Below are 113,986 nucleotides of genomic sequence, written 5' to 3'. Positions count from 1 at the left end.
GCGTTCCTTGCGCTCTTACTTCTCCGTTATGTAAAATAACAAATTTATCGCAGTAGCGTTCCGCGGTCGCCAAAATGTGTGTGGACATTAAGATGCCTGCACCTTGCTTTTTCATATCCGTCATCAAATCAAGTAAAGATTGAATACCCAGCGGATCTAAACCTAAAAAAGGTTCATCAATAATATAAAGAGACGGCTGAACCAAAAAAGCGCACATAATCATAACCTTCTGCTTCATTCCTTTTGAAAAATGCGCAGGGAACCATTTTAACTTCCGGTCTAAACGAAACTCTTTTAAAAGCGGCTGCAGACGGGCTTCATATGTTTGAGCCTCAAGTCCATAAGCCATAGCTGTAAGGTCTAAATGTTCTTTTAATGTTAATTCATCGTATAACACAGGAGTTTCTGGAATAAACGTAAACTGACTTCGATAACCTGTTGGATCTTGTTGAAAGGTTTTATTATTAATGGATACACTTCCTTTTTTTGCTTCCATTAATCCAATGATATGTTTAATCGTTGTACTTTTGCCGGCCCCGTTTAACCCGATTAACCCGACTAATTCACCTGCATTTACATCAAACGATACATCTTTTAAGACGGGAGTTTTTGTATATCCCCCTGTAATATTGTTAATTTGCAATAAAGAACCCATCACGATCTCCTTTTATTTGTTCTTTTTGTCTCCAAGCGCAAGCGCTATTTGCTCTATTGTACCAAATCTTTTTCTTCCTCACATTGTTTTCAATTTTTTTCGGTTAATTTTCCCAGAATATAATCGAAATATCGGGACATTCTATATAGGGAAGAAGGAAAACAAGTTATTGATTACAACTAATCATTACAAAGCTTCTTACATTTGGGATGAGGTGTCTACAGCAGGCATATTTCAGAAAACCTTATTGTAAATCGATGTATGTTTGATTCATAAGGGGATGGTAGTCATGAACGTAGTAAGAATATATATAATGGGTAGACAATAATGTTCATTTATTACTGTGTAGATGAGGTGTTTGTCAAAGACCAAGAACGATTTCGTTCACATTGTATATTTTTTTAGCTCAATGCTTAAATGAGGTGTTTGTTAAAGAGAATATACTTTTTCAAGTTACTGTTTCATTAGGCAATGCAATTACGTAAATGAGGTGTTCCTTAAAGATCATATGCTGCATTAAAAGCTATTTTTTCCTTCTTCACATGACGGGATGCATAATCGTTTGCATCCCGTTTTTGTGTATAAAATGCCAGCAGCTATTTCTTGTCTGCTGATTGCATTCCTACTTTGTGGTAAAATAAACGTACATGTATACCCATACATTTATATTGGTAACGGAAGGTGAATATAATGAGCACACATGATGAAAACTGTATTTTTTGCAAAATTATTCGCGGTGAAATCCCAGGTGCAAAAGTATTTGAAAATGAACATGTATTAGCTTTTTTAGACATTAGTCAAGTAACAAAAGGGCATACGCTGGTGATTCCAAAAGTACATAAAAAAGACATTCACGAACTAACGCCGGAAATTGCGCGCAATTTGTTTGAAGTGGTTCCTCAAATCGCAAATGCAATTAAAGAAACATACAGCCCAATCGGCTTAAACATCTTAAATAATAATGGTGAAAAAGCTGGTCAATCCGTGTTTCATTATCATATGCACATTATTCCTCGCTATGGGGAAGGCGATGGATTCGGTGCTGTATGGAAAGAGCATATAAGCGAATACACGCCTGAAAAACTTCAAGAAATCGCTGGCAATATTTCTTCTCGCCTTTCTTGAAACAAAAAAAGCTTACACATGTAAGCTTTTTTTGTTTTATCTATTCATTTAACACATGTTTAATCAGTTTGTGATACAAAACATCGTACAGCTTTTCACTTATTATGAACGACTTTCCGCCTTAACTTCTAAATTCATACGTTCTTCAATCAATTTTGTTAATGCTCTTGATCCTTCAGGTACCAAGTGGACACCATCTGATGTAAAGTATTCAGGGTGCTTAGAAGCCTCTGAGTACCAATCTACGAGCGTGACGTGATCAAACTTTTCAGAAGCAGCTTTCAAGTTCTTGTTCACGGTGCTTTCCCACGAACGAGGAACGCGCGTATTCACTAAGTAAACATCCGCGTGTGAAAAAGCTTTTAACAGTTGTTCAAGTTCTTCATTTGTAAAATAGCCGTTTGTTCCTAACTCAATAATCACTGCGCTGTTCGGATTATTAAATGCTTGATAGCTAGGAGTTAGCTGCAGTGCTTCATTGAGCTGCCTTCCTACTTTTCCGTCAATCGTAATACTAAGCGGCATCTCTTTAAGATTAGGAGCAATATCCAGCATGACCGAGTCTCCAATCGCAAGAACATCTCTGTAAGAATTCGGCTGCTGTTTTTCTTTGGCATCAGATTTTTCTTCCCCGGAACTCTTTTCCGCGTTCTCTGCTTTTTTATCATCCGCTTTGTTCTTGTCTTTGACAGAAGTTGAAGCATTTTCTTTATGATTCGTTTGAATTTTAACCTCTGTCTCTTTCGCTGTCGTTTCATCCTTTTGCTGCGTACTAATAGCAAAGCTTGTCATATCCGCTGTAAACAGCGCCAAAAAGAAAATGAGACTGCCCAAAACCGCTTGTCTCGAACGAGAGAGATTACGCCATTTAAAAAGCTCTCTCGGATGGTAGTGCCGGAAATAATAGCGAAAGCCGCGTGTGCGGATAGGCACTTCGATGTAACGGTAAGAAAGTTCAGCAATGATAAATGTAAGGCCTACTTGTAGCAGCGCATGCCAATAGACCGGGCGGCCAATCTCGGATACAGGTGTTGTAAGAACAATAACCGGATAATGCCACAAATAGATGCCGTATGATCTAGTACCAAGCCAGCGAAGCGGCTTAAACGACAGAGCTTTTCCTAAAAAACTACTAGGATGACTAATCGTTGCAACCAGTACAGCAGCGTTTAAACAAATCAGCAGCATTCCACCTTGATAAAGAAAAGATGCATGAGTATACTCATCAACGCTCCATACGCAGAGAATAAATACAAAGAAACTCACCATACTTACCGCGTTTAATACTTGCTTGCCTACGGCTGGAAGATTTTTTGATGATAAACGATACATCGGCCAGGCAAATGCAAGTAAACAGCCGATTAAAAGGGCAAACAGCCGAGTGTCGGTTCCATAATAAATGCGGCTAGGATCTCCTCCTGGCTCATATAAAAAAGACATTAGAATAGCTGAGGCCATTACTCCAGCTAAAATGAATAGAGAAAGAATTCCTCTCTTTTTGATAAATTTTAAACCCAACAATAAAACAAGTGGCCACACAATATAAAACTGCTCTTCAATAGCCAGTGACCATAAGTTCTTTAATGGTGACGGTGACCCAAAACTATCAAAATATGAAACTTTATGAAAAATAAACCACCAGTTACTCATATAAAAAATAGACGATAATGCATCGCCTCGTAGCGTTGTTAACAATGGCCGGTTAAATAAAATAACCCAAGCTGCAGTTAATACTACCATCACATACACAGCTGGAAGAAGTCTTCTCGTTCGGCTAATCCAAAAATGCTTCAAATTTTTCAAAGGATTTTCCCAAGATTGCACCAGTAAAATCGAGGTAATTAAATACCCTGATAATACGAAGAAAACGTCAACTCCTAGAAATCCTCCAGATGCCCATCCAAATCCTAAGTGATATGCAATGACAGACATAACAGCGAAAGCTCGAAGTCCATCCAAACTATATATATACCTATTTTTCTTTTCCTTTGCACTCATAAAAATGCCTCCAAGCAATATGTACAACAAATTTCTTTCTGAACCAACATTAAGAATATTACGTAATTGTTACATTTTTGTTACAAAAATCATTATATACAATATTATTACTTTCTTCAATATATCACTTACTTAAAATCAAAGAATAAGCAAAAAGAAACAAATTCATTATCTATCTTATTCATAAATTACTAATTTAGTAGTAGTCATATCGATTCTATCTGCACAATACTAAAGCCTAACATCTTTCTTTCACCTTACCCGTTTCAGAAATAGAAAAACTTCACACAATTGGTGAAGTTCCTAAGGTGTCTTTAACATATCTACGTGGGGAAGCCCTTCATCTGAATAAATATCGGAAACAGGTCTAAAACCAAACGATTCATAAAATGTTTGAAGTCTGCTTTGAGCTTGAATTTTAATTGTCTTCTCGTGCAATTCATTCTCTAAAAAATCAATTCCTCTTGCTACTAGTTCTCTTCCGAGACCCGTACCGCGCTGTGCTTGTTTTACAATAATGCGCCCAAGAGAAGCTTCCTGGTAGCTAATTCCTTTTGGTAAAACTCTAAGATATGCGATAATTTTCTCATTCTCTTTTTTGAACAAGTGATAAGCAAGTTTGTCTTTTCCATCTACTTCTAAGTAAGCACACTTCTGTTCGACAACAAAAATAGCGGTGCGAACCTGTAGAATTTCATAAAGCTCATCGTTTGTCAGCTCTTGAAATGATTTTATGCACCAAGTCATGATCCGCTCACCTTTTCTTATTGTTCTTTTTCAATTAAATTCAGCGTACGTTCAAGCCAATTGATATAGCTTGTCTCCCGGTCTTGAGCGCGAGATAGCACCAAATAATGACCAAATTGAGGAGACGAAACGGTAATGTGATGATTAACTTGTTCCAAAAGGTCATCCATTCGTTTCTTTAAAAAAGTTAGCTTCACTTTCCTGCTTGATAGCTGGTTATCTATTTGTTGCTTTAACTCTTCTATTGACATGGATGAAGCAAAATAAGCTTTTAACATAAATTCATCTTTAGTTGTTTCAGGAATAGGATCAATCGTAGTGAGCCACTTGCTTAACTCAGCTCTTCCTTCTTCCGTTATCGAATACATCTTTTTTTCTAATTTCTTGCCTTGAATCACGGTTTCATAGCGAATAAATCCCTCTTCTGTTAATCGCTTTAACTCGGGATAAATCTGGCTGTGCTTAGCACTCCAAAAATTACCGACCTCTTCTTTAAAAAGTCTGGTAATGTCATACCCGCTGAGCTCCTTCTGATCTAAGAGCCCTAATATGGCATATTTTAATACTCTCATTCTGTTCCTCCACATTATTTCTTCCATCAGTATAGCATATAAACATTTCATTTACATATTTGCCAAAACATGTTTGCGTATACTTTTTATTTATCTTTTTTCTATTATTTTCTCTTTACAGATTAATTTAAATTTTTGAAAAGTTACCTCCACAATCAATGGTTTTCATGATAGTATAATGATATTCTTTCTGACATCAGTCATTAGCCATTTTGTATGATGAGTGTTCGAACTAATTTGAGGAGGAATTAATGTGATTACGTTAAACAGAGCTTATAATTTTAATGCAGGTCCGTCTGCGCTTCCCCTACCTGTCTTACAACTTGCTCAAGAGGAGCTAGTTAATTTTAAAAATACAGGTATGTCTGTGATGGAATTATCACATCGCAGCAAAGAGTTTGAAGATGTATTAACACATGCTAAAGAAACACTCACGGAATTGCTTAACATTCCAGATACACATGAAATTTTATTCCTGCAGGGCGGAGCAAGCCTGCAATTCTCTATGATTCCAATGAACTTTTTAGCTCCCGATCAAGTCGGTGCATATGTACTAACCGGATCATGGTCGGAAAAAGCATTAAAAGAAGCAAAGAAACTTGGAAAAACAGCAGTTGTTGCTTCTACTAAAGAAGAGAACTACCGCTCTATTCCAGCTTTAGATGACGTAAAGCTTCCAAAAGAAGAGATTGGGTACTTGCATATCACGTCCAACAATACCATTTTTGGTACACAATGGGCTGACTACCCTTCTATCGAAGGAGTAGACTTAATTGCCGACATGTCAAGCGACATTCTTTGCCGTCAAATTGATGTATCTAAGTTCTCACTCATTTATGCTGGTGCTCAGAAAAACCTCGGACCATCTGGTGTCACGGTTGTCATTTTGAAGAAAGAATTGCTTAAACGTATTCCTGAAGGTTTACCAACAATGCTGAATTATGAGACACACGTAAAGAGCAACTCTCTTTACAACACTCCTCCAACGTTTGGCATTTACATGCTTTCACTTGTTTTAGATTGGATTAAAGAACAAGGTGGCGTTAAAGCAATTGAAGCCCAAAATCATAAGAAAGCTAAGTTACTCTATACAAGCATGGAACGTTCAAATGGTTTCTATACCCCTCACGCTACAGAGGAAAGCCGATCAATTATGAACGTAACGTTTACTTTACCAACCGATGATTTAACTGCTGCGTTTTTACAGCAAGCAAAAGAAAAAGGCTTCGTAGGATTAGCTGGACACCGTTCAATCGGCGGATGCCGCGCTTCTATTTACAATGCTGTACCGCTTGAAGCGTGTGAAGCTCTTGCCGTCTTTATGGATGAATTTGCACAGGCAAACGCATAATTGGCAGAATTAACTGATCTTTTTTTCACATAAATATGTTATAATCAGTATGTAAATATATGCAATGGGCATAGACGCACTATTGGTATATTTCGAGCTTAGCTTAGAAGAGGAGAGATGAGAAATGAATACAAAGGTTTTAGTTTCTTTAGCGTTATTAGTCGGAATTGGAGCGGTTCTCCACACGGTGGTACCTCCTATTTTATTTGGAATGAAGCCAGATATGATGTTAACAATGATGTTTTTAGCAATCCTGTTGTTTCCTAGCGTAAAAAATGTTGCATTGGTTAGCTTAACCACAGCGGTTATTTCTGCTTTAACAACAAGCTTTCCTGGCGGACAAATTGCAAACTTGATTGATAAACCAATTACAGCATTTGTTTTCTTTGCATTATTTATGCTTGTGAAAAAAGCAATAGGCATTAAAACACCCGTTGCCGCTGCTTTAACAGCTGTTGGCACACTCGTATCAGGAACCGTATTCTTGTCTGCTGCCGCGCTAATCGTCGGCTTACCGGGCGGAAACAGCGTCATGGCGCTTGTTGCTGCGGTTGTATTACCTGCAACAGTAGTGAACACAATCGTTATGGTCGTTATTTATCCAATTGTTCAATCCGTTCTAAAACGCACAAGCATCAAAGCAAAATTATCGTAACGTCAAGAGCCTGATTTAATTAAGAATCAGGCTCTTTTTTTACACCAAAAGCTCAGGCTCGCCAAAGCATGGCGGGCCTTTAGATAAAACGGTTCATTTATAGTATGTTGCTGATCTTTTAGAAACAATCTACAGTTCGACTCTTAACTTTTTGTTTAAAAAGAAATGGTACAGAATGCTTTTCACTTAAATTTCATTTGCAGCTCATACAATAGGTATGAAGACTTACTATGTAATAAAGGTTTAAGTTCTCCATCCTAGGTTACATAATAAAGTATAAGCGCCAATAAAAAACTCGCAAAAGCCACTGTCGCACATGTAAGAGACTTTTGTTTCAGCACATGTTTAGGTGGATATGATGCCGTTCTAGTCGTAAGGCTAAACCATTTAAAGGCAGCCAGAAAAAAACTCAGGCTAATTATCAAAAGAATGAATAAAGCTACCCCATGTTGATAACCTCCTTCTTTTGTATAAATCTATGCTATTTTTTTATGATTATGTCAGAAGGAAGTGTTAGCAATTACTTTACTACATAGGAGGAAATAAATAATGAGCAGAATGAAAAAACTAGCAGCTGGAGCAGCAATCGGAAGCACCGTAGCCGCTATTACAACGCTTCTTGTTACTCCATATTCAGGACGAGAACTTAAACAGCGTGTCAGCTCTCGAAAAGACCGAGTTAACGCTTCACAACAAGAGCTCTCAACAAAAATAAAAGCTGTTTCTCAACAAGTACAAATGACCGCCAGAGAAGGAAATACTATAGTGAAAAATATCGCAAGTGACCTTTCTACTACCCTTGGTCAGTTTAAAGAAGAAATTGTCCCTCATAAGGAATCCCTTCAGCATCATTTGAAAGAAATCCAAAATTCTTTGTCAAACCTTGAGGAACATGTACAGACAACTAAAAATCCCAATGAAAAAATTGACAAAAAAGAAGGTTGAAACGCCTTCTTTTTTAATTTTTTAAAATTTTGTAAATTTACATCTTTATAATTTTTTATTTTATTGGCATAATAGAAGATAAATAAAAAAAGAGACTAAGTAGGTGGGAGAAGATGAAAAAGACTAGTGATCAAGATTACAGTTTGAAAGAAGCACTTCTATTTAGCCAACGCATTGCCCAATTAAGTAAAGCCCTTTGGAAAACCGTAGAGAAGGATTGGCAGCAATGGATTAAGCCTTATGACCTTAATATTAACGAGCATCATATTTTATGGATTTCATATCATTTAAACGGGGCTTCCATTTCCGAAATTGCCAAGTTTGGAGTTATGCACGTTTCTACTGCATTTAACTTCTCCAAAAAACTAGAAGAACGAGGTTTACTTGAGTTTTCTAAAAAAGAAAGCGACAAGCGAAATACGTACATTCAGCTGACAGATAAAGGCGAGGCCATTTTATTAGATTTAATGGAACATTACGAACCTTCTAATAATTCAGTGTTCAGCGGCGCACTTCCGTTGCGCGACTTGTACGGCAAATTCCCTGAATTTATGGAACTGATGACCGTCATCCGCAAAATTTACGGTGAAGATTTTATGGATATCTTCGAGCGATCTTTCCATCATATCGAAGAAGAATTCACTGAAGAAGATGGCAAGCTCGTCAAGAAAGACAAAGAGAACCACCAGGAGACTATTTCAAACTCTTAATGGTTAGTCCCTTATCCATTGAATAATTTCAAAAAATTCATTCATCACATCTTGATAAGAAGGTTGATAACGAAGCGATTCGACCGTCTCTCTGGGAGTTAATTTATAATTCAGCATGCCAACAAATTGTGTAAGAAGCGGAACAAAGTCTGTTAGACCTTCCGCTTTTTGCTCAATATATTCGTTTTTTGTATCTTCACACAGAATTAAAATTTCCTCTACTTCCTTCTTTGTAAGCTGATTTCTTACCACTAAATCAATAAATGGTTTAGCTTCTTGTTCAGATGTCCCAGATAACAGTTTTATGTAATATTCTAAACGTGATACTCGAGATTCTAAAGTTTCCATCCGCTTCCCCTACTCCTTCAACGTTCATATACCTCTACTCCATATTGTACATGATTCATTCATGTTCTTCCAAATAATTCTTTCTGCGTCATTCACATTTCCTGTTTAAGTAGCACCGTATAAAGATTTTCATATACTGATTATGTACTCACTGCATATATTAATATAAATCCCTCTGTCCTTTTTAACAATCCTTTTGCACAATGGGTAATTGTTACTCATTTCTTATCCATTCACTTTGCTATTTCGTTTAAAACCTATTTCTCAACTTCTTAACTACCCTTTATAAAATAAAAACCGCATTTCTGTGTAAATACCTTTTGAAATTCTTTGCTCAACTGTATATATAACTATCTATTTTACCGCTTTTTTGGTAATGTTAATATAGATATTTGTAAATTCATACAAAGCTGTACTATATAAATGACTATAAGACTTTTTGTCTTCGTCACACTGATTTTGTTAGGGGGATTTTTATGTACATATTCTTTATTGTATTTGCACTATTCATTTTATTCTACATCAATGCACTAACAAATACATTGTGTATTCAAAAAGAAATTCCAGCTGAAAAACAGCCTAAAGTTTTTCGTACGATTAATGTATTAATTACCATTTTATTAGTTTCATCTTATATTGAAGTATCATTTACATAAAAAACGGTGAGATGTCTCACCGCTTTTTTATAGGCTTAGCAAAAACAGCTAGCTCCGATGATAACTAATAAGATGAATAATACGACTAATAGCGCAAATCCACTGCCGTATCCGCATCCGTAAGAACCCATATCTATCGCCCCTTTCCTTTTATATTCATCTGTTTCCTAGTGGTAACATGCACAACCAACAATGACTAATAAGATAAACAGTACAACTAATAGTGCAAAACCGCCTCCATATCCGCCTCCGCTCATTTGAGCACCCCCTTTGTTTACTAATACTGCATCTTATGCATCAGCTCAAAAAACGTCTAGGCTTTTAGCCCAAACTCCATAATTTATTTCTCTTGCTTCTCGTTTGGAAATTACTCTGTGAGTTTGTCCACCATTTTGAAAACGCTTTATAAAAAAGCCATCATAAGCGTATAATCACTTCATGCTTAGTGGAAAATAAATGTAAATTTACGTGGTTTTAACTTCATTTGCTAACATCAGGAAATGTGATATAGTAAATCTTGAGTCAAGCTACATAAGTAAAAATGATGAGTAGGAGTGTTTACGTATGAAAAAAAGCTTAGTTGCACTAACAACGGCAGCCAGCCTCGTTGCTTTATCAGCATGCAGTGGGGGAAATGATGCTTCAAATGCAAACGATTCTTCAAAAGTAATTGTAGAAACAAAAGCAGGCAATATCACTCAAGGTGATTTGTATAAGCAAATGAAAGATACAATCGGACAAGACCAATTTAATACACTCGTACGAAGCGTTACCGAAGAAAAAGTATTGAGTAAAAAATATAAAGTAACGGATAAAGAGCTTGATCAGCAGCTGAACATTCTAAGAGAACAATACGGTGATCAGGTGGATTCAGTTATTAAGCAAAAAGGCGAAAAAGAAGTCAAAGATATGCTAAAAGTGGATATTCTCCGTGAAAAAGCTGCTACGGCAGGCATTAAGGTATCGGACAAAGAGCTGAAAAAAGCTTATGATGAATATAAAGCTCAAAAACCTCAAATTCGCGCAAGTCATATTTTAGTAAAAGACGAAAAGACAGCAAACGAAGTAGAAGCGAAAATCAAAAAAGGCGAGGACTTTGCTAGTCTGGCAAAAGAATATTCAACGGATCAGCAGTCTGCAGCTAACGGCGGCGATTTAGGCTACTTCGGTGAAGGCCAAATGGTTAAAGAATTTGAAGAAGCGGCTTACAAGCTGAAAAAAGGTGAAGTAAGTAAACCAATCAAAACAGAGTACGGCTACCATATCATTAAACTAGTCGATAAAAAGAAAGTAGAATCGTTTGAGAAAAAGAAACCCGAACTTGAGCAGCAAATCAAACGTTCAAAAGTAGATCAAGCAGAAGCGAACAAGAAGATTCAAAAAGAGCTTGATAAAGCAAAAGTGAAACCAAAAGATAAGGATGTAAAACCAATTTTCGAAGAAGGTGCGACAGATAGTCAATCTGGCGTAGAAACTCCTCAGCAGTAATGCTAAGAGCCTGTCACTCATGTGACAGGCTCTTTTATATAATCAGATGGAATCGCTGTTGCGTCTTTCTTTTTCCACTTGCATTCTTTCGATGAAGACTTGTCCTTCTTTTTCAATAAACGAATCATCCACTTGCTTATCATGTTGTGCAGCACGAATCGCCATAAATCCACTAAAGAAAATGCCTGCTACAACTAAATAAATCCAAATTGGTAGTGTCACCATATATTGATCCCCCATCACAGTTATTTACAACCACTATATGCGAAGGAAGAAAGACTTATACCTTTTTAATCAATCGTTGGTTTATAAAATGAGCGATTATCAAGTGCAAAAATACGCTCTGTAAACTCACCGGGCTTCACTTTTGTTAATGCTCGGTCCAGCATATTCATTTTAGCGTCTACATTGTCAATCAAATGAAGCATCTCAGCCTCTTTAATTAACGGCTTTTTCGGACTTCCCCACTCTTCCTTACCGTGATGCGATAATACAAGATGCTGAAGAAGCATAACCTCTTCTCCTTCAATCGCTAATTCTTCTGCGGCTTTTCCAATTTCATTCACCATAATCGAAATATGGCCAAGCAGGTTCCCTTCGACTGTGTATATCGTCGAAACAGGACCTGAAAGTTCAAATACTTTGCCAAGGTCATGAAGAATAACTCCAGCGTACAGCAAGTCGCGGTTTAAGCTTGGATAAAGGGTTGAAAATGACTCAGCCAGCTTCAGCATAGACACCACATGATAGGCAAGTCCCGATACAAACTCATGGTGATTTTTAGTTGCTGCCGGATATTCTAGAAATTCCGTTTGATATTTTTTAAACAAATGGCGAGTAATGCGCTGGACATTCGAATTTTTCATTTCAAATATACTCTTTGTAATATGTTCGACCATTTCTTCTTGAGATAAAGGCGCCACTTCTAAAAAGTCAGATGTGCGCACTCCGTCTTGGGGCTGTGCAGGACGAATGTTGCGTATTTTCAGCTGGTTGCGTCCGCGGTAATTCATTACTTCTCCAGCAGCTCGCACAATCTTTTGAGCAGCATAATTTTCCTCGTCATCTGGGGAAGCATCCCACAGCTTGGCTTCAATATCACCTGTTTTATCTTGCAGGATTACCGTTAAAAATGGCTTTCCATTGCTTGCAATTCCTCTCGTTGAGGATTTAATTAAAAAATAAAGATCAACTTGCTCTCCTACTTCGTATTGAGCAATTCCTTTTGTCATGATCTTTTCCTCCTTACCACTTCATTCTATGTATTTGATAACGAAGCTCTTATCGCTTCGTCCGCTTATTTACAGCTCTTTACATTTCATTTTACCATCGCTTGCCACCGAATGCACGGGTAGACGCTTTTTCATAAAAGATGAGATTGCGACATAACAAAATCAATGCAATCTAAAGAAGAACAAATTGGATAAAAGAGCTGAACTGCTTGAGACACCGCTGTTGATTTCCGTGCAAGACTTCGCTTTCCGCGAGCGGGCGCTGAGCCTCATCGTCCCTTCCGCTCCTGCGGGGTCTCATCTATTCCGCTTTTCCCGCAGGGGTCTTCGTCTTGCTCTCCAATACACAGCTAGAAGCAGCCACATATATGAAAACTATGGTCACTATAGCAATAAAAAAATCCGAACGAGTTGGATTCTCCCTCAAGAATCTAGGTTGTTCGTTCGGATCTTCCTTCAACTAAACTACTTTTATCTCAGCCTCTCACTTCTTTATGTTTCTTTTTTCGTTAGCTGCAGCGCCTTTTTAATATCTTTAAAAGAGGTAGATTGCCCATACATAAGGACTCCTCCTTTATACACACGGGCACCAAATATAGCTAAAGCCGTAATCGTCACAACTAAAATCCCTATCGATACACTCACTTCCCACACAGGAACATTTAACATACCTACACGCAAAAACATAATCATCGGAGCAAAAAATGGGATAAAAGATGTGACCGTAATGATTGTGGTTTCAGGATCACCAAGTCCAAACATAGCAATTAAAAAAGCAGCCACAATCACAAGGGTCATAGGCGTAATCATTTGCTGTACATCTTCAATACGGCTCACAAGAGAACCTAAAAAAGCCGCGAGCGTAGCAAAAAGGAAGTACCCCAATATGAAGAAGACAAATGCATACACGAATGTAGTCAGCGGAACATCATTAAATCCGAGATAAGAAAAGATACCGTTATGATTTGTTTCCACACTGGCTTTTAACGATGTGTAGCCCACGCTCAGTATCACTGCAAGCTGTGTTAAGCTGAGCAGTGCAATTCCAATGATTTTAGCAAACATTTGTGTAATAGGTGATACGCTCGATACAAGGATCTCCATAACGCGGGATGATTTTTCAGTAGCTACTTCCATCGCAATCATGCTCCCATACATGATAACGGCAAAATAAATAACAAACAGCAGTACATATACAAGACCTCTTGCTTGATTTAGCTCTTGTTCTGTTTTGGCATTTTCAACTAACGCTTTCTTTTTAAATGAAACAGGGCTGTAAAGCTGATCAATTTGCTTTTCTTCTAAACCGATTTTTACTGTAGCCATAGCCACTTTTGTTTGCTGTACCGCCTGTTCTAAGGTAGAAGAAAGATTTGATTCGGCCAAAGAATTAGCTTTGTACACAGCTTGAGGCAGCTGCTTATCGTTTAAAGATAAGAGTAAATAGCTATCGAGCTCCCCGTTTTTTACCGCTTGTTTTGCCTTAGACTCAGACGTAAATTCTTTTAAACGAATGTCTTTATCCATGACATTTACATTTTGTTTGAACAATGTATATACGCTTTCCACTTCATAGATGACACCCACATTTGTTCCATTATCGTCTGAATTAAAAACGTCGATAATTTTCTCCATATTTGTAAGAGCAACTAGAATAAGAGCAGTAATAATCGTTGTAATAATAAAAGATTTTGTTTTTAATTTATTAAGATATGTATGAAAGACAATGACCCAAAATTTATTCATAGGAAGCACCTACCTTTTCAATGAAAATATCATTTAATGAAGGCTCTTCCACTGCGAATTTAGATACAAATGAAAAGTATTTAAGTTCTTGAAAAATGAGTTGTGATACGGATTCATGTTGAATTTGAACAATCATACCCTCAACCGTTTTTTTTACCTTTACAACGCCTTCAAGCTCTGTAATTCTCTCAAACGGACCTTTTCCGTGTACAATGACGTTTTTCTTTCCAAATGAACGTTTGATCTCGGGCAGCCTTCCATACACTACAGGCGTGCCATGATGCATAATACATAAATATTCACAAAGTTCTTCCACATGTTCCATTCGATGACTTGAAAAAACAATCGTCGTTCCGCGTTTTTTCAAATCAAGCACCGCTTCTTTTAATACCTCTACGTTTACAGGATCTAAGCCGCTAAAAGGTTCGTCTAAAATAAGCAGCTCGGGTCGATGAATAACAGAGGCAATAAATTGAATTTTTTGCTGATTTCCTTTGGATAGCTCTTCTACTTTTTTGGAAGCATATTGAGGAATATTGAATCGAGATAACCAGTGCTCCATTTCTTGCAGCACGTTCGCTTTTTTCATTCCGCGTAACCGTCCAAGGTATACAAGCTGATCTTTGACTTTTAATTTCGGATACAGTCCCCTTTCTTCTGGAAGGTAGCCAACTAGATGACTTCTACTGTAAGTTAAAGATTTATCATTCCATTGGATGTGACCTGAGGTTGGTTCAATGAGCCCTAAAATCATTCGAAACGTCGTCGTTTTGCCAGCACCGTTTGCACCTAAAAAACCGAACACTTCGCCTTTTGGAATTTGCAGGGATAGCTCGTTTACAGCTGTAAATTCACCGTACCTTTTTGAAACTTCACGGATAGAAAGAGACATTTAATTCCTCCTTTGTAAATAAACCTATGTTTATTGTATGGAAAAAAATGATATCTGTAAACCTTAGCAGGATTTAAGGGAATAGGACGAGAAATATGTTGAATACGCTTACAATTATACTATAAGAGGAGAGTAGATTTTATGAGTACTTACACATTAACCGCTTTTGAAAAGACTGGAGAAAAATTAATAGATGAAAGTTTTGAAGCAGCTTCTGAGACAGAAGCAAAGACTATCGGCACCAAGAAGTTAGAAGAGCTTTCCTATTTAGAAAAAACGCATCGATGCGTTAGCTCTAGCGGAAAACTTGTATTGTTTCATCGTTAATACAAAACGCCGGAAAGTTTTAGCTTTCCGGCGTTTTATATTACTTTACAGCTTCTTTTAGTTCTTTACCAGCTTTAAATGCCGGTACTTTTGATGCTGGAATTTGCATTTCTTCACCCGTTTGAGGGTTACGGCCTGTACGAGCAGCACGCTCGCGTACTTCAAATGTACCGAAGCCGATTAACTGAATTTTTTCACCTTCACCTAGCGTTGATGAAATTGTTTCTAGTAATGCATCAACTGCTTTAGATGCATCTGCTTTTGTTAACTCTGATTTTGTTGCCACTGCGTTTACTAAATCTGTTTTGTTCATTTCCAATCACCTCATTAGTTTCTACATTATCTTGTGTTACCACTGTTTTGCAACTTTTAAACATCCTCTATCAATATGATAGACAAAAATATTGGCTTTTAAACTAGTTCACTTAATTTTCGGAAATATCTTTTTCACTTTGATTAAAAACAGGCGCTCGCTTTTCCAGAAACGCACGTACACCTTCCTTATGATCCGAACCTTGGCTCATAGCAAACTGACTTCTTTTCTCAAGCGCAAGCACTTGCTTTAATTGTGAAACAGATGTCTCTACATAAATTCGCTTTGTTTCCTTCAAAGCACGTGAAGGTTTTTTTAGCCAATATGAGAGATAATCTTCTACATGCTTCGCCAAATCTCCTTCTTTTATTTCATCAATTATGCCAAATTGATGAGCTTCCTCTGCTTTTAATGTCTTTCCTTCCCAAATTAGCTGTTTTGCACGATGAGCACCGATGCGCTTTTCTAGTAAAAAGTGACCGCCTCCGTCTGGAATTAGAGCAATACCGATAAAGTTCATCGCAATTTTTGTGTGTCTTTCCGCAATAATATAATCAGAAGCAAGCGCGATGCTCAGCCCTAGCCCTGCTGCCGCACCGTGCAGTACACTTATCGTCATTTGAGGGAGGCTGTATAAAGTCAGCACGGCTTCATTAATCAAATCCATTACCTGCTCAAAACGTTCTGATTGTGAAGGTGACATCATCATATTAATATCTCCGCCTGCTGAAAATACTTTTCCGTTTCCTTTTACTATTAAAAAGTCCGCTTCACTTTCTTCGACAACTTTTAAACATTGAATAAACTGCTCTAGCACTTCTTCGTTTAATGCATTTAACGCATCCGGCCTGTTAAACGAAATTGTGGCGAGACGCTCTTGCAAAACTAGTTCTACTACTTTTAATTCGACGGTCATCTTACTCACCCTTTCTGATAATGATTGAGGACTTGTTCACGAAGCGTACGTTTTAAGAACTTTCCTACCGTTGTCTTCGGGACCTCATCCATAAATAAAATGTCATCTGGAAGCCACCATTTTGCGAACTGCGGCGCTAAAAATTCGAGCAGCTCTTCTGACGAAACGATGCCTTTGTATGCATCTTTTAACACGACACAAGCCACTGGACGCTCTTGCCACACCTTATGAGGGACTGCTATTACACAGGCTTCGAAAACAGCTTCATGGGCAATAAGCGCGTTTTCTAGATCAACCGATGAAATCCATTCTCCTCCGCTTTTAATTAAATCTTTTGTTCGGTCTACGATTTTGATCGTTCCCTCTTCGTCAACCGTCACAATATCTCCGGTGTACAGCCAGCCGTCTTTAAACGTATCTTCTGTTCTTTTATCCTTGTAATATTCAGAAGCTACCCATGGGCCCTTTAGTAATAGCTCACCCATTTCCACTCCATCCCAAGCAATTTCTCCATTTTGACCTATTACTTTCATTTCAACGCCAGGAACTAAGAAACCTTGCTTCGCTTTTACGTTGAGCTGATACTCAAAGTCTTCGCTGTACTGATAGCTTTTTAAGCGGGAGACGGTCACCACAGGGCTTGTTTCCGTCATTCCGTATGCATGCATAAATTCAATTTGATATTTTTCCTGAAATTCTCGAATAACGCTTTTTGGGGCCGCTGATCCGCCGCATAAAATAGCTCGCAAACTATCGACTGCGTAAGGCCTGTTTTCTATCTCTTGTAAAAAGTTTAACCAAACGGTAGGAACAGCTGCAGCCAGAGTTACTTTCTCTTCTTCAATCAGAGAAGCAATCGTCTCTGAAGTACAAAAAGCACCCGGCAGCACGAGCTTTGTTCCAAACCAAACGGCAGCAAAAGGAATTCCCCATGCGTTCACGTGAAACATTGGAACGATAGGCATAGCGGTATCAGCTTCTGATAATCCAGCACTATCAGCAAGCCCTAGCGCCATACAGTGCAGATAAATAGCGCGATGAGAATATACAACGCCCTTTGGCTCTCCTGTAGTAGCAGAGGTATAACAAAGACCTGCTGGTTCTTCTTCGTTTAAATCTTGAACAAAAGAATGCGATGCATCCCCTTGCTTAATCCAATTTTCGTAATGATAAACTGGCAAGTCTGTTTCTGGCAGCTTATTTTCATCTGACATAATGATATAGGCTTCAACATGTGGAAGCTTTTGATGAATGCTTTCAAATAAAGGTAAAAAACATTCATCAAATAAAATGACTTTATCGCGTGCATGGTTAATGATGTATACAATTTTCTCAGGATCTAACCGGATATTGATGGTGTGAAGAACAGCGCCTATTCCGGGCACGGCAAAATAAGCTTCTAGATGTCTATGATGATTCCATGCAAACGTCCCGACTCTTTCTCCTCGCTTCACTCCAATTCGTTCTAGCATACTAGAGAGCTGCCGAGTCCGTTTTATTAACTGATTATAAGTTAAACGCTGAATTCCTTTTGAAGATTTAGAAATCACTTCTTTTTTACTAAACAGCTTTTCAGCTCTTTCCATCATAGATGGTACGGTTAACTGTACATTCATCATTAAGCGGCACCTCGCATCGCCATAATAAGAAAACGCTTACAGATTTTTATATATTCAACAGATTCCGACATTTCCCTGCCGAAAATAAAAAAAGATCACTAAAAAGTGATCTTTTTATTTCCTAAACAATTCATCTAAAATCTTGAGTTTCTCTTGTGTGTAGTGCTCGAATCCATCGTTGTACGATTTTGGGTCTTTTGGATTCGCAAACCTTGTGATAATGCCTGTTTCTGGATGCACGAACTTACTAGATGCCCCGCATCCAAGACCAATAATCGTCTGCTTTTCTTCCATGATCATAATATTGTACAGGCTCTCTTGACCGGGGAATGAATATCCAACGTTCTCTAAATTACCTAAAATATTTTTTTGGCGATATAAATAATAAGGTTCATACCCTTGTTCTTGAGTCCACTCAGTCGCTAAATCCATCATTTTACCAATTTCATAGCGATCTGCCACTTTGTATTTCCGTTTATTTTGAGTCATTTCAGACGCGCGTTTAAATGATAGCGTATGAACCGTTAAAGATTCAGGAAGCAATTTTTTAGATTCGTCTAGCGTATGCTGAAATTCTTCTACACCTTCATTTGGAAGCCCAATAATTAAGTCCATGTTAATGTTATTCATCCCCATTTTTCGAGAAAGATGAAATTTATCAATAGTTTCTTCAACTGTATGATGACGTCCAATAGCTTTTAAGGTTTCTTGAATATAAGACTGCGGATTTACACTAATCCGGTCAATATTCCATTTGTTCAAAACAGCTAGCTTTTCTTCCGTAATCGTATCGGGTCTTCCTGCTTCTACCGTAATTTCACGGATATTTTGTACATCCGGGAACGATTCATACATCTCTTCATACAGCATGTCCATTTCTTCAGCGGTAATGCTCGTTGGTGTACCTCCACCATAATAGACGGTTGTAATCTTGACGTTATTGTCTTTTAGCCATTTTCCTACTTCACGCATCTCATAATGCAAGCCGCCTAAAAATGACGTAACGGATCCTTGACGTCCGTTAATTGCATAGGCTGGGAATGTACAGTATGCACACTTTGTCGGACAAAACGGAATGCCTATATAAATGCTTACCTCGTTCTTTAACTCATGTAAATCTGGAATAGCTGCTAGTTGACGATCCACAATATGCTGCATTAAATTAATTTTGTCATCGGTAATTAAATATTCTTCCTTTAGCTCACGATGGGCTTGTTCTTTACTTTTGCCTGACTGCAGTTTCATATGAAGCAGTTTCGTCGGACGAATACCGGTCAAAATACCCCATTTTTGAACAATGCTTGTATACTCCTGTAGCACAGATAAGTAGACGCGAAGCACCACATTTTTTATTTGCTTAAATTTTTCTTTTTCTGTTTCATACGGCGTAAACGATTTAGCAAGCTCTTCGGTAAACACCTTGTCCGTTTCAGCATCATGCAGCACTGCTTTCGCATAAATTTCTTCATGAACTTTTAGCTCTACTTCGACTTTCAGCTGAGCTTCGTTATCATCCTCAAAGGAGACATTGCTTTCTTCAAAAAACAAATCTGAAATTCGGTGAAGCGGACGTAAAAAACGCTCATCTTCTATACCTTTTATATAAATGTTCAATATAATCACCTTTCAAATCAATTCTATCTAAGTAATCAGTTTACAAAACCTACGTATGTCCGGTCAAGGTGCTCAGCTCAAGGGAATGCGCGGACAGGAAACAAACGGAAAAAGAGATTGAGCCATAGCTACATTAATTCAATCTAAAGACGAACAAATGAGATACATGAGCTGAACCGCTTGTTACACTTTGTTGATTTCGGTGCAAGGCTTTGCTTTCCGCGGGCGATGAGCCTTCTCGTCGCTTGCGCTTTTTGCTCAGAAGCCTTCGCCTTGCCCTCCAATCAACAGCTAGAAGCACGTACATATATGAAACCTACGTTCACTCTTCCAATAAAAAAATCCGAACGAATTGGATTCTCTATCAAGAATCTCGATTCATCGTTCGGATCTTCCTTCGGCTAAACTGCTTTTGTACTAGCCTCTTTTTTCCTTTATTTATTTTAAACGAAAGCTGTCAATTTGATGAAGATAACCAAGGCGCTGCTGCTTTCTAAATAGTTCTTTTACCATATAGGCTACACCATTTTCATTATTAGAACGAGTAACCCAATCCGCAAGCATTTTTAATTCTGTTGGTGAATTGCCCATGGCCACACCCATTCCCGCATGTTCAATCGTTTCTAAATCATCATAACAATTTCCAATTGCTACTACGTCTTCCATTGGTATCCCTAGACGATTTGCTACATAACGAACGCCGGCAGCTTTTGTGGCTCCTTTTGGCGTAATATAACATCTATTTTCATTTGGATACGAAAACCATTCAATATCTGGAACTGCACTAGCGATTGTTTGCTCGGCATATTCTTTTTCTCTACGATCTGCAAAATACACTTCTATTTTTGGCGTAGAAACAGGTTCATCACGAAGTGTATCTCCTAATGAATCTACGAACTGCACGGGATAAAAGAGCGGTTCTCCCGTTTTCAACACGCTTTTAGCTACGATATTATTAGGAAGCTTTACACGATTTCCAATTGAAAACCTTTCATGTAAAATGCGGACATGACAATTAAAATTTTCAAAAAGCTGAATGAGATTAAATGTTTTTTCCTCGCTAATTCTCTTATCTAGTATCGGTTTGTCTATCGATGTTCCGATAAAGGCACCGCTATGAGTAATGAGCATTGCTGGATGAACTTTAAGTGACCGAGCAATTTTTTTAGCAGACGGAAAATGCCTGTTTGTTACTAATGTAACGTAAACCCCTTTATTTTTAACGAATTGAATTGCGTCTTTCGTTTCTTTTGTAACGCGCCCTTGGCTATTTAAAATGGTTCCATCAATATTCAACGCTAGCAATCGATAAGCCATATGAGAACCCCTTCTTTCATAGATGTCTAATCCGTTAGGATACGGTTATAAATGACCTTTTCATGATAGTCGGCATGTGTAGCCTTGTTACTAAGCTTATGAGCAGAACTGCACAATTAGAAGGGATTTCTGCATAAAAAAAAGAGGAAAAGATTTCTCTTTTCCTCTTTCCTCTATCTCTTATTCAGCCGCACCGTAAAGTTCTTCAAGTGGCTTCATGATAATTTTGTTTAATTCACCAATTACCATGCTCATACGTTGCTCAGCTTCCATTAGCTTCGCGATATTTTGATCTTGCTGAACGATTGCAACTGTTTGTTGAGCTTGCTGAACTTCTTCTTCAGTGATTTCTTGGCCCATCATTTGCTTTTGTTGCAGCTCCATTTGCATTGTACGGAAACGCTCAAATAATTGTTTTGAACCTTGATCAGCGTTTACTGCTGCATATAAGTTTTTTAAGTTTGTGTAATCGTCGCTTTGACGAATTGCTTTTTCTAAATCATTTGCTACATCATGTAAGTTTACAGACACGTTAAGTTCCTCCTAATTAAGTTCTATAATTTCTTGACTTCCCTAACTATAACAAATTATTATATAAAATTCAGCTTAAGACCTTTATTTTCTTAGAAAACGATAAATTCTCTTCACAGATTGGGCTAATTCCTCATAGTATATATCAGCATTCGCCTACTAAAGGAAAGAAAAAGAGGATTCGTTTATGAATACTTTTACCATTTCTCTAAAACCACTAGAGAACCATATGAGCAGCGACATTTACATTAGTTCTGCTCTGTTCTCACGTGTGAAGTGCAAGCACGAGTTTACGTTAACAGTAGGTTCCATCACGAAAGAAGTCGAAGCCACCGTGTTTCAGCATCGAGAATGCTGTTTCATGATGTCAGAAGCTCTATTTACAGACTTTCGCTTTCCGTATGAAACACATCAGCTGAGAGGCATTTATGAAGAGAACACGTTTAGGTTGGGACCCGTAATTAGCATCGTAACAGAAGTTCGAGAAGATGAAGAACTCTTTGGCTCCATTTCTGTATTTTGTAAGGAATTTGTTCAAGCTTGCAAGGAGTTAGGGTGTTTTTGCTATGTGAGCAAATTAAGCGACGTGAAGTCATTATCCCCTAAAGGATATGTTTATCGCGCTGATCGATGGGTTTATTCAGACGTTCCCTTTCCTGGAATCGTACACAATCGGATTCATGCCAGGAAAACGGAGCAAACCGCTGATTTTCAAACCTTTAAAACATTTTTAAAAGAACATGACGTTCCTTTCTTTAACGCACGCTACTTAAATAAATGGACGGTTTTTCAACAGCTTAAAGATGTCGTACACTTGCTTCCATATTTGCCAAAAACGTATCAGCTTCGTTCACGTCAAGATCTTCTTGACGCTTTGGAACTTCATGACGATGTTTTTTTGAAGCCTGTTCATGGTAGCCAAGGAAAAAATATTTTTAAAATTTCAAAAAAAGAGAAGTATATTTTAGACTATACAACGTTTACGCAGACATATGAAAAAGAATATGAATCTCTTTATGACTTATTTGAAACGCTTTATAGTCAATTAAAAAGGCAAGGATTTCTCATCCAAGAAGGAATTTCACTGCAGACATACAAACAGTGCCCTTTTGATTTCCGCATTCTCTGTCATAAAAAAGACGACTTGACGTGGAAAATCACGTCCATTGTCACACGTGTATCAAAACCCGGCAATTTCGTCTCAAATCTTGCCCGTGGAGGAGATATTCATCCTCCTCAGCAAGTGTTAACTCAGCTCTATGATTCAAAAACTACGCGCCATATCCTTTCACTTTTAAAAGAGATTGCGATTGAAATTTGCACGCAGCTTTCTCATCCGTCTGAACTTTATGCCGAATTCGGTATTGATTTAGCGATTGATCAAGAAGGAAAGCCTTGGATTATTGAAGTAAATGTCAAACCTTCCAAACAATCCGATTCAAGCGCTTTCTCTGTCCGTCCATCAACAAAAGCACTGCTTGATTATTGTCTGCATGCAACGAATTTTCAATTTCCCAAGGAGGATTTATGATGATTTCATTAGGCTTTTTAACGATTCACCCACAGCAAGAAGTGGAGTACGTGACCGAAATTGCTAAACATGCTTCTGAGTTTTCGATTGAAATATACCGTTTTACTCCTTTTAACATTCATCCTAACACCGAAAATATTGAAGGCTTCCGCTACGATTTACAACAAAAGAAATGGATAGAAGATTCCTTCTTACTTCCTTCGTTTATTTACGATCGCTGCTTTTATCGAAAAGACTCTCTGTCTAAAAAGGCTCGCCCTATTGTAAACTGGCTTAAACAGCGGGAAGATGTTACATTTTTAGGCCATGGATTACCCAATAAGCTAGATGTCTATGAAGTAATTAAAAAAGATAGCTATTTATCTTCATATATTCCTCCTACCACTCCAATCGAAAGTGTAGAGCAACTTGTTCAGCTGCTTCGAACAAACGATAGCCTAATGATTAAACCTGCCAACGGCTCACAAGGTAAAGGAATTGTGAAATTAAGACAGCGCGGACGTGAAATTGAAGCTTCTTATCAACAAAATGACATTGTAAACACCATTCTATTTTCCTCTTTTCAAGAGTTTAAGAACTGGTTTACGAAAACCACCCGTGATGTACTGTATATTGCTCAGCCCCATATTTCATTTTTCCCTTATGAACGCACTCCTTTTGATATAAGACTGCTATTACAAAAAGGAAACGATGGTGCTTGGAAAGAAATTGGAAGAGGCATTAGACAAGGTGAACGGGACTCTATCGTAACAAATGTAAGTTCAGGAGCATCTATTGTACCTTTTGAGAACTTGCTGCCTCGCATCCCTCGCGTTCATCGTCAATATGTAATGGATGAAATCAACACCATTTGTAAAACGATTCCGTCCGTGCTGGAAAATCACTTTCCTTCTCTTTTTGAATTAGGTATTGATTTATGTATCTCGAGAGACTTCAGCATCTGGATTCTAGATTTAAATTCGAAACCGGGAAGAAAAATAGTAATGGAAACAGCACCTGAACAAAAAGAAGTCATGTATAAAAATGTCCTGTCTTACTGCGTCTATTTAGCTAACACACTATCGTATCGTAAGGAGTAATGCTATGAAAAAAACTCTTACTCGCCTTGTTGTAGTAGAGCAGCTAGGCTGTGATCTTTCTGTTCCTGCATCTCTTTACAAAGACTCCTTGAAACAAGCAGCTTTTGGAACAATGACAGCTCCATGCCTTATACAATCTTCAGAACGTGAAGAAATTCAGATTTCAGCTGAGCTAATGACAAAACTTCAAATTCCTTTCGCCCATATGATGCATCCTATTATTGTGAATGAGACCATTCACTTAGGACCTTTAATCGGTGTGTTATCCGCTGGTTTTACTGGTTCTCTGCTGCGGCCAATTGGAAAGCGTTCCCTTCACTTAGCTAAACTTCTTTCTACTGCAAGTATAACAGGGGGCCTGCCTTTTATTTTTGGAACTCATCATATCAACTGGGAAACCGGGACCATAAACGGCTATTTTTATGAAGAAAGCGGCTGGACACAGCATGAAATCCCGCTTCCTAACGTTGTATATAATCGTTTGCCAAATCGAAAAACAGAAGGGTTAGCTCCTTTTAAGTTCATTAAAGAAAAGATGATGACTGATTATGGCATTCCATTTTTTAATCCTGATTTTTTCAACAAGTGGGAAATTCATGAGCTTTTAAAACTGAACGAGCAGACAGCCTATTTGTTACCTTACACGGTTGAAAGTCCTTCGTGTGAGCAAATAAAAAAACTTCTGCTTCTTCATCAAACCGTTTATTTAAAACCGAAAAACGGAAGCTTAGGCCGGGGCATTTATACCCTATCTTTTAAGGATTCCATGTATACGCTGACTTACAAAGGAGAAAAAGGTCTTCATGTTCAAGAAAAAGAAACCTTAGAGGATCTATTATCAGAATTTGAATATTTACTTACTAATCCTTCCTACATTGCTCAGCAGGGTATTTCATTAATCAAAAAAGAAAAGCGCTGTGTAGACTTTCGCGTGCATACGAATAAAGACGGGAATAACCAATGGGTGCTTACTGCTCTGGCTGCTAAAGTAGCGGGTCCCAACAGCATCACTACGCATCTTGATTACGGCGGAGAAATTGAAGCTACAGCTAAAATATTCACCAACCCTTCTTACAAAAAAGAAATTGAAAATAAGCTAAAAGATGCCGCTATCTCAATTAGTCATGTGCTTGAACAGGAGTTGAACGGATTAATTGGAGAGCTTGGATTCGATTTTGGAGTGGATTATCAAGGCAACGTATGGCTGTTTGAAGCTAACTCCAAGCCCGGTCGCTCTATTTTTTCACACCCTGCCTTACGAAAAGCGGATCAACAAACTAGAAAACTTTCTCTAGAATATGCGATTTACTTATCTGGATACTATCTAAATACACCTGAAGGCATCAGCATATGATTACAATTTACTATCACAAAGAAAAGCAGCAGTGGTTTCATCATAACCCTTCAGCGTCTTACACATGGGGAGTTCAAGAAATTGAACTTCCCTTTACTCAAAACATTTCTTCTACTCAAGCTTTTCTTCGTTTAAAAGGAGAAAAAGTCGGTCCTATTGTGGGAGTTTTAACGAACAAAGCGGTTTTGGAAAAACTGAATGTAAAACAGCGCCCTTTATTGGAACTCTTACATCATACCCTGCAAGAAAAAGGCGGCCTTCTTGCTTTATTCGCTGAAGAAACAATGTCTCATCACTTCTTTGAAGGGTATTGCTTTGACGGTGCAACAAAGCAGTGGATCAAAACAACTTTGCCGCTGCCAAACGTTATATATAATCGTTATCCAGGAAGAAAATCAGAAACTAAGAAGCTGACATCTTTACATCAAAAAATTAAAGGCAAGCACATCCCACTTTTTAACTCCGCTTTTTTTTCAAAATGGAAAGTATATCAATTATTTTCAAAGAATTCACTACTATCTTCTCACCTTCCTAAAACCTATCGTTTAACACCAGAAATTGATATTGCTAAGCTTCTGCAAAAGCACTCTTCCCTTTACTTTAAGCCTATTAACAGCAGTAAAGGTGCTGGAATTTTTCGATTATCTTCCCATAAGCATACGATTATTTACCAAGATCATAAACGCAAAGAAGAATTTTCTTCTTTACAAGCAATTGACCTTCCCAGGTCTGCTTATCTCATTCAAGAAGCGATTGAGACACAACCATTCAAAGACAGGCGCTATGACTTGCGTATTTTAGCGCATCACAAAGATAGCGGATATGTTATTAGCGGCGTCGGTATTCGACATAGTCCCTATCAATCCATTACAACACACACGTTAAACGGCGGCAGCATTTCACCTTTTCAAGATTTTGAAGATGAAGTAGATACTTCCTTTCTTTCGTCCTTTGTAAATACGTGCGGGCAAGTCCTTCAAAAGTCCTTCCCTCTAGTTGAAGAATTTTCTCTTGATATGGCAAAGTCAGCCCAAGGGCAGTATTATCTGTTTGAAGTGAATGCAAAACCGATGATTTTTGATGAAACAGATATTCAAACGCAAGGTGCTAAACACATATGCAACATATTTTACAAATTAACAAAATTTTTAGATTAAATGATTTTTCATCTCCTTTTCTCATGGTAAGCTTATAATAACTAATTGAGAAAGGAGATTTTCTTTATGGTTGCACATTTTCAGGTTAAACCGCTGTATCAAAATAATCGAATGCCGGGCTGGCACATCTCGTTTTATATGAATCAGGTTTATTATGAGGCTGATTATTTAAAAGATGGACAAATTGTATGGAAAACTGCGCTTTCTAATCAAATAGATGAAACACAATTAATTGATTATATTCATGAGCTTATGCTTTTTCACGTTTATGAATAGTAAGCTTTCACCGAAGGGAACGAGCACAGATGAAACAGCTGCACACACTATTTGGGGATAAAATGATTAAGGCTAAAATCCCTTCTCAATTTGAACGTTACAAATGGTTTTCATGTGATGAAGGCTTCATTGGAATTGAACACACGGCTTTATCTCAAAAAGAGCAGGCGTTACTTTCTGCTTTTTTAACCCCTTATGATGAGAAAGTTTCTTTACTAACGCCAGAGCAATTGTATTGGTCAAACCTGTTATTTGAAGCACCTGAAAAAGTCATTCACTCTCATCATACGCACCATTCTTTTCGCTTCACCCAGTTTTTAATTAAACGTTTGTTTGAACAAAAAATAGAGTTTGAAAATGCGCTTCACGCCTTGTATTCTACCTCCATTACTGTGTTGTGGATTGATAAACAATCAGGTATCGTTATCGAAACCTTTAATGATCCTAATGACTTAACTGAAAATTTATCAGATTCTATCGAGGTGCTATGTCATGATTTTGAAACTTCGATTCAGTTCTTTGAAGGACAAATTCACTTTTTTCCGTCTTCACCGCAATTAATTTTTGAGCGTGAAAAGAAATGGTTTTATCAAATTAAGCATACAGTCGAACAAAACCATGTTATTCATTTTGCCGACGTTTTACCCCATTTGGTTCTGCAAGAGTCTTCAGAGGCAATCCAAAATCATATGATACATTTACTTGACTTAGTAAAAGATGATGGAGATCTTTTAGAAACGATTAAAGTTTATTTAGAATGTAATTTAAACGTATCTCTTGCTGCTAAGAAATTGTACATGCATCGCAACAGCTTGCAGTATAGAATTGAGAAATTTATTGATCGCACACACCTTGATATCAAACACTTCACAGGAGCTGTGTCTGCTTACTTAGCCATTCTTGCTTTAAAAAATTCGCAAGATGGAGAATGAAATGAAAGGGTTTTCGTAAATAGTGCACGAAAACTCTTTCTTTTTTTTGTGCATGTTTGCCATTTACCGTTTCATTAAAAAAAATTACACTAGAGTTAAGAAAACGGTTTCACAGAGTACATACAAGGGGGAAATGGAAATGGCTGAATTACGTTTAGAACATATTTATAAAATGTATGATAAAGATGTGACGGCGGTAAAAGATTTTAACCTTCACATTCAAGATAAAGAATTTATTGTATTTGTTGGGCCTTCAGGCTGCGGGAAATCGACAACGCTTCGTATGGTTGCAGGGCTAGAGGAAATTTCCAAAGGTGATTTTTATATTGACAGCAAGCGTGTAAATGATGTTGCTCCAAAAGATCGCGATATTGCAATGGTATTCCAAAACTACGCATTGTATCCGCATATGAGCGTATATGACAACATGGCTTTCGGCTTAAAACTTCGTAAATTACCAAAAGATGAAATCGAACGCCGCGTAAAAGATGCCGCTCGTATTTTAGGACTTGAGCAATACTTAGAGCGCAAGCCAAAAGCATTATCCGGCGGACAGCGTCAGCGTGTAGCCCTAGGTCGTGCAATCGTTCGTGATGCTAAGGTCTTCTTAATGGACGAACCTTTATCAAACTTAGACGCGAAATTACGTGTGCAAATGCGTTCTGAAATTGCGAAGCTTCACCAGCGTTTGGGTACAACGACAATTTACGTAACACATGACCAAACCGAAGCAATGACAATGGCTTCTCGTCTGGTTGTTATGAAAGATGGGATTATCCAGCAGGTTGGTACACCAAAAGAAGTATATGAAAAACCTGAAAATGTATTTGTAGGCGGATTTATTGGTTCTCCTGCTATGAACTTCTTAACCGGAACGTTAAAAGACGGAAAGGTTCAAGTAGGCGATTCTCTTCTTGCAGTTCCGGAAGGTAAAATGAAAATACTTCGCGAGCAAGGATATTTAAACAAACAAATTATTTTAGGCATCCGTCCTGAAGATTTCCATGATGAGCCTGTATTTATTGAATCTTCACCTGGCACAAAAGTTACAATCAAAGTCGATGTATCCGAGTTAATGGGAGCTGAAACCATGCTTTATTCTAAACTTGGCGGACAAGATTTTGTAGCACGCGTAGATTCAAGAACAGATATTAAACCGCTTCAGTCTCTAGACTTAGCATTAGATATGAACAAAGCGCATTTCTTTGATGCAGAATCTGAACAGCGCATCCGTGCTGAACACGAATAAAAAAGACCCCCAGGGGTCTTTTTTTATTCCTGTATTTGCTTCAATTCTTCACTGTGACAAGTAGAACAGTAAAAGAGATGAATACATTGGTGATTTGCTAAATCACTAGGATACCCATTTTCTACTTTTAACTGATCGATTTCCATGTAAGCACTGTAATCATCAAAATAATCGCTGACTTTTCCCATATCCCCCAGCACTCCTCCACATGTTTTGCACGTCATTTGTACATCACTAAACCCATTACATAAGGAACAAATCGACATCCGCACACCTCGCTTTACCTGATCAATATGTACCTATAATATGCACGGAATAAAACTCTCTTACTCTTTATCAAACTCTACACAAAAATTCTATAAATTACCAATAATTTTCTATGTATATGTTTTTTTCCCTTTCGCCATAATACTAGTAACAACCGAGCACAACAGCTCGCAAGCATTGAGTTACGCCGCGGTAGGCAAGCAGATCTAATCGATGCATCTGCTCGGCTGGTTCAACTCCAGCTAACTCAACCATTACAATCTATTTTATCTAACGAGGAGATGAATACACATGGCAAATTATCAAAACGCATCAAACAGAAATTCATCAAACAAGTTAGTAGCGCCTGGTGCTCAAGCTGCTATCGATCAAATGAAGTTCGAAATCGCTAGTGAGTTTGGTGTAAACTTAGGACCAGATGCAACAGCTCGTGCGAACGGATCTGTTGGTGGCGAAATCACAAAACGTTTAGTACAATTAGCTGAGCAAAACTTAGGCGGCAAGTACTAATATTAACTAATTTCATATTATGGCTTTAGCGCTCCAAGATTTCTTGGAGCGCTTTCTAGTTTCTTTTAATCAGCTTCCTCATTCTTATTCCCAAATGATTTTACGGAAACTTTGCGAATACGTCGATTTTCTACTTCCTTAATGGTAAACAATATCTCTTCATATGAGAAAAAGTCTCCTTTAGCAGGGATATGATCAAACTGCTCATATATCCATCCCCCTAAGGTATGGCACGTACTGTCAGGAGAACTAACCGCTATATAGGTTAAAAATTCATCAATAGGGATGTCGGCGTTAAATTCGTACTCCTTTTCCCCTATCTGGTGTACATACTTAACAGCTTCATCATGTTCATCCCAAATCTCTCCTACAATTTCTTCTAATATATCCTCTAAGGTCACAAGTCCGGCCGTTCCACCAAACTCATCAACTACAATTGCCATGTGCACCTTACTTTTTTGGAGCTCTGGCAATAGAATAGATATTTTCATGGATTCTACTACAAAAATAGGTTGTCTCAACAAATCACGAATAGAAATCTTTTTTCTTTGGATTAAACAGGTTAAAAATTCTCTTTCTGATAAAATGCCAATAATATTATCAATATGATCTTCATATACAGGCACTCTCGAATATCTCTCTTCAAGAAACATTTGACAAACCGAATCAATATCGGCATTTACGTCAACTGCTGTGACATCTATTCTAGGTTTTAAAATTTGCCCCACCACAATGTCATTAAAATTGAGTGAACGATGAACTAGCTCTTTTTCAATATTATTAATCGTTCCTTCTTCTTCGCTTAAATCTACCATCACTTTAATTTCATCTTCTGTAATCGTTGGTGTAGGAGCAGACGTTAACAAGTGAGAAGTTCCTTTTTTTACCTGTAAAAATAAGAAGGAAATCGGGGTTAACAATTTAATAATAATAAATAACAAGGAAGAAATCATCAGCGCAAAAGATTCGGCATGCTCTTTAGCTAACGATTTTGGCAAGACTTCACCAAAAATCAAAATGATGATGGTCATAACGATGATACTAATCACAAGTGCTAGGTTTCCTTTAAACATATCGAGGGCAATTTTAGCTGCCAAAGAGGACGCAGCAATGTTTACGACAACATTTCCTACTAAAATTGTCGATAGCGTCTGCTCAAAGTGTTCAGCAATATGCAGCGCTTTTTTACTTCCCCGATATTTTTTCTCAGCGTAATGTTTTAAACGAATTTTATTTACGCTTGAAAAGGCTGTCTCAGCAGATGAAAAGAAAGCTGATAACATAAGCAAAACGACTAGTATCATCATTTGATTCAGAGGCAAGTCTCCCAAAAGACATTCACTCTCCTATTTTTTTGATTTTTCTGTCTTTTTATCATATCAAATTTTTTTGTTGTTGAATATTTCATTCATCAACTTTGTATTACTTTATGCTACGCATGCTTTTTATTATGAATAAGTATACAGATTGTATATCCTAAAGAATAGATACTATCTTTTATAGAGGGGTGTAGCCAATGAAAATTTTACTATTAGGCTCTACAGGGCGAGTTGGACAGTCTTTATTAAAAATGATGCTAAAAGATGAAAACGACGTTACTGTACTTGTTAGAGACCGCAATAAGCTACAGGTTAGCCATCCAAACCTACATATCTTACAAGGCGATGTACTTCATCAAGAAAATATCAACTTTGCCCTCAAGCACCAAGATATCGTAGTCAGCGCGTTAAATACAGATGGTGCAGAGACAATTTCAAAAAGTATGCCGCTTATTATAAACAGCATGAAGTATTACGGCGTTCATCGTATTCTTACCATTGGAACTGCAGGCATCTTACAATCACGAACAGAACCAGAAAAGTATCGTTTTCAATCAAATGAATCAAAGCGTAAAACGACCAGAGCAGCAGAAGATCATTTAAAAGGATACTTACACTTGAAGGAAAGTGATCTAAACTGGACGGTTATATGCCCAACATACTTGCCTGAGGGTGAAATAACAGGCACGTATCGAGTGGAAAAAGATATTTTACCAGCTGATGCCGTTAAAATCTCAACGGGAGATACCGCTCACTTTACCTACCATGAGATATGGGCTCAAAAATTTTCCAAATGCCGCGTTGGGATTGCTTATTGAAAAATCAGGAGAACTTTTCGTTTTCAAAACGAGAAGTTCTACATCCAGAAAATACCGATTATAGCTAATCCACCTAGAACAAAACCTCCTATTTGACCAACGAGAGCCGGTGTCAAAACAGGCTTTCCTTTTTCTTTCTCTAATGTGCTAATATCAAGCTTCATCTGATACATTTCTTCTTTTAAATCTTCAATCTGGCCGTGCAGCGCTTGAATCTGACGTTCTTGGTCACTCATCCACTATCTTCCCTTCCCTTTTTTATTTTTATCATATGCGTAAAAAAGTTAAAGCTTTACTTTTCGGCATCACTTTTTCTAAATGATAAAAACTCCTTTCCCCGGCTTTAGGATAAAAAACTCTTTCCTTCTCATAATAAAAAAGAATAGAGTCCTTAGTCACTGTTGAAAGGAGAACACGATGATAAAACTTGTGTTGATTCGGCACGGACAAAGCGTGTGGAATCTTGAAAATAAATTTACAGGCTGGACGGATGTAGATCTTTCTAAAAATGGATTGCAAGAAGCGCGAGAAGCTGGAAAAGTACTAAAGAAAAACGAATATACTTTTGATATTGCCTATACTTCTGTTTTAAAACGATCCATTCGCACTCTATGGATTGTCTTACATCAAATGGACTTCATGTGGATTCCCGTATATAAATCTTGGAGGCTGAATGAACGGCACTACGGGGCTCTTCAAGGTTTGAACAAAGAAGAAACCGCAAAAAAATTTGGAGAAGAGCAAGTGCATTTGTGGAGAAGGTCGATGAACGAACGCCCTCCTGCTGTAGAGACAACAGATATTCGTTATGAAGCTTCTAACCCTAAGTATAAGGAATTAGCTAAGGGACAATTTCCTGTAACGGAAAACTTAGCCGATACAGAAAAGCGGGTTCTAGAATACTGGGACGAAACTATTGCTCCTTCTATTAAAGCTGGAAAAAAGGTTATTATTTCCGCTCACGGTAATACGATTAGGGCTCTAATGCAGTACTTGGATAACATTTCGCCTGATGGCATTGCGAACTTGAATATTCCTACAAGCGTGCCGCTTGTTTATGAGCTTGATGATAATTTAAAGCCCCTTAGACATTATTATTTAGGCATCGATGGAGAGATTCCTACCCATATTCCTTCTTCATAAAAAACGTGCCTAGATTGTAGGCACGTTTTTTTATATGTTTGAACGAAAGTATTTTCCATACGCCCAGTGATTAGTAGGACCGTGTCCGGAACCAATTTCAAGCGTGTGCTTAATCGCATAGTGAACAAAATCCGAGGCAGTTTGAACTGCTTCAACCACGCTTTTGCCTTTCGCTAGTTCAGCTGTGACGCAAGCAGCAAACGTGCATCCCGTTCCATGTGTATGCTTTGTATTCATCTTTTCATGCGTGATTTCAACGTACTTATGACCATCATACACTATATCAATCATATCTTGATGAGATTGATCATGTCCGCCTTTAATTACCACGTGCTTTACACCTAGCTCATGAATCTGTTTTGCCGCTTCTTTTCGGTCTTCGATCGTGTGAATTTCTTTACCCGTGATGACTTCCGCCTCCGGTATGTTCGGCGTAATGACTTCACAAAGAGGCAACAATTCTTTTAGAGCCTGTACGGCTTCACTTTGAAGAAGAGACTGACCGCCTTTTGCAATCATAACGGGATCAACTACAACATTTTGCAGTCCGTACTGTTTGATTTTACGAGCCACTGCGTAAATAATATCAGCACTGAACAACATACCTGTCTTCACTGCATTAGGAAATAAGTCAGTGGCAATTGAATCTAACTGAGTTTCAACTGCTTCTACTTCTAAAGGATAAACTCCTTGAACGCCAACTGTATTTTGTGCGGTCACAGCTGTAATAACAGACATGCCAAAAACGTCACGCTCTTGAAATGTTTTTAAATCTGCTTGAATGCCTGCTCCTCCACCGCTGTCTGATCCAGCAATGGTTAATGCTTTTGGTACTGTCATGCTTGAAACCTCCATCTCTTTCTTACCCAATATACCGATGATAAAGTGACTTTGCTTCTACTATATCGTTTGTTCCATGGACAAAGACGCGCCCATCTTGAAACATAACTAAACGGTAATCATCTACATAAAAAGAAAGCAGATACGGATTCTGTTCAATTTTATATCCTTTTTCTTTTAATCGTTCACCTAAAGACTGCAGCGGCTGCTTGGCTGATTTGCCCGGACGGATTTGTACCGTGTTTCTTCCGCATAGCACAGCTGTTTTCGTTTGATTTTCATATTGTAAAAAGGGATACGTTTGTTCACTGCCGCATGAGCGGCAAGCAGATTTGCGAAACACGTTCACATTGATGCTCGTATACTCATTTTTCCATACGTCAAACGAAACAAGTTCCCTCCTGAGCGCATTCCAGTCTCCGACTAATATTTTTAACACTTCTGTTACTTGATGAGCGACTACCATTTGGACAGCAGGACTAATAATCCCCACTGTATCACATGTTAACCCTCCAAGCGGTACAGATTCAAGCAAACAGGATAAACACGGTGTTTCACTTGGTATGATAGTATAACTAATTCCATAACTTCCTACACATGCTCCGTAAATCCAAGGAATATCATATTTTTGTGATAAATCATTCATTACAAGGCGTGTGTCAAAATTATCGGTTGCATCAATCATAACATCTACCCCCTCAACAAGCTGTTCTAAAACTTGAGGGGTACCGTCTGCTACGTGCGCTTCTACTTTTACATCGTGATTAATATCGTGAAGCCGTTTTTTAGCGGCAATTGCTTTTGGAATTCTTTTATCAGCATCTTTTTCACTATACAATTGCTGCCGCTGAAGGTTGCTCCATTCTACATAGTCCCGGTCAATGAGCGTTATTTTCTTTACCCCCGCTCGCGCAAGGGCCTCCGCGTTCCCTGTTCCAAGAGCACCTGCTCCTACAATCAGAACATGCTTTTCTTGAATTTGCTGCTGTCCGCCTTTTCCAATAGGTTGAAACAATTCTTGGCGGGAATAACGATTAATCAACCGATACTCATCCCTTCTGTTGGACTGCTTGCCGTTGCATATTGTTTCTTTTCAATACGTCCTGCTTCAAATGCTGCTCGTCCTGCTTCAATCGCTAACTTCATAGCACGAGCCATTTTCACAGGATCTTTTGCTCCTGAAACAGCTGTATTTAATAACACACCATCTGCTCCTAACTCCATAGCTTGAGCTGCGTCTGAAGCCGTTCCAATACCTGCATCTACAATTACTGGAACAGTTGATTGTTCAATGATAAAACGCATGTTCAACGGATTAATAATACCTTGACCTGAACCTATAGGCGAAGCTCCTGGCATAATGGCATGTACGCCTAACTCCTCTAAACGACGCGCAAGTAAAACATCATCTGATGTGTAAGGTAAAACGGTAAAGCCCTCTTTTAACAGTTCTTCACTGGCTTTTAATGTTTCAACTGGATCAGGAAGCAGCGTTTTATCACATCCAATTACTTCTACTTTCACCATGTCACAAAGTCCAGAAGCCTTTGCTAATTTAGCAATACGTACGGCCTCTTCTGCATTTTTTGCTCCAGCAGTGTTAGGCAAAAGAGTGAAACGCTTCACATCAAGCGCTTCTAATAAATTAGGCTGATTTTGATCAAAAATATCCATTCGTCTCACAGCAAATGTTAAAATTTCTGTTTCTGACTCTTCTACCGCTTGACGCTGAGTCGTAAAGTCCGGAAATTTCCCTGTCCCTAATAATAAACGTGAATTAAATGTATATTGTCCAATTTTTAACATACTCTTCATCCTCCTCCGACAAATGAAACAACTTCTAATATATCGCCATCTTTTAAGCATGCATCGCTATGTTCTTCTTTTTGCAAAATGTTCTTGTTTAGCTCAACAATTACCACTCGTTCATGCAGGTTCTGAGCCTGCAACAAGTGCTCGACCGTTTCAATTTCATCTCCAAAAGTAACGGTCTTACCATTAATGATTAGATTCAATGAACTCCCTCCATTACTCTTGTTAGCTGAAATGATGTAAAAAATGAATGATTCAGCTTTTTCCCTAACAAAGCATCAGCCATAATTTTTCCAGTTGCAGCACTTAATAAAATACCGTTTCGGTAGTGGCCAAACGCCATGTGTAGATTCGCTATTTCAGGATGCTCTCCTAAATAAGGCCAGCCATCATTTGTTTGTGGACGAAGACCAGCCCATGCTTTTTCAAATGTGGCTTCTTTAATAGCTGGCAGAAGCGCCGAAGCTTTATTCAGCAAAAATTGAATACCTTGTGCAGAAACCGTCTTGGTAAAGTCATGCTGTAGCTTAGTTGCCCCGATTACGATTCTTCCACCAGTCTTAGGCACTAAGTAAAAACCTTCATCTAAAAAAATCGTTTTAGAAAGCAGCGGCTTATGACTTCGAAGAGCAATACACTCCCCTTTTACGGGAAACACGCGACCTAAATGTTCAGAAGAAATAAAGCGTTTAGCCCATGAGCCTGCTGCAATAACTACTTTTTCTCCGTAAAAAGAGCCTCTGGACGTCTGTACACCTTTTACTGTTTCATTTTCCATAATAAGAGAATGAACATCACAGTATTCGAATATATCTGCTCCGTGATACAAGGCTCCATGAGCAAGAGCTTGCGTTAACTTAGCCGGAGCTAGCTGGCCGTCCCCCGGTATTGTAATGGCTCCGTATATGTCTGGAGAGAGACCGGGTTCTAACAAACGCGCTTCTTTTACATCGATCCATCTTACATGTTCATCCCATTGGTGGTGCTGAGCGGCTTTTTTCTTTAATACGTGTGCATCTTCTTCTGTTACAGCGACTTTTAATAAGCCTTTTTGAATGAGCTCTACGTCGATGGCCGTTTTTTCTTTTAGTTCCTTCACCAGCTCAGGAAACATGCTTCTGCTCTTAATAGCAAGGTCTAAAAGAGGACCTTCTTCATCAATTTCAGCTTGAGCACCTAAAATACCAGCTGCTGCACTTGAAGCTTCACAACCAATTTGATTTCGTTCAAGAATGGCCACTGATGCTCCTTGTTTTGACAAATGATAAGCGATAGAAGAGCTGATTATGCCTCCTCCGACTAACAGTACATCATAATGCTGCTTCATTTTCTCCACCTCCAGATGTCCATATATGAGAATATTGTTTAATCGCTTTAAGGGGATTTTGCGCAAGCATGACACCAGACATCACAGCTATACCGTGTGCTCCTGTTTGAAGCACCTCTTTGGCATTTACAGGTGTAATTCCTCCAATGGCAATAACCGGTATCTGTACAGCATCTACTACTTCTTTTAGTGCTGCTACCCCTCGACTTTTTAATCCTTTTTTTGAATGTGTTGAATAAATATGTCCGTATAGAATGTAGTGGGCACCATCTTTTTCAGCTTCTAAAGCCTCTTCCACAGAGTGAACTGATTTTCCGACAATAAGAGAAGGAAATACGTCTCTAACACACGAAACATCTAAACTATGATAGGCAAGCTGTACGCCTTTTGCTTTTAAAGCATGCGCTACATCAACTCGGTCATTTACAATAATTTTAGAGAGACAAAATGGCAGGCTTTCTAGCAAACATTGAATCTGCTTTGCCGTTTTCTTTTTTTCTCTAATATGAATGGCACCCGCAAAAGGCTCAATAGCCGTTAAAATGTCCCGAACCTCTTCAATTGGCTGCTTATCTGTTGTAACGACATGAAATTTAGGAATATCCATATGATCGAAACCTTTCCGTTCAGAATAAAGAGAAATTTCAATCACTTCATCTTGTGTAGAGGGCTTTATTACATACAAAAAAACCACTCTACAACGTAGAGTGGTTAGCATGCATCGTTATGTAAACATGATCGCCACTTCCCTACGCTGGTACAAACCAGATCAGGTTCAAAGGGTCCGAAATACATTCGTCTCAGCTTCAAAAAGCTCCCCTAGTGATTGCTATTTATTGATTTTGTTTTCGCACTTAAAATTATAACACAACTAGATGTAAATACAATATCTCTTTATGCTCTTACGGCTCTCTTCCTTTTATAGATGTATCTTTTAAGCTTCTTTACTAAGTAAGAGGTCCGGCGCACCTCATCATTCTGCTTTTTATATGATTAGTAATCGGTATAGTCGTCAAATTCTTCCTTGTCTTTTTCCTTTTTCCGATCCCATATAAACAGCAGGAGTAACATAATAAAAGTTAGAATATAAAAACCGTAAAAAATAAATGCCGCCACAACATTTATAAATAAAAATAAAAAACCGATGATCTGACCTGCAACAGCTACAATCAACAAAATGTATTTCCAAACTTCTGCTTTTCTATCCATTCTCTACTTCTCCGTCTTTTTGTTTTTCCCTACTAGAAACGTTCTCTTTACTTAAATAAAAACGTTCCTGCCAGTAAACCGACTGTAAATAAACCAACTGTTCCAAATGCTGAAATCCCCACATACGCCAGCATTTTCCGATAAGATTTTTCTCGAATTAACTGTACGGTTTCCACACTGAACGTTGAAAAAGTGGTAAAGGCACCAAAAAAACCAATGCCAATCATTAAAAATATTGAATCATCATAAGCATGACTCGGAACCTTTCCATAATAACTACCGTAAAAAAGACCAAGCCCAAACGCACCGAGCAAGTTTACAAACAGCATTGATACTGGAAAAGGAGGGTTTGAAACTGTTTTTGTAACTTTTAAACCCAAAAGATAACGGCATATTCCTCCAGCTGCCCCGCCAAGTGCCAAGCTCACTATGCTCATTTACTTCACCTCATGTACTTTCACTAAATTTTTCCCTGCCGCTTCACCGCATAGATAGCCTGCTAAAGCAAGAAGGATTCCACCTACTAAAGAGACCATTACATAAATGGCTCCCCAAAATAAATGGTGCTGAGTGAGAGAAATGACGTCTCCTGCAAACGTTGAATACGTTGTAAAACCGCCGCATACGCCAACTCCTAGTCCAAGCTTTATCCATTCTTTTGGCTTTTTCCACACAAAAAATCCTGTTAATAGGCCTAGTATGAAGCTTCCTAATAGGTTTTCAATTACCGTTCCTATTGGATAGCCCGTATATAATAAGGAAAGATTCAGCAAATAACGTGCATATGTACCAGCGATAGCACCAAAGGCAATTGAGATCAAGTTTATGGCTTTCATCATATCGCTCCGTTTCATAAATTCTTCTTTAAGTGTACCATAAGGAATTTATTTCTACCTTAACATTTAACTATATGTTTATTGCACCAAAAGTCATGAAAAAATGAAAGAGAAAATCGTCGCATGAAACTTCCTTTTTACTCCTCAAACCTCCCTTAAAAATCCACTTAATCCAAATTTTAAAAACTTTCTGTATCCTTATGATAAACCGTGTATAGAAGGTATATTTCCCTTATTTTAAGTCACATTAATCGTATAAGTTTTTTTTGTTGACTTTTGCTGTGTTCTTGTTTAGTATCACAGAGTATCATTTCCTATCAGAATACTAGGGGGTTTAGAAAATGAAGAAATTTGCTGCACTTTTGTCGCTACTATTAGCTTTCACAGTTGTGCTTGCCGCATGCGGTTCTAGCTCAAAAAATGAAGCAAACAATGGAGACAATAAATCTTCACAAGAGGATTTATATAATAAAGTGAAAAAAGATGGCGTATTAACAATTGGAACTGAAGGTACATACCCTCCGTTCACTTTTCATGATGACAAACAAAAGCTAACTGGGTTTGATGTAGAATTGGCTCAAGAAGTAGCTAAACGTCTTGGCGTAAAAGCTGAGTTCAAAGAAACACAGTGGGATGGCATGTTTGCCGGATTAGATGCTAAACGCTTTGACATGATTGCTAACGAAGTGGGTATTCGTGAAGATCGTCAAAAGAAATACGATTTCTCTGATCCATACATCCAGTCAGGCGCTGTATTAATTGTTCGTAAAGACGAAAAAGATATCAAATCATTTAAAGATTTAAAAGGAAAAAAATCAGCGCAGTCATTAACAAGTAACTATAAAGACATGGCTCAATCTTATGGTGCAAACATTACGAGTGCTGAAGGTTTTGCTCAAGCAGTAGAACTAATGAGCGCAAACCGTGTTGATGCTACAATCAACGATAAATTATCGTTCCTTGACTATAAGAAAAAGCACCCTAACGCACCTATCAAAATCGCGGATGAAAAATCCGATGGTGCTGCAAGCGGCTTTATGTTTAGAAAAGACAGCGGTAAGTTAGTGGATGAAGTAAACAAAGCATTGAAAGATATGAAAAAAGACGGAACATACGCAAAAATTTCTAAGAAATGGTTTGGCGAAGATGTTTCTCCTAAATAATATTTTTCCTGATGGAGAGCGATTGAATCAATTGATTTCAATCGCTCAATCATCTCTCTTACCAATGCTAAAGGGAGCTATTCAATATTCTATTCCACTAACATTAATAAGCTTTGCCATAGGCATTGTGTTAGCTGTTTTAACAGCACTTGCTCGCTTGTCGTCAAATAAGGTATTAAACATGATTGCACGTGTATATGTCTCAATTATTCGTGGAACGCCTTTGCTTGTGCAATTATTTATCATTTTCTACGGATTACCTAACTTAGATATAACAATTGATCCATTTATCTCTGCTGTTATTGGATTTTCATTAAGTGTAGGTGCTTATGCATCTGAAATTATCCGAGCAGCAATTCAATCTATTCCTAAAGGACAGTGGGAAGCTGGCTACTCACTTGGTATGACCTATTCCCAAGCGTTAAGACGGATTATCTTACCGCAAGCAGCACGTGTATCGATTCCGCCATTATCTAACTCTTTTATTAGTCTTATTAAAGACACGTCACTTGCATCGCTTATTCTTGTTTCTGAAATGTTCCGTCAAGCTCAAGAAATTGCTTCAACTAACTATGAGTTTTTACTTCTTTATAGTGAAGCAGCGCTCTTGTACTGGATTATGTGCACAATCTTATCCATTATCCAAGGACGCATTGAAATAAGACTAGATCGTTACGTATCTAAATAACTGTTTCAAGTAGCTAAAGGAGTTTTTTATATGATTAATATCAAAAATTTGCATAAATCATTCGGTGATTTGCAAGTATTAAAAGGGATTGATTTGGAAGTTGAACAGGGCAAGGTAATTGTATTAATCGGCCCTTCTGGATCCGGTAAAACAACTTTTTTACGTTGCTTAAATCTGTTAGAAATCCCAACAGACGGTACGATTGAACTTGATAAAAAAAGCATGAATTTTACCAACCCTGTTCGTAAAAAAGACATTACTTCATTTCGAAGCCTAACAGGTATGGTCTTTCAAAACTATAACTTATTTCCTCATAAAACTGCACTTGAAAATGTTATGGAAGGTCCTGTAATTGTAAAAGGTGTTTCCACTCAAGAAGCAGAAAAAAGAGGGAAAGAATTATTAACACGAGTTGGCTTAGGAGACAAGCTCGACTTTTATCCTTTCCAGCTGTCTGGCGGACAACAACAGCGCGTTGGCATCGCCAGAGCAATGGCGATGGATCCAAAAGTTATGCTGTTTGATGAGCCTACTTCAGCTCTTGATCCTGAGCTTGTAGGAGACGTTCTTCAAGCCATGAAAGACTTGGCAAAAGAAGGAATGACGATGGTGGTGGTAACTCACGAAATGCGCTTTGCCCGTGAAGTAGCGGATGAAGTTATTTTTATGGATCAAGGCGTCATTATGGAAAGAGGGACACCAGATAAAATATTTTCAAATCCTCAACAAGAGCGGACACGTCAATTCTTGAATATGATTCATTAAAAAGGTTGCACACTTTCATGTGCAACCTTTTTCTTTATTTGGCTACTGCTTTTTTCATCAAATCTGTAATGTACGTAAAGAATGCTTCAGCTGTGACATCATATACGACATCTACAGGTCGTCCCTCTTCGGAAATTTCTGTTCTTCCTTGGCTCGGTGTTTCTGTATGCACAATACTCGAAACGGTTTTTACCTTCACAAGTGTTGAATTCCCTGTAAATGCTGTTGTGAGTACATCCCACAAATAATATGTTGAATTGGTTTCAACGTGTACAAGCGGCGGGCAAGCCGCGTAGCACTGCCCTACAAAGTCTACTCCTTCATATCTTCGAAGTGAAGCCCACATTTGACGAATAGCGGGCGTTAAGGGAACTTGATTCGTGCTTTCTAAAGCAACCATCTCAATTTTAATTTTGCTTTTCCATACTTTCGCTACTGCTTCTGGATCCCAAAAAGCATTCCACTCCGCCGTTCCATCATGTTCGGGCTCTTGCACGTTTCCTACTTCTTGAAATGTACCGCCCATCCATACTAACTTGTCAATTTTCTTTTCTATTTCCGGCGCTTTTTCCAATGCTCTTGCTAAATCTGTTAACGGTCCTGTAAACAATAAAGTTGTTTTCCCGGCTGTGTGCTGCAATGTCTCGATTAAATGATCATGAGCAGGGAGCTGACTTATTTTTGTTTGTACTTCCCCTTTTTCATTTAAAATCGGCAGTGCATCTACATAAAACGTATGCATGCGCCACTCCTTTGGAAATGGATTCATACCGCGTGAAGTAGATTTAGCGACCTCAATATCATAACTTCCAAAACGATCAATAATCTTTTGGCTTGCGCTGATACCTGGCTCTAGATATCCGTCAGCGGGAATAACAGATACCCCTGTTACCTTTACATCATCCATTTTCAGCAGTAAAAAAAGCGATACTAAATCATCAATGCCTGCATCATGGTTAAAATATATGTTTGTGCTCATTTCTCTTCTCCTCTTTTCTATGTATTGCTAACTAATAGCTATACCGCTATTTTATAATGAAATAATCTCTTTCGTAATCAAAGTATTAGGAACTTCTTTTACTATTTTCTATAATGGGTATAGAAATAAGGTAGTCTATGTATAGATATATACATCTCATTATAGAAAGGAGAAATAAAATGGAGCAATCATTTTCAGCATTAATCGTAGATAAAAAACGTGAAGAGCAAGTGGAGGCGTCCGTCCAAGAACTGACGCTAAACGATTTGCCAGAAGGCGATGTACTTATTCGCGTTCATTATTCAGGGGTGAATTATAAAGATAGCTTAGCCAGCATCGCAAACGGAAATATTGTGACAAGCTACCCATTTGTTCCAGGAATCGACCTAGCAGGAGTTGTTGTATCTTCTGACAGCCCTGATTTTAAAGAAGGTGATCATGTCATTGCAACAAGCTATGACATTGGCGTATCACACTTTGGAGGCTATAGTGAGTATGCGCGCATACGCAGCGAATGGATTGTCCCTCTCCCTGAAAATTTAACGTTAAAAGAAGCAATGATTATCGGAACAGCTGGCTTTACAGCTGCTTTATCTGTGCATCGCTTAGAGGAAAACCATACTAGTCCATCTAATGGCTCTGTGCTTGTAACAGGCGCTACGGGAGGTGTAGGAAGCTTTGCGGTTGCCATTCTTTCAAAATTAGGCTACACAGTGGAAGCAAGTACGGGAAAAAGCTCGGAAGCAGCTTATTTGAAAGAGCTTGGCGCTTCCTCTATTGTAGCCCGTGAAGATGTTTATAACGGCAAATTAAAAGCATTAGGCAAGGAAAAATGGGCCGCTGCGGTGGATCCTGTGGGCGGAGAGCCTCTAGCTTCTGTTCTCAGTCAAATTCAGTACGGAGGCTCTGTAGCGGTCAGCGGGCTAACGGCTGGAGGCAAAGTGCCAACAACAGTCTTTCCCTTCATTTTAAGAGGGATTAATTTATTAGGTATCGATTCTGTTTACTGTCCAATGCCTACTCGAAAAGAGATTTGGAATAGACTTGCTAATGACTTTAAGCCTGAAAGCTTCGAACCTTTCATTCAGCAAGAAATTTCACTACAACAGCTCCCTGAGGTACTTCCGACTTTATTAAAAGGACAAGCTCGAGGACGAACAATTGTGAAGCTATAAAAAAATGGAGAAACCTAGGTTTCTCCGTTTTTTTACGAACAGAAGCATGTTATTATGCATCTATTTTTGCTATTAAATCCGTCACTAATTCTTTCATGGTCACATCCGCTAAGACTTGTTCCATGGCATCTTGAGAACGTTTTAAAATCAATTCAAGAACACTTTGAATATTGGCTCCTACAGGACACTCCACATTCGGATTTTCATGCATTTGAAACAATTCTCCTTCTTCCACTGCCGCCACCGCTCGATAAACGTCCAGCAACGTTATCTCTTCTAGATCTTTCAATAGATAAGCTCCGCCAGCTCCGGCTTTTACACCTACGAGTCCAGCTTTCTTTAACATCCCAATTACTCGTCTTATAACAACAGGATTTGTATTTACACTGCTAGCAATCCACTCTGAAGTACTAGGATGACTGCTATCTACTTTAATTAAAGATAGTATGTGAACGGCCACGGTGAATCGACTGCTAATTTTCATTGCTCTCACTCCTAATTTGTTGTAATCATTATAGTTACAACATTTATGAAAGTCAAGCATGCTTTTTTAGGAAAGAATGTCCTCTTCTACCGCCTCATAAAAACGCATCGTTTTCTTGATTTCCATAGCTTTAGAAAATGCTTTCGTTTTCTTTTTATTCGCTTCTTTATGTTCGTTCACATGTTCCTCTCTTGAGATCCACGCTTGAAAGAACTGCTTGTCTTCCCACTTCGATACAAAGACATATTCAACTTTATCTGCAGAATCTTTTTTCCAGCATTCGAACGATAAATTTCCTTTGGCTGCCTCAATTTCTGTTTTGTTTTTCTTAGCTTTTTGCGTGAGCTGTTCTTCAAATTTCTTTTCTGTTTCAAAACTTGCGTTTACAACAAACATCTTATCTTCCTTTCTAAATGAAAGTAATTCTCATTCGATTATTGCATAGTAATTTTATTTTTTCAATTTATATGGATAAGTTACAGAAGCCCAAAAAGACCGCTGTTTAAGCGGTCTTCTTTTTTACAAATGTTTTCTATGCACTGTTTTTCCATCATACGTAAAGGCGATTGGCTTGCCTTCCATTACCGTTTCTAAATGAACGGGGCGGCCCCAAAGCTGATGAACGTACGGTACCACTTTTTCTAAGTATTTGACATCTAATTCAATTCCTTCATACCAATGTTTTAAATAGAGCTCTCCATTTTTTAGATAGTCTCCATTGGTTACTGTGATATAAGGAAATCCGCCGTTTACGCGCATATTAACAAGCTGATCTCTAACTTCTGTCCACTCTTTGTCAACGATTTTATAGTCTTTTCCTTGTTTTTGGAATAAGTACATATCCTCTCGCATGACTAAATCTTTTGTTAAGTAATTGCGAATAAAGGAAATATCTGATTCAACCTCACGTACCTCAAACATCTTCTCTCTTCCTGACCCCGGCTCCACGCCCCGGCGAATCATATCTTCTGTTGGATTATTGTAGCGTTCTTCAATGTCTTCAAAGATTTTTAAACCTAAATAATATGGATTGATTCCCGTCTTAGAGGGCTGCACAACCCCTGCATTTAGCTTGGCGAATTCTATCGCTTCATCACTCGTTAAGTCCATTTCTCGAATAATGCGCTGATGCCAGAAAGAAGCCCAGCCTTCATTCATAATTTTTGTTTCAAGCTGCGGCCAGAAATAAAGCATTTCTTCTCGCATCATCGTTAAAATATCCCGCTGCCAGTCCTCTAAATAAGGACTGTATTCTTCGATAAATAATAAGATGTCTTTTTCAGGCTGAGGCGGAAATTTTTTGAAAGATTTTGGAGGTTTTGGTTTTTTCTTTTCTTTATAATCCAAATTCCATAAATCATCGTAAGGAGAAACGATTTCTTCTTCCGATGATTCTACATCATCTATGCTCCAAGAAAGCTTGGCACGCATAAGAGACGGATCAATATGTTCCTGAATCGATAGGACAGCATCCAAAAACTTTTCTACTTCACGCTTACCGTGCTTTACTTCGTATTCTTTAATTCGATCAGCGGTCGCTGCCATACTTTCTACCATATCCCGTTTAGTGTTGGTAAAACGGCTGTTATTTTTAAAGAAGTCACAGTGGGCTAACACGTGAGCTACAATTAATTTATTCTGAATAAGCGCATTGGAATCCAATAAAAATGCATAACAAGGATCTGAATTGATAACTAATTCATAAATTTTACTCAATCCAAGATCGTAGTGTAATTTCATTTTGTAAAATTGTTTTCCAAAGCTCCAATGTGAAAAACGAGTTGGCATCCCATATGCACCAAACGTATAAATAATATCTGCCGGGCAAATTTCATAGCGCATCGGATAAAAATCTAAGCCGAAACCGCTAGCTATTTCCGTAATTTCATCAATCGCACGGTATAATTGCTTATAATCTGCTTCTTTCACGACAGCTCCCCCTTTCACTCCTTACTTCAATCTATGTACAAACATGCCAATTCATGTGTTTTCATCAAAAAGAAGCTTTATTTTTTCAAGAAAAGGGGATTTTTATTTAGTTGTCTTAAATAATGGATGTAATATAACTGTTATGCTGCATCATTCTTTGCCTTTCTTATCATTTATAGGGTCCTGTACGTTTATTCTTCTTGCATAATGACTACAACCTCTTTTAATTATGCACTGGTCTTTTGCCCAACATTTACAGCGTAAGAATTCCCGCAAATATCATACACTAATTTCAACTCCTCAAAAGGAGGAACGTTATTAATGGATGTAATTGATTATGATCGAGCTTTATATTACACACACCGTTCACAATGGGATAACTTATTAATTTTAATGGTTCGAACAGACGACGATTTTCTTTCAAAAAAGATTGAACATTTTTTGCACGCCTACAATTTTGAACGAAACTACCGCATCATTCAAGAAGAGCTTTATTCTTTACTACGCTACATTGATCATGCAACGGAATATTCGGAGCACAACCCGGAGCTTCTGGAAGAATCATTGTACTAGTATTTTTGATACACACACTTGGACAAAGAAGGGATGAATTCCCTTCTTTATTTTTTTATGTTGCACTAAAAATATGCATACTTTATTTCAAAAAACATCAAATAATATATGTAAACACATTTATTTTTATCGTTGACATAAAAGCAGATTCGACGTACAATCTTCAGTACATACGCTAAGATATTTCAGTACATACTGGGAGGAACATATATGAGTACTAATAAAAGGTTTCGCACATTAGATTTAACGCTAGCTGGTATGTTTGCGGCTCTTATGGCTATTGGTGCAAACATTACTTCTTGGGCACCTTTTTTACAAGTAGGCGGCGTGCCTCTTTCACTTCAGCCTTTTTTTGTTATATTAGCAGGACTTTTACTTGGGAGCAGAATGGGTTCTATTTCAATGATTGTATACGTATTAATTGGCATTGCCGGCGCCCCAGTATTTGCTCAATTTAAAGCAGGAATTGGTATTTTATTTGGAAGCACTGGCGGCTTTTTGCTTTCTTATATCGTAGCAGCATTTATCACAGGAAAAATTATGGAGATGCGCGGCAAGCCAACTTTTTCTATCTTTTTAATTTCATCACTAGTTGGTATTGCCGTTATTTATTTAATAGGTACTACGTATATGTATGCAGCGGTTAATTACTGGCTTGAAGCTCCTGCAATGACATATGCAGCCGCTTGGAAGATTATGTCGTGGTTTGCGGTAAAGGATCTTATTTTTACTGTTCTTGGGGCTATGCTTGCTCCGAAAATTTATAAAGCCCTACGATCTTCTTCGTATTTGTCAAATACGCAATCAAATAAAGTATCATAAAAGAAGCCTGCTCAAGTTTGAGCAGGCTTTACTTTTATACCGTTTTCACTTTATCTAATACACGTTCTACTTCACCCATTACAGCTGTTTGTACAGCTTCTAAATGAGCAATGCTCGTTGCTTCATCTTCTGACACGACGCCAAAATAGAACTTCACCTTTGGCTCTGTACCAGATGGACGAAGGCAGAACCAAGAACCGTCTTCTAAGATATATTTTAATACATTTGATTTTGGCAATGTAATTTCTTCTACTTTCCCTGCTTTAATATGCTGACGCTCACTTAATGTATAATCTTCTACAACCGAAACATTTAATCCTGCAATATTCTTAGGAGGTTCATTTCTAAATGTAGCCAAAATATGCTGAATTTGCTCAGATCCTTCTTTTCCTTTAAGCGTTAAAGATTTCAGACCTTCACGATAGAAACCATATTTAGTAAACACTTGCTGAAGCGCTTCATATAGCGTCATGCCCTGCTTTTTATAATAAGCACAAGCTTCTACTGCTAGAATGGCTGCTTGTACAGCGTCTTTGTCACGAGCAAAGTCACCAATTAAATAGCCGTAGCTTTCTTCATAACCGAATTGGAATGTATACTCGCCCGTTTGCTCATATTGCTTAATTTTTTCACCGATAAATTTAAAACCTGTTAGAGTGTCAACAACTTGCAGTCCAAATGAACGAGCAATTTGTGCGCCGATTTCTGACGTTACAATCGTTTTTAACACAACGCCATTAGCAGGCAGCACGCCTTTTTCTTTCTTTTGAGAAAGCAAATAGTGAAGCAATAAAGCACCCGTTTGGTTTCCTGTTAATAACGCATATTCGCCGCTTGGATCTTTGACAGCAATTCCTAAACGGTCTGCATCTGGATCCGTTGCGATTAAGATATCTGCATCAATTTCTTTTCCTTTACGAACAGCATATTCAAACGCAGCTGGTTCTTCAGGATTCGGAGATTTAACCGTCGAGAAATTTGGATCAGGAAGTTCTTGTTCTTCAATAACCGTGACATTTTCGTAACCGATAGATTGAAGCGCGTTGCGAACTGGCTTATTAGCTGTACCATGTAGAGGTGTAAAAACCACTTTTAAATCTTTACCTGTTTCAGAAGCTAGCTCTGGATTAATTAAAATCGTTTTTAGTTTCTCATTGTATGCTTCGTCAATCGCTGAACCAATCATTTCAATAAGACCTTTTTCTTTTAGCTCCGCTTCAGATTGAACAGCTAATGTAAGTTCATTTTCCACAGCATTTACAAAGCCAACTAGTTCATCAGCTTCTTTTGGCGGCAGCTGACCACCGTCTGGACCATATACTTTGTATCCGTTATATTCAGGAGGATTGTGGCTCGCTGTAATAACAATACCTCCAAATGCGTTTAACTCACGCACTGCAAATGAAAGTTCAGGTGTTGGTCTTAGCTCTTCAAATACATACGTTTTAATTCCGTGACTTGCTAATGTTTTTGCTGCTTCCATTGCAAATTCAGGGGATTTGTGGCGAGAATCATACGCAATGACTACTCCTTGGTTAATAGCTTCTTCGCCAGCTTGTTTAATGTACTCAGCAAAGCCTTCGGAAGCTTTTCGGATTGTATACGTATTCATACGGTTTGTACCGGCTCCAATTTCCCCACGCATTCCGCCTGTTCCAAATTCCAATGTTTTGTAAAAACTATCTTCTAATTGTTTTTCATCACCTTTGATTGCGTCTAAATTTTGACGTAATTCAGGATCTAAATTTGGATAATTAATCCAAGATGTATACGTTTCTTTCCAACTCATAAAAAAAGCCCCCTTATATAGATGTAAATATGTATGAAAAGAGAAAAACGAGTAATCGTCTTTCTCTTTTTTTAACAGTCATATTATATTTCTTCGTCAAAATTTGACTTCCTGCTATTATATTATGGCTGTATTGACAAATTTTGAGGTACTTTTTTATTTTATCATGAAATACCTGTCATACGGTTAACTTTTTCATCTACTGGTACAACTGCGTCATGAAGGTGCTGTTCTAATTCATCCGTATAAGCTTTTGTTTGCTCAGGCGTCCACTTTAACTCTTCGGCCATATGAGCAATCACTTGTTTTTTCCAGCTTCTTACCCAGTTGATATCAAAGAATAAAGCGCCCGTACGTCTAATGAAGAAGTCCACTGGTTTTGAAACCATTTCTTCTTCTATGCCATATTGAATTTGCAGAAATACACTAGCTGGAAGGTCGCTGTTTTTTAGCTGATCAGGACGTTCAATCATGTAGCGGTATACTTTATCTACGTTTGAGCCATAGCGTTTTACAAGCTTTTCAGCAGCGTCACGTGATAACCCTAGTTTGATGCCTTCTTTGACTTTTTGCTCTACAAACGTTGGGAACCCACCTGAACCGCCTACATTACCTCCAGAAATCGGTAAATGTTTAGTTTGACAGCTTTCAAATTCGCGTCCTTCTGCTTTAAAATCTTCAGCTACGCGATTTACGACAATTTCAGCCATTTTACGGTACCCAGTTAATTTCCCTCCAGCGATTGTAATTAAACCTGATTCTGATGTCCAGATTTCATCTTTACGCGAGATTTCAGAAGGATCTTTTCCTTGTTCGTGAATAAGTGGACGGACACCCGCCCAGCTTGATTCTACGTCGTCTACCGTAAGATCAACCGTTGGGAACATATAGTTAATCGCATCAATAACATATTGACGGTCTTTTACAGTCATACGCGGATGTCTAGCGTCTTCTTTATAGACCGTGTCTGTTGTGCCTACGTATGTTTTTCCATCACGCGGAATCGCAAATACCATACGTCCATCAGGTGTATCAAAATAAATGGCTTGTTTTAACGGAAAGCGTTCTTGGTCAATAACTAAGTGAATTCCTTTTGTTAATTGAAGCTGCTTGCCTTTTTTTGAATTATCTTTTTCACGCAGCGTGTCCACCCATGGACCTGCAGCGTTGACGATTTTTTTCGCATAGATATTATATTCTTTATTCGTAAGCTGATCACGAACAACCGCCCCTACTACTTTTCCTTTATCGTAGATGAAGTTTTCCACTTTTGTGTAATTGACTAAGTCTGCCCCTCTTGCTGCAGCTTCTTTAGCTACTTCAATCGTTAAACGTGCATCATCTGTTTTATATTCAACGTAGTAACCGCCGCCTTTTAAATCTTTAGATTTCACCAATGGCTCGCGGCTAAGTGTTTCTTCTGCGCTAAACATTTTGCGGCGCTCTGAGCGTTTTACACCAGCTAAAAAATCATATACGCGCAGTCCAATTGAAGTTGAGAATTTACCGAATGTTCCACCTGTATGGAAAGGTAACAGCATCCACTCCGGAGTCGTTACATGAGGGCCATTTTCATATACGATGGCACGTTCTTTACCAACTTCGGCTACCATTTTAACTTCAAACTGTTTTAAATAGCGTAGACCGCCGTGAACAAGCTTTGTTGAACGACTAGATGTTCCTGCTGCGAAATCCTGCATTTCAACTAATGCCGTTTTCATGCCTCGATGAGTCGCATCAAGTGCAATACCTGACCCAGTAATTCCCCCACCAATTACTAGTAAATCGTATTGATTTTGTGTCATGTCTACCAATTTATTCGAACGTGTTTGACTTGAAAACATACGTCATTCCCCTTTCATTTTTCAAAGATATAAAATTTTTCCAATATACAAAAAAGAGAGACCACAAATCACATATATAGTATGCCTACATATGGATCTGTGGTCTCTCCGATTCTCCAACCAATTTATTAACTTGAGTAAATTATATCATACATGCGCTTTTAATTAAAGGATTTTCATCAAATAATTACTTAAAAGCCATTGTTGCATGTACGGCTTTTTTCCAGCCGCTATATAATTCTTCACGCTTTTCTTCTTCCATACTTGGTTCGAAAGATTTTTCCATATTCCACTGCTGCGCAATTTCATCGCAATCTTTCCAGTAGCCGACCGCTAGACCCGCTAAATATGCTGCCCCAAGAGCCGTTGTTTCATTCACTTGAGGACGTTCAACCGGAACGTCTAACACATCACTTTGGAACTGCATTAAGAAATTATTCTTAACTGCTCCTCCGTCTACACGCAATGTTTTTAATGTAATTCCAGAGTCCGCTTCCATTGCACTTAATACATCTCTTGTTTGATAAGCTAGTGATTCAAGCGTTGCACGGATAAAGTGTTCTTTTTTTGTACCCCGAGTCAATCCAAACATCGCCCCCCGTACATCACTATCCCAATAAGGTGTTCCAAGTCCTACGAAAGCTGGCACAATATATACGCCGTCTGTAGACTCTACTCGCGTTGCATAGTTTTCAGTTTCAGCCGCATTTTTAAACATTCTTAAACCGTCGCGAAGCCACTGAATAGCAGATCCTGCTACAAAAATACTGCCTTCAAGCGCATATTCTACTTTGCCGTTAATCCCCCATGCTAATGTAGTTAACAAACCGTGATCGGACTTAACTGCTTTTTCACCCGTATTCATGAGCATAAAGCAGCCTGTTCCATAGGTGTTTTTCGCCATTCCTTTTTCATAGCACGCTTGTCCAAATAAAGCGGCTTGCTGATCCCCGGCTGCTCCAGCAATTGGAATGTTTTTACCAAAGAAATGATAGTCTACTGTATGAGCGTATACTTCAGAAGAAGGCTTCACTTCTGGAAGCATTGATTTCGGTACCCCTAAGATGTCTAGCAGTTCATCATCCCATTTTAAATCGTAGATATTGAACATAAGCGTGCGGGATGCGTTTGAGTAATCCGTTACATGCGCCTTTCCGCCTGATAGCTTCCAAATTAACCATGTATCAATTGTTCCGAATAACAATTCACCGTTTTCTGCTTTTTCACGTGCACCTTCTACGTTATCTAAAATCCACTTCACCTTTGTTCCAGAGAAGTATGCATCAATTAATAATCCCGTTTTGTCGCGGAACGTATCGTTTAATCCTTTTGCTTTTAATTCTTCACAAATACCAGACGTTTGTCGAGATTGCCATACAATTGCATTGTACACCGGTTTCCCTGTTGCTTTTTCCCATACTACTGCTGTTTCACGCTGATTGGTAATCCCAATTCCTTCGATTTGATCCGCATGAACACCTGACTCAGATAAACAAGATGCGATAACTGCTAGGATAGATCCCCAAATTTCACTTGCATTATGCTCTACCCAACCTGGTTTTGGAAAGTACTGTGTAAACTCTTTTTGAGCTACATGTACAACTTCACCTTTTTTATTAAATAACATTGCTCGTGAGCTTGTTGTTCCTTGGTCTAAAGATAAAATAAATTTTTCCATATCAATATCCCCTATTCTCTGTATAGTGTCGTTTCTTTATTGTACATAGTTAGATGGTAAAGCGCATTCATTTTTTCGGTACTACTGCTGATTGAATCTGTGCTACCTTTTGTTTAGAAACAGCGTAGATAACTGCTAAAACAATCAGCGCTAGACTTAAAACAACCCATAAACTGCTTGACATTTTATTTAAAAATGCCGCTTGGTAAAATACTGCCCCGATTGATCCGCCTACTAAAGGACCCACTACTGGCACCCAAGCATATTTCCAGTTCGAGCTGCCTTTGCCAGGTATCGGCAAGATAGCATGAGCAATACGAGGTCCTAAATCACGAGCAGGGTTGATGGCATAGCCTGTTGTTCCTCCTAATGATAAACCAATACTTACGATTAAAAATCCTACTACTAACGGATTTAATCCATCTGTAAATTTATTTGCTCCAATTGCTAAGATTCCTACTACTAATACAAACGTTCCAATTGCCTCACTTAAAACGTTTGCAAATGGGTTAGCAATTGCTGGCCCCGTTGCGAATACGCCTAATTTTGTACCAGCATCTTTTGTTTCTTTCCAGTGTGGAAGATAGTGTAAATAAACAACTGTTGCGCCAAGAATGGCTCCAATAAACTGAGCTAAAATGTACACCGGTACTTGTGACCACGGAAAATCACCTGTAATAGCAAGCGCTACGGTTAACGCTGGATTTAAGTGTGCCCCACTCATATTACCAACCGCATATGCTGCCATCGCTACTGCCATTCCCCATCCCATTGTGATAACGATCCATCCTGAATTAGCAGCAAACGATTTTTTTAAATTGACGCCCGCACATACACCAGCGCCAAGGATAATTAAAATCATTGTTCCAATTATTTCTCCTAAGAATGCTTGCATATAAATAACCTCCCCTTTGTATGAAAACGATTAAAATAACAAGAAAATAAGAAAATCCACAATACATCCCCCTAATAAAATCATTAAAAGGCTATACCGTGGATCTCCTATTCTCCCTCACATCTATTAACTTATCTAGAAGTTTACTAGATGGTGAAAGCGTTGTCAAACAGTTTTTTTAAGTTGAAATACTCCACAGTTCTCTATTTGATGTTGTAACAGCAGAAGCCCCGGCTCCTAAAGCATTCAGCACTTCTTTTTCGGTTCGTATTAAACCTCCAGCTAACACTGGAATGCCTGTTTCAGCTTTGACTTCTTGGATTAAAGTGGGCACAATTCCAGGAAGAAGCTCAATATAATCGGGTTTTACTTTCTTCATTAACTCGTAGCTTTTCTTCAAAGCCGTGCTGTCTAATAAAAAGACCCGTTGAATGGCATAAATCCCTCTTTGTTTAGCTTTTAAAATGACGTTTGTTCTTGTCGAAATAATCCCCGCAGGCTTAAACTCCTGACACAAAAAATCAACCGCATATTCATCGTGCTTTAAGCCATGAATTAAATCTAAATGAATGATTAGTTTCTTTTCATGCTTATGGACCTCTTTCATAATTCCTTTTAGCATGCCCACTTGATTGTCTAAAAGAACTCCGTACTCATAATTACTTACTAAAAATTTTTCCAATTGCTTCATATCTCGAACAGCGGGTAATACCGATTGTCCATGAAAACTCATGTTTTCCCCTCTTTTCCATGGTTAGTCCACAAAATTCATTGTAATAGTTTTTATTATGGCAAAAGTTGAAATAAAAAACACCATGCATTTGCATGATGTTTTTAGAAACTTCGTTATTTTTTATATTTAATATTGTAAACGTCGTGGCGTCGGTCTTTTAATTGACGAACCGTTCCCGATTGACGCTGGCGGCGAAGAATTTCTAAATCTACGTCTCCAATAACTACCATTTCAATATTAGGATTACATTCTCCTACAATGCCGTCTCGTGCAAATTCAAAGTCAGACGGTGCAAAAATAGCGGACTGAGCATACTGAATATCCATGTTTTCTGTTTCAGGCAGGTTTCCAACTGTACCTGCGATAACCGTATAAATTTGGTTTTCGATCGCGCGCGCCTGAGAGCAGTATCTTACGCGCAAATAGCCTTGACGGTCTTCCGTACAGAATGGTGTAAAAATAATATTTGCACCTTTATCGGTAGCAATACGAGCAAGCTCCGGAAATTCGATGTCATAGCAAATTTGGATCGCAATTTTACCGCAATCTGTATCAAACACTTCAACTTTGTCTCCTGGGCTAATTCCCCACCATTTTCTTTCATTAGGTGTAATATGCACTTTGTACTGCTTTTCAATTGTTCCATCTCGGCGGAATAGATAGGCAATATTAAAAATATCTCCATTATCTTCTTCAACGAAGTGGGATCCTCCAATAATATTTACGTTATATTTAACCGCTAAATTAGTGAATAGTTCAATGTACTCTTCCGTATATTCTGCTACGCGCTGAACCGCTTTGCTTGGAATCTTTTCATTCAAGAAAGACATTAGCTGAGTTGTGAAAATTTCCGGGAATACGCAGAAGTCGGCTTTTGCGTCATAAGCAACATCTGTATAATATTCTACCTGTGTTGCAAACTCTTCAAATGAATTGATCTGTTTCATCATATACTGAACAACACAAATACGCACTGGGAATGACGTTTTAAAATGGCGTTTTGAACGGCGAACATAATCTACGTTGTTCCATTCCATCAGCGTTGCATACTTATTAGAAGCTAAATCATCAGGAAGATAACCAGGATTTATACGCATAAGCGTAAATCCGTTCATTAGCTGAAAAGATAGGACTGGATCATAAATTTTATGATGAATAACTTGCTCTACATATTCTCTAGGCGACATTTCAGCTGAATGCTTATGGTAATTAGGAATTCTTCCTCCGATAATGATACTTTTCAGGTTCAATTCACGTGCTAAATCTTTACGCGCTTCATATAAGCGGCGTCCTATTTTCATGCCGCGATACTTTGGATGAACCATTACTTCAATTCCATACAGATTGTAGCCTTCCGGGTTATGATTTGTAATGTATCCTTCGTCTGTAATATCGTCCCACGTATGCTGATCATCGTACTCATCAAAGTTCACAATCAAGCTTGAACAAGATCCGATAATTTCCCCGTCGTACTCTGCACATATTTGTCCTTCTGGAAAAATGGCCAGGTGACTTTCAAGCTGTTCTTTTTTCCACGGATCCATTCCCGGGAATGATAGCTTTTGAAGTGCTAAAATTTCATCTATATCGTCCGGTTTGATGTTACGAATAATCATTTTTTTCTCGAATTTTGATAAATCTATTGTAGACATACGCTCAAACAACCCTTTCTCTCTCTTCATTAGGCAATTAGTTTCCCTGTTTTTTATTATAATAAACATTATTAAAAATTCAAAAAATACCGTTCATATAGTCAGCTATATGAACGGTATTTTCTATTTGCAAATATCTAATTTTATGGATGTTTTTTTATTAGGATAATTTTCAATAAATCCTGGCCCTAAAGAGACTTTAATGCCATCTATTTTATATACATTATAGCGTTCGCCGCGATTTAACGTACGAATCTTTACCCATTTTCCTTTTTCTTCCTTCAATAAAACCATCGGTGATTGAATCGTTACAAAACCAATTTGGCCTTTTGAGAGCTTTTTCGTTTTACAAAGATTCTGGGCGACTGGAGCACTGCTTACTTTGTATTTGTTTTTAACAGCGATTGAATCAAAACTTTGAGAATGGAATTGACCAATAACCACTTTTGTACCGGTTTGAACACGGTCAAACAGCCAGCGTACCTCTTCATCATACATACGAATGCACCCAGAACTTGCGTAAGTCCCGATAGAACTTGGATTATTATTTCCATGAATAGCATACGTCGTTCCATATGTTCCGCGCGCATTTAATCCTAGCCAACGATCACCTAGCGGATTCCTAGGATCTCCTCCCCGAATGTTGTCTTTATAATAAGGCCGGTTTTTAATTTTATTCACAATGCTAAAGGTACCCTCTGGTGTATAACTCATCTGCCTCCCCGTCGCAACTTTGAACGTCCTTACTAATTTTCCTCTATCATAAAAAGCAAGGGTGTTAGTAGATTTGTTAATAATAATAAGTTGATTTGACGCCGCAGACGCATTGCCTGTCAGACCCATCCCCACGAGTAAAAAAACAAGCCCAACAAAAAAAACAGCCACCTTTTTCATTTATCGACTCCCCCAATTTCTCTTATATCTATATAAGAAAAGTATAGGATGAAAGGCAAACCATCAGAACACTTTTTACCTTATAAGTCAAAATACAATAAAATCTTTCACGCACCCCTTTTTACTGACAAGAAACAATAAATGTACATAACAAAAAAACGGCCCTTTAAAGAGCCGTTTCATTTGTATTTAAAGCTTCACTTCAACTTTTGCATTTTTCTTAAGTTCTTCAACTTTTTTCTCCAATGCTTCTTGTTTCTTTTGTTGTTCAAGCTGCTGCTTAATTTGTGGCTTTACGTCTTCAAGCTTTGGCATTTGAGATTGTTCTTTACCGCCGCTTGCTTGACTTTGGCTTTGTTTTGCAAATTGATCGTAATAATCTTGAATTTCTTTATCTGTTACTTCTGGTGTTTGGATGTCTTTATCTACGTACTGCTGGTATTTAATGCTATCAGCCAGCTCAGACTTTAATTGTGATTGAGTTAGTCCTGCATCTTTTAAAGCCGCTTTAAACTGTTTATCTGTTTTGAACTGCTTTTTCGTTTCTTTTAACTTTTTATTTACTTCTTCATCAGTTGCTTTATAGCCTTTGTTTTCAGCTTCTTGCAATAGCAGCGTTTGACCCACTAAATTGTCAATTGTTTGCTGCTTTACTTGTTTAGCTGCTTCTTTGGATGTTGGGTCTTGTCCCATTTGTTGATATTGGGCTTGTGATGAAGATAATGCAGCATTATATTCTTCACCAGAAACTTTTTTACCGTTTACAACCGCTACGGTTTTCTTCTCATCTACTTTTTGTTTATCTAATTTCTTCTGCATTTCTTTTGCTTGCTTTTCCTGCTTTTCCTGAGCCTCTTTTTGCTTCTCAGTTTGTGCAGTTTTCTGATCATCACTTTTTGATTGCTTTGCATCATCGTTTGAACCGCATGCTGTTAAAGCTGCAGCAATTAACCCAATGAGCAATGTATACATCAGTTTTTTCATGATTAATCTCCTTTCATAATCCTAAACGATTATTAGCTATTCGAAAAAATCATCTAGGGGGCATTGTATATGATATAGGCGTAAAAAGAAACCATTTAGGCTAATTTTAAACATATGTAATAAGATTGAAACGTTTTGTAATCTTATGAAAGATAAATGCTCTTCTTTATACGGCCTGTCTAATCATAACATTATTTAGTATGATTTACATAATTTACAGTTCGTTATACATCTGTATTATTTCAATTTATTTGTTATATGAAAAACGATAGTATTTGATTTCATATTTCTATAAGAACTTTATACGAGCTTAACGATATCACAAGTTCTTTTTTTATCCAATTGAAAGCCGAAATTCATAAAAAAAAAAAGAAAAAAGCATGGGATAATCATGCTTTTTTCTTTTCAATTTATGTATGAATTATAAAACGATTCATACGAATACGTAATCAAATTGTTTTCTTTTGCAAAACACTCAATGGAAATAGGAAATAAGAACCCGTATTTTTTTAAAATTGAAATATTTTTTTCGAATTGCTTGCAGTCGCTTTCTTCAATCGGCCGATGTTGAATCGCTTCAATCACGGCAATTATTGTCTGAAGGCTACTAATGACTTGCAATGCTTCATCGAGTAAGCCATTATATAAATGGTCTGTACAATAATCTGGGTTTAATAATTCATCAGGATTAAGCTTATCTACAGATACATACCGAGGTAACAAGTCATAGCGAAGCTGTTCAGTCAACTCTTCTATGTAATTCTCCATTTCTGGCGGAGCTGCTTGGGCAATTTTCATGGTTACCCCCCTTTTTTCTCTTAACTTATGTCTCTTTATTTAGCATAACATAAACATAAAACGAGAACTTCAGGTAGTTATTTCCTCCTAATTATTTACAAGTTCTTTTAAAAGATTAAAGGATATTTACTAGTATGTAAGGAAGGGATTAAATATGAGTATACACGGCCAATGGCTAGAAGATAAAATCGCAAAAAATGATGCAGGGCAAACAATTGAAGATTATTTAAAAACGAAATGGCGTATTCCTAAAAAAACGTTGCATCAGTTTCGGATGAATAAAAATGTCCTTATAAACGGTGAGCCTTTACCATGGAGAAACACGCTTAAGGAACATGATAAAATGTCCCTCCCTTTTTTTGAAGCAGAGCCTAATGAAATAACACCTTACAATGTTGATATAGAGATTTTGTTTGAAGATGAGCACGTACTAATCGTAAACAAACCAATAAACCTAGATACTCATCCTTCATCAGAGCAAGACCAAAAAACTCTTTTAAATGCTGTAGCTGCTTATTTTCAAAAAATAGGCCTCAAAACAAAGCCTAGACACGTTCACCGTTTGGACAGCGATACATCAGGTGCTATCTTATTCACGAAGCATTTTGTAGCAAGCTCTGTGTTTGATCAGCTGCTGGCTGAACGTAAAATTAATCGGACTTATATTGCCCTCGTCCAAGGAATCATAAAAAAAGAGGACGGCATCATCAATGAACCCATTGGACGCGATCGTCATCACGCTACAAGAAGAAGAGTATCTAGAACGGGACAAGCTGCCAAAACACGTTATCGGGTGTTAAAACGCAATACGGCAAAAAACGAAACGCTTATTGAACTTTCGCTCGAGACCGGACGCACTCACCAAATTCGTGTTCATATGAGTCACATCGGCTATCCATTACTTGGCGATACGCTTTATGGAGGAAAGAGATTAAAAGAGCAGCAGCAAGCTTTACATGCCATTAAGCTTTCTTTTATACACCCGTTTACACATCAGCGTGTGTCAGCTGTTGCACATCCAACTCAGCAAGTCTTTTTGCCTTACAGCAAGTTGTTTTCCTATTAAACATAAAAGAGAGATTAAGACACAACCAGCTAAAGGCAAACAAATAGGAGAAATATGCTCATATGGATCGCTTGAGACACCGCTGCTGATTTCCGTGCAAGACTTCGCTTTCCGCGGGCGGCCGGAGTCTTCGTCTTGCCCTCCAATCACCAGCTAGAAGCAGCAACATACATGAAACCTGCGTTCACCATATCAATAAAAAAATCCGAACGAGTTGAATTCTTTATCAAGAATCTCAATTCATCGTTCGGATTTTCCTTTAACTAAAATACTTTTGTCCTAGCCTCTTTTTTTCTATTGAATTTTAAACTGACGAATCAAGTTCGCCAATTCTTCACTAATCTCTTGCAGATGTTCAGCTGATTGAGAAACAGTAGAAATAGCTCTAATTTGTTCTTCTGTAGAAGCGGTAATTTCTTCAGTTCCCGCTGCTGATTGCTGTGCAATAGCTGCTATGCTTTGAATTGCCGCTACCACGTCTTCCTTATGCTCATCGATACTGTCCATGCTGCTTGTCACATGTTCGACAGCCGCTGCCACTTGTTCAATCGTAGTTGCAATTTCATGAAAAGCTCGTTCTGTATCTCCTACCACAAAGTCTTGAGACTTTGAAAGCTCTTCTGTACGGTTGCATTCTTCACGCGCAGCAGCGACTTCCCCTTGAATCGCTCTAATCGTATGGCGAACTTGTTCAGTGGCCTGAGAGGACTGTTCAGCAAGTTTTCGCACTTCTTCAGCTACTACCGCAAATCCTTTGCCATGTTCTCCTGCACGAGCTGCTTCAATACTAGCATTTAATGCAAGTAAATTTGTCTGATCTGAAATACTATTAATCGTGAAAATAATAGATTCAATTTTTTTCATCTTATTTGTTAATTCTTCCATTACAGCTTGAACAGCGTGAATCGTTTGAGACGATTCAGTGGTTTGGTTGCGAAGGAGCTGCATCTGTTTTAAACCTTTTTCATTGATGCTTACAGCTTCAATCGTCATTTTATTAATCTGTGCATTTCGTTCAGTGACTTCTTCAATTTGCGAAGATAAACTCATCGTTTTATGATTAGTAGAGTCAGCGTCAGAAGCTTGCTGTGTGGCACCGCTGGCAATCTCATGGATAGCCCGGCCGATTTCCTCACTGGATGCAGTTGCTTCTTCAGATACGGCACTCAAGTCTTCAACAGACGTTTTTACTGTCTCAACAGACGTCTGAACCGTGCCAATCAATGTTTTCATTTTGGCTACCATATCATTAAATAAATGAGTAAGCTCACCAATTTCATCTTTTGACTTCGTCTTCACCTGAACCGTTAAATCGCCAGCTGTTACTTTGGCTACTTCATTTTTCAGGCGGCGAATTGGATTAGTAATAATTCTTGAGAAAAAGATGGTTAACACCACTGATAATAAGATTCCAATTAACGCAATCCAGACAATAACAGTCAGTAAATGATGAGCGCTTGAGAGCATTTCATTATAAATAAAGGCATTTCCTATCTTCCAATTCGTCCCTTCGAGAGTATCATATGCCATGACTCTCTCTTCACCTTGAAAGGTATACTTCATGAAATCTCTATTCCGGTCTGCTTCGTACATTTTTTTCATAAATGGCTGATTCATCAAATTTTTCCCAGCTTCTGTTGGATGAACGAGCGCTGTGCCATTTTGATCAAATAAAAATGCATACCCACCGTGATTTACTTCTGCTTTACCTACAATGTTTTTTAATGCATCTAAGTCTAAATCAGTAGCTATAACGCCCAGTACATTTTTAGTATCTGGATCTAAAATAGCCTTTGCAATTGTCACGACCGTCTTTTTTGTTGCTGCATCTTCATATGGATCCGTATAAACCACATCATTAGGTGATTCTACTGCTTGTTTGTACCATACCCTTGAAGTCGGATCATAGTTTGAACCAAACTCTTGTTTGGGAACAGAATACATTCCTTTATTTTGAGTGCCTATGTATTCAAGTGCTAGGTTTGGATACTTTTCTTTAAACTGCGTAAACTCTTTTTGAACTGTGTTCCATGTAAAATACGGATTTTTCGCTTGGTTTGTTTGATCTCCTTCCTGCTTAACAAAATTAACAATTACATCGTTTTCACTATACGTCAGCAAAGAACGACTATACATGTCTAAGTATGTATGAATGGTTTCTTTTAACTCTTTCACTTGACTTTGAGACTGAACTTCTACATCTTTTTCTATTTGCGTTTTGGTAAATTGATAAACAGCCCCTGAAACAACTAATAATAAAATAGCTATAAAAATACTAAAAAATACTACGAGCTTTGCACTTAACCTCTTCATTCCCTCACCCTTCTACAAAAATCTTTATATTACTAATAACGGCTTTTCATTTTCATTTTTGAAGAAGTTTTTGTGATTTATTTCAAATTCCCGCAGAATAAAACCAGCGCATCCTTTCATAACGAAAGAACGTGCTGGTCTTATTTTTGCTTTTCGTATGCATCAGGTTCAATATGAACAAGCGTATCTTTAATTTGATGCTCATCGTTCATCATATGTTCAATTTGATCGGCAATTTCATGGCTTTTGATAACATTTAAATGGGGATCTACTTTAACAGTTACATCAATCACGACTTGATTACCAAGCTTGCGCGCTTTCACATCTTCTACTTCTTTTACACCTTCTACAAGCTCGATGCTTTCTTTGTAGTGCCCTAACTTTTCTTCATCAAATCCGTCCGTTAAGGAATGAGCCGCTTCTTTAAAAATCTCAATGGCTGTTTTACAAATAATAATTCCCACAGCAAAAGCAGCTACCACATCCAGCCATGGCAAGCCGAATTGGGAGCCGAAAATTCCCACAACAGCCCCTATACTCACAAGTGCATCAGACAAATTATCTTTAGCAACCGCATATAAAGACTGGCTATCAAGTTTTTTAGCAAGCTTAATATTATATCGGTAAACACCACCCATAATAGCAGCCGCTCCAAGACCTACCCAAGCAGCCAGTAAATTAGGAGCTTCAGATTTGTCCATAAATAATGACTGACCCGCATCAACCAATACTTCTAGTCCGATGACCATCATAATAAAAGAAGCAATAAGTGAAGAAATATGTTCCGCTCTGGAATGTCCATAGGGATGATCATTATCACGAGGTTTTTTAGAGATTTTTAAGCCGACCAAGACGGCAATCGATGCAATAATATCTGTAACATTATTAAGACCGTCGGCTTTTAATGCAGAGGAAGCGGTGACACCCGCAATGATAAGTTTACATGTTGATAAAAAGATATATGATAAGATACTAACCCAAGCGCCTTTTTGGGCTTGCTCATAGTAGTTCTCCATCCCTTCCACTCCTTTATTCAAAATAAGCAAACTTAGTGTAACAAATGGATTTCGTGTGGGTCTATAGAAACATTATTGGCTGCTAACATACAAATAGAGAATGTTAAACTCTTTAGCTTTCTGCAAAACAAGTTGCCTTTACTCAACACTTTAAACGTTTAAGATCTTTCTAAATGTGGCACTTCATGTAGAAGGACATTTTTTAAAATCGCCCTGTAAAATTGTTTACTATTTTTTAAAGGGTGTGATTTTTATCACAGCTGAAGCAATTTATTCTTGTTACACTAACATTGTGAAAAACATCACAAAATAAAATTCAAAGGATGGTACAAATGAAAACACAATTCACACCAAAAACACGAAAAGTTGCTGTTATCGGAACTGGTTTTGTTGGCTCAAGCTACGCTTTTTCAATGGTGAATCAAGGTATTGCCAATGAATTAGTGTTAATCGATATGAACAAAGAAAAAGCAGAAGGTGAAGCACGTGATATCAATCATGGAATGCCATTTGCCACACCGATGAAAATCTGGGCTGGAGATTATAAAGACTGTGCTGACGCTGATTTAGTAGTTATTACAGCGGGCGCTAATCAAGCTCCAGGGGAAACACGCTTAGATCTAGTTGAAAAAAACGTTAAAATTTTTGAATGCATTGTAAAAGATATTATGAACAGCGGATTTGACGGCATCATTTTAGTGGCAACAAATCCAGTTGATATTCTCGCACACGTTACACAAAAAGTATCAGGATTACCAAACGAACGGGTAATTGGTTCAGGAACGATTCTTGACACAGCTCGCTTCCGCTACTTGTTAAGCGACTATTTCGAAGTAGATTCTCGCAACGTCCACGCTTATATTATGGGGGAACATGGAGATACGGAATTTCCTGTTTGGAGCCACGCGCAAATTGGCGGTGTGAAGCTCGAACATTTTATCAATACTGCCGCTATTGAAAAAGAACCGGATATGCAGCATCTATTCGAACAAACCCGCGATGCGGCTTACCATATTATTAATCGAAAAGGAGCGACTTATTACGGAATTGCAATGGGGCTTGTACGCATTACCAAGGCTATTTTAGATGATGAAAATTCTATTTTAACAGTATCTGCTTTATTAGAAGGACAATATGGTATTTCTGATGTGTATATCGGCGTACCAGCTATCATTAATAAAAACGGCGTGCGTCAAATTATTGAATTGAATTTAACCCCTCACGAACAGCAGCAGCTCGAGCACTCTGCTAGCATACTTAAGCAAACTCGCGACAGAGCTTTTGTGTAACATCTAAAGATTTTTGCGGGGGACTCCCCCGCTCCCTTGTTTTAAATATGTAGTAGAGGTGTATGAATATGACGTGGACTCAGGTATATAATCCGTTAGATAATATTTGGCTTTCTGCACTAATTGCACTCATCCCCATTATCTTTTTCTTTATTGCTTTAACTCTTTTGAAATTAAAAGGACATATTGCTGCTGGTATTACGGTGCTTCTTTCTATGATTATTGCTATTTATTTTTATGATATGCCTGCCTCAATGATCTTAGGAGCCACAGGCTATGGGTTTCTGTATGCACTTTGGCCCATCAGCTATATTATTATCGGAGCGGTGTTCTTATACAAGCTAACTGTCAAAAGCGGACAGTTTACTACCATCAGACAATCTATTATTTCAATAACGGATGACCCCCGCTTGCAAATGCTGCTTGTTGCTTTTTCCTTTAATGCTTTTTTAGAAGGGGCAGCGGGATTTGGAGCTCCAATTGCCATTACAGCAGCGCTTCTAGTTGGACTTGGGTTCAAACCATTAAAAGCAGCGGCGCTATGTTTAATTGCTAATACAGCTTCAGGAGCGTTTGGCGCCATGGGGATTCCTGTTATTGTCGCAGGACAAGTATCTGGCATAGATCCAAAAGAAATTGCTCATTTTCTTGGCACGCAGCTTCCGATTATTTCTTTTCTTATCCCTTTTTTACTTGTCTTTATTATGGATGGGATAAAAGGATTAAAAGACGTATGGAAAGCAACGAGCATCACAGCCGTTTCCTATGCACTGACACAGTATTTAACTGTTACATACATCGGCCCTGAACTTCCAAATATCACATCTTCTATTGTGAGTTTACTTGCTCTTGCTTTTTATATTAAACGAACAAGCCCGGCAGCAGCTAAAAGCTTCAGCCTGTCACCAAAACAGATTTTAAAGGCTTGGTCTCCTTTTATTCTATTAACGATACTCGTTACGGCTTGGAGCATTTCTTTTGTCAAAAAAATGCTTGAACATATGAACCTGCTTATTAACGTCCCATTTTTACACAATCACGTAATTAAAGCAGCGCCTTTAGTAAAAGATCCTACGCCTTACGCTGCTACCTTAAAAATAGACGTATTTGCAGCAACAGGTACAGCAATTCTTATTGCTTGTATCCTTTCAGTTTTCTTGCTTAACGTATCGCCAAAAGTGGCATGGACCACTCTTTTAGAAACCGTAAAAGAATTATCAAGACCTATTATTACTATTATGATGGTCATTGCTTTTGCTTTTATTTCAAATTATTCAGGACAGTCTTCTACACTTGGATTGGCGCTCGCTACATCAGCCGCTTATTTTCCATTTTTATCTCCATTTCTTGGCTGGATCGGCGTATTTCTAACGGGGTCTGTCGTATCAAATAATGCGCTGTTCGGCAACTTGCAGCTAACTACAGCTCAGCAAATTAATGTCTTGCCAGTTATTCTCGTAGCGGCCAATACTGCCGGCGGCGTGATGGCTAAAATGCTTTCTCCTCAATCAATTGCCGTCGCTGCCGGAGCAGTGGGACTGGCTGGAAAAGAAGGTGAACTGTTTAAATACACGCTCAAATACAGCATGGGATTTTTGATACTAGGAGGGTTGGTTACTTTTTTATTGGCTTGGTGGTTATGATAAAAAGCGCTAAAAAGCTGTTATTACCGTGTTTCTTTCATTTAAACAAACGTTTGATTATATAAAAAAGTCCCCAGTTAGCGCTGGGGGTTTTTTTATTCCGAAATAAGTAAACCTATGTTGCCAAATTGTTTCCCTTTATCTAATCGTTCGCAGGCTGCAACTGCCTCTGACAGCGGATAGAATCGATCGACGATTGGTTTAATTTGATGTTTCTCTATAAAATCCATCATTTCCACGAATTCTTCCTGGCTTCCCATAGACGTACCGAGTATGTTGAATTGAGGATAAAAAATGGTTCTTAGGGGTAATTCAACTTCATTTCCAGAACTTGCACCAAAATTAACAATTCTTCCATTTGGCTTTAACATTTCAAAATAAGCAGGAAATAAAGCTGCCCCCACACTATCAAGTATGATATCTACTTTTCTATTGTTGGTTTCTTCTTTTAGGTTGCTTCCGCTACCTAATGCATAATTCGCTCCATGCTTTAGAGCTTGCTTTCTTTTTTCACCACTTCTAGAAGTGACTGTTACGTTAGCTCCGATAGCTTTTGCGAATAACAATCCATAGGTCGCGACTCCGCTTCCTATACCGGGAATAAGGAGGTGCTCTCCTTTTTTTAATTGACCTTTTGTAAATAGAGCTCTATAAGCAGTTAAAGCGGATAATGAAAGAACTCCCGCCTGTTTCCAAGATAGATAAGATGGCTTTTGTACAACGTTATTCGCTTGTATGATTACATACTCTGCAAATGTTCCATGTGATGGACCGCCTAAAATTTTAGGTGTAAGTGGAACGTGTTCTACACAATCCCACTCTAGACTTGGATTAATAATTACTTCCATTCCTTTTTTTAAACCTTTTACGCCTTCTCCCAATTCTTCTATAATGCCTGCACCGTCTGAACCGGGGATAAACGGCTTATCTCCTTTGCCTCGATTATTCATAACGAATAAATCTCTCCGGTTTAAACCTGCTGTTTTTAGTCTTACTTTTACTTCTCCTCTTTCAGGGAGCATCTCCTGAAGATTTCTGTACTTCATACCTGCTATTCCACTTTTTTCACTATGTATAATACCTTTCATCATTTCGCCTCCTTTTAATCTACTCTACTAAAAACCTCAAAACCCAAAAAGAAATATGCCTAAAAAAGGAAAACAAACTTTTAGAATCGATCTTTCACTGTTTTATCTTTATTTTTCTGTATCGTAAAGGTATTAAGCTTCTTTTATTACATTTTTGTTACAGACAATCTTTTTTTGAAAAAAAGATTAAAAAGTAGAAAGAAACGCCTGAAAACGTTGATAAATCAACCTTTAACTGGTAATTCCCTTACTATAACTAGTTTAGAAACTAGTAAAAAACTAAAAAAATTTAAGAAAAAAAGACAAAACACTTTCTTTTATTACAAATTTATTGTAATATAAATGTAACAAAAGAAATATAAAACACATAATTGTTACATAAATAAGGTTAATTAATTAGGAGTGAGTTAGAAATGAAAAAAATTGGACTAGTTTTATCATCAATCGCTATTTTCTTTACACTAAGCACTGGAGTTACAGCACAAATAACATCTACAACACTAACGGATGCAAATGCTGTCAAAATTGCAGCTAGTGCCAGCAATCATTTCTGGAGTGCTCTGCACGGTTATAAAAACAAACCATGTACAGAACGTACATTTGAATATAAAGGAACTGAGTACGTGTATCTTTGCCCAGAATTTGATACAAAAGCTGAGCTATCAAGCTACTTATCTGAGACATTTACAAACAGTGCAGTAGAAAAAGGATTAACAAATTACGGCTATATCACATATAACGGCAAACTTGCACATCCAATCGGCGACGGATTCAGCATGTTAGAGTGGTCAAAAGCAAAAACTAAGCTTGTGTATCAAACAGCAACAGTTCGCTCTTATGAATTCACAGTTCCAACTGTAGATGGCGGCAGCGTAAAACGAACTGTCACATTCTATAAATCTAATTCTCAGTGGAAAGTAAATAAATTTGACGCTGTTCAATAATAAAAAAAGCAGGCCTGCTTGAGCAGACCTGCTTTTTTCTTTTTGATCGATAACATAAATAAAACTTCTACTTACAGCGCTCTAATAGCTGTAAATAGAAGTTGAGATCACAAGTTTAAGTAAATCAAATTTTGTCGAATCCTGTAGAAACAGTGATAAGTTACGTTTTATATTACAGGCTAAATTGCTTATTGTCAACATAATTCAGCAAAAAGATAGGGCAATATATTCAGAGCATAATAAAGACATTAACTTGGATTTTGTTCATGTTCCTCTGGGTTATCATGTACAGGATGAGCGCCTGGAAATAATCTCTGCGCTTTTTCATGAAGATTTTTGTTTTCATAATTAAATGCGCTATACGTTCGCTGCCCTTCTTCCCATGAAGTAGATTTCCCCAGTTTTTGATTAACAGGAGAGCCGAAAGGACCGTCTGGAAATTCTTCAGCGGTTATATACTCATGGCTTTTTTCTACTGTAGAGAAATCATCATACGATGGTTGTTTGTCTTCTTTCAATGATTTTACCCCTTCTTTCTAGAAGATTTTCTACTAGTATGCACACTTCTTTTTGAAAAATCCTCTTAAATTAGTCTAAATCAGGGTATGATAACTATACATTTATTTTTAAAAGGAGTTGAACAGGTTGGAACCTAGACCTCAGAAAGGAACTTTTTTCCGAGAAAAAATCTTAAATAATAAATTTGTTGTATATACAATTATTATTTTTATTCTCAGCATGACTATTTTTTCGTTATCAAAAATCGGATTTATTTTAATTCCTATCTCTATTTTTATTAAAACAATCGCACTGCCGATTATCTTAGCAGGAATTTGCTTTTATTTATTTAATCCGCTTGTTGACTTTTTAGAACGAAAAGGTGTAAAACGAATTATTTCCATTCTTGTTTTATACATAGTGATTATCGGCGCATTAGCCATTATTATTTCATCGGTTATTCCGCCTCTAAAAAATCAAGTTGACCGTCTTATTGATAATATCCCAGAGCTGACGCATGACGTTCAGCATGCGGTGACGAACCTTTCGAATAACCGATATGTCGAACAAGGTCTTCAGTCGGCTAACACGGACCTAGATAAGATTTCAAAAGATGCATCCAAACACTTGAGTAAATATGTTTCTGGATTTTCAAGCGGTATTGTGAACTTTGTCGGCACCATTACAGAAATTATATTATCGGTTGCCGTTTTACCCTTTATTCTTTTTTACTTATTAAAAGATGGGAAAAATTTACCTAATTACATTGTAAAACTGCTTCCAAACCGCTCTCGTTCTGAAGCTAAATTCATTTTAGCCGACATGAACCACGCATTAAGCGCATATATTCGCGGGCAAATTTTTGTTGCGATTTGTATAGGTGTACTGCTTTTCATTGGCTATCTGATTATTGGGTTAGATTATGCATTACTTCTAGCGATTATCGCCATGGTAACCAACGTTGTGCCTTACCTTGGTCCTATTATCGCCATTATTCCAGCCATTATTATTGCGTTTATTACCTCTCCTTTCATGCTTGTAAAACTAGCCATTGTCTGGGCAGTTGTTCAATTGCTTGAAGGTAAAGTAATATCTCCGCAAATTATGGGAAGAAGCCTAGACATTCACCCGATTACCGTCATTTTTGTCATTCTAACCGCCGGAAACTTATTCGGAATCATCGGTATCATTTTAGCCGTCCCTGGATATGCCGTTTTAAAAGTTATTATTACGCATATTTACCAATTCATCCGTTTGAATTCTACTATGTATCCAGATAAAAAAGCATAATAAAAAGCCCATCGATTTTCGATGGGCTTAACTTTTTACTTTTGTTCTTCTTCATCTTCACGATCAAACCAAAGGAGCTCTTGATCATCTTCATCTCCATTATAGTTGATGAGAATTTCTTCTCCTGCTTGGATATCCGTATATGCATAAAAATCAAAGGTATGATTGTCAAAATTAATTTCATACGTAGCATTGGGTGTATACGAGTGATTAAACAGCATACCGTATCCCAAAAGAATAGCCGTATGATTCACTCCATATTCAAAAGCATAATCCGCTAGTGTTGTTTTCTCAATAAAATCATGCTCTTTATTAGGATAAGCGATAACAGGAGCTTCGTGAATAAGCGTTCCTTTTTTAATATCTTGCTTAGCAAATACACCTCTGTTAAATTCTCCGTCGCTTATCGCAGACGCTTTTATTTCGATCATATTCGTCACCTATATATTCTTTCCTCTAAGATTTTTTTCTTCCTTAAGCTTGACAGTTTCTAATGGGGAAATCAACTGTTTTTCATAACCACTTGAATATAAGCTGAAAGAGCGCTTATCATGCACACTTGTGTAAGCACTTACCTTGTTAGAAACACGCAATTTGATTTTATTTTAGACACGGAAAAGCAATGACCTTGCGCATAGCGCTTTTTTGAGCCATTCAACATGTGAAGAATCGTTTTTCTCTGTGATATAATCGTTTATGCTGCTTTTTTATGTTAATCTATCACTCTTATTACCAAATTTATCTCATGTTAGAAAGAAGGTTTTAAATGAACTTAAATCATGACAAAGAGGGTGTAACGTATGCAGTCCTTTCTTATCTTATGTGGGGGCTCACGCCAATTTATTGGAAGCTGGTTCACCACGTAGCACCGGGGGAGATTTTAGCTCAGCGCGTTTTTTGGTCTTTTATTTTTATGCTTATTCTTTTATTGATAACAAAGAAATGGCGTACATACATTACGTTTGTAAAAGAAATAATGAAAAAACCATCCTTATTCTGGTCCCTTTTTACTGCGTCTGTACTTATTAGTGCAAATTGGGGCATTTTTATGTGGGCTGTCATTGATGGAAAAATAGTAGAAGCGAGCCTTGGACAATATATTAATCCCCTAACAAGTGTTTTATTAGGTGTTATTGTCTTAAAAGAGAGATTAAGCGGGGCTCAAATTTTTTCATTTATACTAGCAGCGATCGGGGTATTAACACTCAGTCTTCATTATGGTGTGGTTCCTTGGATTTCGCTTAGTTTAGCCCTTACTTTCGGATTATATGGTTTGGCAAAGAAAAAGATTAAAGCTGATTCAACAATCGGATTAACTCTTGAAACGATGGTCATCTCCCCTATTGCATTAGCATACATAGGCTACCTCACGTTTCAATCACACTTGCAGTTTTTTGATTCTTTTTCAACAAGTCTCTTGTTAACCGGAAGTGGAATGGTCACAGCTCTACCACTCTTATTATTCACAAAAAGTGCTAAAAAAGTATCATTATCAATGCTTGGTATTCTTCAATATATTTCACCAACCTTATCTCTGCTAGCAGGAGTAATTCTGTACCATGAATCGCTAACAAAAGCTCATGTTATTGCTTTTAGTTTGATTTGGTTAGCTCTTATTGTTTATACGTTTTCATCTATTGCTAAATGGGGGAACAAAAAATACATAAAAAATAAAATGGAAGCCTAACAGAAGCATACATTTTCTTACGTATTATTTCTAAACAAATTGGGCTGAAAGGAGCGAGCGATATTTATGAAACAAATCATTGACGCTCATATTCATCTCGATCAATATGAACCGAAAAGCTGGAAAGACATACTAGAGAAGGATCCTTCGTTACAAGCGCTTATTTCTGTATCTTCCACATTACAGTCTTGCCAACTTAATCAAAAAATCAGCCAATTGTATTCCTGTGTGAAACCCGCCTACGGATTTCATCCTGAACAAATGCTGCCTTCTTCAAATGAATTAGCGGAGCTGTTTGCCTGGATTGATCAAAACAATGAAGAAATGATAGCTGTTGGGGAGGTAGGTCTACCTTATTACTTAAGTCAGACCTATACTCTTTCTCTAGAGCCCTATTTGGAGCTGCTTGAAGCTTTTATTATTCATTCAAAAAAATGGGGAAAACCATTAATTCTTCACGCTGTATATGAAGACGCTGAAATTGTGTGTGACTTACTGGAAAAACATTCCGTGTCTAAAGCTCACTTCCACTGGTTCAAAGGAGCTAAAAAAACCGTTGAACGAATGAAAAACAACGGTTACTATATTTCAGTTACACCTGATATTGTATATAAGCCTAAAATCCAAGCGCTTGCCATGGAATACCCTCTTGACTACTTGATGGTCGAAACAGATGGTCCGTGGCCATTTGAAGGACCTTTTCAAAACCAGATAACGGTTCCATCAATGATACATCAGTCCGTTGAGGAAATAGCACGTCTCAAAGGAGTTTCTGAAACGGAAGCATATGATTTTTTATATCAAAATACGTCTTGTTTTTATAATCTCTCCACATAAAAGGCCTTTCCCTAAGGAAAGGCCTTTTATATCTAAATTCGTTTCACAAGTTTTACGATTAGCACAATCACTGCAATGACAAGAAGAATGTGAATGATGCCGCCGCCAATATGAAAAACTAATCCTAATAACCAAAAAATAAATAAAAGTCCAATAATCGTCCACAACATAATTTTTTCTCCTTTTTTTATATGTAGTATTTGTTATAATTTTATATTTCCCTAAATGTGCATAAATAAACGTATTTCATATACATCTTTTCACTGAGGAAGGTTCACATAATGTACAAAAAGCAATCATGTTCTCTGTGGTAAAATAAGTATGTAATCTTATTTCATTTAAACTATAGCGGAGATGATTAACTATGACGTGGATTGTATTACTTTCCATCATTCTTGTAAGTGCACTCAAAATATTAATAACGTGTCTTCCAACTCCAGTGGTCAAATGGCTTATGACTAAATTTCAATTACACCCAACACTTGATGACCAAAGCGTTACTGTCACAGTTGATGGGAAACATTTAGAAGGCAAAGACAAAATGCAAGTGATTGATTATTTTAATAAAGCAACATTTTTAAAACAATATTATGTCCATGACGGAAATAAGGACTATTATAAACACCTAGAAGACAGTGAAACTCCACTGGTTATCGATACGAAAAAAGGAAAAAAAGATGTTCGATTATGCGTATACAGTTATGATGATCATGTCGATGTCGTAAAACAGTATAAAAAGAAAATTATTGCTTACAGCCTGCTGTCTGATCACCTTCAAAAGCAGTCCATAACAGCTGACCTAGCTTAAACCAGTCGCCTATAAGGCGGCTTTTTTAGTTTTTAGTTTTAGTTTGAAGCTATCTTATTTAAAAATACCAAACTTTAACAGTAATTCTAATGCTATAATGTAAATTAATATAATTTTCTAACTTTTATAAGAGGTGATGGATAATGCTTTCTTTGTTAGGGTTTGGAATGATTGCGACTTTTCTATTTCTTGTCATCAGTAAACGCTTGTCCGTGGTTGTTGCTTTTATTTTTGTCGCTATCCTCTTTGGTATAATTGGAGGTTTTAGTGCCCATATGGGCGATATGATGATGAATGGTATTTTAAAAGTAGCTCCTACGGCCATTATGATCGTTTTTGCTATTTTATATTTTGGACTAATGATTGACGTTGGTTTATTTGATCCTATGATTTCTCGTGTCCTAAACATTGTGAAAGGCGATCCTTTAAAAGTCGTAATGGCAACTGCCGTTATTACAATGCTTGTTGGCTTGGACGGAGACGGCTCTTCTACATTTTTAATTACAGTTTCCGCCTTGCTTCCTTTGTACACAAAACTGGGAATGAACCGACTAATACTGGCTTGTGTCATTAGTTTAAGCGCAGGTGTTATGAATATGATTCCTTGGGGAGGTCCTCTCGTAAGAGCCGCAGCAAGTTTGCAATTAGAAGTATCAGATCTATTTAACCCTCTTATTCCAGCTATGGCAGCGGGATTGATGTGGACTTTATTTTCAGCATATCTACTCGGAAAGAGAGAGAAAGCGCGCTTAGGAACCATTCATTTAAAAGGTTCATCAATGGCTTTTGCTGAACAGCTTTCAGTTCATGAGACCCCTGGGAAGCCACCTAGACTCTTTTGGTTTAATGCCTTATTGACACTGTGCTTAATGACTCTCTTGGTCGTAGACATACTCCCTATTCCTATTTTATTTGCTATTGCTTTTGCCATTGCTTTATTTGTTAATTTTCCTCATCCAAAAGAACAGCAGGAAAGAATCTTAAGTCATGCAAACAGCTTTGTAATGGTTAGTACGTTGGTTTTTGCAGCCGGAATCTTTACAGGCGTTTTTACAGAAACAAAAATGATGGATGCCATGGCTAATACCATTGTCAGCCTCACTCCTGAATGGCTGGGCTCTCACCTTCCCTTAGTTGTAGCAATAACGAGCCTTCCTCTTAGCTTTGTATTTTCACCTGATGCTTATTATTTTGGCATTTTACCTGTTATTAGCCATACAGCAGCTAATTTTGGTGTAGACCCTGTAGAAATAGGACGAGCAGCTTTATTGGGACATTCCACAACTGGGTTTCCCCTATCTCCTTTAGTACCCGCTACTTTCATTCTGATTGGGCTGGTTGAAGTAGATTTCGGGGAGCATCAAAAGTTTCTTTTCAAGTGGGCCTTTGGGACAACTATTGTGATGATAATTACAGCCATTTTAACGAATGCTATTTCCTTTTAGACTCTACCATAAAAAAGGAAGCCGACTACCATAAGGCAATCGGCTCACACATGTAGGATATTGATTTAACACTAACAAAGTACAACACAACACTAGTAATTATATAATATATTTCATTATTTTGAAAGCGATTTCATAGATATTTTTAAAAATATTTTGTTATTTGTTTTTCGTAGAAAAAAACCACGTTTCAGCCAATTCGAAACGCGGTTCTTTTCTGTAAGGACTTGCCCTACAGGCTATAAATGTAAGTACGCTCATTATAGCATGAGCTCTTATCTAGATTCTATGGTAATTACTGTATAATATCGTTACATTACGACCGGTTGTATTTTTCTGTCCATGTGCAGCGTATTCCATGGCTCATCCTGTTCAGCAAGTCTTTCGATAAAATCTTGTGAAGTCCAGAATGGAATAGCCCCCGGTAAAAAAGGATGAGTATGCAGATACAACGTGTCATAAAAATGACTTTGAGCAAATTGTTCCACTGCCTTTAACAGCTGCTGTCCAATGCCTAGACGCCGGTATGCTGGATCGACATAGCATTTTACAATCTCGGCTGCGATTTTATGTTCATATCGCTTTTTTAATGCATGAAACCTTCCATCGTAAGCGTATAAACCAATTGTTCCAATTACTTGTTGATTTTCCGTGACAGCTGCAAAAAAAGCAGCGCCTTTCGCTTGAACATAATATTCATTAAAATGAAGCAAATCCACAGGAAGCTGATTTTTTTCCATCATAGGAAATAGCTCATTCCGCATATTCATGACAAACTGAATCACTTCAGCATCCTTTTCTTTTACTTCTTTAATTTGATACATTTGTACTTCTTGCACGTTTACTGTCACATCCTTTTATCTATCATTGTATACTTTCTCTTTTTCCTATAGGAACAACACAATATTGACTATGGCGTTACGTCTAAATGCTGAGTCAGCATATAATACTCGCTTGGATTTGTGGTCCAGTTTTTCACCTTTTGATTATAAGCAACAACAATGTTTGGATGTACAATCGATGACGTCAGCATTTCCGCATTAATCAAAGCGGTTGCTTGCTTAGCTAACTGATCTCGCTTTGCGTCATCTACGGTTAAATTTAACTGCTGAATCATTTTTGTTAGCTTATCATCATCAATCCGGCTGGCATTTAAACCACCGCCCGGCAAATAGTTCGTACTTAAATAATAGCTTGCATCTCCTCTAGGTGCTGTGATAAGGCTGTACAATGCTAAATCCCAATCATCTTTTGCCATTACATATTCATCGCTGTCTTCAACTAGGTGAATCTTAATATTAATTCCTAACTCTTTCGCATTAGACTGTATAAGCTGAGCAATCAAAGGAAGTTCTGGCAATGAGCTGTATGTGACAAGAGAGAGGGATAATGGCTTTCCATTTTTGATTACTTTGCCATTTTTGAGTTGATAGCCTGCTTTCTCTAAATATTTTTTAGCATATGCTATTCCTTTTGTCTCACTAGCAGTATTATCAGCAAAAGGAAATTGGGGTAAAAATGGACCTCGAGCCGCTGCCGCTTGATTGTTCATTATGCTGCTGACAATTTCTTTCCGGTTCAGTAAGGTATCGATAGCTTTTCTTACAGTTTCGTCTTTTAATGCGTCATTGGTTTGATTATAAAGCAATAAATGAGTACGCACACTAGGTACTCCACTTACTTTGAAAGACGAATTCGCTTGTAAAGTGCTCAAGCTTTCTAAAGGCGGGCGATAAATAATATCGGCTGTCCCGGACTGAAGAGCCGCAACTCGCGCATTAGCATCTTCGTTAAATGCATAGATCGCATTTTTCAATTTTACTTTCCCATTCCAATAATGTTCATATCTTTCTAACTTCACTTGATTTCCTTGATCGAAAGTCAAAACGTGAAATGGCCCTGTGCCAATGGGCTTCTTAGCTATACTAGAAACATCAACATCTATAATAGCTGTGTTTGGATGCACTAACTCAGAAGGAAATTTAGGCATTGGTTCTTTTAATGTAATTGTCAGCGCATGACCGTTCGCTTTCATTTCTTTAATATTTAAAGCGTTTTTCATCGCATAACTTTGATCTATCGTTCTTTGAAGAGAAGACTTAACGGCATTTGCATCTAGCGCTTTGCCATTTTGAAACGTAATGTTCTTTCTTATCGTAAATGTCCACGTAAGACCGTTATCTTTCGTTTCCCACTTTTCAGCAAGCCAGGGCTTTATTTTTAAATCATTGCTGATTTTAACAAGCGTCTCCCCTACTCCCGCACGAACTGCTGTATAATTATCATCCGTATGAGGATCAAGCGTTGCAGATGTAAAATTAAATAAAAACGTCACACTTTTATCCGTTTTCTTTCTTTCTTTTATACTTATGCTCTCTTCATTAGGAGCGCAAGCAGTGAGGCAAAGTAACACAAGAAATATCATAGATACGAGTTTTTTATTATTTATCATTGATTTTTCCACCTTCTATTTTAATACACAAAAAAGCACTTCTAAAAAGAAGTGCTTGTCTTCACAACAAATTCAGATAAACGTATCCCTTGTTTATCCTATTTTTGGTTCTGCCAAAACACCTCCCTATCCTCGTAGGTTATTGTGTGCTGCGATTTATGGCAGGTCTCCTGGCTTCAAGTCACTGCCTTATACCGCCTTCCCGTCTCTAAATAGACAGTGGCTTTTTTGACATAAGGCTCCTTGTTACAGTGGCGGGACCGCTCCGGATTTGCACCGGATTCCCTTTTAAGGCAATTGAAAAACAATTGCCACCATAAAAGCTGGTTATTTAATTTAGTAGCGTGCTCTTGAAACTCTAGAAGTAGAAGCTGATGGTGAAACATCTTCATCATCAAATCCAGTGGCAATAACGGTTACCATCATTTCGTCCTTTAAATCTTCATTGATCACGGACCCAAAAATCATATTTAAGTCCTGATCAGAAGCAGACGTGACAATATCTGCTGCTTCCTGTACTTCGTAAAGACTCAAGCTGCTGCCGCTCGTAATGTTCAACAGCACGCCTCTTGCTCCATCAATCGATGCATCTAGCAGCGGACTAGAAATCGCTTTTTTCGCTGCTTCAATTGCCCGGTCTGATCCGGAAGCTCGTCCGATACCCATAAGCGCAAATCCTTGATTAGACATGATGGTTTTTACATCAGCAAAGTCAAGGTTAATCAGCCCCGGAACAGCGATTAAATCTGAAATACCTTGAATACCTTGGCGAAGAACATTATCTGCTTCACGGAATGCTTCAAGCATAGGCGTCTTTTTATCGACAATTTCAAGCAAGCGGTCGTTTGGAATCACAATAAGGGTATCTACCGATTCATTCATCGCAGTAATACCGCCTACTGCTTGCTTCGTACGTTTATTTCCTTCAAACTTGAACGGGCGAGTGACTACTCCAATTGTTAAAGCATTTAGTTCACGGGCAATTTGGGCAATAACCGGAGCTGCTCCAGTACCGGTTCCTCCGCCCATGCCAGCTGTTACGAATACCATATCTGCGCCTTGCAGTACTTCTTGAATTTGTTCTCTGCTTTCTTCGGCTGCTTCTCTTCCCACTTCTGGATTAGCTCCTGCACCTAATCCTCGCGTTAAGGCCGCACCAATCTGCATTTTCACATCTGCTTTAGATAAGTTAAGCGCCTGAGCATCCGTATTAACGGCGATAAATTCTACTCCTTGTACACCGTGTTCAATCATACGGTTAACGGTGTTATTTCCTCCACCGCCGACCCCAATTACTTTAATTCGCACTAGTGGCGATACATCTGCATCAAATCCAAACATTCTAAGTTCCTCCTCAATGATCAAAATTACTTTCTCTTATTATCCGAAAAAACACGTGAAGAACCTTTTACTCCTATGTTTAACGCGTAACTGTTCTTTTGTTTTACAGATTTTATACACTTCTCTTTTAACCTTTAAATCTTTACATCTTTATGTAAATTTATTGTTGTTCTAAAATTAGTACGCCAAACTCTTTTATGGTTTTTCCACTCAAAATGGCATATAAGCTTATTGTATCATTCATTTGACAGATGTCTGTATTTAATTTTGAGTAAGATGTGACTAAGAGAATAATATTTTTATAGACAAAATGAGAAAAAGCCCTTAGAAATAAGGGCTTCTCTAGATAATAAACCGTTTTATAATTTCCCAGTTAAGAATTGAGCTTCTCCCATGCCAAAGCTCCAGTCAGCATTACCGTTTTCAACAATCGAAATCATAATGTCGTTTGGCTGAATGCCGCAGCTCTCTCCAAGCTCTTTTACAATTAATCTGTAAAGAGCTTGCTTTTGCTCTTCTGTCCGCTGTTTACTCGTTACACTTATAATAACCAAATCCTTGCTTCTCTCAAAGCCAAGACCTGTATCTTCAATAATCATTTCATGAGCCGGATGCTGATGTACAATTTGATAACGGTCGCGCTCCGGGACGCCAAAGGCTTCTAGCATCGCTCGGTGAGCAGCGTCTAGTAATGTTTTTAACTCTTTTTCATCTCTTCCTTCTATTACATCAAATCTAAGTAATGGCATACTAAGTAACCTCCAGCTTTTTGTCTAATGTATTATTGCTTCATCATATCACAACTATCATTTGTTAAAAAAAGATACGCTATTCACAATGTGCTCTCTAGTGAAAGAGACCTCAAACGCTTCAATAAAAGCTGAACCTAATAAAAAGAAATGAGCAGCATAACGGCTCATTTCATTAGTACAAAAACATTTATAATAAGAGCTAAAATACATACAGATACAATGGCAATGAGTACGTTCATCACAAGGTTTTGCGAGGATGTTTTGGCTTGTTTTTTCATATCAGCCCGACTCATCTGTTGCTTTTCATGATCACTTTTAGACATCACGTAGCCTCTCCTATTCATCAAAATGTCAGCAGTGTGTAAATGATTTTTGAGAAACCTTGATCCAGTTCTTTTGTATAGACAGCAGCACATGCAGGTTATCACCAGTTATTTTAGCATGTTTTGTCAAATAAGTGGACTATGTAGCGCTTCAATTTAGTATTCACGGGCAAATATATTTAAATTCGTTGCTTTTCTCTTCTTTTCTCGCTATTGTTTGAGAAGAAGGATAATTAGATACGATAAAGGATGATACGATATTGAATAACCATACGCAGCTGCCTCAGTATATTTACACATACGCATGCAGCGAAGAGGAACTCTCACTATGTCAATTAGAGAGACGCTCTCTTTTTGAAATTGAAACTGAGAAACCTATCATAAAAAGTGCCGTTAAAATTGATCCAAGCAGAAGCCCTTTTATCAAAGAACGATTAGATATTATGTATGAATCAGATGACCTTGCAGATATTTGTAAACAAGTAGAAGATATTGACCTTGGAGACAAAACATTTAAACTCATTTTTATGAAAATTAATGACTTGGAAAAAGATCAAAAAATAAGTTATAAAGGTCAGCGTGCTATTGAACGTGATGTGGGTTGGCATTTTGTAGCAGAAGCAGACTTGCATAACCCTGACCATTTGTTTGGCATTGTTCCATTTGAAGGACGCTGGTATTTTGGGAAATATCAAAAAAGCGAAGCGGTATGGCTGCATCATTTGAAGAAACCGCGTGAATACTCTACAGCACTCAGTACCCGCCTTGCAAGAGCTGTAGCTAACATTGCCGTTCCAAACCCTGAAGGAATCAAAGCGATTGATCCATGCTGCGGTATCGGTACAGTCCTTGTAGAAGCCCTTTCAATGGGCATTGATATTGTAGGACGCGATATCAATCCACTTGTGACCGACGGATCTCGTGAAAATATTGCGCATTTCGGCTTAAGCGGTGATGTCAAAACTGGACCGATTTCAGATGTTACAACTCACTATGATGTAGCTATCATCGACATGCCTTACAATCTCTACACCCACGCGACGCCTGAAGATCAGCTTTCTATTTTAAAACACGCTCGCCGCTTTGCGGATAAAGTAGTCGTGATTACAGTAGATACGATTGACCATATGATTCATGAAGCTGGCTTTTCTATTTCAGATCGCTGCGTAGCGCGCAAAAGCGTATTTTCTAGACAAGTAGTTGTATGCGAATAAAAAAGACACCAGTCTAACAGGCTGGTGTCTTTTTATTTACCACTCTTTAGGTTCATAGTCTAATTCTTTGAATAGCTGCGTACGCTCTTTTTTCGTTAAATCTCTCCATTGCCCAACAGGTAAGTTGTTTAAATGGATATTCATAATACGCGTGCGCTGAAGGCGGTATACTTCATATCCGAGCACTTCACACATACGGCGAATTTGACGATTTAAACCCTGTGTTAAAATAATTTGAAACTCATACTTAGACAGCTGTGTCACTTCACAAGGAAGCGTTTTTGTGCCTAAAATTTTTACTCCCTCAGACATGTTTTTGATAAACTCTGGTGTAATTGGCTTATCTACTGCAACAATATATTCTTTTTCATGCTTGTTTTCTGCACGTAAAATTTCATTAATAATATCGCCGTCATTTGTAAGTAAAATTAAGCCGTCTGAATCCTTATCAAGTCGTCCAACGTGGTGAATACGCAAAGGGTGATTGACTAAATCAATGATGTTTCCCTTTACTTTTTTTTCACTCGTACTTGTAATGCCGACTGGTTTATTAAGCGCAATATATACATTATTTCGAGCAATCCGAAGCTGTTGGCCGCTTACTCGAATATCATCGCCAGGCTTAACTTGATCTCCGACTTTTGCAACCTTTCCATTAACAGTTACTCTTCCTTCACTAATTAACTTATCTGCCCCGCGTCTTGACGCCTTTCCAGATTCGCTAATAAATTTATTCAGTCTCAGGTGAATCACAACCTTACATTTAAAAATTTTAAAATTTGTCTCTTCTATTAGAAACAGACATATGCCAATTTCTATACCGTCCCTATCGTAACATGCTATACGCTTCTCGTCTGCTTTTAATTTCATTACTTAATCATATTTTTTTAACAGTAATAGAAGTATAGCTCCAAAATACTTTGTAACCTTATTCTTAACATTTCAATCAATGCTTACACCTGTGAAGCTTGCATCAATCTTCACTTATATACAAGACCTAGACGTCTGGATTGACTGATCAGTATAGAGTTGCTACCATTATACTGACCGATCAACTAGTAATTATATCAGGGAGCTGTTTTCATGGAACCAACCAATTCAAAAGAAAAAATTTTAAGCGCAGCTGCTAAACTTTTTCGCAAAAAAGGCTATCACGCCACCAGTCTAAGTCAAATTACAAAAGAAAGCAGCGCTCCGAGAGGATCTATTTATTATTATTTTCCGGATGGAAAACAACAGTTAGCAAAAGAAGCTATTCAAAAAACGGGAGAAAGAGTCAAAGCTTATATCGAAAAATCCCTCGCTTCTCATGAAGATGCCGCGGCAGCTATTCAATATCATATAAAAATGATGGCTGATCGAATGTTTGAACAAGTGGAAAATGAAGCGGATATCTCTCTCGCTGCTATGTCGAGTGAAGTATGGTCATCAAACGAAACGCTTCGTATGGCCTGTGAAGACGTGTATAACGAGTGGGAGCAAGTTTATGCAGATAAGTTAGTTTGTTCAGGTTATGAACAAGAGGAAGCAAGACAGCTAGGTTCAGCTATACAGTCTTGGATTGAAGGTGCTTATACTCTTTCATTAACTAAAAATAGTACAGTCCCTATGCAAATTGCAGCTGACCAAATTGGTAAGCTGTTTGCAAACAAAAATTAATTTAGTAAAAGGAGGTCACTTATGACACAAACAGAAGAAAAAATGAGTACACAAAGTAAGCTTATCCTTTTCATTTTGATTCTAGGAAATTTTTTATGCTTAATTAGTGAAACGGTAATGAACGTGGCCTTGCCAAGTATCATTTCAGATTTTCACATTAGAACGAGCTCAGCTCAGTGGTTAACTACCGGATATATGCTTGTAATCGGCATCTCTGTTCCGGTGTCTGCTTTCTTAATTCAACGATTCACATTAAGACAGCTGTTTGTGACGGCTATGAGCTTTTACTTAATTGGGTCCTTCATTGGATTTATCACACCATGGTTTTCTCTGCTTTTTGTGGGCCGTATGATTCAAGCATTAGGGACAGGCATTATTTTACCTCTTGTGATGAGCACAATGTTAACACTCGTGCCTGTTAGCAAACGCGGCACCGTAATGGGGATTTTTAGCGTAGCTATTTTATTTGCACCGGCAATAGGACCGGTTCTTTCAGGATTAATTATTCAATATCATTCGTGGCGAATTATATTTCTAGGTCTTTTAATTGCAGCGGCGCTTATTTTCCTATTTGCTCTTTTCAAGCTCAGTAACGTTTCTGAAACATCTAAACCAACAATTCATATCCCATCTGTGATTCTTTCTACAATTGGGTTTGGAGGAGTTGTTTATGGATTTAGCGCAGCTGGTGAAGAGACGGGATGGAGTAATCCTATCGTATGGCTTACGCTCATAATTGGCGTCATAGCTCTTGCTTTATTTGTCAGACAGCAAAGCAAGCTGAATTCTCCTATGATTAATATGAAGCCTTTTAGATCGTCTGTGTTTTCAAGATCGATTTTCTTAATGTTTCTTATTATGATGATTCAGTTTTCAATGATGTTAATTTTGCCGCTATATTTCCAAACGGCTGCGGGACTGTCTCCTTTGCAAACAGGGTTTCTTATGCTTCCAGGCGGCGTAACGCTGGCTCTAACAGCTATGGTGGGAGGAAGTTTGTTTGACAAAATTGGATTTAAACCGCTGCTTTTAACGGGCTTAGTCCTTTTAACAATTATCTTAAGTTTGTTCACTACTATTTCAAGCGGAACAAACACGACGACTGCAGCCATCTTATACGCAGCCTTTACAATTGGCGTAGGTTTAAGCATCGGGCCCGTGATGACGCTTGCTTTAAATCAAGTACCAAAACCGCTTCATGCTCACGGTTCAGCTATTTCAAATACGATTAACCAAGTTTCAGGCGCGATTGGACCCGCTTTGTATACAAGTATTATGACCATGGCTTCTCAGCACTTTATTCAACAATCAAATGAAACGAATAAAACGCTGTTACAAATAAAAAGTATGACAAGCGGGGTTCATACCGTCTATTATGTAGCCATCGCTTTCGCCGTCGTTTCGTTCCTGCTCGCTCTTACGTTAAAGAAAAAAGACCAGCAGCTTGAAACACAATAAGTAAGAAACTGATAAGAGCTGCTCACAATTTGAGCAGCTTTTGTTACATGCAGAATTTATATTATAAATGTAAGAGCAATCATAGATACTATTAAAACAAGGATAACAATACTTTTCTTTCTATCTTCCATGCTTCAATAGCGCCCACGACACCACCAATGACTAAAATAAAAGTACCTATAACGTGCAGAGGCAGCAGAGATAACAGCTTGCAGCTTGCCTAAACTCGCTATAACTCCTCCGGTCAATATAAATCCTGTTGTTACAATAGATTTTACAGATGTTAAGTCTCTTATAGCTTCTTTTTTTTCAGTTTTACTCAGTTTAAAGTAATCTACTATACTAAAAACAGCGGGTGTTCCCTATAAAATAAAGAAGCTAATCAATCTATCGGTGTCTACACTCACTGTTCATTCACCACCTTTATCAATCCCTTACGTTCAGTTCCACCATTTAACAAATAGTTATATATTATTCTTGCTTCAAGGATCCTCCAAAAGAAAATTGATGGTAGTCATCAAGCTTATTCCAATACCCTATGCACTTTACGTCAGGCTCATCAATAGCTAATGCTGCTTTATTAGTTCCTTTATAAGGAAGAAATGCCGTTAACTTAACCTTTTGTTTTGGCTTGATATTTAATTTATTTCCTTCTGCTAACACCTTAAATTTATTATCAGAATAACCGTTTTTCATTTTTAAAGGATACGATAAAAATACATTATTTTGTTTGATGGTCAAATCGCTCTTGTTTACTAATTCCATTTCATATGAAATCCCTTGCTTCATTTTTTGTTCTTTGATTACGTTAATACTTATCTTTTCTAGTTCTCTTAAAGGAACGTTGTCTTCTTCTTTTGAACACCCGGCAAATAAGATGACTAACGCTAATAAAACAAGAATTCCTAACTTTCTATTCAAAAAACAATCCCCTCTCTAGTAACAAAGATTATTTTACAATTATAACTCAAAAAAGTTATTTAATGGAAAAATACAATTAAAAAAGCAAACCGTCATTGGTCTGCTTTTTTAATTGCTACGCATAGGTAATGTGTTGTTGTGCGAAAAACTTTTCGATAAGGAGTTTGCCAACTATATGTATATCGTAACAAAAGAAAAAAGAATGCGCTGTGAGATTTGTCACTCCTTCTTTCAAAATAATCTAACCGGATACTTCCTATTGCCTTACGCAAAAAGAGCAGACCGCAAACGCGACCTGCTCTTTTCACATGCTAGATATGGGTAATTTGTCCATGCGTGAAAAGCTCTTCAATAATAAGGGGTTTATCACTACACTTATAGAATAACAAAGAAAAAAAGATGGGGCTGTGAGATTTATCACAGCCCCATCTTTTTTATCCAACTAGCTTATTAAATTGTACACGTTTATTAATTGCAGCCATAATTGGTGCTCCAACAAGCATAACAATGAACTCACCAACAGCTGTTGTTAACCACGTAAAGAAAAATGGTAAATCAAATGCTAAGTGCAGTTCAAACGCAATAATAAACATCGTGAACGTAAATACAAGTGTATTAACAAGCATACGAGCCCACATATTTTTAATGTAGCGCATAGAAAAAATGGTAATGAGTAATGATAGCACGGATTGTCCTACCCCAAACACCAGATCATAAGCAACCATTGGTGAAAAAAACAAATTCGTCAGAAATACTCCTAGCACAATGCCGTACACGTACTTTTTATTAAACACAATTAAGTGATTGAACATTTCCGATATACGAAATTGGATATTGGTGAAGCCAAACGGCTGGATTAACATGCTGACAGCAATATACATAGCAGCTAAAAGACCGTTGACGCAAAGTGTTCTTATATTCATCTTACTATTCTCTCCTTAGTTTTTTAACGTGGGATGGTTACGAACCACGTAAACACTCAAAGAATCATACAGCAAGCTTAAGCTTTCGTCAATCTAGCTGTTTACAAACTACTGCTCCTTTCTATATCTTGCATATTGACTGCTCTTTTTTCTTACTTTCCTTTAGTATAAAATAGAAGACGTATCAGTATACATAGGTGACATCAAGTAGTTAAGCCTTTTGATTTGAAATACGAAAGGATTTGTAGCGATGTTAGATAATACAGATAAGCACATACTAGAAGAACTATCAAAAAATGGACGTATGAAGATGAAAGAATTAGGAGAAAAAGTGCATTTAACCGGACAAGCCGCTTCTGCTAGAGTATTAAAGTTAGAAGATGAAGGCATTATCAAAGGCTATACAATTAACATTGATGAACGAAAACTCGGCTACATCATCCATGCATTTTTAAATATCTATACGCAGAGCATTCATCACCACCCCTACCTTACATTTTTAGAAAGTCAGCAGGAGCACGTTATCAACAACTTTAAAATCAGCGGCGATGGCTGCTACTTATTAGAATGCAAATTTCATTCAAATGAAGAACTAAATGATTTTTTGACAGAGCTAAATCAGCATGTGAATTACAAACTTTCAATCGTCATTAACAAATAATTTTTTGGAAAATTAAGGTATATTAATTTATGAAAATGGTAATCCTAATAACGTATTCCCCCTATTCCAATAAATTTGAAAATCCTTTGCATCGTCGCAAAGGATTCTTTTTTTATGTAGGAAACCGCCTTCTATTTTTTGAAAAGTTGAACATCTCTCATAGCGTTGACATAGCGGTCAGAGGTTTATATAATCGGTGACATCGAAGCATAGAAAAGCCGGATCAAGACCTATACACGTATCGTAATTCTTCGTCTTAGAAGTTGATCAGTTTTATAACTAGACAATTTCTAAGACGTTTTTTATTTTATCATTTGTGAAACACTAGTAAAAACAAGATTACACATGAAAATATCCTAATAATCAAGGAGGTTTGCATATTGAAAACAATCTATAAAGACATCATCTTAATTATTGTTGGAGCACTTTTAGTTGCTGCATCCATTGATTTTTTCGTCATTCCAAATAAATTAGGTGACGGAAGTACAGTTGGTATTGCTCTTGTTTTATATTATTTATTTCATATCCCTACAAGTATCAGCACATTTCTTGTAAACCTTATATTTATTGCCTTAGCCTATAAATTTCTAACCAAAAAAACGATTCTTTATACGATTCTAGGAGCCGTCATGACGTCCGTTTTCCTCGGTCTAGTCAGCTATATTCCTTTTCACGTTCACGACATGATTTTAGGAATTGTATTCGGGGCTTTACTAATGGGAACAGGACTTGCTCTCATTTTTATCGCCGATGGATCTACCGGTGGAACAACGCTTTTAGCTTATTTATTAAACTATACAAAAGGCTATAATATTTCTAAAAGCATGTTCTATATGGACAGCGTCATTATTTTAGCATCGGTTTTTGCTATTGGCGTCAACAACACACTCTATACTTTTATATTCGTCTATCTTTGTGCCAAAATCGTAGATGTCGTTATCGAAGGTTTCCACAACAAAAAAGCAATGACGATTATGTCCGATCAATACAAAGACATAGCACAAGTTATTACCAGTGAATTTGGAAATGCAGCCACCATCTTTTACGGATACGGCTACTACGCCAACAAAGATAAACGCATTATCTACGTTGTTATTAAAAAGAACGAGTTATTAAAAATTAAAAAGAAAATCCAGCAAATTGACCCGAATTCTTTTATTGTCATCCACGAAGTAAAAGAAGTTGTCGGCGGAAAATTTGGATTTATCGGCAATTCGCCTCATGAAACAAAAGCCGCTGCTAAATAAAAAAATCCACCTCTTGGTGGATTTTTTTATGAAAAAACCGTTAAGAAAAACGAAAAGATACCTGCTAAAAAGTAAACTGACCCTAACGCAATTGCTCCTGTAACGACCGTAAATACACTTAATCCGATAGCCACCTTCATTTTCATCCACATCCCTTTTTAGATTAGTAGTATAAGTATGTCCAAGAATAGAAGATTTATAACTATGCCATCCTATTTATTTCATATATCAATGCAACAATTGTCTATTCAATGTGTTCTAAAACCACCCCTGGCGACATAATGTATAGGAAGGATTTCATATACACATCTTTGTATCACACATATCATATGAAATTAGGTGAGATAAAATGGTGGCTGTCCACTTTTTTGAAAACAGAAAGCTTCTATTAAGCCAGCTGAGGGAAAACATTCCTTCTACGGGTGATGATTTAAAGATTAAAGGGCGAAAAGGAACCGTCGTGCTTGTGAATGACATCGATGAAAAAAATGTTCACGTGGAAGTTGCTTTAGAAAAAGTAGTGAAAAAGAACTTAGCATTAGATAACGCTAAAAAGAAAAGGAGATAAGCGGCTTACGCTTATCTCCTTTTCTTTTTAATTTATATACGAATCGTCTGTATCTGTTGCTTCCGTTTCCAAAAAAAAAGAGACTCCTAAAAAGGAATCTGCAGCAAAGAGCGATATCATCGCCTGAATATTAATACAAGCTATATTTTAACATATAAAAACATATTTTACAAAAATAAACTATTATTTTACGCATAATTATTTTTTATTCCAGGTTTTTCAACATTTGAAACCCATTTCTTATATAGAGCTTTATTTATTTTTCAGGCCAAATTTTTGCATCCGCCTCTAATAACCACTTATGCTCTTCTTCCATAATACGGTCTGTCCACGGATTATTGTCGAGATGGCGAATCATCCAGCAGAAGTACATCGCATAGCCAGGAGCCGTTGCTTGAGGATGATCCAATTCACCAGGAATTGTAATAAAACTATTATCAACTACACGGTACGCATCTTCTCCAACCATTGCGCAGCCAAATCCTTGTGGCTTGTCAAAACGATAGTAATACACTTCGGGCTGGTCATGATGATGAGGCGGATAACTCGACCATCTTCCTGGATAAGAAATAACTTCTCCAATAACAAGGTTAGAGTAAGGAGCGTTATTGTAGTCAAAAATTGTTCGGATTACACGCTGAGCAGTACCTTCCCATACTCCTTCACCAGCCACTGGGTTTTGACAATCTTCGGGCGTATATAATTTTGATGAAAACTCTTTTTCATTATCCGTTTTTTGAACTAGTACTTCACTATCGGCAAGTCCGGTAATTTTGACCTCCACATTTTTTGAAACGTGCAAACACCAAGGCTCTTCTTCAAATAGGGACTGGCGCTGAATTTCTTTCGAATGGCCTTCCCACTCTAGCTTTATCTTTCCTTCTAGTAAAAGAACAGCGGTTTCACTGCTGCTGTCTAGTAAAGTTTCCTCTTTTCCTTGGGCCATTTTATAAATCCCAATATCCATCAGCATATCTTTGTGCTGACCGGTCATTTCTGTAAGTACGTTGTATCCGTTATTTAATTCACCTAATTTACCTAACATGCTTGAATTCCTCCTTTATGTAGTAGCGCGATAAGAATTTACTAATTACTCATTTTTCTTCATAGACTCTCTAAATTCTTTTAAATATGTGACTATGAGGATTTTTTATTAACGGCAATATTCTTGATTTTGTTCAATTATTTGTAGATGCTGTGGCTTCCCTTCGTAACGGAGCCGTTGATTTTCGAACAATCAATTTTGGCTCAAGAAGCAAATGTTCTTTATGCATCGCTGGATATTTCATTTCTCTAACCAGCAAATCCACTACGTTTACAGCCATTTCTTTTGTCGGCTGTGCTACTGTCGTCAACATGGGCGTGATGGTAGTAGAAAGAACCGTATTATCAAAGCCCATCACTGATAAGTCTTGCGGTACATCAATTTTGAATTCTTTTGCAGCTTGGATAACTCCGATAGCCAGTAAATCGTTACAAGCAAAAATAGCCGTCACTTTCTCCTTCATTGAAAAAATTTGCTTAGCACTTTCATATCCTTTTTGAATACTTGCTTCGGTCGTAATAACGTGCTGAGGCGGCACGATGATTCCATTTTCTTGCATAACGTCTCGAAAAGCATCTAAACGGGCGTGATTGCTTTTTGCATCTTCTGTAATAATCGCAATTTTTTTATGATGCAAAGACAGCAAATAATCAGTCGCTAAATAGCTCCCTTTGTAGTCATCCACTGTCACTGTATTAACGGATATGTGAGGAATTTCTGAAGCAATAACGCTAATCGGTATATCTTGCTTAAGCATATTTTTTAAAAGATTAGCATTGCGAAAAGCAGAAGCTACAATTAAACCGTCGATTCTCTGACGTATTAACAGCGATAGATACTTTTTCTCTTTTTCCGCATCGTTATCGGTATTGCACATTACAACATGGAAACCTCGCTCATGACTTCGGTCTTCTATGCTTCTTGCCAAATCGGCAAAAAAAGGGTTGGAGATGTCAGGTACGAGAAGCCCAATCGTTTTAGTGGGTTTTCCTGTTAAAGCAGATGCTACGACGCTTGGATGATAATTCAACTGCGCCATAACCTCAATTACTTTTTGTCTTGTTCTTTCACTAATATGACCGGTTTGATTGATGACTTTTGATACCGTAGAAATTGATACACCTGCTTCTTCAGCCACACTATAAATGGTTGGCTTCATTTCCTCTCCTCCTTTCCTTTCATAAACACATAAAAGGCGTAAAATCTTTTACAATGGAAATTAAAGACCGCTTTTTTCTTTAATAAAGTTTCTTGCTTTTAACGCATATTCAAAAGGATTAGCAAGGGCTGGATCCTGTTCTGCTTCTACGACAAACCATCCGTTGTAATCCGAAGTGGCAAGCGTAGTAAATACTTCATCAAATTCAATAGCTCCGTCACCTGGAACAGTAAAGGCTCCTTCTTTTACCGCTTGCAAGAAACTTAGGTCTTGTTCTTTGACTCGATCAACTACTTCTTGACGAATATCCTTTAAATGAACATGCTTAATACGGTGCAGATATTTTTTTAAGATATAAAGAGGTTCTGCTCCTGAAAAGACAAGATGACCGGTATCAAATAGCAGCGAAACAAGCTCCGGATTGGTAAGCTCCATTAGCTGCTCAATTTCTTCTGTTGTTTGTACTCCTGTTCCCATATGATGATGATAGACAATATGCATATCTTTTTCTCGTGCCAGTTTCCCAAGATGGTGCAGGCCTTCTGCAAGTCTGCTCCACTCTGTTGGCGTGAACACAGGCTTTTCTTTAAATAAAGGAACATCCATCAACCCTTGAATGCTGTGCCCTTGTTCAGACACAACAATTACTTTTGCTCCCATTTCGTATAAAAAATCGCGATGTTCAATAAATGGCGTTACCGTTTCTTCCAGCGGCTTTGTTGTTAAAAATGTACTAAACCATGCACTTGCAATTTCCAAATTCCGAAGCGATAATGCCTTTTTTAAGATTGAAACATTTCGCGGATATTTGTTTCCGACCTCACTTCCTTTAAAACCGGTTAAAGCCATCTCACTGATACACTGTTCGAATGTATTTTCAGCTCCCAGTTCAGGCATATCATCATTTGTCCAAGCAATTGGAGCAATCCCCAGTTTGACCGTATTTTCCTTGAACATCTCTTCCTCTCCCTTATATGAAATTAAAACCTCTTTTATATTTATCGAATGTTTCTCTTCAACAACCTCATTTTCTCCTGTTCCTTAATAAACTCTTGCCATTTCAAGGTTTTTCACCTTATCTTCATAAGCTTCCTGTACATGCTGATTTTTAGATACCTCTGCTACTCCTACATGCCACCATGATTCATAACCGTTCGTCATAGTTTTTGGCAGTACTTTAATATCAATTAGCGTAGAAACCTCTTGTTTTTGTGCATCTTCTATCGCCGTTTTTAATTCTTCAAGAGAACTTACGCGATACGTTTTTACACCGTAGCCTGCGGCGCTGGCTGCAAAATCAATTTTCATCACGTTTCCGTTTAGTTTTCCTGTTTCATCGTTTCGATAACGAAACTCTGTGCCAAAGCTCCCCATACCGTTTGACATTTGAAGGTTATTAATGCACCCGAAGCCTGAGTTATCAAACAGTAAAATGTTTATCTTTTTTCTTTCTTGAAGGCTTGTAATAAGCTCTGAATGAAGCATTTGATAGCTTCCATCTCCAACCATCGCATACACTTCCTTAGCTGGTTCTGCCAGCTTAACTCCAAGTGCGCCTGATACTTCATATCCCATACATGAATATCCATATTCCATATGATAGGTATTAGGTTTAGTAGATTTCCACATTCTCTGTAAGTCGCCTGGAAGACTTCCTGCTGCACCAACAATGACGGAGTTGTCATCAAGGAGCTTATTCACCTCTCCAATTACTTCGGTTTGCGTTAATTGAGTACCAAGTGATTCTACATATTCAGCTAAGCTTTCATCTAAATGACCTTGTATTTCCGGAACAAAATCTGCACCAGTAAAACATATGCTATGCAGACGCTCTAATTCTGTTTCCCATGCGTCTTTAGCATTTGCAATTTCTGTTGTATAACCAGACTGATAGCCAATTGATTTTAGCTCTTTCATAAGAGCAAGCAATCCTTCTTTTGCATCAGCTACAAGTTTCACAGCATCAAGTTTATTTGCATGAAATTCAGACGTGTTAATGGTAAGAAATTGCACGTTGGGATGTTGAAAAAGCTGTTTAGATGCTGTTGTAAAATCAGTAAATCGAGTGCCTACTCCAATTACTAAATCTGCTTCTTTAGCGATTGTATTAGCAGCTGAGTTCCCTGTTACACCTATTCCGCCCAGATTATAGCGATAGTCACTTTCAACGGCACTTTTCCCTGCTTGAGTTTCTCCAAATGGAATATGGAACTCACTAGCAAATTGTTTTAACTCTTTTACAGCTTCTGAATACCGAACGCCTCCTCCACAAATGATGATTGGCTTTTTCTTTGTTTTCATTAATTGAATTGCATCTGCTAGACTGTCCCTAGTCGGAAGGCGGCGCTCAATGCGGTGAACGCGCTTTTGGAAGAAATAAGCTGGAAAATCCCATGCTTCCCCCTGCACATCTTGAGGCAAACAAATAGTTACAGCTCCCGTATCTGCTGGATTCGTTAATACACGCATCGCATTAATCATAGCTGTCATCAATTGTTCAGGGCGGCTTACGCGATCCCAGTACTTACTCACTGGTCGAAAAGCATCGTTTGTAGAAATAGATAAATCATATGACTGTTCAATTTGCTGCAAAACGGGATCCGGCTGTCTAGTTGCAAATACATCACCAGGAAGCAGCAAAATTGGAATATTATTAGCTGAAGCAGTGGCTGCCGTTGTAACCATATTTGCTGAACCTGGCCCCACTGAAGATGTGCAAGCCATAATTTGCTTTCGATGTTTTTGTTTTGCAAAAGCCATCGCTGCATTGGCCATTCCTTGTTCATTACGTCCTTGATATACATCTAGATTTCCTGGATCTTCTTCCAAAGCTTGCCCAAGACCTACCACATTTCCGTGCCCGAAAATTGTAAAAATCCCTTTAATAAACTGATGCTGCTTTCCATCAAATTCAACATACTGCTGATTTAAAAACTTCACTAATGCTTGTGCCGTCGTCATTCTAACTGTTTCCATGCTTCTTTCTCCCTTCTAGTACTAGATTGCGATTTAAAAAAAGGAAGCATAAGGAATATCTTTAATTCCTGATACTTCCTTTAAAAATGAGATGCGATTTTTAATGAATTACTTACCAGCGCGTTGTTACCATTTTCTTTCTTGTATAAAACTCCACGCCATCCGTACCGTTTGCATGAAGATCACCATAAAAAGAATCTTTCCAGCCAGAGAATGGGAAGAATGCCATAGGTGCCGGTACCCCTACATTTACTCCTAACATACCAGATTCAATATTTTCACGGAACTCACGTACACTTGCGCCGCTATCTGTATAAATACAAGCACCGTTTGCAAATCGAGAGTTATTAGCTACTTCAATAGCTTCTTCTAATGTTTTCACACGTACAATGGACAGCACAGGTGCAAAAATTTCATCTTGCCAAATTTTCATTTCTTGCGTAACATGATCAAAAATCGTTGGTCCGACAAAGTAGCCATTGCCATTTACTGCTGCATCTGTGCGACCGTCACGAATAAGCTTTGCTCCTTCTTGCACGCCTGATTCAATATAGCTGAGCGTACGCTCTTTATGATTTTCACGAATAACTGGTCCTAAGAAGACATTTTCTTCTAAGCCGTCGCCAATTACAATATCATTTGCTTCCTCTACTAATCTTTCAATTAGCTGATCCGCAATTTCTTCTTGTACAGTAACAACAGATGCTGCCATACAACGTTCACCTGCTGAACCAAAAGCGGCTCCGATAATTTGTTTTGTTGCTACGTTCAAATCTGCATCCTTTAATACAATTGAATGGTTTTTAGCACCGGCTAAAGCTTGAACACGCTTTAAGTTTTCCGTACCTTTTTTGTACACGTACTCAGCTACAGGCTGGGAACCTACAAACGAAATAGCTTTCACTAACTTATGTTCAAGAAGACCGTTTACCACATCATGCGCGCCGTTTACAATGTTTAATACACCTTTTGGCAAACCAGCTTCTTCAAATAATTCTACTAATCTTGCAGCTAAAAGCGGTGTACGCTCAGAAGGCTTTAACACAAATGTATTGCCGCAAGCGATCGCAAGCGGGAACATCCAGCAAGGAACCATCATTGGAAAATTAAACGGCGTAATTCCCCCAATGACACCAATTGGGTAGCGGTACATGCCAGACTCAATGTCTGTTGCAATATCAGGAAGCTGTTTCCCCATCATTAACGTAGGAGCACCCGCCGCAAATTCTACACATTCAATACCACGCTGCACTTCGCCTCGCGCTTCGTTAAAGCTTTTTCCGTTTTCAACCGTCACTAACTTTGCTAATTCATCCCAGTTATCTACTAATAGCTGCTGATACTTGAATAAAATTCGTGCACGTTTAGGCACGGCTGTTTTTGCCCACCCTTTGAACGCTTCATTTGCTGCTTGCACCGCTTGATCTACGTCTTCTTTTGTAGAAAGAGGTACCTGTGCGATTAATTCACCTGTCGCTGGGTTATACACAGGTTCCGTTTTTGATGTAGCTGATTCAATCCATTGTCCACCAATATAGTTTTTTACTGTTTTTACTGCTGTCTGTGTCATAGAATATCTCTCCCTTTATCTCATTTTAATAAGTTGCTATTCCTTTAATCTCTCAAGATTTTCCCTTTGTTTATTAAACTTCCTGCAAAACTTCCGTTGCTGTCTCCATAAAGTTGAAGAGCTCAACGCTTGTCGGCATAGCATCTGAACAGCTGTGTTTTGAAATTACAATCGAAGCGGAGGCACCCCCCAATCGCATTGCCTGTGGAATTTCCAGCCCTTGCATCAATCCGTAAATAAAGGCTGAAGCATATGAATCACCAGCACCAAACGTTTTCAGAACTTTTGTTTTAAATATTCCTCCGCGGTGAGATTTACCATCTCTTGTATAGGCAATAGACCCTTCTCCACCGTGCTTAATCACGACGATTTGAGCATGGTGAGAAAACCAGCGCTTTGCTGTTACTTGATCATTAGATTCTTTATAATTTAAAAGTTTTTCCATCATGTCAAACTCTTCTCGCGTACCAATAATTACATCTGATTTTTCAGCGGCTAAATTAAAATAGACTGCCGTTTCAGCTTCCGATTCCCATGTATATGGACGATAGTCGATATCAAAAAACACTACAACTTCATGCTTGCGTGCGTGTTCTAGTGCTAAAAACACTGCTTCACGAGAAGGACTTTGCGCAAGAGCTGTTCCAGATATTAAAAGTGCCTTTGACTGTTTGATATATTCTTCGGATACTTCTGTAGGACTTAGCTTTAAATCCGCTACGTTATCACGATACATTAAGATGCTGCAATCTGTAGGGCTCTTGATTTCCGTAAAAGCAAGCCCCGTTACGGCCCCCGTTTTATCAACAACAATGCTATCTGTATTAATCTTATTTTTTTGCAGATAATCCATAATGAAGCGTCCCATTTGATCATCTGATACTTTTCCGATAAAACCGGTTTTTAGACCTAGCCTTGCTGCTCCAATCGCAATATTAGCCGGAGAGCCTCCGACATATTTAGTAAATGTTTTAGTCTCTTCCATTGGACGCTGTGTTTCATTTGCATTTAAATCAATACATAAACGGCCAACAGCGATGAAATCTAACCCACGATTTTCTTTAAAAACAAGCGGATTCATCTTTATTCCTCCTTAGTTAAGCGCTTTCCTAAAAGGGTAGAAAGACCAATTTCTTTCATCCCCACGTTTACTGTCATTAATTCACTGCGTATTTTTTATGTTCAATCTTCACTGGCTGCCCGGATAGTAAAGATTCTTTTGCTGCTTTAGCAATCCGTTCTGCTTGTAACCCATCGTTCCCTGTACAAATAACGCTTTGCTTTTCCATAATTGCTCTTGCAAACTGTGTCACTTCCGCTATGTACGCTTGTGTATAGCGCTCAAGAAAGAAATACAGCGGCTTCTCTTTGACTACGCTTTCGCCTGTTGATATTTCTACTGTAGTAGGACGGCAATTGTCAGCGGCAGCTGCACCTTTTTCACCAAAAACTTCAAGGCGCTGATCGTAACCGTAGACAGCTTGACGACTGTTATCGATTACACCTAAAGCTCCATTTGCAAATTTTAATGACACAATTGCTGTATCTATATCCCCTGCTTCTTCAATAGCAGGATCGATGAGCGTCGTGCCGTAAGCCGATACTTCAATTACTTCACTGTCCATTACATAACGAGCCATATCAAAATCATGAATCATCATATCCATGAACAATCCTCCTGAAGCGCGAACGTATTCCGGACTCGGAGGCTGAGGATCTCTGGAGGTGATTTTTAAAATGTGCGGCTGTCCTACTTCTCCTTGCTGTACAAGATCATGCACTTTTTTAAAGTTGGGATCAAAGCGTCGGTTAAAGCCAACTTGAAGCTGCACGCCATGTTCTTTTACTACTTCTAACGCTTGGATTGTTTCTTCTACTGAAAAACTAACGGGCTTTTCACAGAAAATATGCTTTTTCGCTCGAGCTGCTTCTTTAATAATCGATGCGTGCGTATTCGTTGGCGAACAAATGAATACGGCATCAATTTCTGGATCAGCTAATAAATCTTGATAATTTGTTGTTAACGTCGAAATTTCTTTACTTGCAGCCCATTCATGTAAATGGTCTACTACCACATCTGAAACCGCTTTAATTTTTATTTGCGGCATTAATTTTAAATTATCAACGTGTAATTTCCCTATGCGTCCAGCACCAATTATTCCAATTGTAAGAATCCCCATCTTATTTTCCCCTTTAATTAAAAGTTAAGAAAACATTCGCTCAAACCTTTATACAGGTTAAGCGCTTTCCTGATTCCAATTATACATAACGTTTTCTGAAATGCAAACAGTTTTTATAGATTATTTAGAATATTTGTTTTTTAACATTCTAAATGCACACTATAAAAAACTATTTTTATTTTTTATCTATTTATCGATGAAACATAAAGAAATTCTCTATATTCAAGTATTTTTATCATGAATTCAATGATTATTGACTTACATACTAATATTTTTATAATCGAAATAATTTAATTGAAAATTATATATATTTAAAATTTTAATTGACGTTCAAAAAATGTAAGCGTATACTTTTTATCAAATAGATTAAGCGCTTAACCAAATTAGTCTGATGTTTTACACAAAATAATCGATCTGGTGGTGTGGAAAATGAATGAATTTATTTCCAGAAAAACGGCTTTAGACAGGATTGGGATCCCTTCTCATTTAACGTGGGGATACATAGGTATTATTGTTTTTATGATTGGCGATGGTTTAGAACAAGGATGGTTATCTCCTTATCTTGTAGAACGAGGTTTAACCATTGAACATGCTGCTTTACTGTTTACTGTTTACGGCATTACGGTCTCTGTTTCTTCCTGGTTCTCCGGCGTACTGGTTCAACTGTGGGGTCCTAGAAAAGCAATGGCATTCGGCTTGATATCCTTTATTATTGGTTCAATTGGATTTATAGGTTTAGGACTTCATATTATGAATTACACCATTATACTAATTTGTTATGCTCTTAGAGGATTTGGTTACCCTTTATTTGCTTACTCATTCTTGGTCTGGGTGTCTTACCGCACGCCCCAGGAAATGCTTTCAAAAGCAGTAGGCTGGTTTTGGTTTGTCTTCCAGCTCGGATTAAGCGTAATCGGAGCCTTTTACTCAAGTTATATGGTTCCAAAAATCGGAGAAATCGCTACCTTATGGAGTGGTTTACTTTTTGTTTTGATCGGTGGAATCTTTTCGATTATTATGAATAAAGACAAGTTTACCGTACAAAAAGTAAACGATAATAAAACAAAAGAATTAATGAAAGGGATTACAATTGCATTTGAGAACCCTAAAATAGGAATCGGCGGTATCGTAAAGATTATTAACTCTGCTGCTCAATTTGGATTTGTTGTTTTCTTGCCAACATATATGATGAAACATGATTTTACGATGAGTGAATGGTTGCAAATCTGGGGTACATTGTTTTTTGTGAATATGGCTTTTAATATTATTTTTGGTATTGTTGGAGATAAGTTTGGCTGGGTAAATACAATCAAATGGTTTGGCGGAGTTGGATGCGGAATTGTAACACTTGCTCTCTACTATGTACCGCAATTCGTCGGACATAATTATTGGGTAATGATGATTGTCGCATGCTGTTACGGTGCAACGCTAGCAGGTTATGTCCCTCTTACAGCGTTAGTGCCTTCTTTAGCTCCGGAGAATAAAGGAGCTGCAATGTCTGTGTTGAACTTAGGATCTGGACTTTCTGCTTTTGTAGGTCCTTTAATTGTGACCGTTTTTATTGGTCTTTTGGGCACGGGCGGCGTAATTTGGATCTTTGCTTGCTTATACTTCTTTGGTGCTTTTCTAACTGGTTTCCTTACGATTCCAACAGAGACAACTATTAAAGGCGAAACAATAAACGAAGTCAAAAGTCCGGTCTCTCTATAAATATGCTTAAGAAGAAAAAGCTGCAGGTGTCTCAACACCTGTAGCTTTTTTATCTTCTCTATTTTATAACTTTTTTACCGACGCACGTTCTACTAGTTCGGGAATAATCGTTACTCGCTGTTTCGCATGCTCTTCTTTTTTCATAGACTTTAACAGCTGTTCAAACGTACTAGTAGCCATCTGAGAAATGGGTTGTTCAATCGTTGTCAAACCCGGCTCAGCAATATCAGCATAAATCGTATTATCGAATCCAATTACCGACAGATCTCCCGGGATCGAAAGCCCCTGCTTTCTTGCCTCGTTTATGAGCGATACCCCAATTAGATCTGTACATGCAAAGACTGCTGTTGGCCTATTAGGTAAGGAAAGCAGCTGTTTACTTGCTCTCCTGCTATCTTCTACTGTTGAATAACAGCTGATAATGGATTGATTTTCTAGTGATAAATTTGCTTCTGTGAGCGCTTGTTTAAATCCCGCTAATCGTCCCTCACTGCTTTTTCTATCTTTTTCAGTCATAATTGTTACCGATTGATGACCTTTTTCTATTAAATACGTACCTGCGATATATCCTCCGCGAACGTTATCAATTGTCACTACATGCGTTGAAATAGAAGGATGGTCAACTGAAAACAATACAAGCGGTACATCATGCTTCACGATCTTCTTTACGAGCTTCGTATCATTTAGTTCGGTTGCGATAATGATTCCATCTACTTGTTTTTTAAATAAAAGATCTATATATTCATGTTCGCGCGCAGTTTGATGATCTGTACTGCATAAAAAAAGCGTGTATCCCGCTGCTCTAGCACTATTTTCAAAAGCTCTTGCTACCTCTGCAAAAAAAGGATTCGAGATATCAGGAACTAGAACACCGATCGTGTACGTCTTTTTTCCTGTTAACGCCGCTGCAACACTGCTAGGCTGATAATCTAATTCCATCATTACTTCATTCACTTTTTTTATAGTTTTTTCACTAATACGGCCTGTTTGATTGATTACTTTGGATACAGTGGCTATTGATACCCCTGCTTTTTTCGCAACATCGTAAATGGTTGGTTTCACTTTCACTGTTCCTTTCTTCGTGATCTCTTTCCTTATTTTATCACGAAAGTATTCAATCGTTTATTTTAGATACAATCTTTCGTTTTAAAAGAGAAATAAAAAAGCTGTTCAATGTGCAACAGCTTTTTTTAAAATGATTAATTTTTCAACGATTGTTTGCTCATCCATTCCATTATGCTTGTTGTGCTTCCGTTTATTTTAGCGTTGGGCTCATTATTATACAGATATATCCAAGATGAATGTCCATTATACTGATAGGGCGAACCATCGTTATTTTTATACAAGCCTGTGGTGTCATGGACATCCTCAAATAGTGATAAATAAACATTATTTGCATGGCTTTTCACCAAACGTTCATAAGTTGGAAGAGTGTTAATTGTTGGCGGAAGGACCGTATCATTCTTGGCGGCTACGAACCAAATAGGTGTTTCTTTCATCTTTTCAATATCTTGATTCGTAATTAATCTATCATTTAGTCCTTCACATACTGGAAATGCTGCTGCAAAGTATTTTGGATAATCACGAATCATAAGCATAGTCATATATCCGCCATTAGATGCTCCTCCGATATAGATTCTATTGGGATCAATATCAGGGTTTTTAGAAACATATTCTTCAATTAAGGCCATCAGTGATTCTTTATAAATAGAAGTTCCATCCGCTTTACTCGTATAACCATCCATCCATTTTGTTGGCGCTTGCGGTACTAAAACGTAGGCACCTTCAAAATAAGCCTGAGTTTCTTTTGTGATAAAACTAACAGCTTTATTGGCAGATAAGGGAATTGTTGCATCTGTTCCTCCCTCTCCTCCACCATGTAGCCAAATGATTAATGGATTCTTTTTCTTATCCTTTGCCGGTGCATGACTTGCGTATGCTAATTCTATATCTTGATATATACCTTTTTTAATTGTAAAATCATCTACGAGTTCTTTTTTCTCTCCCGCAAACTGTTTCACTACAAGCCCTGACAACTTTCCTTTATTTGTTATCATGTCTTTTTGCTGAGTAATGGTATATTGACTGTCTATCCATGCATTTAACCCTGTACCATATTCATCGTAATTTAGTGGTGCTCCTAATGAAACAGCTGGTCCAACTTCCATTTCTAAAACTGCATATTTTCCAGTATGTACGGCTGGTTGTCCATCTTTATCGGATACATAGGCTTTTTTTACTGTACGACCTCCTTGTTCCAATAAAGACGGTTCTAATCGACTATCACTTCGAGCCACATGCACCTTAAACGTTTCTTTTGTAAGTGAATTGGTTGGAACAGGTTCACCTAAGTCAATAATAATTTTTGTGATCGCCGCTCCCCAGTCATAAATCTCTGTCACTGTACGATAGGATGTAGATTTTTCATGCGTCTGCTTCGCCAGCGCTGCTTTCTCATAAGAGAGTACAATGCCAATTGCTAAACTCAATGTAATAGCCAATAGTACAGACTTTTTTAACCTTTGATACATAGCAAATCTCCTCCTTTTAAATAGAATAGGAATATTAAAATTCTCCTTCTATCTTAATCGTTTTGTAACCGCTTACTTATTTGTGTTCTATTTTACTTGCCCCCTCTCTCTTTCTACACATAATTATTTTCCGTTACCTAGCGGAAACTTTTGGTTCTTTATTCCAATAAGCATATTCTATAAGTCCCTGAAAAAATTTTTTTATTTTATGTATAAAAACTATCTATTAATCAAATCATAATCTTAACCTTATAAAAGGAGTTGATTATGATGGCAAACAGCAGAAATAAGAGCAGCAACGAATTAGCAGTACACGGTGCTCAACAAGCAATCGATCAAATGAAATATGAGATCGCTAGTGAATTTGGCGTAACTCTTGGTCCTGACACAACTGCACGCGCAAACGGCTCAGTAGGCGGCGAAATCACAAAACGTCTTGTGCAAATGGCTGAACAGCAACTTGGCGGCGGACGTTTCTAAATCACTATCATAAGCAATACGGCTGGAGGAAGAGCGAATAATCGTTCTTCCTTTTCCCATTTTTACATAATCTCTTATCGCATTTCTTCTCCTCTATATGTATCTAAAACAAAACCTCTCCATAACGTTTACGTTCCGTTATATAAGGTTCTCTTTCTCTCACAATAGATTGTTTATGATAAAACATAAAAAGAAGTTCCTTTTATAGGAACTTCTTTCATCTCACTCTATAAATGTGCAAGCTCTTTAGATATCTTTTCGGTCTTTGCTTTTAGCTGCTCTTGCTGACCTTCTAAGTCAGCAAGAACAGCTAATACTTCCGTATTCTCTGGTTCTTCTTCATACTGTTTTAACGTAGCAACAAGAGACTGTGAAACTTTGATGAGCTTCTGATTAACTTCTTGCTGCTGTTTTAAATAGTCAAGTTCGTATTCTGTTTTTTCTAGATTTCTCATCGGTCCCCTTCCTTTCGTTAACTAGCTTTTATTTAAGAACGCAGTCTTTTATTATCGCATTTGGTTACTTCAACATTACCTTATTTTATTTTCGTGATTGCCGTATAACATTTTTTCATTCATTGGGTCAGCTGATTTTTCAGCAGGTGTCACTGTTTGTCCTAGAGCTGAATTGTGTTTATCATGCTCAACTGCGTCTACCATCAGCAAAACTTTTCCTTTTTTAAGATCAGATACATATGAGGAAGCTTCTGCAGCAGGTACACCATATTCGGTTAATTGATTTTCGATTCGATTAACATCTTGATCCATTTTTTCTTCAGACGGCGTAAAAGCATTTTTTATTTTCTCCATAAAGGATTGATGGTGCTTTGAGTGTTGATCTGTATCAACTGTTTGCACATCAATTCCTGCAGAATGCTCAAGCGCTTCTGTATTTTCATGACGCAGACCGCTGTTTGTCAAGACAGAAAGTGCACTGTCCGGATATCCCTGTGTTTTTAAATTTCGAATCGCTGTAATAACCGCTGCCTCTGAATCATACGTACCTACTACATTTTTTGTCATTTTCTATTCCTCCTAGGTATTATCATTTTTTAGCTTGTTATAGTATTAATACCCTTGGATTTTTTGGTAAAACTTTTTAATTTTATCTCTAACTCTCCTTACAAGGAGAAACCAATAAAATAACAGACCTGAATCTAAAAATTCAAGTCTGCTTCATGATATCAATGATTTGTATTATAAAATTGGTGACAGTAAGCGAGATACCGCTTCTTTAAATTTTATAAGAAGAGAGCGCTCTTTATATCGTTCAAACGTTAATTTTGAACTGCATTGCACATCTTCAAGAAACAGGTTCTGCAACTTTTTGGCAATAGGCTGGTCATATACAACTGCATTCACTTCAAAATTAAGGCTGAAACTTCGTGGATCAATATTCGTCGTGCCTACAGAAGACACTTCATTATCTACTACAATCGTTTTAGCATGCAAAAAGCCTTTTTCATAGAGATAAATATGTGCACCATACGTCAGCAGTTCGCCTACGTGAGACCACGTAGCCCAATAAACAAAAGGATGATCGGGTTTGTTTGGAATCATAATATGAATCTCTACTCCAGATAATAAAGCAATTTTACAAGCATCCATAAAGCTTGCGTCTGGAATAAAGTAAGGCGTTTGAAGGTACACACTTTCTTTGGCCGACATAATCAATGAGATATACATGTTTTTCAGATGCTGAGTAGTCGAGTTTGGCCCGCTTGCTACAATTTGTACAGGAACCGTTCCAGAATGAGTTTCTGTACGATGCAAAAATTGTTCCAGTTCAATTGGCTGCTTTGTTGCTTGATGCCAATCTAAAATGAATCTCCCTTGAATATCGTTCACTGACTCTCCTTTAATACGAAAATGAGTGTCTCTCCAATAACCCATTTTTGGATCTAACCCTAAATATTCATCTCCTACGTTAAATCCTCCTATGTATGCTACTTCACCATCAATAATACAAAGCTTTCGATGATTTCGATTGTTAATCCGAAAATTAATTAAGCGAAGAATTGAAGGGAAAAACGCCTGTGCTTCGCCGCCATATGAAATAAGCTCCTTAAAAAATGATGGCGTCATTTTTCTAGATCCTACTTCATCATAAAGAACGCGAACCTTTATGCCTTCTTTTGCTTTTTTTGTTAGCTCATCTCTTAATTTTTTCCCAAGATTATCTCGTTGAATAATATAATATTGAATATTAATTTCTTTTTTAGCATTTCGAATGTCCTCAAACAATGCATCAAATTTCTGATTACCATCACTAAAGATATCAATTTCATTGTCCGTGCGCACGAGTGACTTAGAAGAATTTAAATTAGTGAACAGCAATTTATTATGTTGAATCAATAAATCATTTCGATACTCATGGGTAGCTTTAAGTTCTTTTAATTGTTCATCTACTGAAGATCTTAAATATTCCCGCTCATCAGATGATAACTTATAAAAGTTCTTCTGTTTTAGCTGTCTTCCAAAGAATAGATATACAATAAAGCCGACAATCGGTATAAAAAATAAAATAAGAAGCCACGCCCATGTAGATCCTATATCTCTTCGTTCGATGAAAATAAGAATACCGGCTAATAAAACATTAATAGCTGTTACAACAGATACACTTAGTGTAAAGATATGGGCAAATTCCATCCTATTACTCCTTTCTTTCTACTGCATTGCTTTATTAACTCATTTCCGTTTTTAACGCTTTCATTCACTTTACTATACATAACACAGATCGCTTCCTTTTTCACCTTTAGGATTCAAATTTTTTTCTTTTTTGCTACACTAAAAATGTGAAATATTTCTTTTATGGTGTATTAAAAACAAGGGGGGAGATAATTTGTTTTTTTCGTTTATTTTTCTTAGCCTCATCAATGTATTTGTCAGTATTAGCCTGGGGTATACGGCTTATCAATTATTTAGAAAAGCATTTATTGGAGGTATTCTTACGTGTATCCTTGCTTGCAGCGCTCCTATCATGTTTGTATGGCCTTCCCTGTTTCTATCAACGGGCATATCACTTTTTCTCTACTTTCTCATTATTTACTCAAAAAAGCACATATCATCTAATATATAAATAAAAAACACGAAAATCTAAGATTTCCGTGTTTTTTATCTACAAGCTGTATACGTAATAATCTTGCACGTGATATGAATTGAAACCGCATGTTTCGTAGAGTTGCAAAGCGCGTTTGTTTTTCGCTTCAACCTCAAGAAATATATCATATCCTAGCCGAAACTGCTTTAAAACAACTTGTTTTAAAGCGGCTTTTCCTATTCCTGATTTTTGGTAAGAAGGTAAAATACCAAATCCATAAATCCATGCTTCGCTTTTATCATACGATACCCTTAACTTTCCAACCGCTTGACTATTGTACTCTACGATAAAATGAATTTGCTGTTCTTCCGTTTTCGTTTGTTCATAATAAGCAGCTGCTTCTGTTAAAGACATACCAAAGCATTCCACATCGACTTGTATTTCCATTTTCATATCTGTATCTGATTGGGAAGAGCGAAGTGTAACAAAGGGATTATCATCTTCCAATTCTTTTTCTGCCCACTTCATTTGATATTCTGAAAAAGTAAATGAACATGGAATTTGCTTTAAGAACTCCCTGCCTGAAACCGAATCGCCAGGAGCATTTAATAAAATCTCTGTATACCCACGCTTCTTACATATATGTAAAGCTTGAGAAAACAGCTTTGAAAAAATCCTTTTTCGGCGATAGCTAGGAGCGACCATTCCGCATATTTCTACTGTATTCCCAAACCCATAAAGACCAATAAACCCAACAAGCTGATTATCTTCATAATGAAAAAAATCGTTAACTTCATTTTGTTTTCGACTTCGTAACATATCAAAATTCAGCTTCAGCTCTATGTGCTCTTCTTGTTCGCAAATAGACTGTAGCTTTTGTATATCTTCTAACACATGTTGTTCTAACATAAAACGCCCCCTGCATTCTTCTTTTTATTATAAGTTCGGCTTTATTTAACTTTTTCCTTTCATCTTTAGCGCAATAGTCGAATAATTATAGGGTAAAAGCAAGATCAAAAAGCATATAGAGTAATCAAACTAAATAGGCGGGGTGCTTATGAAAAAGACCATTTTAATAAGTTTTATGGCACTAGTTGCTTTAACCATTATTTATTGCCTGCAGAAAGAATTCATTTTCGCTTTAGCTTTGTGGAGCATTTATGGAACAGTATTATCTGTTTTTGTATATTTTTCTTTTTACAAATCAACGGAAGATCGCGAGGAGGAGTAGCAATAAAGCTATTAAAAGGTCGGTGAAATAAACTTTTTTACAGACCTTTTATAAATTTACAACTGGGATATATGTTGGTAACAACTTAGAAACAAGTAACCCTTATTCTTAGTGTTATAGAAAAGTTATTACCTATTTCACTAAGGAGTTGGATATTTGTATGAAGACAATTACGAAATCTATATCGGTTTTAGCATTAGCAGCGGGCTTTACTTTTTCATCTCTATCTGGAACACTGCCATTCACTCACGAGCAAACAGCAAGTGCAGCAGAAAAAATAAACGCACCGTTCAGCGTATATGAAGTGACCGCAAACGTACTCAATATACGTGCAAAACCTAGCACTCAGGGAAAGATTCTTGATACATTAAGAAAAAAAGATCAAATCGAAGTAGTCAAGTTTGTAAATGCAGACTGGGCCGCCATTAAAATAATTGGCGGCACCGGATATATCAGTACTTCCTATTTAATGAAAGTCCCTACTACTGTTCATACAGCTGCTAACCTTAATTTACGCACAGGGCCTAGCACAAGCAACAAAGTTGTAACAACTATTCCTAAAGGAAAAAGCGTCAGCTTCTTAGCTTGGGGCTACTCAAAAGATAACAAGCTTTCATTTGATTGGGCTTTTGTAGAATACAACGGCTTTAAAGGATATGTAAGCACTGCGTACTTACAGTTACCTACTTATAGATAAAAATAGATAACTCCCTTGAATTATTTCAAGGGAGTTTATTTATGGACACCTGATTAATAGTGCCCTGCCCATGAAGCACCGATGATAATTAGTAAAATAAATAGCACAACGATTAGCGCAAAGCTACTTCCGTGACTTGATCCGTATCCGTACCCATAACCATAACCTCCGTAAAAACTCATTTTCTTTCACCTCCCTTTTTTGTAGAATATGTGAAGGGAAATGAAAACGAACATGAGTATTCTTTATCACAAAATTCATTATAATTTATAAACGTTAACTCTTTTACTAGTAAGGCATAGGATATATCATCCCGTGCTTCATCTCTACATCTTTCCCTCGTTCCCCTTTTTAAAGTAAGGGTATATTCCAGCAATACAAAAAAAGAAGAGTTTATATAACTCTTCTTTTTTATTGAACCAGATTATCAACTTGCATGTAGTCATTATAATATTCTTCTAACGTAATTCCTTTCTTAGACACCTTAGAGGCGAGTTCTTTTCCGACAAATCGTATATGCCACGGCTCATATTTATAACCTGTAATCTGCTGCTTTCCTTCTGGATAGCGAACAATATATCCGTATTTATATGAATTTGCTTTAATCCATTTGGCTTCAGGAGTATCTTTAAAACAATCTTGAGCTGCACACTTACCGGTGCTGCCTGATACATCTATACTTAAACCAGTTTGATGTTCACTGCTGCCTGGATGAGCACTGTAATGATTAGCTGCCGCTTCTCCATCTTGTTTTATATACGCTTGATAAAGAGATTCTTGACGACTTTGAGAACGATAGGCAGAAACACCGGCTAGGTAAATTCCTTCTCGTTCAGCAGCTGAAAACATCCTTTCTAATGCTTTTGCTGCTTCTGTACGCATTTGGCGCTTTTCGATTTTTTCTTTAAATACAAACCGAACGTCTGGGTATACAAGGTCAGTGGGTTCATAGTGATCAGGAAGAAGATTTTGCTTGTTTACTAACACAGCAATGGATTCTGGGTTCCCTACAATTTCTATACTATTCTGCTTCTGTTTAGAAGAAGATAAAGGATTATGATCAGACGTATTCAAATGATCATCGTGCTGAAATAATCCTTGATAGCCTAGATACGAGAATCCTGCGATAACACCCAGCACTATTAGTAAAGCCATTTTTTTATAAAGTTTCATATTTCTATACTCCTGACATATTTTCAGCTTTTTAGGACACTCAAACATTGTATACAAATCAAGAAATAATTACTAATATAACAAACTAATTCCTACTATAAATTTTAGTATGCCCGGACCTAATTTTTTCAAACGTTCATTTTAAGCATAAAAAAAGAGATGTCTCCTAAAAGACATCTCTCTTTACTTCTATTCTATAAGACTAGTATTAGTCGATAACTGTAATTTTAACTGATCTTCTGCCCCAGTCTTGTGCAGCACTATCTGAAGAAACGAATACATCAATTCGATTTCCTTTAATTGCGCCACCTGTATCTGCTGCTACAGCTTGACCATAACCTTCAACGTATACTTTTGAACCTAATGGAATAACGCTAGGATCAACCGCAATTACTCGTTGATTTGGATTTGATTTTAAATTTACTCCAGTAGCTGTTGTACCACTGCATCCAGCACAGTTAGCTGTATAAGCTGTTGCTTCAACAGTCATAGACTTGCCGCTAGCTTGCTGTTGAGACTGCTGTTGCTGCTGTTGAGCTGCTTGTTGCTGTTGCTGAGCTGCTTGTTCTTTTTGTGCTTGCTCTTGTGCTGCCTGTGCTTGTGCTGCTGCTTGAGCTTGCTCTTGTTCTTTTTGTGCCTGCTCTTGTGCTGCCTGTGCTTGTGCTGCTGCTTGAGCTTGCTCTTGTTCTTTTTGTGCCTGCTCTTGTGCTGCCTGTGCTTGTGCTGCTGCTTGAGCTTGCTCTTGTTCTTTTTGTGCCTGCTCTTGTGCTGCCTGTGCTTGTGCTGCTGCTTGAGCTTGCTCTTGTTCTTTTTGTGCCTGCTCTTGTGCTGCCTGTGCTTGTGCTGCTACTTGAGCTTGCTCTTGTTCTTTTTGTGCTTGCTCTTGTGCTGCCTGTGCTTGTGCTGCTTGAGCTTGCTCTTGTTCTTTTTGTGCTTGCTCTTGTGCTGCCTGTGCTTGTGCTGCTTGAGCTTGCTCTTGTTCTTTTTGTGCTTGCTCTTGTGCTACCTGTGCTTGTGCTGCTTGAGCTTGCTCTTGTTCTTTTTGCGTTTGTTCTTGTGCTGCTTGTTCTTGCTGAGCTTGTGCCGTTTGAGACTGCTGCGCTTGTGGAGCTGCCTTTGCTACTGGCGCACTAGCTGTTTGAGATTGAGCTGCTTGTGCCGTTTTAATTTTAAATTGTTCTCCAGGGAAAACTAAGTCTGATGTTAAACCGTTCCATTCTTTAATTTCTTCTACTGTTACGCCATAATGTTGACCGATTGACCACAAATTGTCACCACGTTTTACAGTATGTACGATTTCTTTTATGCTAGATAAGTTTAGTGTCTGATTTGGATAAATTAGTGTTGATGTTAAGTTATTAGCATCTTTTAGCTCGTCTACGCTCACATTATGATTTTGAGCGATTTTCCATAAAGTGTCACCTTTTTGTACTTCATACGTTCCGCTTGTAGAGGCAGATGCTGCACCTACAAATCCTGCTGAAAGAATTGCCGTTGTCCCTAGAGTAAATACAAATTTCTTCATTTTCCGAATACCTCCTTATTTACTCAATGACTGAATGATACCACCTGTTCATTTCACTTCCATTACAGGAATATTTTACTTTTATTACGGATTTAATTAATTTTAAACATTTTCTTGTAATATTTCTGACAATTCATTTTTGAATAATGATTAAATTTCATCAAAATCATGTCAAAATTTGAAGAAAACTCTATAAAAAGTTGGAGTTGTATTCGGTGATAAAAGTAACTTATCAGCAAAAAAAACCTTCTAAAAGCAGTTAGCTTTTAGAAGGTTTTTTTACTGATATGAAACAGTTAAAGTTGGAGCATATGCAGGATTGTCGCCCCCATAAATTTCAACTACGTCACTTAAAAAGTCCGCTGGACCTGAGCTTGACAAGCGAAACTGAGTTTTGCCGGTCCTATTCATATATCCCCAAAGCGAGGAAGGAAGTTGAATAGTTGTATATCCATTATTGAGTGAAGGCACTGATATTTGGAAGCCTCCTGAAATAGATGGTGAAGCCTGATAATCTATTTGTTCTAAAGCACTGCTAGTTCCAAATACACCGCTTTTAATATCGCCTTTCAAAGATGAAATATTACCAGTTGAAGATTTGCGATAAATTTTTAAAGATACATCCCTAATGATTGCATCATCAGGTAAAGAACCTGTGTCAAAAGATAAAATGGTTCGGTATGTGTCGGTATTGTACATTCCTTTATCCCCAATTTTATGAATAGAACTACTCATACCGTCAGCTGATAAGTTTCCGATAAATCCATCTTCAGCAGTAAGTGAAGAAAATACTGAAGATTTCTCTGAAGTTCCAGAAATTTGATAAACTTCCGTCTTTACTTCCTCTTGGTTACCCGCTGCGTCTACACTAAAAAACTTTACTGTTTTGCTAGAGTTGATGGTAATAGGCTCAGAGTACTTTAGAGAATTAACAGTTGGTAAGCTTCCATCTAATGTATAGTAAGTGGTGGCAGGTTCATTGGTTGATAATGTAACAGAAACAGAACTTCCATACGTTCCTCCCGCTGGTGAAGCAGCTGTAACCGGTGGGGATATATCTCCTGGATTAGGAGCATCACCATTTTTCGGATGGCTTTTAAAAAAGTTCCAGCTTAATTTAGTTGCATTTGGTCCTTTAGGATCTGTATAAGAACCGGATGTACTTCCCCCTGACCAAGCATGTCCCATTCCTTCTATCATGTACTTTTCCATTACTGTTTTTCCTGCTGTATCTTTGTAAATATATTGCGTATAGCTTCTTCCACCAGATACTGTACCTGTTGCAGTTTGATCTGCCGTATCATCAATATCGTTATTATCCAGCCCATCAGACGCTCTATCATTTGTTTGAGCCCATTGCGATAATATTTGATGCGCATTTATAGGCGCAACAGTGTAGTCAGCTGTCCCATGAAACAAAATAACTGGAACCACTCGTTTATGATCTCCCATGGCTGAATAGGCTAAATCTCCTTGTTGGATAGGATTAGGGCCTCCAATGCTCATTGCTGTATAAGCACCTGTCACATTAGTCGCTGCTTTATATTCTAAGCCAGCCCCAACGCTGATAGCCGCAAATATGTCTGGATAAGTAGCTCCCATAATAACACTCATAGCTGCTCCAGCAGATAGCCCTCCAACAAAGACTTGGTCGGCATCTATTGAATAACTGCTTTTTATTTGATTGATCATTCCAGCAATTAACGCTGGTTCACCGCTTCCCCTTGATTGATGAGCAGTATCAAACCAGTTCCAACACTTATTTGAATTAGCAGAAGAGGGTTGTTCTGGATAAAGAACAAGAAACTTCTCTGTCTCCGCCAGTTCATTCATTTGTGTTCCTGCTGCAAATTGATCAGGGTCTTGAGTACAGCCATGTAGCATAACTACTAGAGGTAAGGCAGCACCTCCCTGATAACTGCTAGGTACGTACAGTTTGTATGTCCTTCCGTTATATGTTTTAGAGGTAAAACTTCCTGCGGCTGAAGAAGATACAGCACCTAAAGATAAAAAAAGTATAAAAATCATCCCTGCTATAAATAATCGTTTCATCTTCCTGCTTCCTCCTTATATTGATATGGTTATACTTAGCAGCAAACGTACATATCGGTATGGTATGGAAATGAATAAGAATTACTAGTAAGATGATAGCAAGGTTTTATGTAATAAAATTTATATTAACTGCACGATTTGCCTACGGTTATGAGGACGAATAAAATCATTCATCTCCTAAAAAAAGAAAACGCTTACATAAAATTGTAAACGATTATGCCGATAAATACTATAAAAAAGACATACCTTTTAAAAATAGGCCGGTATGTCTTCTATGGATTGCTTACTTAAGTATTCATATTGTGACTCGCTGCAATTTACCATAGCAATGGATTGAGGATAACGTTGTAAATGAGAAGGGAGCTCCTTAAACCCAAACTGATGATAATATTCAGGAAGAATATCGCTATACAGCATAAAAATAGCGCTGCGCTTCTCTATCTTCATCTTTTTAAAAAAGTCTTCAAGCATATCACGGCCATACCCCATTCGTTGATAAAGCTGGTGTACAACAACAGATCCAATACCATGCAAAGCAAATTTTAATCGAGGAGTTTGTAAAAGAAGCAAAATAAATGAACCAATAATTTGATCCTCTTCATTTACGTATACATACCGAATTCCATATGTTTCTTCTTTTTGATTATCTCTCACATACTCTTTGTACGTCCTGCCTTTAGGCCATGCGGCATATCCCATTTGATAGACTTCTGCCAATTCTTCAGACTTTATTTTTCTTAATAACATGAACATCCCCTCTTTATTTATAATCCCATACGTCAGCAGACATTTTTTATAAAGTTAAAAATAGTTCCTGTATGTATATATTATACTTCATCCTACGGAAGCTTTCTTGCTCTGAGTCCTATTAACAGCTAATATGTGAGCTACTTTCTCAAAAAACTAGAAAAGTTCCTGATAGTTGTTCCTCACCCATAGCAGTCATATAGGTAAAGATACTCTTTATCATTCCATAAAAACATAGAGATGTAAATGTATTTCCAGCTTCATTTAGCATTCATTACGTATTACTCATCAAAAAAAGCATAGAAACTACGTTCTATGCTTTACAGTGAAAGTCATCATCATTTCTTAAGCCTTTTCGTTCTCTACATACTCCACTAGATGAAAGAAAAAACGATATGTAAGAACAAGAACTTCACCTATCGACATTTTTTCATTAAACTCTTTTATAGCATCTAACTCAATATTCACATCCCATAATCCATCTTTATCATTAAATAAAAGTTGGACGCTTGTTGGACTTTCATTAAGTTCTTTAGCAAAAAATTGTTTTAGTAAAGAACCGAATTTTTTTTGCATATGTAGCCCGGTTAATACTTTATATGTGCCAAACACATCATCCACTTCAAAAGAACATCCATCAAGCTTAATAAATTCGAACCATTTTGATTCTACATATAGAAATTCACTTCTGTGTTCTTTCAAGTAAGAAATGGGCGTATCTAAAAACGAAAGAGGAGATTCTTCTGCGATCAGCTCGTCCGTTTCTTTATCTACTCTTTCGATATAAGAATCTTTAAAACGTAAAGATTCCTCTTTTTCTTCTATCATCAGGTTTTGCGGTACCAACTTTTTTTGCAACGCATATTCCTTTTCTTCCTGGTATAGAGATAAAGATTGACCTTGAACGTTCATTTCTTTTTCAATATAAGTTTGAATATTACTTTGTAACATGAAAAAACCTCCTGATTAATCTGCATCACTATCTTATATCATAACCTAAACAAGTGTTTATAAATATAGCCAAACAAAAAATCCTTAGGCTATGCCTAAGGATAATAATGATATATTCAAGTATGTATAAAAGATAATTTGGTTGCGGGGACAGGATTTGAACCTGCGACCTTCGGGTTATGAGCCCGACGAGCTACCGAACTGCTCCACCCCGCG

Annotated in this window: 119 protein-coding genes, 1 tRNA gene and 3 riboswitches (1 of these 123 cut by a window edge); of the genes, 43 read left to right on the top strand and 77 right to left on the bottom strand. The window is 37.7% G+C overall.

The window, feature by feature from the left end; translation table 11 throughout:
* On the bottom strand, window positions 1-655 hold the 5' portion of the coding sequence (locus tag ACFX4G_RS23465; RefSeq protein ID WP_097825005.1) for an ABC transporter ATP-binding protein. Its footprint begins 89 nt before the window's first position; the window shows 655 of its 744 coding nt (coding positions 1-655); its start codon is at window positions 653-655; its stop codon lies beyond the left edge, outside the window.
* A gap of 690 nt (window positions 656-1,345) precedes the next feature.
* Here ACFX4G_RS23465 and ACFX4G_RS23460 point away from each other — a divergent pair.
* Window positions 1,346-1,780, top strand: a complete 435-nt coding sequence (locus tag ACFX4G_RS23460) for an HIT family protein (RefSeq protein ID WP_377577313.1) — start codon at window positions 1,346-1,348, stop codon at window positions 1,778-1,780.
* Window positions 1,781-1,882: 102 nt separating this feature from the next.
* Here ACFX4G_RS23460 and ACFX4G_RS23455 read toward each other — a convergent pair whose 3' ends face one another.
* The 3 genes from ACFX4G_RS23455 to ACFX4G_RS23445 form a co-directional block, all read right to left on the bottom strand.
* The gene (locus ACFX4G_RS23455; RefSeq protein ID WP_043981713.1) at window positions 1,883-3,778 is read right to left on the bottom strand and encodes an acyltransferase family protein; all 1,896 of its coding nucleotides are present in this window, start codon (window positions 3,776-3,778) and stop codon (window positions 1,883-1,885) included.
* A gap of 303 nt (window positions 3,779-4,081) precedes the next feature.
* Window positions 4,082-4,525 carry a GNAT family N-acetyltransferase gene (locus tag ACFX4G_RS23450; RefSeq protein ID WP_013081678.1) on the bottom strand — a complete coding sequence of 148 codons (444 nt, stop codon included), beginning with the start codon at window positions 4,523-4,525 and terminating at the stop codon, window positions 4,082-4,084.
* A 17-nt stretch (window positions 4,526-4,542) separates the two neighbouring features.
* Window positions 4,543-5,097: a PadR family transcriptional regulator gene (locus ACFX4G_RS23445; RefSeq protein ID WP_025752934.1), complete on the bottom strand. Its 555-nt coding sequence runs from the start codon at window positions 5,095-5,097 to the stop codon at window positions 4,543-4,545.
* Between the two features lie 253 nt (window positions 5,098-5,350).
* Between ACFX4G_RS23445 and serC the strand changes: the two genes are divergently transcribed.
* Both serC and ACFX4G_RS23435 read left to right on the top strand, forming a co-directional pair.
* The gene (serC, locus tag ACFX4G_RS23440) at window positions 5,351-6,448 is read left to right on the top strand and encodes a 3-phosphoserine/phosphohydroxythreonine transaminase (RefSeq protein WP_377577310.1); all 1,098 of its coding nucleotides are present in this window, start codon (window positions 5,351-5,353) and stop codon (window positions 6,446-6,448) included.
* Window positions 6,449-6,572: 124 nt separating this feature from the next.
* A complete protein-coding gene (locus ACFX4G_RS23435; protein ID WP_043981711.1) occupies window positions 6,573-7,103 on the top strand; it encodes a tryptophan transporter in 531 nt (176 codons plus the stop codon).
* A gap of 257 nt (window positions 7,104-7,360) precedes the next feature.
* Here ACFX4G_RS23435 and yhzF read toward each other — a convergent pair whose 3' ends face one another.
* Window positions 7,361-7,534 (bottom strand): membrane protein YhzF, encoded by a 174-nt coding sequence (gene yhzF, locus ACFX4G_RS28190; RefSeq protein WP_472797451.1) that lies wholly within the window; start codon window positions 7,532-7,534, stop codon window positions 7,361-7,363.
* 118 nt (window positions 7,535-7,652) lie between these two features.
* On the opposite strand from yhzF, the gene ACFX4G_RS23430 reads away from it, so the two are divergent.
* Window positions 7,653-8,048, top strand: coding sequence for a YtxH domain-containing protein (locus ACFX4G_RS23430; protein ID WP_013055314.1), 396 nt, complete (start codon window positions 7,653-7,655; stop codon window positions 8,046-8,048).
* A 113-nt stretch (window positions 8,049-8,161) separates the two neighbouring features.
* Window positions 8,162-8,758 carry an HTH-type transcriptional regulator Hpr gene (locus ACFX4G_RS23425; RefSeq protein WP_014461677.1) on the top strand — a complete coding sequence of 199 codons (597 nt, stop codon included), beginning with the start codon at window positions 8,162-8,164 and terminating at the stop codon, window positions 8,756-8,758.
* Between the two features lie 3 nt (window positions 8,759-8,761).
* On the opposite strand, the gene ACFX4G_RS23420 is transcribed toward ACFX4G_RS23425, so the two are convergent.
* Window positions 8,762-9,106 (bottom strand): DUF1878 family protein, encoded by a 345-nt coding sequence (locus ACFX4G_RS23420; RefSeq protein ID WP_013081673.1) that lies wholly within the window; start codon window positions 9,104-9,106, stop codon window positions 8,762-8,764.
* A 476-nt stretch (window positions 9,107-9,582) separates the two neighbouring features.
* Between ACFX4G_RS23420 and ACFX4G_RS23415 the strand changes: the two genes are divergently transcribed.
* Entirely contained in the window at window positions 9,583-9,762 is a 180-nt protein-coding gene (locus tag ACFX4G_RS23415) for a hypothetical protein (protein WP_013055312.1), read from the top strand.
* A 35-nt stretch (window positions 9,763-9,797) separates the two neighbouring features.
* Here the strand turns inward: ACFX4G_RS23415 and ACFX4G_RS23410 are convergent, their stop codons facing one another.
* Window positions 9,798-9,893 (bottom strand): YjcZ family sporulation protein, encoded by a 96-nt coding sequence (locus ACFX4G_RS23410; RefSeq protein ID WP_016762974.1) that lies wholly within the window; start codon window positions 9,891-9,893, stop codon window positions 9,798-9,800.
* 36 nt (window positions 9,894-9,929) lie between these two features.
* On the bottom strand, window positions 9,930-10,019 hold the full coding sequence (locus ACFX4G_RS23405) for a YjcZ family sporulation protein (protein WP_016762973.1): 90 nt from the start codon (window positions 10,017-10,019) through the stop codon (window positions 9,930-9,932).
* 307 nt (window positions 10,020-10,326) lie between these two features.
* On the opposite strand from ACFX4G_RS23405, the gene ACFX4G_RS23400 reads away from it, so the two are divergent.
* Entirely contained in the window at window positions 10,327-11,250 is a 924-nt protein-coding gene (locus tag ACFX4G_RS23400) for a peptidylprolyl isomerase (RefSeq protein ID WP_016762972.1), read from the top strand.
* A gap of 42 nt (window positions 11,251-11,292) precedes the next feature.
* On the opposite strand, the gene ACFX4G_RS23395 is transcribed toward ACFX4G_RS23400, so the two are convergent.
* The 4 genes from ACFX4G_RS23395 to ACFX4G_RS23380 all read right to left on the bottom strand — a co-directional run bounded on the left by ACFX4G_RS23395 (window position 11,293) and on the right by ACFX4G_RS23380 (window position 15,120).
* Complete coding sequence (locus ACFX4G_RS23395) at window positions 11,293-11,475, bottom strand: sporulation YhaL family protein (RefSeq protein ID WP_013055310.1); 183 nt, start codon at window positions 11,473-11,475, stop codon at window positions 11,293-11,295.
* Window positions 11,476-11,540: 65 nt separating this feature from the next.
* A complete protein-coding gene (gene yhaM / locus ACFX4G_RS23390; protein WP_013055309.1) occupies window positions 11,541-12,482 on the bottom strand; it encodes a 3'-5' exoribonuclease YhaM in 942 nt (313 codons plus the stop codon).
* Window positions 12,483-12,974: 492 nt separating this feature from the next.
* Entirely contained in the window at window positions 12,975-14,228 is a 1,254-nt protein-coding gene (locus tag ACFX4G_RS23385; RefSeq protein WP_377577306.1) for an ABC transporter permease, read from the bottom strand.
* Window positions 14,221-15,120, bottom strand: coding sequence for an ABC transporter ATP-binding protein (locus ACFX4G_RS23380; RefSeq protein ID WP_013081670.1), 900 nt, complete (start codon window positions 15,118-15,120; stop codon window positions 14,221-14,223). Before ACFX4G_RS23380 ends, ACFX4G_RS23385 begins: the two co-directional genes overlap by 8 nt.
* A 141-nt stretch (window positions 15,121-15,261) precedes the next feature.
* Between ACFX4G_RS23380 and ACFX4G_RS23375 the strand changes: the two genes are divergently transcribed.
* Window positions 15,262-15,447 (top strand): YhzD family protein, encoded by a 186-nt coding sequence (locus ACFX4G_RS23375; protein ID WP_013055306.1) that lies wholly within the window; start codon window positions 15,262-15,264, stop codon window positions 15,445-15,447.
* Window positions 15,448-15,487: 40 nt separating this feature from the next.
* On the opposite strand, the gene ACFX4G_RS23370 is transcribed toward ACFX4G_RS23375, so the two are convergent.
* From ACFX4G_RS23370 to ACFX4G_RS23345, 6 genes are all read right to left on the bottom strand, one after another.
* On the bottom strand, window positions 15,488-15,760 hold the full coding sequence (locus ACFX4G_RS23370; protein WP_013055305.1) for an HU family DNA-binding protein: 273 nt from the start codon (window positions 15,758-15,760) through the stop codon (window positions 15,488-15,490).
* 112 nt (window positions 15,761-15,872) lie between these two features.
* Window positions 15,873-16,676, bottom strand: coding sequence for an enoyl-CoA hydratase (locus tag ACFX4G_RS23365; protein WP_230184792.1), 804 nt, complete (start codon window positions 16,674-16,676; stop codon window positions 15,873-15,875).
* A 5-nt stretch (window positions 16,677-16,681) separates the two neighbouring features.
* Entirely contained in the window at window positions 16,682-18,295 is a 1,614-nt protein-coding gene (locus ACFX4G_RS23360; protein ID WP_377577302.1) for a long-chain fatty acid--CoA ligase, read from the bottom strand.
* 114 nt (window positions 18,296-18,409) lie between these two features.
* Window positions 18,410-19,912, bottom strand: a complete 1,503-nt coding sequence (locus tag ACFX4G_RS23355; RefSeq protein ID WP_170943847.1) for a coproporphyrinogen III oxidase — start codon at window positions 19,910-19,912, stop codon at window positions 18,410-18,412.
* A 435-nt stretch (window positions 19,913-20,347) separates the two neighbouring features.
* On the bottom strand, window positions 20,348-21,226 hold the full coding sequence (locus tag ACFX4G_RS23350; RefSeq protein ID WP_013055300.1) for a Cof-type HAD-IIB family hydrolase: 879 nt from the start codon (window positions 21,224-21,226) through the stop codon (window positions 20,348-20,350).
* A gap of 180 nt (window positions 21,227-21,406) precedes the next feature.
* Window positions 21,407-21,757: a YlbF/YmcA family competence regulator gene (locus tag ACFX4G_RS23345; RefSeq protein WP_013055299.1), complete on the bottom strand. Its 351-nt coding sequence runs from the start codon at window positions 21,755-21,757 to the stop codon at window positions 21,407-21,409.
* A 187-nt stretch (window positions 21,758-21,944) separates the two neighbouring features.
* Here ACFX4G_RS23345 and ACFX4G_RS23340 point away from each other — a divergent pair, with 187 nt between their 5' ends.
* The 7 genes from ACFX4G_RS23340 (at window position 21,945) to ACFX4G_RS23310 (ending at window position 29,335) form a co-directional block, all read left to right on the top strand.
* Window positions 21,945-23,288, top strand: coding sequence for a YheC/YheD family endospore coat-associated protein (locus tag ACFX4G_RS23340; RefSeq protein ID WP_043981708.1), 1,344 nt, complete (start codon window positions 21,945-21,947; stop codon window positions 23,286-23,288).
* Window positions 23,285-24,367: a YheC/YheD family endospore coat-associated protein gene (locus ACFX4G_RS23335; RefSeq protein WP_237075262.1), complete on the top strand. Its 1,083-nt coding sequence runs from the start codon at window positions 23,285-23,287 to the stop codon at window positions 24,365-24,367. The genes ACFX4G_RS23340 and ACFX4G_RS23335 overlap by 4 nt, the downstream gene beginning before the upstream one ends.
* Window positions 24,368-24,371: 4 nt before the next feature.
* Window positions 24,372-25,721, top strand: coding sequence for a YheC/YheD family endospore coat-associated protein (locus ACFX4G_RS23330; protein WP_013081661.1), 1,350 nt, complete (start codon window positions 24,372-24,374; stop codon window positions 25,719-25,721).
* Complete coding sequence (locus ACFX4G_RS23325) at window positions 25,718-26,878, top strand: YheC/YheD family endospore coat-associated protein (protein ID WP_377577299.1); 1,161 nt, start codon at window positions 25,718-25,720, stop codon at window positions 26,876-26,878. The genes ACFX4G_RS23330 and ACFX4G_RS23325 overlap by 4 nt, the downstream gene beginning before the upstream one ends.
* 66 nt (window positions 26,879-26,944) lie before the next feature.
* Entirely contained in the window at window positions 26,945-27,154 is a 210-nt protein-coding gene (locus ACFX4G_RS23320) for a YheE family protein (protein ID WP_097824995.1), read from the top strand.
* A gap of 29 nt (window positions 27,155-27,183) precedes the next feature.
* Window positions 27,184-28,086 (top strand): PucR family transcriptional regulator, encoded by a 903-nt coding sequence (locus ACFX4G_RS23315; protein ID WP_230184796.1) that lies wholly within the window; start codon window positions 27,184-27,186, stop codon window positions 28,084-28,086.
* Window positions 28,087-28,225: 139 nt separating this feature from the next.
* On the top strand, window positions 28,226-29,335 hold the full coding sequence (locus ACFX4G_RS23310) for an ABC transporter ATP-binding protein (RefSeq protein ID WP_025752961.1): 1,110 nt from the start codon (window positions 28,226-28,228) through the stop codon (window positions 29,333-29,335).
* Window positions 29,336-29,358: 23 nt separating this feature from the next.
* Here ACFX4G_RS23310 and ACFX4G_RS23305 read toward each other — a convergent pair whose 3' ends face one another.
* Complete coding sequence (locus ACFX4G_RS23305; protein ID WP_013055291.1) at window positions 29,359-29,523, bottom strand: hypothetical protein; 165 nt, start codon at window positions 29,521-29,523, stop codon at window positions 29,359-29,361.
* Window positions 29,524-29,893: 370 nt separating this feature from the next.
* On the opposite strand from ACFX4G_RS23305, the gene ACFX4G_RS23300 reads away from it, so the two are divergent.
* On the top strand, window positions 29,894-30,112 hold the full coding sequence (locus tag ACFX4G_RS23300; protein WP_013055290.1) for an alpha/beta-type small acid-soluble spore protein: 219 nt from the start codon (window positions 29,894-29,896) through the stop codon (window positions 30,110-30,112).
* A 65-nt stretch (window positions 30,113-30,177) separates the two neighbouring features.
* On the opposite strand, the gene ACFX4G_RS23295 is transcribed toward ACFX4G_RS23300, so the two are convergent.
* Entirely contained in the window at window positions 30,178-31,443 is a 1,266-nt protein-coding gene (locus ACFX4G_RS23295) for a hemolysin family protein (RefSeq protein ID WP_043981703.1), read from the bottom strand.
* A 185-nt stretch (window positions 31,444-31,628) separates the two neighbouring features.
* Between ACFX4G_RS23295 and ACFX4G_RS23290 the strand changes: the two genes are divergently transcribed.
* Window positions 31,629-32,249: an NAD(P)-dependent oxidoreductase gene (locus ACFX4G_RS23290; RefSeq protein WP_013081655.1), complete on the top strand. Its 621-nt coding sequence runs from the start codon at window positions 31,629-31,631 to the stop codon at window positions 32,247-32,249.
* A 38-nt stretch (window positions 32,250-32,287) separates the two neighbouring features.
* Here the strand turns inward: ACFX4G_RS23290 and ACFX4G_RS23285 are convergent, their stop codons facing one another.
* Entirely contained in the window at window positions 32,288-32,485 is a 198-nt protein-coding gene (locus ACFX4G_RS23285; RefSeq protein WP_016762958.1) for a hypothetical protein, read from the bottom strand.
* 181 nt (window positions 32,486-32,666) lie between these two features.
* Here ACFX4G_RS23285 and gpmA point away from each other — a divergent pair, with 181 nt between their 5' ends.
* Window positions 32,667-33,392 carry a 2,3-diphosphoglycerate-dependent phosphoglycerate mutase gene (gene gpmA / locus ACFX4G_RS23280; protein ID WP_377577294.1) on the top strand — a complete coding sequence of 242 codons (726 nt, stop codon included), beginning with the start codon at window positions 32,667-32,669 and terminating at the stop codon, window positions 33,390-33,392.
* Window positions 33,393-33,422: 30 nt separating this feature from the next.
* Here gpmA and thiD read toward each other — a convergent pair whose 3' ends face one another.
* The 9 genes from thiD to ACFX4G_RS23235 form a co-directional block, all read right to left on the bottom strand.
* Window positions 33,423-34,232 (bottom strand): bifunctional hydroxymethylpyrimidine kinase/phosphomethylpyrimidine kinase, encoded by an 810-nt coding sequence (thiD, locus tag ACFX4G_RS23275; protein WP_043981702.1) that lies wholly within the window; start codon window positions 34,230-34,232, stop codon window positions 33,423-33,425.
* A 22-nt stretch (window positions 34,233-34,254) separates the two neighbouring features.
* A complete protein-coding gene (locus tag ACFX4G_RS23270; protein WP_013055284.1) occupies window positions 34,255-35,274 on the bottom strand; it encodes a thiazole biosynthesis adenylyltransferase ThiF in 1,020 nt (339 codons plus the stop codon).
* The gene (locus ACFX4G_RS23265; RefSeq protein WP_013055283.1) at window positions 35,271-36,038 is read right to left on the bottom strand and encodes a thiazole synthase; all 768 of its coding nucleotides are present in this window, start codon (window positions 36,036-36,038) and stop codon (window positions 35,271-35,273) included. The genes ACFX4G_RS23270 and ACFX4G_RS23265 overlap by 4 nt, the downstream gene beginning before the upstream one ends.
* Before the next feature lie 5 nt (window positions 36,039-36,043).
* On the bottom strand, window positions 36,044-36,247 hold the full coding sequence (gene thiS, locus ACFX4G_RS23260) for a sulfur carrier protein ThiS (protein WP_013055282.1): 204 nt from the start codon (window positions 36,245-36,247) through the stop codon (window positions 36,044-36,046).
* Entirely contained in the window at window positions 36,244-37,371 is a 1,128-nt protein-coding gene (gene thiO, locus ACFX4G_RS23255; RefSeq protein ID WP_377577291.1) for a glycine oxidase ThiO, read from the bottom strand. The genes thiS and thiO overlap by 4 nt, the downstream gene beginning before the upstream one ends.
* Window positions 37,355-37,978 (bottom strand): thiamine phosphate synthase, encoded by a 624-nt coding sequence (locus ACFX4G_RS23250; RefSeq protein WP_043981731.1) that lies wholly within the window; start codon window positions 37,976-37,978, stop codon window positions 37,355-37,357. Before ACFX4G_RS23250 ends, thiO begins: the two co-directional genes overlap by 17 nt.
* A gap of 122 nt (window positions 37,979-38,100) precedes the next feature.
* Window positions 38,101-38,202: riboswitch (TPP riboswitch) on the bottom strand.
* A 162-nt stretch (window positions 38,203-38,364) separates the two neighbouring features.
* Complete coding sequence (locus tag ACFX4G_RS23245) at window positions 38,365-38,580, bottom strand: hypothetical protein (protein WP_013055279.1); 216 nt, start codon at window positions 38,578-38,580, stop codon at window positions 38,365-38,367.
* Window positions 38,581-38,627: 47 nt separating this feature from the next.
* Window positions 38,628-39,017 carry a fluoride efflux transporter CrcB gene (crcB, locus tag ACFX4G_RS23240; protein WP_028410256.1) on the bottom strand — a complete coding sequence of 130 codons (390 nt, stop codon included), beginning with the start codon at window positions 39,015-39,017 and terminating at the stop codon, window positions 38,628-38,630.
* On the bottom strand, window positions 39,018-39,416 hold the full coding sequence (locus tag ACFX4G_RS23235) for a fluoride efflux transporter FluC (protein ID WP_043981698.1): 399 nt from the start codon (window positions 39,414-39,416) through the stop codon (window positions 39,018-39,020).
* Between the two features lie 341 nt (window positions 39,417-39,757).
* Between ACFX4G_RS23235 and ACFX4G_RS23230 the strand changes: the two genes are divergently transcribed.
* The 3 genes from ACFX4G_RS23230 to ACFX4G_RS23220 are packed head-to-tail and all read left to right on the top strand — an operon-like array spanning window position 39,758 to window position 42,032.
* A complete protein-coding gene (locus ACFX4G_RS23230) occupies window positions 39,758-40,579 on the top strand; it encodes an amino acid ABC transporter substrate-binding protein (protein WP_013081647.1) in 822 nt (273 codons plus the stop codon).
* The gene (locus tag ACFX4G_RS23225) at window positions 40,563-41,267 is read left to right on the top strand and encodes an amino acid ABC transporter permease (RefSeq protein WP_377577288.1); all 705 of its coding nucleotides are present in this window, start codon (window positions 40,563-40,565) and stop codon (window positions 41,265-41,267) included. The genes ACFX4G_RS23230 and ACFX4G_RS23225 overlap by 17 nt, the downstream gene beginning before the upstream one ends.
* A gap of 30 nt (window positions 41,268-41,297) precedes the next feature.
* Window positions 41,298-42,032: an amino acid ABC transporter ATP-binding protein gene (locus ACFX4G_RS23220; protein ID WP_377577285.1), complete on the top strand. Its 735-nt coding sequence runs from the start codon at window positions 41,298-41,300 to the stop codon at window positions 42,030-42,032.
* A gap of 34 nt (window positions 42,033-42,066) precedes the next feature.
* Here ACFX4G_RS23220 and ACFX4G_RS23215 read toward each other — a convergent pair whose 3' ends face one another.
* Window positions 42,067-43,011 (bottom strand): nucleoside hydrolase, encoded by a 945-nt coding sequence (locus ACFX4G_RS23215; protein ID WP_043981695.1) that lies wholly within the window; start codon window positions 43,009-43,011, stop codon window positions 42,067-42,069.
* Window positions 43,012-43,190: 179 nt separating this feature from the next.
* Between ACFX4G_RS23215 and ACFX4G_RS23210 the strand changes: the two genes are divergently transcribed.
* Window positions 43,191-44,186: an NADPH:quinone oxidoreductase family protein gene (locus ACFX4G_RS23210; RefSeq protein WP_377577282.1), complete on the top strand. Its 996-nt coding sequence runs from the start codon at window positions 43,191-43,193 to the stop codon at window positions 44,184-44,186.
* A gap of 52 nt (window positions 44,187-44,238) precedes the next feature.
* On the opposite strand, the gene ACFX4G_RS23205 is transcribed toward ACFX4G_RS23210, so the two are convergent.
* From ACFX4G_RS23205 to ACFX4G_RS23195, 3 genes are all read right to left on the bottom strand, one after another.
* Window positions 44,239-44,670: an Rrf2 family transcriptional regulator gene (locus tag ACFX4G_RS23205; RefSeq protein WP_013081642.1), complete on the bottom strand. Its 432-nt coding sequence runs from the start codon at window positions 44,668-44,670 to the stop codon at window positions 44,239-44,241.
* A 66-nt stretch (window positions 44,671-44,736) separates the two neighbouring features.
* Entirely contained in the window at window positions 44,737-45,066 is a 330-nt protein-coding gene (locus ACFX4G_RS23200; RefSeq protein WP_097824988.1) for an antibiotic biosynthesis monooxygenase family protein, read from the bottom strand.
* Between the two features lie 123 nt (window positions 45,067-45,189).
* Window positions 45,190-46,599, bottom strand: coding sequence for a SpoVR family protein (locus tag ACFX4G_RS23195; protein WP_377577279.1), 1,410 nt, complete (start codon window positions 46,597-46,599; stop codon window positions 45,190-45,192).
* Between the two features lie 321 nt (window positions 46,600-46,920).
* Between ACFX4G_RS23195 and ACFX4G_RS23190 the strand changes: the two genes are divergently transcribed.
* Both ACFX4G_RS23190 and ACFX4G_RS23185 read left to right on the top strand, forming a co-directional pair.
* A complete protein-coding gene (locus tag ACFX4G_RS23190) occupies window positions 46,921-47,172 on the top strand; it encodes a YhdB family protein (RefSeq protein ID WP_013055267.1) in 252 nt (83 codons plus the stop codon).
* A 210-nt stretch (window positions 47,173-47,382) separates the two neighbouring features.
* A complete protein-coding gene (locus tag ACFX4G_RS23185) occupies window positions 47,383-47,994 on the top strand; it encodes a biotin transporter BioY (RefSeq protein ID WP_028410248.1) in 612 nt (203 codons plus the stop codon).
* 34 nt (window positions 47,995-48,028) lie between these two features.
* On the opposite strand, the gene ACFX4G_RS23180 is transcribed toward ACFX4G_RS23185, so the two are convergent.
* The 9 genes from ACFX4G_RS23180 to ACFX4G_RS23140 all read right to left on the bottom strand — a co-directional run bounded on the left by ACFX4G_RS23180 (window position 48,029) and on the right by ACFX4G_RS23140 (window position 59,261).
* A complete protein-coding gene (locus tag ACFX4G_RS23180) occupies window positions 48,029-49,783 on the bottom strand; it encodes a phospho-sugar mutase (RefSeq protein WP_377577276.1) in 1,755 nt (584 codons plus the stop codon).
* Window positions 49,784-49,947: 164 nt separating this feature from the next.
* Entirely contained in the window at window positions 49,948-51,627 is a 1,680-nt protein-coding gene (locus ACFX4G_RS23175; protein WP_043981690.1) for a glycerol-3-phosphate dehydrogenase/oxidase, read from the bottom strand.
* A gap of 187 nt (window positions 51,628-51,814) precedes the next feature.
* Complete coding sequence (gene glpK / locus ACFX4G_RS23170) at window positions 51,815-53,305, bottom strand: glycerol kinase GlpK (protein ID WP_043981689.1); 1,491 nt, start codon at window positions 53,303-53,305, stop codon at window positions 51,815-51,817.
* Window positions 53,306-53,372: 67 nt separating this feature from the next.
* A complete protein-coding gene (locus ACFX4G_RS23165) occupies window positions 53,373-54,200 on the bottom strand; it encodes an MIP/aquaporin family protein (RefSeq protein WP_377577273.1) in 828 nt (275 codons plus the stop codon).
* 178 nt (window positions 54,201-54,378) lie between these two features.
* On the bottom strand, window positions 54,379-54,933 hold the full coding sequence (locus ACFX4G_RS23160; RefSeq protein WP_043981688.1) for a glycerol-3-phosphate responsive antiterminator: 555 nt from the start codon (window positions 54,931-54,933) through the stop codon (window positions 54,379-54,381).
* Between the two features lie 113 nt (window positions 54,934-55,046).
* Window positions 55,047-56,585, bottom strand: coding sequence for a carbon-nitrogen hydrolase family protein (locus ACFX4G_RS23155; protein WP_013055260.1), 1,539 nt, complete (start codon window positions 56,583-56,585; stop codon window positions 55,047-55,049).
* A 123-nt stretch (window positions 56,586-56,708) separates the two neighbouring features.
* On the bottom strand, window positions 56,709-57,479 hold the full coding sequence (locus tag ACFX4G_RS23150; RefSeq protein ID WP_377577270.1) for a L,D-transpeptidase: 771 nt from the start codon (window positions 57,477-57,479) through the stop codon (window positions 56,709-56,711).
* A gap of 189 nt (window positions 57,480-57,668) precedes the next feature.
* Window positions 57,669-58,463: a SurA N-terminal domain-containing protein gene (locus tag ACFX4G_RS23145; RefSeq protein WP_013055258.1), complete on the bottom strand. Its 795-nt coding sequence runs from the start codon at window positions 58,461-58,463 to the stop codon at window positions 57,669-57,671.
* Window positions 58,464-58,868: 405 nt separating this feature from the next.
* The gene (locus tag ACFX4G_RS23140; RefSeq protein WP_377577267.1) at window positions 58,869-59,261 is read right to left on the bottom strand and encodes a DUF5365 family protein; all 393 of its coding nucleotides are present in this window, start codon (window positions 59,259-59,261) and stop codon (window positions 58,869-58,871) included.
* A gap of 154 nt (window positions 59,262-59,415) precedes the next feature.
* On the opposite strand from ACFX4G_RS23140, the gene ACFX4G_RS23135 reads away from it, so the two are divergent.
* Complete coding sequence (locus ACFX4G_RS23135) at window positions 59,416-60,327, top strand: RluA family pseudouridine synthase (RefSeq protein WP_013055256.1); 912 nt, start codon at window positions 59,416-59,418, stop codon at window positions 60,325-60,327.
* Between the two features lie 294 nt (window positions 60,328-60,621).
* Here the strand turns inward: ACFX4G_RS23135 and ACFX4G_RS23130 are convergent, their stop codons facing one another.
* The gene (locus ACFX4G_RS23130; RefSeq protein WP_377577263.1) at window positions 60,622-62,640 is read right to left on the bottom strand and encodes a methyl-accepting chemotaxis protein; all 2,019 of its coding nucleotides are present in this window, start codon (window positions 62,638-62,640) and stop codon (window positions 60,622-60,624) included.
* A 140-nt stretch (window positions 62,641-62,780) separates the two neighbouring features.
* Complete coding sequence (locus tag ACFX4G_RS23125; RefSeq protein ID WP_043981683.1) at window positions 62,781-63,656, bottom strand: cation diffusion facilitator family transporter; 876 nt, start codon at window positions 63,654-63,656, stop codon at window positions 62,781-62,783.
* Between the two features lie 332 nt (window positions 63,657-63,988).
* On the opposite strand from ACFX4G_RS23125, the gene ACFX4G_RS23120 reads away from it, so the two are divergent.
* Window positions 63,989-64,945: an L-lactate dehydrogenase gene (locus ACFX4G_RS23120; protein ID WP_013081626.1), complete on the top strand. Its 957-nt coding sequence runs from the start codon at window positions 63,989-63,991 to the stop codon at window positions 64,943-64,945.
* Between the two features lie 62 nt (window positions 64,946-65,007).
* Window positions 65,008-66,588: a lactate permease LctP family transporter gene (locus ACFX4G_RS23115; protein ID WP_377577260.1), complete on the top strand. Its 1,581-nt coding sequence runs from the start codon at window positions 65,008-65,010 to the stop codon at window positions 66,586-66,588.
* Window positions 66,589-66,683: 95 nt separating this feature from the next.
* On the opposite strand, the gene ACFX4G_RS23110 is transcribed toward ACFX4G_RS23115, so the two are convergent.
* Window positions 66,684-67,676 (bottom strand): zinc-binding dehydrogenase, encoded by a 993-nt coding sequence (locus ACFX4G_RS23110; RefSeq protein WP_377577257.1) that lies wholly within the window; start codon window positions 67,674-67,676, stop codon window positions 66,684-66,686.
* Window positions 67,677-68,089: 413 nt separating this feature from the next.
* Between ACFX4G_RS23110 and ACFX4G_RS23105 the strand changes: the two genes are divergently transcribed.
* Window positions 68,090-68,620 carry an IseA DL-endopeptidase inhibitor family protein gene (locus ACFX4G_RS23105; RefSeq protein ID WP_377577254.1) on the top strand — a complete coding sequence of 177 codons (531 nt, stop codon included), beginning with the start codon at window positions 68,090-68,092 and terminating at the stop codon, window positions 68,618-68,620.
* Between the two features lie 248 nt (window positions 68,621-68,868).
* On the opposite strand, the gene ACFX4G_RS23100 is transcribed toward ACFX4G_RS23105, so the two are convergent.
* Window positions 68,869-69,138 (bottom strand): hypothetical protein, encoded by a 270-nt coding sequence (locus ACFX4G_RS23100; protein WP_014461729.1) that lies wholly within the window; start codon window positions 69,136-69,138, stop codon window positions 68,869-68,871.
* A 127-nt stretch (window positions 69,139-69,265) separates the two neighbouring features.
* On the opposite strand from ACFX4G_RS23100, the gene ACFX4G_RS23095 reads away from it, so the two are divergent.
* Entirely contained in the window at window positions 69,266-70,408 is a 1,143-nt protein-coding gene (locus tag ACFX4G_RS23095; protein ID WP_013081622.1) for an AI-2E family transporter, read from the top strand.
* Between the two features lie 35 nt (window positions 70,409-70,443).
* Here ACFX4G_RS23095 and ACFX4G_RS23090 read toward each other — a convergent pair whose 3' ends face one another.
* Window positions 70,444-70,839 (bottom strand): SET domain-containing protein, encoded by a 396-nt coding sequence (locus ACFX4G_RS23090; protein ID WP_025753011.1) that lies wholly within the window; start codon window positions 70,837-70,839, stop codon window positions 70,444-70,446.
* Window positions 70,840-71,174: 335 nt separating this feature from the next.
* On the opposite strand from ACFX4G_RS23090, the gene rarD reads away from it, so the two are divergent.
* Window positions 71,175-72,095, top strand: coding sequence for an EamA family transporter RarD (gene rarD / locus ACFX4G_RS23085; protein WP_377577251.1), 921 nt, complete (start codon window positions 71,175-71,177; stop codon window positions 72,093-72,095).
* Window positions 72,096-72,161: 66 nt separating this feature from the next.
* Window positions 72,162-72,932: a TatD family hydrolase gene (locus tag ACFX4G_RS23080; protein WP_377577248.1), complete on the top strand. Its 771-nt coding sequence runs from the start codon at window positions 72,162-72,164 to the stop codon at window positions 72,930-72,932.
* Between the two features lie 32 nt (window positions 72,933-72,964).
* Here ACFX4G_RS23080 and ACFX4G_RS23075 read toward each other — a convergent pair whose 3' ends face one another.
* A complete protein-coding gene (locus tag ACFX4G_RS23075) occupies window positions 72,965-73,102 on the bottom strand; it encodes a lmo0937 family membrane protein (protein ID WP_013055244.1) in 138 nt (45 codons plus the stop codon).
* 194 nt (window positions 73,103-73,296) lie between these two features.
* Here ACFX4G_RS23075 and ACFX4G_RS23070 point away from each other — a divergent pair, with 194 nt between their 5' ends.
* Together ACFX4G_RS23070 and ACFX4G_RS23065 are read left to right on the top strand one after the other, a co-directional pair.
* A complete protein-coding gene (locus ACFX4G_RS23070) occupies window positions 73,297-73,740 on the top strand; it encodes a YfmQ family protein (protein WP_043981676.1) in 444 nt (147 codons plus the stop codon).
* Window positions 73,741-73,883: 143 nt separating this feature from the next.
* Window positions 73,884-75,185 carry a CitMHS family transporter gene (locus ACFX4G_RS23065; protein ID WP_097824978.1) on the top strand — a complete coding sequence of 434 codons (1,302 nt, stop codon included), beginning with the start codon at window positions 73,884-73,886 and terminating at the stop codon, window positions 75,183-75,185.
* A 311-nt stretch (window positions 75,186-75,496) separates the two neighbouring features.
* Here the strand turns inward: ACFX4G_RS23065 and ACFX4G_RS23060 are convergent, their stop codons facing one another.
* The 5 genes from ACFX4G_RS23060 to ACFX4G_RS23040 all read right to left on the bottom strand — a co-directional run bounded on the left by ACFX4G_RS23060 (window position 75,497) and on the right by ACFX4G_RS23040 (window position 80,053).
* Window positions 75,497-76,024: a GNAT family N-acetyltransferase gene (locus tag ACFX4G_RS23060; RefSeq protein WP_377577245.1), complete on the bottom strand. Its 528-nt coding sequence runs from the start codon at window positions 76,022-76,024 to the stop codon at window positions 75,497-75,499.
* 71 nt (window positions 76,025-76,095) lie between these two features.
* Window positions 76,096-77,637, bottom strand: coding sequence for a nickel ABC transporter substrate-binding protein (gene nikA / locus ACFX4G_RS23055; protein WP_377577242.1), 1,542 nt, complete (start codon window positions 77,635-77,637; stop codon window positions 76,096-76,098).
* Between the two features lie 142 nt (window positions 77,638-77,779).
* A riboswitch (cobalamin riboswitch) is annotated at window positions 77,780-77,971 on the bottom strand.
* A gap of 2 nt (window positions 77,972-77,973) precedes the next feature.
* On the bottom strand, window positions 77,974-78,978 hold the full coding sequence (gene ftsZ / locus ACFX4G_RS23050) for a cell division protein FtsZ (protein WP_013055240.1): 1,005 nt from the start codon (window positions 78,976-78,978) through the stop codon (window positions 77,974-77,976).
* A 359-nt stretch (window positions 78,979-79,337) separates the two neighbouring features.
* The gene (locus ACFX4G_RS23045) at window positions 79,338-79,727 is read right to left on the bottom strand and encodes a tautomerase family protein (RefSeq protein ID WP_013055239.1); all 390 of its coding nucleotides are present in this window, start codon (window positions 79,725-79,727) and stop codon (window positions 79,338-79,340) included.
* 167 nt (window positions 79,728-79,894) lie between these two features.
* Window positions 79,895-80,053, bottom strand: coding sequence for a hypothetical protein (locus ACFX4G_RS23040; protein ID WP_013055238.1), 159 nt, complete (start codon window positions 80,051-80,053; stop codon window positions 79,895-79,897).
* A 260-nt stretch (window positions 80,054-80,313) separates the two neighbouring features.
* Between ACFX4G_RS23040 and ACFX4G_RS23035 the strand changes: the two genes are divergently transcribed.
* Complete coding sequence (locus ACFX4G_RS23035) at window positions 80,314-81,267, top strand: TRM11 family SAM-dependent methyltransferase (protein WP_013055237.1); 954 nt, start codon at window positions 80,314-80,316, stop codon at window positions 81,265-81,267.
* 36 nt (window positions 81,268-81,303) lie between these two features.
* Here the strand turns inward: ACFX4G_RS23035 and rluF are convergent, their stop codons facing one another.
* Window positions 81,304-82,011: a 23S rRNA pseudouridine(2604) synthase RluF gene (rluF, locus tag ACFX4G_RS23030; RefSeq protein WP_025601719.1), complete on the bottom strand. Its 708-nt coding sequence runs from the start codon at window positions 82,009-82,011 to the stop codon at window positions 81,304-81,306.
* 339 nt (window positions 82,012-82,350) lie between these two features.
* On the opposite strand from rluF, the gene ACFX4G_RS23025 reads away from it, so the two are divergent.
* Complete coding sequence (locus tag ACFX4G_RS23025) at window positions 82,351-82,926, top strand: TetR/AcrR family transcriptional regulator (protein ID WP_013055235.1); 576 nt, start codon at window positions 82,351-82,353, stop codon at window positions 82,924-82,926.
* A 21-nt stretch (window positions 82,927-82,947) separates the two neighbouring features.
* The gene (locus tag ACFX4G_RS23020) at window positions 82,948-84,384 is read left to right on the top strand and encodes a DHA2 family efflux MFS transporter permease subunit (protein ID WP_377577239.1); all 1,437 of its coding nucleotides are present in this window, start codon (window positions 82,948-82,950) and stop codon (window positions 84,382-84,384) included.
* Window positions 84,385-84,855: 471 nt separating this feature from the next.
* Here ACFX4G_RS23020 and ACFX4G_RS23015 read toward each other — a convergent pair whose 3' ends face one another.
* Entirely contained in the window at window positions 84,856-85,305 is a 450-nt protein-coding gene (locus ACFX4G_RS23015) for a hypothetical protein (protein WP_025601723.1), read from the bottom strand.
* Between the two features lie 434 nt (window positions 85,306-85,739).
* On the bottom strand, window positions 85,740-86,228 hold the full coding sequence (locus ACFX4G_RS23010) for a QueT transporter family protein (protein WP_013081607.1): 489 nt from the start codon (window positions 86,226-86,228) through the stop codon (window positions 85,740-85,742).
* A gap of 9 nt (window positions 86,229-86,237) precedes the next feature.
* A riboswitch (PreQ1 riboswitch) is annotated at window positions 86,238-86,282 on the bottom strand.
* Between the two features lie 196 nt (window positions 86,283-86,478).
* Between ACFX4G_RS23010 and ACFX4G_RS23005 the strand changes: the two genes are divergently transcribed.
* The 3 genes from ACFX4G_RS23005 (at window position 86,479) to ACFX4G_RS22995 (ending at window position 88,704) form a co-directional block, all read left to right on the top strand.
* Window positions 86,479-86,889: an Lrp/AsnC family transcriptional regulator gene (locus ACFX4G_RS23005; protein WP_377577236.1), complete on the top strand. Its 411-nt coding sequence runs from the start codon at window positions 86,479-86,481 to the stop codon at window positions 86,887-86,889.
* 380 nt (window positions 86,890-87,269) lie between these two features.
* Complete coding sequence (locus tag ACFX4G_RS23000) at window positions 87,270-88,136, top strand: YitT family protein (protein ID WP_013055229.1); 867 nt, start codon at window positions 87,270-87,272, stop codon at window positions 88,134-88,136.
* Between the two features lie 349 nt (window positions 88,137-88,485).
* Window positions 88,486-88,704 (top strand): hypothetical protein, encoded by a 219-nt coding sequence (locus tag ACFX4G_RS22995; protein WP_013055227.1) that lies wholly within the window; start codon window positions 88,486-88,488, stop codon window positions 88,702-88,704.
* Between the two features lie 256 nt (window positions 88,705-88,960).
* On the opposite strand, the gene ACFX4G_RS22990 is transcribed toward ACFX4G_RS22995, so the two are convergent.
* The 7 genes from ACFX4G_RS22990 to iolG all read right to left on the bottom strand — a co-directional run bounded on the left by ACFX4G_RS22990 (window position 88,961) and on the right by iolG (window position 97,634).
* Window positions 88,961-89,749 carry a 5-deoxy-glucuronate isomerase gene (locus ACFX4G_RS22990; RefSeq protein WP_377577233.1) on the bottom strand — a complete coding sequence of 263 codons (789 nt, stop codon included), beginning with the start codon at window positions 89,747-89,749 and terminating at the stop codon, window positions 88,961-88,963.
* Window positions 89,750-89,882: 133 nt separating this feature from the next.
* The gene (locus ACFX4G_RS22985; protein WP_377577230.1) at window positions 89,883-90,908 is read right to left on the bottom strand and encodes a LacI family DNA-binding transcriptional regulator; all 1,026 of its coding nucleotides are present in this window, start codon (window positions 90,906-90,908) and stop codon (window positions 89,883-89,885) included.
* A 60-nt stretch (window positions 90,909-90,968) separates the two neighbouring features.
* On the bottom strand, window positions 90,969-91,865 hold the full coding sequence (gene iolE, locus ACFX4G_RS22980) for a myo-inosose-2 dehydratase (RefSeq protein WP_097824972.1): 897 nt from the start codon (window positions 91,863-91,865) through the stop codon (window positions 90,969-90,971).
* Window positions 91,866-91,949: 84 nt separating this feature from the next.
* Window positions 91,950-93,884, bottom strand: a complete 1,935-nt coding sequence (gene iolD, locus ACFX4G_RS22975; RefSeq protein WP_377577227.1) for a 3D-(3,5/4)-trihydroxycyclohexane-1,2-dione acylhydrolase (decyclizing) — start codon at window positions 93,882-93,884, stop codon at window positions 91,950-91,952.
* 112 nt (window positions 93,885-93,996) lie between these two features.
* Window positions 93,997-95,454, bottom strand: a complete 1,458-nt coding sequence (locus ACFX4G_RS22970) for a CoA-acylating methylmalonate-semialdehyde dehydrogenase (protein WP_043982695.1) — start codon at window positions 95,452-95,454, stop codon at window positions 93,997-93,999.
* Between the two features lie 73 nt (window positions 95,455-95,527).
* Entirely contained in the window at window positions 95,528-96,535 is a 1,008-nt protein-coding gene (gene iolC / locus ACFX4G_RS22965; protein ID WP_230184815.1) for a 5-dehydro-2-deoxygluconokinase, read from the bottom strand.
* Between the two features lie 76 nt (window positions 96,536-96,611).
* The gene (gene iolG, locus ACFX4G_RS22960; RefSeq protein ID WP_050691411.1) at window positions 96,612-97,634 is read right to left on the bottom strand and encodes an inositol 2-dehydrogenase; all 1,023 of its coding nucleotides are present in this window, start codon (window positions 97,632-97,634) and stop codon (window positions 96,612-96,614) included.
* A 429-nt stretch (window positions 97,635-98,063) separates the two neighbouring features.
* Between iolG and ACFX4G_RS22955 the strand changes: the two genes are divergently transcribed.
* Window positions 98,064-99,344: an MFS transporter gene (locus ACFX4G_RS22955; protein ID WP_098548648.1), complete on the top strand. Its 1,281-nt coding sequence runs from the start codon at window positions 98,064-98,066 to the stop codon at window positions 99,342-99,344.
* A gap of 63 nt (window positions 99,345-99,407) precedes the next feature.
* Here the strand turns inward: ACFX4G_RS22955 and ACFX4G_RS22950 are convergent, their stop codons facing one another.
* Entirely contained in the window at window positions 99,408-100,406 is a 999-nt protein-coding gene (locus tag ACFX4G_RS22950; protein ID WP_013055218.1) for a LacI family DNA-binding transcriptional regulator, read from the bottom strand.
* Between the two features lie 137 nt (window positions 100,407-100,543).
* Window positions 100,544-101,875: a prolyl oligopeptidase family serine peptidase gene (locus ACFX4G_RS22945; protein WP_230184817.1), complete on the bottom strand. Its 1,332-nt coding sequence runs from the start codon at window positions 101,873-101,875 to the stop codon at window positions 100,544-100,546.
* Window positions 101,876-102,145: 270 nt separating this feature from the next.
* Between ACFX4G_RS22945 and ACFX4G_RS22940 the strand changes: the two genes are divergently transcribed.
* On the top strand, window positions 102,146-102,355 hold the full coding sequence (locus ACFX4G_RS22940; RefSeq protein ID WP_016762907.1) for an alpha/beta-type small acid-soluble spore protein: 210 nt from the start codon (window positions 102,146-102,148) through the stop codon (window positions 102,353-102,355).
* Window positions 102,356-102,582: 227 nt separating this feature from the next.
* Here ACFX4G_RS22940 and ACFX4G_RS22935 read toward each other — a convergent pair whose 3' ends face one another.
* The 4 genes from ACFX4G_RS22935 to ACFX4G_RS22920 all read right to left on the bottom strand — a co-directional run bounded on the left by ACFX4G_RS22935 (window position 102,583) and on the right by ACFX4G_RS22920 (window position 106,303).
* Window positions 102,583-102,810: a hypothetical protein gene (locus ACFX4G_RS22935; RefSeq protein ID WP_028410211.1), complete on the bottom strand. Its 228-nt coding sequence runs from the start codon at window positions 102,808-102,810 to the stop codon at window positions 102,583-102,585.
* A gap of 75 nt (window positions 102,811-102,885) precedes the next feature.
* On the bottom strand, window positions 102,886-103,377 hold the full coding sequence (locus tag ACFX4G_RS22930; RefSeq protein WP_230184818.1) for a YflT domain-containing protein: 492 nt from the start codon (window positions 103,375-103,377) through the stop codon (window positions 102,886-102,888).
* Between the two features lie 174 nt (window positions 103,378-103,551).
* Window positions 103,552-105,003: a cardiolipin synthase gene (cls, locus tag ACFX4G_RS22925; RefSeq protein WP_043982686.1), complete on the bottom strand. Its 1,452-nt coding sequence runs from the start codon at window positions 105,001-105,003 to the stop codon at window positions 103,552-103,554.
* Window positions 105,004-105,472: 469 nt separating this feature from the next.
* Window positions 105,473-106,303, bottom strand: a complete 831-nt coding sequence (locus ACFX4G_RS22920; protein ID WP_377577221.1) for a GNAT family N-acetyltransferase — start codon at window positions 106,301-106,303, stop codon at window positions 105,473-105,475.
* A gap of 148 nt (window positions 106,304-106,451) precedes the next feature.
* Here ACFX4G_RS22920 and ACFX4G_RS22915 point away from each other — a divergent pair, with 148 nt between their 5' ends.
* Complete coding sequence (locus ACFX4G_RS22915) at window positions 106,452-106,625, top strand: hypothetical protein (protein WP_165575601.1); 174 nt, start codon at window positions 106,452-106,454, stop codon at window positions 106,623-106,625.
* Between the two features lie 160 nt (window positions 106,626-106,785).
* The gene (locus ACFX4G_RS22910; RefSeq protein WP_043982683.1) at window positions 106,786-107,322 is read left to right on the top strand and encodes an SH3 domain-containing protein; all 537 of its coding nucleotides are present in this window, start codon (window positions 106,786-106,788) and stop codon (window positions 107,320-107,322) included.
* Window positions 107,323-107,375: 53 nt separating this feature from the next.
* Here the strand turns inward: ACFX4G_RS22910 and ACFX4G_RS22905 are convergent, their stop codons facing one another.
* The 7 genes from ACFX4G_RS22905 to ACFX4G_RS22875 all read right to left on the bottom strand — a co-directional run bounded on the left by ACFX4G_RS22905 (window position 107,376) and on the right by ACFX4G_RS22875 (window position 113,986).
* Window positions 107,376-107,504, bottom strand: a complete 129-nt coding sequence (locus ACFX4G_RS22905; RefSeq protein ID WP_013081587.1) for a YjcZ family sporulation protein — start codon at window positions 107,502-107,504, stop codon at window positions 107,376-107,378.
* A gap of 229 nt (window positions 107,505-107,733) precedes the next feature.
* Entirely contained in the window at window positions 107,734-108,495 is a 762-nt protein-coding gene (locus tag ACFX4G_RS22900; RefSeq protein ID WP_377577218.1) for a M15 family metallopeptidase, read from the bottom strand.
* A gap of 208 nt (window positions 108,496-108,703) precedes the next feature.
* On the bottom strand, window positions 108,704-110,020 hold the full coding sequence (locus ACFX4G_RS22895) for a LysM peptidoglycan-binding and 3D domain-containing protein (RefSeq protein ID WP_377577215.1): 1,317 nt from the start codon (window positions 110,018-110,020) through the stop codon (window positions 108,704-108,706).
* A 279-nt stretch (window positions 110,021-110,299) separates the two neighbouring features.
* Window positions 110,300-112,072 carry an extracellular catalytic domain type 1 short-chain-length polyhydroxyalkanoate depolymerase gene (locus ACFX4G_RS22890; RefSeq protein WP_377577212.1) on the bottom strand — a complete coding sequence of 591 codons (1,773 nt, stop codon included), beginning with the start codon at window positions 112,070-112,072 and terminating at the stop codon, window positions 110,300-110,302.
* A 249-nt stretch (window positions 112,073-112,321) separates the two neighbouring features.
* Complete coding sequence (locus ACFX4G_RS22885) at window positions 112,322-112,819, bottom strand: GNAT family N-acetyltransferase (protein ID WP_013081583.1); 498 nt, start codon at window positions 112,817-112,819, stop codon at window positions 112,322-112,324.
* A gap of 345 nt (window positions 112,820-113,164) precedes the next feature.
* On the bottom strand, window positions 113,165-113,770 hold the full coding sequence (locus ACFX4G_RS22880) for a hypothetical protein (RefSeq protein WP_013081582.1): 606 nt from the start codon (window positions 113,768-113,770) through the stop codon (window positions 113,165-113,167).
* A 139-nt stretch (window positions 113,771-113,909) separates the two neighbouring features.
* A tRNA-Met gene (locus ACFX4G_RS22875) sits at window positions 113,910-113,986 on the bottom strand.

The organism is Priestia sp. YIM B13486 (assembly GCF_042787865.1).
In the GTDB taxonomy this organism is placed as follows: domain Bacteria; phylum Bacillota; class Bacilli; order Bacillales; family Bacillaceae_H; genus Priestia; species Priestia megaterium.
This window is presented reverse-complemented; position numbering and strand designations above follow the sequence as displayed.

Coding starts and splice junctions, on each gene's coding strand:
- ACFX4G_RS23315 (WP_230184796.1), top strand. CDS start 27,184: ATGAAACAGCTGCACACACTATTTGGGGATAAAATGATTAAGGCTAAA.
- ACFX4G_RS23420 (WP_013081673.1), bottom strand. CDS start 9,106: ATGGAAACTTTAGAATCTCGAGTATCACGTTTAGAATATTACATAAAA.
- ACFX4G_RS23215 (WP_043981695.1), bottom strand. CDS start 43,011: ATGAGCACAAACATATATTTTAACCATGATGCAGGCATTGATGATTTA.
- thiD (WP_043981702.1), bottom strand. CDS start 34,232: ATGACAGTACCAAAAGCATTAACCATTGCTGGATCAGACAGCGGTGGA.
- iolG (WP_050691411.1), bottom strand. CDS start 97,634: ATGGGGATTCTTACAATTGGAATAATTGGTGCTGGACGCATAGGGAAA.
- ACFX4G_RS22945 (WP_230184817.1), bottom strand. CDS start 101,875: ATGTATCAAAGGTTAAAAAAGTCTGTACTATTGGCTATTACATTGAGT.
- ACFX4G_RS23210 (WP_377577282.1), top strand. CDS start 43,191: ATGGAGCAATCATTTTCAGCATTAATCGTAGATAAAAAACGTGAAGAG.
- rarD (WP_377577251.1), top strand. CDS start 71,175: ATGAACTTAAATCATGACAAAGAGGGTGTAACGTATGCAGTCCTTTCT.
- ACFX4G_RS23140 (WP_377577267.1), bottom strand. CDS start 59,261: ATGAAAATTGCCCAAGCAGCTCCGCCAGAAATGGAGAATTACATAGAA.
- ACFX4G_RS22955 (WP_098548648.1), top strand. CDS start 98,064: ATGAATGAATTTATTTCCAGAAAAACGGCTTTAGACAGGATTGGGATC.
- ACFX4G_RS23115 (WP_377577260.1), top strand. CDS start 65,008: ATGAATATGACGTGGACTCAGGTATATAATCCGTTAGATAATATTTGG.
- ACFX4G_RS23220 (WP_377577285.1), top strand. CDS start 41,298: ATGATTAATATCAAAAATTTGCATAAATCATTCGGTGATTTGCAAGTA.
- ACFX4G_RS23460 (WP_377577313.1), top strand. CDS start 1,346: ATGAGCACACATGATGAAAACTGTATTTTTTGCAAAATTATTCGCGGT.
- ACFX4G_RS23245 (WP_013055279.1), bottom strand. CDS start 38,580: ATGGATAGAAAAGCAGAAGTTTGGAAATACATTTTGTTGATTGTAGCT.
- ACFX4G_RS22940 (WP_016762907.1), top strand. CDS start 102,146: ATGGCAAACAGCAGAAATAAGAGCAGCAACGAATTAGCAGTACACGGT.
- ACFX4G_RS23320 (WP_097824995.1), top strand. CDS start 26,945: ATGGTTGCACATTTTCAGGTTAAACCGCTGTATCAAAATAATCGAATG.
- ACFX4G_RS23400 (WP_016762972.1), top strand. CDS start 10,327: ATGAAAAAAAGCTTAGTTGCACTAACAACGGCAGCCAGCCTCGTTGCT.
- ACFX4G_RS23290 (WP_013081655.1), top strand. CDS start 31,629: ATGAAAATTTTACTATTAGGCTCTACAGGGCGAGTTGGACAGTCTTTA.
- ACFX4G_RS23025 (WP_013055235.1), top strand. CDS start 82,351: ATGGAACCAACCAATTCAAAAGAAAAAATTTTAAGCGCAGCTGCTAAA.
- ACFX4G_RS23235 (WP_043981698.1), bottom strand. CDS start 39,416: ATGAAAGCCATAAACTTGATCTCAATTGCCTTTGGTGCTATCGCTGGT.
- ACFX4G_RS23335 (WP_237075262.1), top strand. CDS start 23,285: ATGATGATTTCATTAGGCTTTTTAACGATTCACCCACAGCAAGAAGTG.
- ACFX4G_RS23450 (WP_013081678.1), bottom strand. CDS start 4,525: ATGACTTGGTGCATAAAATCATTTCAAGAGCTGACAAACGATGAGCTT.
- ACFX4G_RS23385 (WP_377577306.1), bottom strand. CDS start 14,228: ATGAATAAATTTTGGGTCATTGTCTTTCATACATATCTTAATAAATTA.
- ACFX4G_RS23415 (WP_013055312.1), top strand. CDS start 9,583: ATGTACATATTCTTTATTGTATTTGCACTATTCATTTTATTCTACATC.
- iolE (WP_097824972.1), bottom strand. CDS start 91,865: ATGTTCAAGGAAAATACGGTCAAACTGGGGATTGCTCCAATTGCTTGG.
- ACFX4G_RS23265 (WP_013055283.1), bottom strand. CDS start 36,038: ATGTTAAAAATTGGACAATATACATTTAATTCACGTTTATTATTAGGG.
- ACFX4G_RS23375 (WP_013055306.1), top strand. CDS start 15,262: ATGAGTACTTACACATTAACCGCTTTTGAAAAGACTGGAGAAAAATTA.
- cls (WP_043982686.1), bottom strand. CDS start 105,003: ATGGAATTTGCCCATATCTTTACACTAAGTGTATCTGTTGTAACAGCT.
- gpmA (WP_377577294.1), top strand. CDS start 32,667: ATGATAAAACTTGTGTTGATTCGGCACGGACAAAGCGTGTGGAATCTT.
- ACFX4G_RS23175 (WP_043981690.1), bottom strand. CDS start 51,627: ATGTTTTCAAGTCAAACACGTTCGAATAAATTGGTAGACATGACACAA.
- ACFX4G_RS22895 (WP_377577215.1), bottom strand. CDS start 110,020: ATGAAGAAATTTGTATTTACTCTAGGGACAACGGCAATTCTTTCAGCA.
- ACFX4G_RS22970 (WP_043982695.1), bottom strand. CDS start 95,454: ATGACACAGACAGCAGTAAAAACAGTAAAAAACTATATTGGTGGACAA.
- ACFX4G_RS23110 (WP_377577257.1), bottom strand. CDS start 67,676: ATGAAAGGTATTATACATAGTGAAAAAAGTGGAATAGCAGGTATGAAG.
- ACFX4G_RS22930 (WP_230184818.1), bottom strand. CDS start 103,377: ATGACAAAAAATGTAGTAGGTACGTATGATTCAGAGGCAGCGGTTATT.
- ACFX4G_RS23430 (WP_013055314.1), top strand. CDS start 7,653: ATGAGCAGAATGAAAAAACTAGCAGCTGGAGCAGCAATCGGAAGCACC.
- ACFX4G_RS23010 (WP_013081607.1), bottom strand. CDS start 86,228: ATGAATATAAGAACACTTTGCGTCAACGGTCTTTTAGCTGCTATGTAT.
- ACFX4G_RS23445 (WP_025752934.1), bottom strand. CDS start 5,097: ATGAGAGTATTAAAATATGCCATATTAGGGCTCTTAGATCAGAAGGAG.
- ACFX4G_RS23185 (WP_028410248.1), top strand. CDS start 47,383: ATGAGTACTAATAAAAGGTTTCGCACATTAGATTTAACGCTAGCTGGT.
- ACFX4G_RS23120 (WP_013081626.1), top strand. CDS start 63,989: ATGAAAACACAATTCACACCAAAAACACGAAAAGTTGCTGTTATCGGA.
- ACFX4G_RS23435 (WP_043981711.1), top strand. CDS start 6,573: ATGAATACAAAGGTTTTAGTTTCTTTAGCGTTATTAGTCGGAATTGGA.
- ACFX4G_RS23070 (WP_043981676.1), top strand. CDS start 73,297: ATGACGTGGATTGTATTACTTTCCATCATTCTTGTAAGTGCACTCAAA.
- ACFX4G_RS22935 (WP_028410211.1), bottom strand. CDS start 102,810: ATGAGAAATCTAGAAAAAACAGAATACGAACTTGACTATTTAAAACAG.
- ACFX4G_RS23125 (WP_043981683.1), bottom strand. CDS start 63,656: ATGGAGAACTACTATGAGCAAGCCCAAAAAGGCGCTTGGGTTAGTATC.
- ACFX4G_RS23040 (WP_013055238.1), bottom strand. CDS start 80,053: ATGTCTAAAAGTGATCATGAAAAGCAACAGATGAGTCGGGCTGATATG.
- ACFX4G_RS23165 (WP_377577273.1), bottom strand. CDS start 54,200: ATGCAAGCATTCTTAGGAGAAATAATTGGAACAATGATTTTAATTATC.
- ACFX4G_RS23310 (WP_025752961.1), top strand. CDS start 28,226: ATGGCTGAATTACGTTTAGAACATATTTATAAAATGTATGATAAAGAT.
- ACFX4G_RS23065 (WP_097824978.1), top strand. CDS start 73,884: ATGCTTTCTTTGTTAGGGTTTGGAATGATTGCGACTTTTCTATTTCTT.
- ACFX4G_RS23205 (WP_013081642.1), bottom strand. CDS start 44,670: ATGAAAATTAGCAGTCGATTCACCGTGGCCGTTCACATACTATCTTTA.
- ACFX4G_RS23075 (WP_013055244.1), bottom strand. CDS start 73,102: ATGTTGTGGACGATTATTGGACTTTTATTTATTTTTTGGTTATTAGGA.
- ACFX4G_RS23090 (WP_025753011.1), bottom strand. CDS start 70,839: ATGATCGAAATAAAAGCGTCTGCGATAAGCGACGGAGAATTTAACAGA.
- ACFX4G_RS23150 (WP_377577270.1), bottom strand. CDS start 57,479: ATGAAAAAGGTGGCTGTTTTTTTTGTTGGGCTTGTTTTTTTACTCGTG.
- ACFX4G_RS23250 (WP_043981731.1), bottom strand. CDS start 37,978: ATGGATATTCCTAAATTTCATGTCGTTACAACAGATAAGCAGCCAATT.
- ACFX4G_RS23455 (WP_043981713.1), bottom strand. CDS start 3,778: ATGAGTGCAAAGGAAAAGAAAAATAGGTATATATATAGTTTGGATGGA.
- ACFX4G_RS23305 (WP_013055291.1), bottom strand. CDS start 29,523: ATGGGAAAAGTCAGCGATTATTTTGATGATTACAGTGCTTACATGGAA.
- ACFX4G_RS23005 (WP_377577236.1), top strand. CDS start 86,479: ATGTTAGATAATACAGATAAGCACATACTAGAAGAACTATCAAAAAAT.
- ACFX4G_RS23200 (WP_097824988.1), bottom strand. CDS start 45,066: ATGTTTGTTGTAAACGCAAGTTTTGAAACAGAAAAGAAATTTGAAGAA.
- ACFX4G_RS23350 (WP_013055300.1), bottom strand. CDS start 21,226: ATGGCTTATCGATTGCTAGCGTTGAATATTGATGGAACCATTTTAAAT.
- ACFX4G_RS22885 (WP_013081583.1), bottom strand. CDS start 112,819: ATGTTATTAAGAAAAATAAAGTCTGAAGAATTGGCAGAAGTCTATCAA.
- iolD (WP_377577227.1), bottom strand. CDS start 93,884: ATGGAAACAGTTAGAATGACGACGGCACAAGCATTAGTGAAGTTTTTA.
- nikA (WP_377577242.1), bottom strand. CDS start 77,637: ATGATAAATAATAAAAAACTCGTATCTATGATATTTCTTGTGTTACTT.
- iolC (WP_230184815.1), bottom strand. CDS start 96,535: ATGAATCCGCTTGTTTTTAAAGAAAATCGTGGGTTAGATTTCATCGCT.
- ACFX4G_RS22995 (WP_013055227.1), top strand. CDS start 88,486: ATGGTGGCTGTCCACTTTTTTGAAAACAGAAAGCTTCTATTAAGCCAG.
- ACFX4G_RS22990 (WP_377577233.1), bottom strand. CDS start 89,749: ATGTTAGGTAAATTAGGTGAATTAAATAACGGATACAACGTACTTACA.
- ACFX4G_RS23020 (WP_377577239.1), top strand. CDS start 82,948: ATGACACAAACAGAAGAAAAAATGAGTACACAAAGTAAGCTTATCCTT.
- ACFX4G_RS22900 (WP_377577218.1), bottom strand. CDS start 108,495: ATGAAACTTTATAAAAAAATGGCTTTACTAATAGTGCTGGGTGTTATC.
- ACFX4G_RS22905 (WP_013081587.1), bottom strand. CDS start 107,504: ATGAGTTTTTACGGAGGTTATGGTTATGGGTACGGATACGGATCAAGT.
- ACFX4G_RS23425 (WP_014461677.1), top strand. CDS start 8,162: ATGAAAAAGACTAGTGATCAAGATTACAGTTTGAAAGAAGCACTTCTA.
- ACFX4G_RS23340 (WP_043981708.1), top strand. CDS start 21,945: ATGAATACTTTTACCATTTCTCTAAAACCACTAGAGAACCATATGAGC.
- crcB (WP_028410256.1), bottom strand. CDS start 39,017: ATGAGCATAGTGAGCTTGGCACTTGGCGGGGCAGCTGGAGGAATATGC.
- glpK (WP_043981689.1), bottom strand. CDS start 53,305: ATGGAAAAATTTATTTTATCTTTAGACCAAGGAACAACAAGCTCACGA.
- ACFX4G_RS22910 (WP_043982683.1), top strand. CDS start 106,786: ATGAAGACAATTACGAAATCTATATCGGTTTTAGCATTAGCAGCGGGC.
- ACFX4G_RS23155 (WP_013055260.1), bottom strand. CDS start 56,585: ATGTCTACAATAGATTTATCAAAATTCGAGAAAAAAATGATTATTCGT.
- ACFX4G_RS22915 (WP_165575601.1), top strand. CDS start 106,452: ATGAAAAAGACCATTTTAATAAGTTTTATGGCACTAGTTGCTTTAACC.
- ACFX4G_RS23180 (WP_377577276.1), bottom strand. CDS start 49,783: ATGAGTTGGAAAGAAACGTATACATCTTGGATTAATTATCCAAATTTA.
- ACFX4G_RS23300 (WP_013055290.1), top strand. CDS start 29,894: ATGGCAAATTATCAAAACGCATCAAACAGAAATTCATCAAACAAGTTA.
- ACFX4G_RS23160 (WP_043981688.1), bottom strand. CDS start 54,933: ATGAGTTTTCATGGACAATCGGTATTACCCGCTGTTCGAGATATGAAG.
- ACFX4G_RS23130 (WP_377577263.1), bottom strand. CDS start 62,640: ATGAAGAGGTTAAGTGCAAAGCTCGTAGTATTTTTTAGTATTTTTATA.
- yhaM (WP_013055309.1), bottom strand. CDS start 12,482: ATGACAAAAGGAATTGCTCAATACGAAGTAGGAGAGCAAGTTGATCTT.
- ACFX4G_RS23365 (WP_230184792.1), bottom strand. CDS start 16,676: ATGACCGTCGAATTAAAAGTAGTAGAACTAGTTTTGCAAGAGCGTCTC.
- ACFX4G_RS22890 (WP_377577212.1), bottom strand. CDS start 112,072: ATGAAACGATTATTTATAGCAGGGATGATTTTTATACTTTTTTTATCT.
- ACFX4G_RS23080 (WP_377577248.1), top strand. CDS start 72,162: ATGAAACAAATCATTGACGCTCATATTCATCTCGATCAATATGAACCG.
- ACFX4G_RS23325 (WP_377577299.1), top strand. CDS start 25,718: ATGATTACAATTTACTATCACAAAGAAAAGCAGCAGTGGTTTCATCAT.
- ACFX4G_RS23225 (WP_377577288.1), top strand. CDS start 40,563: ATGTTTCTCCTAAATAATATTTTTCCTGATGGAGAGCGATTGAATCAA.
- ACFX4G_RS23330 (WP_013081661.1), top strand. CDS start 24,372: ATGAAAAAAACTCTTACTCGCCTTGTTGTAGTAGAGCAGCTAGGCTGT.
- ACFX4G_RS23105 (WP_377577254.1), top strand. CDS start 68,090: ATGAAAAAAATTGGACTAGTTTTATCATCAATCGCTATTTTCTTTACA.
- ftsZ (WP_013055240.1), bottom strand. CDS start 78,978: ATGTTTGGATTTGATGCAGATGTATCGCCACTAGTGCGAATTAAAGTA.
- ACFX4G_RS22880 (WP_013081582.1), bottom strand. CDS start 113,770: ATGTTACAAAGTAATATTCAAACTTATATTGAAAAAGAAATGAACGTT.
- ACFX4G_RS23285 (WP_016762958.1), bottom strand. CDS start 32,485: ATGAGTGACCAAGAACGTCAGATTCAAGCGCTGCACGGCCAGATTGAA.
- thiO (WP_377577291.1), bottom strand. CDS start 37,371: ATGAAGCAGCATTATGATGTACTGTTAGTCGGAGGAGGCATAATCAGC.
- ACFX4G_RS23370 (WP_013055305.1), bottom strand. CDS start 15,760: ATGAACAAAACAGATTTAGTAAACGCAGTGGCAACAAAATCAGAGTTA.
- ACFX4G_RS23230 (WP_013081647.1), top strand. CDS start 39,758: ATGAAGAAATTTGCTGCACTTTTGTCGCTACTATTAGCTTTCACAGTT.
- ACFX4G_RS23395 (WP_013055310.1), bottom strand. CDS start 11,475: ATGGTGACACTACCAATTTGGATTTATTTAGTTGTAGCAGGCATTTTC.
- ACFX4G_RS22920 (WP_377577221.1), bottom strand. CDS start 106,303: ATGTTAGAACAACATGTGTTAGAAGATATACAAAAGCTACAGTCTATT.
- ACFX4G_RS22985 (WP_377577230.1), bottom strand. CDS start 90,908: ATGAAGCCAACCATTTATAGTGTGGCTGAAGAAGCAGGTGTATCAATT.
- ACFX4G_RS23190 (WP_013055267.1), top strand. CDS start 46,921: ATGGATGTAATTGATTATGATCGAGCTTTATATTACACACACCGTTCA.
- ACFX4G_RS23045 (WP_013055239.1), bottom strand. CDS start 79,727: ATGCCATTACTTAGATTTGATGTAATAGAAGGAAGAGATGAAAAAGAG.
- ACFX4G_RS23380 (WP_013081670.1), bottom strand. CDS start 15,120: ATGTCTCTTTCTATCCGTGAAGTTTCAAAAAGGTACGGTGAATTTACA.
- ACFX4G_RS23405 (WP_016762973.1), bottom strand. CDS start 10,019: ATGAGCGGAGGCGGATATGGAGGCGGTTTTGCACTATTAGTTGTACTG.
- ACFX4G_RS23145 (WP_013055258.1), bottom strand. CDS start 58,463: ATGAAAAAACTGATGTATACATTGCTCATTGGGTTAATTGCTGCAGCT.
- ACFX4G_RS23135 (WP_013055256.1), top strand. CDS start 59,416: ATGAGTATACACGGCCAATGGCTAGAAGATAAAATCGCAAAAAATGAT.
- ACFX4G_RS23410 (WP_016762974.1), bottom strand. CDS start 9,893: ATGGGTTCTTACGGATGCGGATACGGCAGTGGATTTGCGCTATTAGTC.
- ACFX4G_RS23360 (WP_377577302.1), bottom strand. CDS start 18,295: ATGATGAATGTACAGTTAACCGTACCATCTATGATGGAAAGAGCTGAA.